The organism is Desulfoluna butyratoxydans, assembly GCF_900699765.1.
GTDB lineage: Bacteria > Desulfobacterota > Desulfobacteria > Desulfobacterales > Desulfolunaceae > Desulfoluna > Desulfoluna butyratoxydans.
Window position 1 is genome coordinate 115,344 of the sequence record NZ_CAADHO010000008.1, and the last position, 115,343, is coordinate 230,686.

80 protein-coding genes, 1 tRNA gene and 1 pseudogene (1 of these 82 only partly in view) are annotated in these 115,343 nt (G+C 58.7%); 40 read left to right on the plus strand and 42 right to left on the minus strand.

The window, feature by feature from the left end:
- Positions 1-423 precede the first annotated feature (423 nt).
- Positions 424-1,119, plus strand: coding sequence for a transglutaminase-like domain-containing protein (locus MSL71_RS19635; protein ID WP_180143716.1), 696 nt, complete (start codon positions 424-426; stop codon positions 1,117-1,119).
- Between the two features lie 61 nt (positions 1,120-1,180).
- Here MSL71_RS19635 and MSL71_RS19640 read toward each other — a convergent pair whose 3' ends face one another.
- Together MSL71_RS19640 and MSL71_RS19645 are read right to left on the minus strand one after the other, a co-directional pair.
- Positions 1,181-1,354, minus strand: a complete 174-nt coding sequence (locus tag MSL71_RS19640; RefSeq protein ID WP_180143541.1) for a hypothetical protein — start codon at positions 1,352-1,354, stop codon at positions 1,181-1,183.
- The gene (locus MSL71_RS19645) at positions 1,354-2,784 is read right to left on the minus strand and encodes an MORN repeat-containing protein (RefSeq protein WP_180143718.1); all 1,431 of its coding nucleotides are present in this window, start codon (positions 2,782-2,784) and stop codon (positions 1,354-1,356) included. The genes MSL71_RS19640 and MSL71_RS19645 overlap by 1 nt, the downstream gene beginning before the upstream one ends.
- A gap of 439 nt (positions 2,785-3,223) precedes the next feature.
- On the opposite strand from MSL71_RS19645, the gene MSL71_RS19650 reads away from it, so the two are divergent.
- Complete coding sequence (locus MSL71_RS19650) at positions 3,224-4,030, plus strand: MYG1 family protein (protein WP_180143720.1); 807 nt, start codon at positions 3,224-3,226, stop codon at positions 4,028-4,030.
- A 102-nt stretch (positions 4,031-4,132) separates the two neighbouring features.
- Here MSL71_RS19650 and MSL71_RS19655 read toward each other — a convergent pair whose 3' ends face one another.
- The 5 genes from MSL71_RS19655 to MSL71_RS19675 all read right to left on the minus strand — a co-directional run bounded on the left by MSL71_RS19655 (position 4,133) and on the right by MSL71_RS19675 (position 13,329).
- A complete protein-coding gene (locus MSL71_RS19655; protein ID WP_180143722.1) occupies positions 4,133-5,362 on the minus strand; it encodes a DUF4857 domain-containing protein in 1,230 nt (409 codons plus the stop codon).
- Entirely contained in the window at positions 5,362-6,027 is a 666-nt protein-coding gene (locus MSL71_RS19660; RefSeq protein ID WP_180143724.1) for a hypothetical protein, read from the minus strand. Before MSL71_RS19660 ends, MSL71_RS19655 begins: the two co-directional genes overlap by 1 nt.
- Positions 6,028-6,465: 438 nt before the next feature.
- Positions 6,466-7,374: an ABC transporter ATP-binding protein gene (locus MSL71_RS19665; protein ID WP_218951086.1), complete on the minus strand. Its 909-nt coding sequence runs from the start codon at positions 7,372-7,374 to the stop codon at positions 6,466-6,468.
- Entirely contained in the window at positions 7,374-10,001 is a 2,628-nt protein-coding gene (locus tag MSL71_RS19670) for a TonB-dependent receptor (protein ID WP_180143726.1), read from the minus strand. Before MSL71_RS19670 ends, MSL71_RS19665 begins: the two co-directional genes overlap by 1 nt.
- A 124-nt stretch (positions 10,002-10,125) precedes the next feature.
- The gene (locus MSL71_RS19675) at positions 10,126-13,329 is read right to left on the minus strand and encodes a tetratricopeptide repeat protein (RefSeq protein ID WP_180143728.1); all 3,204 of its coding nucleotides are present in this window, start codon (positions 13,327-13,329) and stop codon (positions 10,126-10,128) included.
- Between the two features lie 455 nt (positions 13,330-13,784).
- On the opposite strand from MSL71_RS19675, the gene MSL71_RS19680 reads away from it, so the two are divergent.
- The 7 genes from MSL71_RS19680 to MSL71_RS19710 all read left to right on the plus strand — a co-directional run bounded on the left by MSL71_RS19680 (position 13,785) and on the right by MSL71_RS19710 (position 25,190).
- Positions 13,785-16,670: a M16 family metallopeptidase gene (locus MSL71_RS19680; protein WP_180143730.1), complete on the plus strand. Its 2,886-nt coding sequence runs from the start codon at positions 13,785-13,787 to the stop codon at positions 16,668-16,670.
- On the plus strand, positions 16,667-18,505 hold the full coding sequence (locus MSL71_RS19685) for an extracellular solute-binding protein (protein WP_180143732.1): 1,839 nt from the start codon (positions 16,667-16,669) through the stop codon (positions 18,503-18,505). Before MSL71_RS19680 ends, MSL71_RS19685 begins: the two co-directional genes overlap by 4 nt.
- A 302-nt stretch (positions 18,506-18,807) precedes the next feature.
- Entirely contained in the window at positions 18,808-19,911 is a 1,104-nt protein-coding gene (locus MSL71_RS19690; protein WP_180143735.1) for a microcin C ABC transporter permease YejB, read from the plus strand.
- Positions 19,912-20,270: 359 nt separating this feature from the next.
- Entirely contained in the window at positions 20,271-21,305 is a 1,035-nt protein-coding gene (locus tag MSL71_RS19695) for an ABC transporter permease (protein ID WP_180143737.1), read from the plus strand.
- Positions 21,302-22,879: an ABC transporter ATP-binding protein gene (locus tag MSL71_RS19700; RefSeq protein WP_180143739.1), complete on the plus strand. Its 1,578-nt coding sequence runs from the start codon at positions 21,302-21,304 to the stop codon at positions 22,877-22,879. The genes MSL71_RS19695 and MSL71_RS19700 overlap by 4 nt, the downstream gene beginning before the upstream one ends.
- A 32-nt stretch (positions 22,880-22,911) precedes the next feature.
- Positions 22,912-23,988, plus strand: a complete 1,077-nt coding sequence (locus MSL71_RS19705; RefSeq protein WP_180143741.1) for a hypothetical protein — start codon at positions 22,912-22,914, stop codon at positions 23,986-23,988.
- Positions 23,989-24,218: 230 nt separating this feature from the next.
- Positions 24,219-25,190: a hypothetical protein gene (locus tag MSL71_RS19710; protein WP_180143743.1), complete on the plus strand. Its 972-nt coding sequence runs from the start codon at positions 24,219-24,221 to the stop codon at positions 25,188-25,190.
- Positions 25,191-25,363: 173 nt separating this feature from the next.
- On the opposite strand, the gene MSL71_RS19715 is transcribed toward MSL71_RS19710, so the two are convergent.
- The 7 genes from MSL71_RS19715 to MSL71_RS19745 form a co-directional block, all read right to left on the minus strand.
- On the minus strand, positions 25,364-25,675 hold the full coding sequence (locus MSL71_RS19715) for a hypothetical protein (protein ID WP_180143745.1): 312 nt from the start codon (positions 25,673-25,675) through the stop codon (positions 25,364-25,366).
- A 332-nt stretch (positions 25,676-26,007) separates the two neighbouring features.
- Positions 26,008-27,021: a helix-turn-helix transcriptional regulator gene (locus MSL71_RS19720; protein WP_180143747.1), complete on the minus strand. Its 1,014-nt coding sequence runs from the start codon at positions 27,019-27,021 to the stop codon at positions 26,008-26,010.
- A gap of 57 nt (positions 27,022-27,078) precedes the next feature.
- A complete protein-coding gene (locus MSL71_RS19725; protein ID WP_425484447.1) occupies positions 27,079-28,104 on the minus strand; it encodes a methyltransferase in 1,026 nt (341 codons plus the stop codon).
- A 224-nt stretch (positions 28,105-28,328) separates the two neighbouring features.
- Positions 28,329-29,159, minus strand: coding sequence for a 2-amino-3,7-dideoxy-D-threo-hept-6-ulosonate synthase (locus tag MSL71_RS19730; protein ID WP_180143751.1), 831 nt, complete (start codon positions 29,157-29,159; stop codon positions 28,329-28,331).
- Between the two features lie 47 nt (positions 29,160-29,206).
- The gene (locus MSL71_RS19735; RefSeq protein WP_180143753.1) at positions 29,207-29,998 is read right to left on the minus strand and encodes an ABC transporter ATP-binding protein; all 792 of its coding nucleotides are present in this window, start codon (positions 29,996-29,998) and stop codon (positions 29,207-29,209) included.
- Positions 29,995-31,074: a FecCD family ABC transporter permease gene (locus tag MSL71_RS19740; RefSeq protein ID WP_246317838.1), complete on the minus strand. Its 1,080-nt coding sequence runs from the start codon at positions 31,072-31,074 to the stop codon at positions 29,995-29,997. Before MSL71_RS19740 ends, MSL71_RS19735 begins: the two co-directional genes overlap by 4 nt.
- 139 nt (positions 31,075-31,213) lie before the next feature.
- On the minus strand, positions 31,214-33,238 hold the full coding sequence (locus MSL71_RS19745) for a TonB-dependent receptor (protein WP_180143755.1): 2,025 nt from the start codon (positions 33,236-33,238) through the stop codon (positions 31,214-31,216).
- A 399-nt stretch (positions 33,239-33,637) separates the two neighbouring features.
- On the opposite strand from MSL71_RS19745, the gene MSL71_RS19750 reads away from it, so the two are divergent.
- Positions 33,638-34,636 (plus strand): helix-turn-helix transcriptional regulator, encoded by a 999-nt coding sequence (locus tag MSL71_RS19750; RefSeq protein WP_180143757.1) that lies wholly within the window; start codon positions 33,638-33,640, stop codon positions 34,634-34,636.
- A 183-nt stretch (positions 34,637-34,819) separates the two neighbouring features.
- Here the strand turns inward: MSL71_RS19750 and MSL71_RS19755 are convergent, their stop codons facing one another.
- The 9 genes from MSL71_RS19755 to MSL71_RS19795 form a co-directional block, all read right to left on the minus strand.
- Complete coding sequence (locus MSL71_RS19755) at positions 34,820-35,608, minus strand: thioesterase II family protein (RefSeq protein WP_180143760.1); 789 nt, start codon at positions 35,606-35,608, stop codon at positions 34,820-34,822.
- Positions 35,598-36,257, minus strand: coding sequence for a class I SAM-dependent methyltransferase (locus MSL71_RS19760; protein WP_180143762.1), 660 nt, complete (start codon positions 36,255-36,257; stop codon positions 35,598-35,600). The genes MSL71_RS19755 and MSL71_RS19760 overlap by 11 nt, the downstream gene beginning before the upstream one ends.
- A 135-nt stretch (positions 36,258-36,392) precedes the next feature.
- Positions 36,393-37,475 (minus strand): thioesterase II family protein, encoded by a 1,083-nt coding sequence (locus tag MSL71_RS19765; protein ID WP_180143765.1) that lies wholly within the window; start codon positions 37,473-37,475, stop codon positions 36,393-36,395.
- A gap of 47 nt (positions 37,476-37,522) precedes the next feature.
- On the minus strand, positions 37,523-38,794 hold the full coding sequence (locus MSL71_RS19770) for a U32 family peptidase (RefSeq protein ID WP_180143767.1): 1,272 nt from the start codon (positions 38,792-38,794) through the stop codon (positions 37,523-37,525).
- A 41-nt stretch (positions 38,795-38,835) separates the two neighbouring features.
- On the minus strand, positions 38,836-39,624 hold the full coding sequence (locus MSL71_RS19775) for a thioesterase II family protein (RefSeq protein WP_180143770.1): 789 nt from the start codon (positions 39,622-39,624) through the stop codon (positions 38,836-38,838).
- The gene (locus tag MSL71_RS19780; RefSeq protein ID WP_180143772.1) at positions 39,625-40,956 is read right to left on the minus strand and encodes a condensation domain-containing protein; all 1,332 of its coding nucleotides are present in this window, start codon (positions 40,954-40,956) and stop codon (positions 39,625-39,627) included.
- A 46-nt stretch (positions 40,957-41,002) separates the two neighbouring features.
- On the minus strand, positions 41,003-48,475 hold the full coding sequence (locus tag MSL71_RS19785; RefSeq protein ID WP_180143774.1) for a hybrid non-ribosomal peptide synthetase/type I polyketide synthase: 7,473 nt from the start codon (positions 48,473-48,475) through the stop codon (positions 41,003-41,005).
- Between the two features lie 86 nt (positions 48,476-48,561).
- Positions 48,562-54,618: a non-ribosomal peptide synthetase gene (locus MSL71_RS19790; RefSeq protein WP_180143776.1), complete on the minus strand. Its 6,057-nt coding sequence runs from the start codon at positions 54,616-54,618 to the stop codon at positions 48,562-48,564.
- A 48-nt stretch (positions 54,619-54,666) separates the two neighbouring features.
- Positions 54,667-55,851, minus strand: a complete 1,185-nt coding sequence (locus MSL71_RS19795; RefSeq protein WP_180143778.1) for an acyl-CoA dehydrogenase family protein — start codon at positions 55,849-55,851, stop codon at positions 54,667-54,669.
- Between the two features lie 636 nt (positions 55,852-56,487).
- Here MSL71_RS19795 and MSL71_RS19800 point away from each other — a divergent pair.
- The 19 genes from MSL71_RS19800 to MSL71_RS19890 all read left to right on the plus strand — a co-directional run bounded on the left by MSL71_RS19800 (position 56,488) and on the right by MSL71_RS19890 (position 80,173).
- Positions 56,488-57,588 (plus strand): ABC transporter substrate-binding protein, encoded by a 1,101-nt coding sequence (locus MSL71_RS19800; protein WP_180143780.1) that lies wholly within the window; start codon positions 56,488-56,490, stop codon positions 57,586-57,588.
- Between the two features lie 181 nt (positions 57,589-57,769).
- Positions 57,770-59,503 carry an ABC transporter ATP-binding protein gene (locus MSL71_RS19805; protein WP_180143782.1) on the plus strand — a complete coding sequence of 578 codons (1,734 nt, stop codon included), beginning with the start codon at positions 57,770-57,772 and terminating at the stop codon, positions 59,501-59,503.
- Position 59,504: 1 nt separating this feature from the next.
- Positions 59,505-61,238 carry an ABC transporter ATP-binding protein gene (locus tag MSL71_RS19810; RefSeq protein ID WP_180143784.1) on the plus strand — a complete coding sequence of 578 codons (1,734 nt, stop codon included), beginning with the start codon at positions 59,505-59,507 and terminating at the stop codon, positions 61,236-61,238.
- 206 nt (positions 61,239-61,444) lie between these two features.
- Positions 61,445-62,608, plus strand: coding sequence for an MFS transporter (locus MSL71_RS19815; RefSeq protein WP_180143786.1), 1,164 nt, complete (start codon positions 61,445-61,447; stop codon positions 62,606-62,608).
- 193 nt (positions 62,609-62,801) lie between these two features.
- Entirely contained in the window at positions 62,802-63,605 is an 804-nt protein-coding gene (locus MSL71_RS19820; protein WP_180143788.1) for an outer membrane lipoprotein-sorting protein, read from the plus strand.
- Positions 63,602-64,801, plus strand: a complete 1,200-nt coding sequence (locus MSL71_RS19825) for a DUF1302 family protein (protein ID WP_180143790.1) — start codon at positions 63,602-63,604, stop codon at positions 64,799-64,801. The genes MSL71_RS19820 and MSL71_RS19825 overlap by 4 nt, the downstream gene beginning before the upstream one ends.
- Positions 64,802-64,822: 21 nt before the next feature.
- Positions 64,823-67,243, plus strand: coding sequence for an efflux RND transporter permease subunit (locus MSL71_RS19830; RefSeq protein WP_180143792.1), 2,421 nt, complete (start codon positions 64,823-64,825; stop codon positions 67,241-67,243).
- Positions 67,244-67,426: 183 nt separating this feature from the next.
- Positions 67,427-67,759, plus strand: a complete 333-nt coding sequence (locus tag MSL71_RS19835; RefSeq protein WP_180143794.1) for a hypothetical protein — start codon at positions 67,427-67,429, stop codon at positions 67,757-67,759.
- A gap of 8 nt (positions 67,760-67,767) precedes the next feature.
- Entirely contained in the window at positions 67,768-68,661 is an 894-nt protein-coding gene (locus MSL71_RS19840; protein ID WP_246317839.1) for a DUF4198 domain-containing protein, read from the plus strand.
- Positions 68,662-68,826: 165 nt separating this feature from the next.
- Entirely contained in the window at positions 68,827-69,051 is a 225-nt protein-coding gene (locus MSL71_RS19845; protein WP_180143798.1) for a FeoA family protein, read from the plus strand.
- Positions 69,048-71,525: a ferrous iron transport protein B gene (gene feoB, locus MSL71_RS19850; RefSeq protein WP_180143800.1), complete on the plus strand. Its 2,478-nt coding sequence runs from the start codon at positions 69,048-69,050 to the stop codon at positions 71,523-71,525. The genes MSL71_RS19845 and feoB overlap by 4 nt, the downstream gene beginning before the upstream one ends.
- A 150-nt stretch (positions 71,526-71,675) precedes the next feature.
- Entirely contained in the window at positions 71,676-72,485 is an 810-nt protein-coding gene (locus MSL71_RS19855) for a DUF3450 domain-containing protein (RefSeq protein WP_180143802.1), read from the plus strand.
- Entirely contained in the window at positions 72,482-73,906 is a 1,425-nt protein-coding gene (locus MSL71_RS19860; protein ID WP_180143804.1) for a MotA/TolQ/ExbB proton channel family protein, read from the plus strand. The genes MSL71_RS19855 and MSL71_RS19860 overlap by 4 nt, the downstream gene beginning before the upstream one ends.
- Before the next feature lie 3 nt (positions 73,907-73,909).
- Positions 73,910-74,506: a MotA/TolQ/ExbB proton channel family protein gene (locus tag MSL71_RS19865; protein ID WP_180143806.1), complete on the plus strand. Its 597-nt coding sequence runs from the start codon at positions 73,910-73,912 to the stop codon at positions 74,504-74,506.
- Positions 74,503-74,922, plus strand: coding sequence for an ExbD/TolR family protein (locus MSL71_RS19870; RefSeq protein ID WP_180143808.1), 420 nt, complete (start codon positions 74,503-74,505; stop codon positions 74,920-74,922). Before MSL71_RS19865 ends, MSL71_RS19870 begins: the two co-directional genes overlap by 4 nt.
- Positions 74,919-75,560: an energy transducer TonB gene (locus MSL71_RS19875; RefSeq protein WP_180143809.1), complete on the plus strand. Its 642-nt coding sequence runs from the start codon at positions 74,919-74,921 to the stop codon at positions 75,558-75,560. Before MSL71_RS19870 ends, MSL71_RS19875 begins: the two co-directional genes overlap by 4 nt.
- A gap of 3 nt (positions 75,561-75,563) precedes the next feature.
- Complete coding sequence (locus MSL71_RS19880; protein WP_180143811.1) at positions 75,564-76,811, plus strand: tetratricopeptide repeat protein; 1,248 nt, start codon at positions 75,564-75,566, stop codon at positions 76,809-76,811.
- Positions 76,812-77,021: 210 nt separating this feature from the next.
- A complete protein-coding gene (locus tag MSL71_RS19885; RefSeq protein WP_180143813.1) occupies positions 77,022-78,422 on the plus strand; it encodes a radical SAM protein in 1,401 nt (466 codons plus the stop codon).
- Positions 78,423-78,694: 272 nt separating this feature from the next.
- On the plus strand, positions 78,695-80,173 hold the full coding sequence (locus MSL71_RS19890) for a hypothetical protein (RefSeq protein ID WP_180143815.1): 1,479 nt from the start codon (positions 78,695-78,697) through the stop codon (positions 80,171-80,173).
- 245 nt (positions 80,174-80,418) lie between these two features.
- Here MSL71_RS19890 and MSL71_RS19895 read toward each other — a convergent pair whose 3' ends face one another.
- From MSL71_RS19895 to MSL71_RS19905, 3 genes are all read right to left on the minus strand, one after another.
- Positions 80,419-81,138 carry a class I SAM-dependent methyltransferase gene (locus MSL71_RS19895; protein ID WP_180143817.1) on the minus strand — a complete coding sequence of 240 codons (720 nt, stop codon included), beginning with the start codon at positions 81,136-81,138 and terminating at the stop codon, positions 80,419-80,421.
- Positions 81,139-81,140: 2 nt separating this feature from the next.
- Complete coding sequence (locus MSL71_RS19900; RefSeq protein ID WP_218951087.1) at positions 81,141-81,905, minus strand: substrate-binding periplasmic protein; 765 nt, start codon at positions 81,903-81,905, stop codon at positions 81,141-81,143.
- Positions 81,906-82,141: 236 nt separating this feature from the next.
- Positions 82,142-83,482, minus strand: coding sequence for an MATE family efflux transporter (locus tag MSL71_RS19905; RefSeq protein WP_180143821.1), 1,341 nt, complete (start codon positions 83,480-83,482; stop codon positions 82,142-82,144).
- A gap of 471 nt (positions 83,483-83,953) precedes the next feature.
- On the opposite strand from MSL71_RS19905, the gene MSL71_RS19910 reads away from it, so the two are divergent.
- Positions 83,954-85,330: a rhodanese-like domain-containing protein gene (locus tag MSL71_RS19910; protein ID WP_180143823.1), complete on the plus strand. Its 1,377-nt coding sequence runs from the start codon at positions 83,954-83,956 to the stop codon at positions 85,328-85,330.
- Here MSL71_RS19910 and MSL71_RS19915 read toward each other — a convergent pair.
- The 8 genes from MSL71_RS19915 to MSL71_RS19950 all read right to left on the minus strand — a co-directional run bounded on the left by MSL71_RS19915 (position 85,316) and on the right by MSL71_RS19950 (position 91,456).
- On the minus strand, positions 85,316-86,089 hold the full coding sequence (locus MSL71_RS19915; protein WP_180143825.1) for an SDR family NAD(P)-dependent oxidoreductase: 774 nt from the start codon (positions 86,087-86,089) through the stop codon (positions 85,316-85,318). The genes MSL71_RS19910 and MSL71_RS19915 overlap by 15 nt on opposite strands.
- 85 nt (positions 86,090-86,174) lie before the next feature.
- Positions 86,175-86,780: a Crp/Fnr family transcriptional regulator gene (locus tag MSL71_RS19920; RefSeq protein WP_180143827.1), complete on the minus strand. Its 606-nt coding sequence runs from the start codon at positions 86,778-86,780 to the stop codon at positions 86,175-86,177.
- A 161-nt stretch (positions 86,781-86,941) separates the two neighbouring features.
- On the minus strand, positions 86,942-88,183 hold the full coding sequence (locus tag MSL71_RS19925) for a S41 family peptidase (protein WP_180143833.1): 1,242 nt from the start codon (positions 88,181-88,183) through the stop codon (positions 86,942-86,944).
- A 36-nt stretch (positions 88,184-88,219) separates the two neighbouring features.
- On the minus strand, positions 88,220-88,900 hold the full coding sequence (locus tag MSL71_RS19930; RefSeq protein WP_180143835.1) for a DUF1287 domain-containing protein: 681 nt from the start codon (positions 88,898-88,900) through the stop codon (positions 88,220-88,222).
- Positions 88,901-88,902: 2 nt separating this feature from the next.
- Complete coding sequence (locus MSL71_RS19935) at positions 88,903-89,262, minus strand: cupin domain-containing protein (RefSeq protein ID WP_180143837.1); 360 nt, start codon at positions 89,260-89,262, stop codon at positions 88,903-88,905.
- A gap of 17 nt (positions 89,263-89,279) precedes the next feature.
- Complete coding sequence (gene fosX / locus MSL71_RS19940) at positions 89,280-89,696, minus strand: FosX/FosE/FosI family fosfomycin resistance hydrolase (protein ID WP_180143839.1); 417 nt, start codon at positions 89,694-89,696, stop codon at positions 89,280-89,282.
- A 43-nt stretch (positions 89,697-89,739) separates the two neighbouring features.
- Positions 89,740-90,312, minus strand: a complete 573-nt coding sequence (locus tag MSL71_RS19945; RefSeq protein ID WP_180143841.1) for a flavodoxin family protein — start codon at positions 90,310-90,312, stop codon at positions 89,740-89,742.
- Between the two features lie 283 nt (positions 90,313-90,595).
- Entirely contained in the window at positions 90,596-91,456 is an 861-nt protein-coding gene (locus MSL71_RS19950; protein ID WP_180143843.1) for a DUF4474 domain-containing protein, read from the minus strand.
- Between the two features lie 812 nt (positions 91,457-92,268).
- Here MSL71_RS19950 and MSL71_RS19955 point away from each other — a divergent pair.
- Entirely contained in the window at positions 92,269-92,787 is a 519-nt protein-coding gene (locus tag MSL71_RS19955; protein WP_180143845.1) for a hypothetical protein, read from the plus strand.
- A gap of 688 nt (positions 92,788-93,475) precedes the next feature.
- Here MSL71_RS19955 and MSL71_RS19960 read toward each other — a convergent pair.
- Positions 93,476-93,892: pseudogene (locus MSL71_RS19960) on the minus strand (deiodinase-like protein); the annotation flags it as partial.
- Between the two features lie 12 nt (positions 93,893-93,904).
- Positions 93,905-94,546 (minus strand): thioredoxin domain-containing protein, encoded by a 642-nt coding sequence (locus MSL71_RS19965; protein ID WP_180143847.1) that lies wholly within the window; start codon positions 94,544-94,546, stop codon positions 93,905-93,907.
- Positions 94,547-95,044: 498 nt separating this feature from the next.
- Between MSL71_RS19965 and MSL71_RS19970 the strand changes: the two genes are divergently transcribed.
- Entirely contained in the window at positions 95,045-96,268 is a 1,224-nt protein-coding gene (locus MSL71_RS19970; protein ID WP_180143849.1) for a glycerophosphodiester phosphodiesterase family protein, read from the plus strand.
- Between the two features lie 597 nt (positions 96,269-96,865).
- Here the strand turns inward: MSL71_RS19970 and MSL71_RS19975 are convergent.
- A complete protein-coding gene (locus tag MSL71_RS19975; RefSeq protein WP_180143851.1) occupies positions 96,866-97,777 on the minus strand; it encodes a transposase in 912 nt (303 codons plus the stop codon).
- A gap of 205 nt (positions 97,778-97,982) precedes the next feature.
- Between MSL71_RS19975 and MSL71_RS19980 the strand changes: the two genes are divergently transcribed.
- A tRNA-Met gene (locus MSL71_RS19980) sits at positions 97,983-98,059 on the plus strand.
- A 92-nt stretch (positions 98,060-98,151) separates the two neighbouring features.
- Here the strand turns inward: MSL71_RS19980 and MSL71_RS19985 are convergent.
- The 4 genes from MSL71_RS19985 to MSL71_RS20000 all read right to left on the minus strand — a co-directional run bounded on the left by MSL71_RS19985 (position 98,152) and on the right by MSL71_RS20000 (position 104,544).
- Positions 98,152-98,835 carry a hypothetical protein gene (locus MSL71_RS19985; RefSeq protein ID WP_180143853.1) on the minus strand — a complete coding sequence of 228 codons (684 nt, stop codon included), beginning with the start codon at positions 98,833-98,835 and terminating at the stop codon, positions 98,152-98,154.
- Entirely contained in the window at positions 98,832-100,499 is a 1,668-nt protein-coding gene (locus MSL71_RS19990; RefSeq protein ID WP_180143855.1) for an AAA family ATPase, read from the minus strand. Before MSL71_RS19990 ends, MSL71_RS19985 begins: the two co-directional genes overlap by 4 nt.
- 33 nt (positions 100,500-100,532) lie before the next feature.
- Positions 100,533-102,116 carry a class I adenylate-forming enzyme family protein gene (locus tag MSL71_RS19995; RefSeq protein WP_180143856.1) on the minus strand — a complete coding sequence of 528 codons (1,584 nt, stop codon included), beginning with the start codon at positions 102,114-102,116 and terminating at the stop codon, positions 100,533-100,535.
- Between the two features lie 934 nt (positions 102,117-103,050).
- A complete protein-coding gene (locus MSL71_RS20000; protein WP_180143858.1) occupies positions 103,051-104,544 on the minus strand; it encodes an SDR family oxidoreductase in 1,494 nt (497 codons plus the stop codon).
- 405 nt (positions 104,545-104,949) lie between these two features.
- Between MSL71_RS20000 and MSL71_RS20005 the strand changes: the two genes are divergently transcribed.
- The gene (locus MSL71_RS20005) at positions 104,950-106,962 is read left to right on the plus strand and encodes an oxidoreductase (RefSeq protein WP_180143860.1); all 2,013 of its coding nucleotides are present in this window, start codon (positions 104,950-104,952) and stop codon (positions 106,960-106,962) included.
- A gap of 426 nt (positions 106,963-107,388) precedes the next feature.
- Positions 107,389-108,207: a crotonase/enoyl-CoA hydratase family protein gene (locus MSL71_RS20010; protein WP_180143862.1), complete on the plus strand. Its 819-nt coding sequence runs from the start codon at positions 107,389-107,391 to the stop codon at positions 108,205-108,207.
- 202 nt (positions 108,208-108,409) lie between these two features.
- Here MSL71_RS20010 and MSL71_RS20015 read toward each other — a convergent pair whose 3' ends face one another.
- Complete coding sequence (locus tag MSL71_RS20015; protein ID WP_180143864.1) at positions 108,410-109,501, minus strand: endonuclease/exonuclease/phosphatase family protein; 1,092 nt, start codon at positions 109,499-109,501, stop codon at positions 108,410-108,412.
- A gap of 761 nt (positions 109,502-110,262) precedes the next feature.
- Here MSL71_RS20015 and MSL71_RS20020 point away from each other — a divergent pair.
- The 5 genes from MSL71_RS20020 to MSL71_RS20040 all read left to right on the plus strand — a co-directional run.
- Entirely contained in the window at positions 110,263-112,206 is a 1,944-nt protein-coding gene (locus tag MSL71_RS20020) for a phage tail sheath family protein (protein ID WP_180143866.1), read from the plus strand.
- Positions 112,207-112,242: 36 nt separating this feature from the next.
- Positions 112,243-112,743: a phage tail protein gene (locus tag MSL71_RS20025; protein ID WP_180143868.1), complete on the plus strand. Its 501-nt coding sequence runs from the start codon at positions 112,243-112,245 to the stop codon at positions 112,741-112,743.
- A gap of 6 nt (positions 112,744-112,749) precedes the next feature.
- Entirely contained in the window at positions 112,750-113,634 is an 885-nt protein-coding gene (locus MSL71_RS20030; protein ID WP_180143870.1) for a T4 family baseplate hub assembly chaperone, read from the plus strand.
- 925 nt (positions 113,635-114,559) lie between these two features.
- Positions 114,560-114,802, plus strand: a complete 243-nt coding sequence (locus MSL71_RS20035; RefSeq protein ID WP_180143872.1) for a hypothetical protein — start codon at positions 114,560-114,562, stop codon at positions 114,800-114,802.
- A gap of 12 nt (positions 114,803-114,814) precedes the next feature.
- Positions 114,815-115,343, plus strand: the 5' portion of a protein-coding gene (locus MSL71_RS20040; protein WP_180143874.1) for a Pvc16 family protein. 311 nt of this gene lie beyond the right edge of the window; 529 of the gene's 840 nt are visible here — the first part of the coding sequence; its start codon is at positions 114,815-114,817; the stop codon falls past the right edge of the window.

Genomic DNA, 115,343 nt, shown 5'->3' on the forward strand with positions numbered 1-115,343 from the left:
CATCCTGATCTGTTGTGGGCGCACACGCCCCACTCTTCCTTCTATCGCCCATCCCGCATAAAACTTTAACGCCTTGCCCGACCCCGGATAAAACACATGAAAACAGCGGGAGCCCCCCGGGGGACCCTACGCCCCGTCACCGTTCCCCCAAGGGCAACACACCAAATGGCACCCCGAGCAGCCCCCCATCCCGCCAAGGGAACCCACACGCCTCACCCCACAGAAAAATCACATGCGTTTTCAGGACAATACCTTCCGGCCGCGCATCCCTTCTTCAAAAAAAAGCAAAAAAGACGATTCCACCGACACCGCCCTGTATGAAATACTGAATGAACCGGCCGTCCAGGGAGCCCCGCCACGGCCTCGGCGCAACACAGTCAGGGATCGAATCCACACACATCACACAGAAAAATGGTGACAGACATGAGACTCTCCGACGAAGAACGCACCCGCTATCTGGCCCCCACCCATCACATCGACTGCGACTCAGAGGCCATCGCCGCCTACGTCGCCCCCCTTGTTGCAGGACTCTCCTCCGACAAGGAGAAGGCCATGGCCCTCTTCAATGCCGTGCGCGACGATGTCCTCTACGACCCGTACTATTACGACCTCAGCCCCGACGGGATGCGGGCCAGCTCCGTCCTGAAAAAGGGCAGGGGCTACTGCGTGGCCAAGGCCCTGGTCTATACCGCTGCCGTGCGGGCCGCAGGGGTCCCGGCGCGCCTGGGGTTCGCCGATGTCAAAAACCACCTGAGCACCCGGCGCCTGAGGGAGCTCATGGGAACAGACCTGTTTGTCTACCACGGCTACTCGGAGGTGTTCCTCAACGGGCGGTGGATCAAGGTAACCCCCACCTTCAACGCCTCCCTGTGCGAAAAATTCGGCGTTCACCCCCTGGAATTCGACGGGGAGACCGACTGCCTCTTCCACCCCTTTGACACCGAAGGCCGCAAACACATGGAGTATGTCCTGGACCGGGGCCCCTACGACGACATCCCCGTGGACGAGATCATCAACGCCTCCCTGGCCGCCTACCCCAACCTTTTTAAAACCCTGGAAAGCTTAGGGGGAAAAGAACTCGGAGACTTTGCCAGGGAAGCGGTATCGGAGAACAAATAAAAAACGCCCTGCAGGATCCGTCCTGCAGGGCGTCATAGATGTTCCTGCCTTTTACACGGGGTTATTCGGACCCTGCGGGAGGCGCCTCCTTTTTCACTGCGGAGGCAACCGAGCTGTAGATCTGTTTGAACGCCTCGTCAAACCCCGTGGGGGAGACGCGCCCCACCTCGATAAATTTTACGACGATCTCCTTGGCTGCGCGCAGGATCTGCTCATCCGTCGATGCCATCTTCATCAGCTTCCCTCCGGTGTGTTGGTGTCGCTCTTCCGAGGGGCGTCGCCAGACGCCCCGGAGCCCTGGTTTTCAGCCGTCACAGGCTGTCCGTTTGCGTAAGTCACAACCCGGGTGGTCCCGTCCGACGCCCGTGTTACCATCTTGCCGTCGGGCTTTCCTTTGACCCACGTTCCGCGAAGCTCGGTGCCGTCGGTGAGCTTGCGGGTTCCGCGCCCGTCAAAAAGGCCCTCCTTGAAAAGACCGGAAAAGCTGCTCCCGTCTTCATAGGTCATGGTACCGGTCCCATGGGGCTTCAGGCTCTTGACCTCCCCTGAGTACCGGGCACCGTCCGGGTAAAACACGTTGAAGGGACCCCGCATCAGGCCCTCATGGAACGAGCCTTCAAAGCGCACGCCCTCGGCCGTAGTAAGGATCCCCTCCCCTTCGAAGAGATTCTCGTGGAACCGTCCTTCGTAGCGGGTGCCGTCCGGCGAGGTGTACACACCCTTGCCTTCCATGATCCGGGCGTCTTTCATGTACCCGAAAAACCGGGCCCCGTCGGCAAAGATCCACTGGCCTTTGCCCGCGATCTTGTCTTCGATGAAGGGGCCGGTGAAGGTGGCGCCGTCCGGGTAGGTGACCGTGCCCTTTCCATGGAACCGGTTCTCCTCGAACATACCTTCGTACCGGGTGCCGTCGGGCTCCACAAGCTTTCCCTTGCCCTGCATCTTCTCATTGACGATGCTGCCGGTATACAAGGTGCCTCCGGGAAAAGCGATCTCCCCTTCCCCTTCCAAGTGGCCGTCCACGAACTCCCCTTTAAGGGTACTGCCGTCCGGCGCGGTGAGGGTGCCCTCCCCGTTCATGGTGTCGTTGGTAAAGGATCCGACGTAGACATGGCCGTCGGCATAGACGAGGGTCCCGGTGCCCTCCATGCGTCCCTTGCGGAACTCACCGGTATACACAGCCCCCTCCACAAAGAAGAGAACCCCCGGTCCCTGGGGGACCCCGTCTTTGAAAATGCCCGTCAGGCGTTTGCCGTCCTTGAAAAAAAGGGTTCCGTGACCGCTGGGCCGCCCGTCTTCAAAGGCACCGGTAAACCGTCGTCCGTCGCCGTAAACCACGGTGCCGTGCCCCTTCTGCAGCCCCTCGCCGAAGCCCCCCATGTACCGGGTGCCGTCGGGAAAGATCATCTCTCCCACGCCTTCGGGAATGCCGCCTTCCACCTGCCCGACGTAACGGGTGCCGTCCTTGTAGACACGCACCCCGCTTCCAGAGGCGACCCCCGACTTGAAGGCCCCCTCGTAACTCCCGCCGTCGGCGTAGTGGTACACGCCTTGTCCGTTTTCACAATCACCGCTTTCGCAGGAGCCGGACCCATCGGCGTATGCGGCGGAGAGACCGGCAATGACCCAGAAGGCCAGCGCGTTCACCGTCAATTTCTTTATCATCAATCGTCACCCTTTTCAGGTTCTGCCATAAATAACATCCCGCATGCCGCCATCAAGGCCATGCATGCCCTCGGACGGGCACAAGTAAATTTGTTTTAATATCCCATAGGCAAAGGGTTTGTCAAACCAGCCACCGCCCCGGCACCCCGGTATCCAAGCAATTCCAGCATCCTTTACGTCACGCGCCATTCATTCTTTTATTGCCATACGCTGATACATAAGATAACGTTAGCTCTTTTACGAGCATTCCAACCAGCAATGCGCCCGGCCCGCAAGGCCTGAAATCCATGACAATCTTTGGAGGCTTGGAAACGAACCGTTTGAGTCCGACGGAACGGACCGACACCGGTATGCGCCGTGCCAGACCCCTTCGCCCGAACGATTCCCGACCCGACCACACGCCGCCAAAATACCCATACACGAAACAAGGGAGACCGCTTTGACCGAGCTGATCATCACCCACCCGGGTTCCTCACATTTTGACGAATTCTTCGCCCTTTGCCTTATCCTGGCCGTCCACCCGGACACCGATTTTACCATTGAAAGACGAGAGCCCACGGCCGAAGAGGTGGCAGACCCCACCATCTGGGTGGTGGACATCGGTGAAGAGTACGACCCGGAAAAACGCAACTACGACCATCACCAGAACATCGAGCTCTCTGCAAGCTTTGTGCTGGTGGCCGAGGCCCTGGGCTGCGCCGCCTCCCTGTCGTCCCTTCCCTGGTGGCGTTTTAAAGACCGCATCGACCGATTCGGCCCGGCCAAGGTAGGCGCTGAAATTGGCACCACCGAGCTACGAACCACGTACAGCCCCATGGAGGGCTGGGTTCTGGACATGTTTGCCGCCGACCCCGACTCCCTCATCCCCATCATGCGCCGATTCGGCCGCAAAGCCCTGGACAGCGCCCGGAAGCTCACGGACCAGCTGGAGCTGTGGTCCAACGCCAAAAGAGTGACCATCAACGGCTACGGCATCCTCATCGGCGACACCGACGACTCCGAAGGCGCCCAGGAGTTCAACTTTCGCCAGGCAGACCCTGCCGCGGTCTGCATCACCCGGGACAGCCGGGGGGATGGCTGGAAGCTCATGCGCTTCGACAACGCCCCGGAGGTGAACTTCGCCAAACTCCAGGGGCGACCCGATATCCGCTTCACCCACAAAACCGGTTTCGTGGCCAAAACCAACGAACGCCTTCCCGAAGCCGAGGTTCTGGAGCTGGTGCGCCTGGCCCTGCCGGAACAGTAAAGCAACGACGGGTCTCCCCCTTGGGACCCTGATACGAAGACACAAAAAAGCCGCAGCGCAAGCTGCGGCTTTTTTTGTTTGTCAGTGGTACTGGCTTAACGCTTAATCTGCCTCCGGCAGACACCCCGTCAAGGCCACAGCCAACAGCCCGCAGCCCCCCGTGAGGAGCACAACCAGATAATCTTCGGGATGACGCCCCGCCCGACGCTGCCTCATGCGCCAGCCCAGGAGCCCGACAAGGCAAAACAGGGAGACCATCCACCCCTCGGGGTTAAAGGAAACATCCAGCAGCGCATAGGCGGTTTCCCCTTTTGAACGCACAACCCGTAAGGGGAAAAGCTGCTTGAGCATCTCCTGCCCTCCTTTGGCTTCCAGACCGTGGGTATGGGAGGCGATGGGGCGGTAAGCGCGATCCGTCACCCACACCCGGACGCTCTTTTTCCCTGTCATCACAAAGGTCCGCTTGAGAAGGTCGCAGTACACGGCAAGGCTCATGGTATCCGGGTCGTAACCCTCCATGGGCAGGGCAATGGGCCTGTAGTTGCCCCAGGAGAGAAGGCTTGCGGTGCCGTCCCCTTCGATCATCAGACCATAAAACTCCCGCCGGGGGTTTTCATCCATGCCGATGTAACGGATGCCGCTGGCCGGGGCCAGCCCCGTGTTCTTCACCCAGGGGTTTCCCCGCACCATCTTCAGGTGAAAGAGGGTCCCCTCGGCATCGGTGATGAAATAGCCCTCGTCAAAGGGCTTCCGGGCTGTGGGGTTGCCGAAGATGCCCTGGGCGGGAAAGGCGAACCCCTTGCGGGTCAACGCCTTTGTAAACCGCCCGGACCGGTCCGCATCCACGGCGTTGGTTGCGGCGTCCAAAAACTCAAAGGCGCCTGTCACCCGAAACATGGAGTCGGGCTCCTCCAGCTGGGTAAACCCCGAAGCAGACTCGTACAGGGGATACAGGGGCACCACCGGGCTGTTAAGGGCGCGCGGCCGAAGGCTCAGCACCTGGCGGTTCATGGCCACCTTTTTATAGGTCACCTCTTCACCGTCCAGGGATTCGGGCAGACAGCCCCAGGCGGCCAGATCTTTATAAAAAAACATGGGCAGTGCTGTTTCAAACTCTCGCCTGGTGTACTCCTTGCCGGAGAGATCCGTCATCCGGCGCTGCCCCGTCTCTTTATCCCTGGCATTGACCATGAATGTCTTTAGAGATGAGCTGTAGAGGATAAAGGGAGAAAACGACCTCTCCACAAGCAGCCGCCGCACCTGCTCCGGAACGTAGATGGCACACACCAGGGTTATCAGGAGAACAATGGCACATCGCGAAACCTTGAGCATCAGACAATCCCCCTTTTAAACCGGTGAGCCGGCAACAGAACCGTGGGCAGGTAAAGGGCACACGCCAGGGCGTACCCCCCCAGAGAGAGCTCAAAAACCCCGAAGCTTTTTTTCACCAGCAGCAACACCGTGCCAAAGGCGATGACACCGTAAACCGCCTTGCGCCACCATGCCGTCTCCACCAGGGCCAACACGGCCCCGAAATAGGCGGGCACCGCCGCAAGGCACCAGGGTGCCGCCGTTAACAGGGCACCCGACACGATCTCTGCGGGGAAATAGCATCCCATGATCAGGGCCAGGCACACCGCGCTGATCCCGCACAGCCCTGCAACACAGAGGCATCCCACCCCCAGCATGCACACCAGGGACAGGGTGTGGGGAAGGGGCAGGTGAAAAAGGATGCGCAGGCGCCTCTTGCCCGTCTCCGGCACGAACTGCACCAGGGCCGTCACCAGCCCCACAAAGGGTGCCAGCCACATGATGTCCCCGTAAAAAACGGATTGCTTGATCGCCGCCATGTACCAGAGGTGGTACGCCCCCTTGGCAAGCACGGCTGACCTGAGCATGATAAAAATCTTCCCATAAACCGCCAGGGTGATCCCCAGCAACACGAGGAGGAACCAGCGAAGCTTGATCCACTCCTTATATACAATCGCCTTGTACATGTGTTTTCATATCCTTGTTTTGTTGATGCCTTCTATACTTGAGGCGCATGGATAAGCCTGCCTCCGGCAGCCAGGGACTGATCCTCTGGGCCCCAGGTTGTGAATGCACTTTCCCCCTCGTTCCTCGGGCCAAATCACATCCGCCTTTGAATCAAACGTCGGCCTTCATCATGGTTTCGACCATCGGCATATTTGCATAACCGCCCTGGCTCCCTTGCCTCCTGTGCGGCACGGGTAATGACGGGCTAAAAAGCCGCACCGGAGCGCGGCGCTCCGTTTCGGTCGAGCTTTCTCGGTTTTTTCGAAGGTCGCGGCCCAAACGATGAACAAAACCCAAGCGTCATTCAAAACGATCCGTTAAGGACTATGTATTTGACGTTAAGATAACTTAACCGCCAACAGAGCCGCCGGTCCCATACGTTTAAACGTTACCTGCCATCAATATTTCCCGGTCAACCCGATAAAGGCGTCTTCCAGGGTCATGGAGACCGGCGCAAGCCCTGCGGCATCCATGCCTGAGGCAGCCAGGTGCTCCCGCACGACGTCTTGGGATTCAAAGCTGTAGAGATACTGCCGATCGCCGAGGCACTCCGTCCGGGCGATGATCCCGTCCTGTACCGGTTTTTTCCCCCCGTTGCGGGGAAGGCCGTAGCAGCGGAACCCATCGGTGAAGCCCTGAAGGCTGGAGCTCACAAGGGTACGGCCCTGGTCCAGAATCACGATATCATCCACAAACCGCTCCAGGTCCTGGACAATGTGGGAGGTAATGAGAATGGTGGTACCGTAACGTTCCGCATAGTCCAGGAGGTAGTCGAGAAACAGGCGACGGTAGCCGGCGTCCAGCCCCAGGGAATAATCGTCCAGGATCATCAGCTCGGGCATCTGGGCCAGGATGAGAGCCAGGGTCACCTGGGATCGCTGGCCGCAGGACATCCGGTGGATCTTGCGATTGTCCGGGAGCCCCAGGCGGTCCATGAGATCTCTGAACACCCCGTGGTTCCACATCGGATAAAAAGAGGCGTAAAATGTTTCGGCCTGCCCAATGGTCAAAAACTCGTACTGGAGAAAGGTTTCGTGCAGCAGGCCGATGCGGGCCCTGGTCTCCGGTCGCAGACTGTGGGAGGGCTCCCCGAAAATCCGGCACACCCCGCCTTTGGGAGAGAGAAACCCCATCATGATGTTGATGGTGGTGCTTTTTCCCGCTCCGTTTTTCCCGAGAAGCCCAAAAATACGGCCCTTTTTCACCTCAAAACTGAGGCCCCGGAGCACATCCTTGCCCCCGTAGCTGTGGCACAGGTTGTCCACCTGAATCACCGTGTCCGACATGGTCTCGTTGCTCCTTTCCATTAGAAACTCACCTCGCCTCCAAGCCAGAACTGGCGGCCCAATTCGTAGTTCTTGCCATCGGCCAGGACTTTTTTGTTAAAAAGGTTGTTTACCTCCAGGGTGCTGGTGAAAACGCTCTGCCCCCACAAGGGAAACTTCCAGCGGAGTTTACAGTCCACCACCACACTGGAGGGGCGATCCCGCTCGCCATAGACCGGAATCTCTTCGGAGACCTTCTCCCCGGTGAGAGGGTTGATCTGGCCCTGATCGTCGGGGACCTCTTTGGTCTTGCCCGTACTCTCCACCTTGGTGTAGGAACCCCGGTACCGGGCGATGGTAGTCAGGGTCATGCGCGCGGGCAGGGAGACAACGGCCGTGACATTGGCCATCCAGGGCTTGTTGAAGGTACTCTTGGGAAGTTCGGCCCGATAGATCACTTCGTCGCCGTACCAGACGCGATCGTCACCTATCTCCCCGTCATAGGACCCATTGGAGGAATCGGTATCCTGGTATGTTACGTTGAGGTTGAGGCGATGAGCACCGAAGGAGCGCCCCCAGGCCACGCGATGGCTCTTGTGGTCGTAAAAGCCGTCGTTGGTCATGGTGTAATAGCGCAACCCGTCGGGCTGGATGGCCCCGTAGGTCCGGGCAAACTGATCCCGTCCTTTTCGGCGCACATACTTGTACCCCAGGGTCCCGCCCACGAACCTCTGGTCGACACCGATCTGAAATTCATCGGCATAGGGGGTTTTAAGGGTGGAAAAGGTCTCCACGTTGTTTCCGGCATCCGACACCGGCCACCAGAAACCGCCCAGGGTCCCCGAAGGATCGCTTCCGGAAAAAACCATGTCCTGATAGGGCTTTCGCACCTCGGTGCGGTAAGGCCTCTTGGCCTCCCGCAGTTTGTAGGTAATAAAAGTGGCGCTGTGGTACCGGTTAAAACCCGAGGTGAACACCGTGCGCCCGTCCCCGAAGCTGTCCCAGGACGCAGACATCCTCGGGGCCACGTCCAGATTATCCATGAAGTCGTTGGCGGCGACTCGAAGCCCCGGCCGCAGGGTGACTCTGCCGCACACCATCTCATCCTGGCCATAGAGGCTCAAGGCGTTGACCACCGCCGAAGAGTCATCGGCATCGTAGACCTTGCGCATGCTGAAGTACTGCTCGTTGTCCTCGCAGTCGTAGCTGTTGCCAGGGGAGATAACCGTATCGGACGTTACCGGGTCCGTGTAGATCATGGTGGACTCCTTGCGGTCGAAGGTTCCCTTGGTCAGATCGTAGGAAATGCCCGTGCTCAGGGTATGGCGCCCACCCCACCCCTCAAAGGAGACCTCCGACAGGTCCGCGCGGGTGGTAAAACTCTCCTGAGTCTTGGTGATGTCCCCGTGACCGCCTTCCTTGGAGTAGGCCGATTCTGCATCCGCACCCCAGGGCTTGGAGGCTGTGGCGGCCCACTGACGAAGATCCTTCGGGGCCTCCCGCTCGTTGACGCTCTTTCGGAACCCACCGGTCACCTCCAGGGCCCCGAAACCCAGCCCCCGGTTCCACTGCCCCTGGATGCGATCCCCGCCCCCCTTGATGGTGTAGTCGCTGTTTTTGATATCCGAGAGGAAACGCTCCTCCTCATACGGGGAATGAAACAGGCTCAGTTCAAAGGAATTCAGATAATCCGGATCCCAGGAGAGCTTGGTCATAATATTTCTCAGGTGTCGTTTTTCATCCTTCCACCCCTTGAAATGCCGCTTGGAAATGGTGGATCGCACCTCGTTGACGGACCCCAAGGCCCCCAGGGTGTCGCCCAGGGGCATACTCAGACTCCCGCCATAGATATGCTTTTCAAACCGGGGGTCCTCAATTGCCTCATCGTCGGAAGACGGCGGGGTAAGGGAGGCCTCGTCGTCTTCCTCTCCCTCCCACTGGAAAAAGTGGGTCCACTGGCTCCGGGTGGTCCGGTAATAGACCTTACCTTTGGGCTTGATGCCCGCCTTGACGGTTTTTGCGTCCACCACCCCACCGGAAAAATCACCGAACCGGGCAGGCACGTTGCTGTCGTAAACCGCCACCTCCTCCACCAGGTCCGAATCCAGGAAAATCTCCTGGGGATGGCCGGGCACGTCGTTGACCACCTGGTGGCGCTCGGAGCCGGGGTCCAAAAGACTGTTGTTGGAGATCCCGTCCACGGAAAAATTGTTCTGGTAGGCCTTTCCGCCTGAAATGGAGATGTTCACCGGCAGGATCTCCCCGGCTGTCTTGGCAGAGCGCCAGGAGTCATCCGGCTGGATATCCGGAAGCACCAGCAGAAGCTCGTTTAAATCCCCGTTCCCACCGGAAAGATGCCGAAGCATCTGATAATCAAGAATGGACACCCCGGAGGCCTTGCTCTCCATGGTACCCGTCACGGTGAGGGTATCCCCTTTCACCGCCACCTCGTTGCTCTTTTTCACCTCTGTTTTTTCCGCGTCCCGGCCTGTGTCTCCTGGGGCCGCAACTTCCACCGGAGCCTTTGCCGTGGTTTCGCCAGCCCATGCCGTTGCCGCAGCACCGGCGACCATCAGGGCCATGGCAATCACCAGCCACGCTGCGTGCCCGCTGCCCGGACAACACCCTCCGTCGAGGCCGACACATCGCCTCACACACCTTCGTATCATTGCATTACTCTTCCATCTGAAAAGGGCCCTTCCTTTGGAAGGTCTCCTTGGGTACAACCGGTAAGCCGCCCCGCCGCACATGCAGCGGCACCGCATAATCCAACCAAATACTCGACAAGGGATCTCAATCGGCATACAGGGGCCGGGTGTCCGTTGTGTCCGGTATGCCGTCCCCATCGCTGTCCGGGTCCAGGGTCAGACCCGATGCGGCGATGTCCTCAGGGGAAGCCAATGGACTGAAAAAGTCAGGCAGACCGTCGCCGTCGGTATCGACCTGGGCGACCCAGTTTTCCGGCTTTTCCGGGCTCCAAAACGGCATTTCCGAAAAATCGTCGATCTCAGCCATGGTGGCAGCCGTTAATTTAATCCCCCTATTGATCTCCGCACGGTTCCCCATGGACATTGACAACGCAACGGATTTGTCAACGGCACCAGCGAGCGTGTACGCATTGGCAAGGGTTAATGACTTCGTTGAAATGGTGGAGCTGCCGACACAAAGCTTGACGCATTTATCGTCTTCATAGAAAGCCGCTTTCGTGGCAATCGCCTTATTTAATATACTTATGGCTTCATCGGTATAACCTAAGGAGATCAAAACCTTGGCGGCCCGGATCAAATACCCACCCCGAAGAGTGAGAAGTTCGTCGTGCTCTCCGTACTGCCCTGAGGCCCACTGCTCATCGGTGATAGACTCATCGAAGATACGGACACTCTTGGTCGCAAATGTACTGACCACCTCAAGCAGCCGCCCTTTATCTCCCAAGGCGACCTGGGACCTCGCCAACCAAAGATACATTTCGGCCACCTCTGAGGCGTCGGCTCCTTTCCCGACAACACCGTCCGCCGCAGACCGAGCTTCAACAAGGCATTGAGCGGCGCGGTCAAGACGGCCAACCGAGATCCAACAAGAAGAGGCTTCGCAAAGGCCTCTTACCTTCCACAGAGCCCCGGAAATATCCCGGGCAACGGCTTCTGTAGTTTCGCAGAAAGCAAGCTGTGTATCCTTCTTATTCATCAGGCTATAAAGATACGCCAGCTTTGGGTAACCTTGTAGAATTTTGACAGTAAAAGCCGCCTCTTTATCATCCGTCGTAAAGTCGTCCAAAATCGCTTGGGCCTTTTCCAAGGCTTTGACAGCATCGGCATACCGACCGGGCCCCAGGGCGATCAGGGTTGCAGCCATTCGCTTCGAGCCTTTGTTTTGGGCAAAGTAAGTCAAAGCATTAATCTTCTCCTTAGTTTCCTTAACCTTATCCTTGTTGACGATTCGATCCACCACGGCCAAAGCGTCATCTATGTCTTCTGACGTTACAGCCTTTGAAGTTGCTAAAAAGGCATAAACCCGATTTTTGTACGCCGCAGGAGCCTCACTGATCAACGAATCGACCAGAGGCATCTCACCAAAGGTGCAAAGGCCCGGTATCACATAAGTTGCAACGTAAAACCACGTAGAAGACTTCGTAAACGGATATGAATCACACAGCGCCCTGATCTCTTCATATGCATTCATCCCACCGAGTCTGTATGCTTCGTCCCCAAATGTTTCGTACATTGAGGCGTACAGCTGGACAACCCACGAAAGGCAAAACACCCTTTTTCTATAATAATCAACCGCATGCGGATCATCATCTTTGTTTGGATAATCTGGGTTGACCGCATCGTCCGCAGGGACCTTTTTTGATAAAGAGAGCATCATACCCGGGTATAAAGCGGCCTGGGCTTCGTTGCCATCTTCCACAAAGCTGTCTCCCGCTTTTTTCATGGAGACGACAAGACGGTTCAGCGATGAGGTATTTACTTCTGCCATCGCCTCACTGCACTCTTTGACATACCGCACCACAGAGTCGGCCTTATCCATCTCCCCGGCCTCCCTGTATTGGTTGATAAGGCTATTCAATGCGGCAGCGTCTTTATCATCAAAATAGGCCTTACCCACTGCCTCGATTTTTTTCTTGTACAGAGATTCAGCCTTCTCAAGGGCTTGAAGAATATTCTCTTGTGGAATACCTCCTGTGCGCTCATTGAAGGAAATCAAAGTCTTGCCCAACCGACGGAACCCTTCAGCTCGTACCATGGTTGAAAAAACCTTCGTGTCCAAGATGGTTTTGGCCTCTAAAAAAAGGCCGGCCTCGGCCAAGCCATGGGCGACACGCTCCAGAATGTAGTCATTGACCGTATCATCCCGCACCGTCTCAACGAGTTTTTCAGCCTTGTAGAGATGGGAGGCATCGGAATTGAAATAGTAATCCAGGCGCTTAGCGTTGTCGTCACCCAGCAGCTCGCTGGCAAACAACGGCTCCCTGATGTCGTACTTTGCCGCCACCGGGGTGATGATGGATACGATCTCCGTGTTATCCCTGACCCAGCCGATAAGGACCGGAAAGGTATCCCCCAGAAAGGTATCGTAGGTCTCGATGCCGGAGGTCCTGAGCACCCATCGGATGACACGCTCCGGGGCCATGCTCTCCAGATGGATGGGCCGACCACCTGCCGCAGCCAGGATATCCCCGATGAGACGGCTCGCGCGGGTCTTGAACAACGGATCTTCCTTGGACGAGGAGGGGCTGTTGGCGTCCAGAACCTCTGTCAGGCACGCCAAAAGGCGCCGCCTTACAAACACCTCACCGGGGGCCTCGCCCTTTTCCACGGCCTCCTTGATGGCAATGACCGCCTCATCAAGTTCAGGATGCTCTGAGGTATCGGGGAGCCCGTCCGCTGAAAAGGTAAGCCCCTCAAAGGCGCTTCCCTTACACCCCTTGGTTCTTCTTGCTGTTGCAACCAAGGAAAGCATCATGGTCTTGGCGTGAAAGTGGCCCCCTTCCACCGAAGGCCGGGCGGTGAGCTTGTCTTCCGAAACCTTCAGCCTGCCGGCCACGGCAGTGCGGGCGGCGCTCAGGGATGACCCGTTTGCCACATCAAGGCCCACCAGGGTGGTCACCGGGCTCACCACAACGGACCGTGTCTTGCCTTCATACATCTCCAGGGGAGCCATCATGACCACCCCCCTGAAATCAAGGCCGTCCGGCCCGGTGGTACCGTCCTTGCCGCCGCGGGCAAAAAGCATGAGCGACTTAAGGTCCACACCAGCGCCCACGGTCACGGTAAAGCGGCCCTGCTCATCGGTGACACAAGGCCCGTAAAGCCCGTCGCTGCCGTCCCTGTTCAGGGCATAGACCGTGGCTTTGGAAACGGGACCGTCTTCCACCACACCGGAAAGGGTAATCCCCGGTCCGGGGGCTGCTCCTCCTCCGCCCGACCCGCCGCAGGCAGACAGGCTCAAGGCTGTCACGGCCGCCAGGAGCAGCCTGATCCACATCACATACTTCATCGATACATCCTTCGCGTTGCAAACGGTTCACTATCTGGAAACGCCATGGTTCATCACAGACGTTCGTGCGCCCCGATCCACCCGGCAAAGCCATGGGCTCCCGAGAGACAAAGTTCGGCAAGACTAACTTTTCAGAGAAGCACAAGAACTACTACAACCAGCAGGATATCTGTCAAGTATTTTTTGGGAACAAATCATTTTTTAGCCATGCCAAATAAAATTTATCTATCTATATTTATTAGAAAACAACCTCAACAATCTAAATTCAATAAAACTAAAACCTATTGACAATCCGCGCAAACACCAGTAGTCAGAACCTTTCTTTTGGACTACCTAAAAAAGAACGGAAGTCAAAATAAAGCCTTATAAACAACACCGGGCAACATCGGTACGACAGGCAGGGATCTGTTTTTTTCCGAGCCCTTATGATTCACTTTTTACGGAGTAAACGGCCCATGAAGTGCACCCCCAAAACGGAACGCCCCTGCGCCCCCCAGCCCCCCGACGGGAGGCGCAAAGCCCCTTTTCTATTCTTGCTCATCGCCCTGTTGGTTTTGGGCGGCGGCTGCGGGCCCTTCAAACCCGCCCATCAAGAAACCGTGCCCCTGCCCATGAGCGAGAAGGTGATCACCGGCACGCTCGCCAACGGCCTCCGGTATTACATCCGGCAAAACCCCTACCCCAAGGATCGCGTGGAATTGCGGCTCAACGTCCGCTCCGGCTCCCTTAACGAAACCGAAGAAGAGCGAGGCCTCGCCCACTTCGTGGAGCACATGGCCTTCAACGGGATCCGCCACTTTAAGCACAACGAGCTCATCGCCTTCCTGGAAGAGGCGGGGCTCACCTTCGGATCCCACACTAACGCCTACACCTCCACAGACGTCACCAACTACCAGCTCAGCATCCCCCTGGACCGCCCCGAGCTTCTGGATAAAGCCTTCCTGGTCTTAGGAGACTGGGCAGACGGCCTGCTTTTTGACGAAGGCGAAATCGAAAAAGAAAAAGGCGTCATTGTCGAGGAGTGGCGCATGAGGGAAGGGGTAAGAAAGCGCGTGGGCGACAAAAGCCGGGCCGTGCTCCTGTCTGGGTCACGCTACCCCTTGCGTGATCCCATTGGCCTGATGCCTGTGGTAAAGGGTGCAAACCGCGCCTTGCTCAAAGGATACTACGACGCCAACTACACCCCGGACCGCATGGCCGTGGTGGTGGTGGGCAATATCGATGCAGCCGACATGCAGAAGCGCATTGAAAAGGCCATGGGCGGCATCGCGCCCCGCAAGGCCCGCGCCGCCGCACCAAAGGAGGTCCCCCTCACCCCGGGCCTGCGCGTGACCACCATCACCGACCCCGAGCTCACCGCAGGGACCGTGGCCGTGGACCACTTCTTTCAGCGCGAGCCCACCACCACATACGAAGGCTTTAAGCGGGATCTCACCGAGCAGCTGGCCTTTGCCGCCTTTAACCGGCGCGTGCGGAAAAAAATCACCGACCGTGAGCTGCCCCTGCTTCGCGCCTACGCCCGCGTAACAGATGTGCAGAGTGACCTGCACACAGCCCGGTTCATGGCCCGCCCGGTCAAAGGGAGCGTCTCCGAGGGGCTTTCCGGCCTCTATGCCGAGATGGAACGGGTCCGCCGCTTCGGCTTCCTGGCCGAAGAACTCACAGAGCAGAAAAGCGCCTTTCAAAAAGCCCTCACCGAGGCAGCCCGGCCCGATCGTCGCGTGGAATCGTCGGACCATGCCGCAGCCATCTGTGAATTTGACACCCACGGAGGCTCCCTCACCGACCCCGATCAGGACCTGGCCCTCTACCTGAAGGCTGCAGGTACCATCACCACAGTCGACCTCAACCGGTCGTTCAACAGGCTCCTGGCCTCTGAAAGTCGCTCGGTCACCTTCACCTTCCCGGAGAAACGAAAAACCGAAACGCTTTCCAAACCAGAGATCATGAACCTGGCCACCAAGGTCCAAGGGGAAGCCCTGTCGCCCTACACCCTGGCACCGGCCATCACCGCCCTTGTCACCGCGCCCCCCAAAGGCGGAGATGTCCTGAAAACCGAAAAAATGCCCGTCATCGACGGACAGGCCTTTACCCTCTCCAACGGGACCCGACTTGTGGTAAAGCCCACGGCCCACGCACCCGGGGAATTTCTGATCAGGGGCACGGCCACAGGGGGGCTCTCCAGCGTCCCGGATGCCGACTACAAGCGGGTGAGCATGGCCGCCGGCCTTGTGAACCAGAGCGGGTTTGCGGGCATCCCCCAGACCGAGCTCAACCGGTTCCTCGCAGGCCGGAACATCAACGTCTCTCCCTCCATCGAGGCCAACGCCACCTCCCTCACAGGGGGAGGGGCCACCAAAGAGGCCGAAACTCTTTTTCAGATGCTCCGCCTCTACTTCACCGCCCCAAACGTCTCAGCCAAGGCACTCTCCATCCATAAAGCGCGGATGACCCAGACCATCAATGCCAGGGCCCACGACAAAAAATTCTGGTTTACGGCAGACGCTGCAGAGGCCCGCCACAACAACAAATTCAGGGATCAGCCCCTTGCCATTGAGGACCTGAAAGGCCTCACCCCCGAAGCCCTCCTTGCCGATTACACTGGTTTCTTCGTCTCCCCTTCGGCCTTTACCTTCACCGTGGTGGGTGATGTGACCCCCGAGGAGATCGCCGCCCTGGCAGCGCGCTACCTGGGCGACCTGCCCGCCGCAGCAAACCGAAAAACCAAAGTGGACCGGGGCCTCCGCCTCAAAGCCGTAGGCGGCCCCGAGAGTATCCGCATCACCGGCAAGGGAGACCTTGCAGACCGGGCTTCGGTTTCTGCGTTTTACGAATCCGAAGCACCCTTTTCCCACAAACGAAGCGTGCAGCTTTCCGTCCTTCGGCGCATCCTCTCACGAAGGCTCAGGCTCTCGGTGCGGGAAGAAAGAGGAGGGGTCTATTCCATCTCGGCAAAACTGCGCCTTCAGGCCGAACCGGCACCTCTCTTCAAAGCATCCGTCTCTTTTACCTGCGATCCCTACCGCGTGGATGAACTTATCCCCCTCACCGAGAGTATGATCCGGGACATGGGAACAACAGGGGTCACGCAGCAGGAGGTGGAACTGGCCGTCAAACAGAGCCTCACCACCCTGTCCCAGGTCGAAAAAAAAGACCGATACTGGCTCAACACCATTGCCACCTCCCTGGACCACAACTGGGACTTAAGCGAGGTGCTCAGCCGAAAGCAGATGCTTCAAAACACAACCGTTGACGACCTCAACGCCCTGGCCAAAGAGACCTTAACCGGCATCAAAGGGTTCATCACCGTCTACGCCCCCGACACCGAGGAGGCTTTATGAAACGCCGCCTGATACACGTTAGCGCGGCAGCTCTCCTCTTCCTGGCCGGCACCCTGCCGGCCACGGCCGGGGAGAAGACAAGCCACGCCATTGCCCTCATCGGCACCCCGAAATACGGGGAACACTTCACCCACTTTGACTACACCAACCCCGACGCCCCCAAGGGGGGGACCTACCGTCGGGGCATGGTGGGCACCTTCGACAACATCAACGACGTGGCCGTTAAAGGGCGATGCGCCGCAGGCATCAGCTTCATGTACGACACCCTCATGGAGTCATCCAGGGACGAACCATCCACCTCCTACGGCCTGCTGGCCGAAGCACTCACCGTGGCTGACGACAACGCATGGGCCGTCTTCCACCTGAGACATGAGGCGACATTCCACGACGGGCACCCCGTGACGTCCGAGGATGTCTGCTTCAGCTTTAAGGCCGTCACCGAGCAGAGCCCCTTTTACAAAAACTACTTCAAAGGCATCGACCGCGTGGAGGCCTTAGGCCCCCACACCGTCAAGTTCCACTTCAACAAAGAGGACCGCAACCGGGAGCTTCCCTATGTCGCAGGCCAGCTCAAAGTACTGCCCGCCCACTACTGGCAGCACAGGGACCTGTCCAAGAGCACCCTGGAGCCCCCGTTGGGAAGCGGGCCCTATCGCATCTCCGCTGTTGAGCCGGGCAAGCGCATCAGCTACGAACGCGTTCCGGGCTACTGGGGCAAAGACCTGCCCGTCAACAAAGGGCGCTACAACTTCGACCGCATGGTGTTTGAGTACTTTAAGGACCGCACCGTGGCCTTCGAGGCCTTTAAGGCAGGGCACTACGACCTTCAAGGGGAGAGCGCCGGGAAAAACTGGTACCGCGGGTACACCGGCAAAAACGTGGAGACGGGATGGATTAAAAAAGAAGAAATCCCCCACAGCATGCCCACCGGCATGCGAGGGGTCATCATGAACACCCAGGCCCCCCCCTTGAACGACCGAAACGTCCGGCGGGCCCTCACCCGGGCCTTTGACTTTGACTGGGTCAACAACAAAATCTACTTTGATCAGCTCAAGCGCCACACGAGCTACTTTTCCAACTCGGAGTTTGCCTGCAGCGGCCTGCCTCGGGGACAAGAGCTGAACACCCTGGAATCCATCAGGGGCCTTGTGCCCCCGGAGATCTTCACCACCCCCTTTGCCCTCTACAAAGGAGACGGCTCGGGCATGGACCGCAACCGCCTGCGCCAGGCAGCCGCCATCCTGGCCGAATCAGGGTATGCGTTCAAGGACGGGGCCATGCGGGACCCACACGGCAAACCATTGAAACTGGAGATCCTCATGGGCTCCAAGGCCACCCAGAAAAGATTCCTTCCCTTCAGGCAAAACCTGAAGCGCCTTGGCATCGAGCTCACCCTGCACCTGGTGGATTCCACCCACTACACCCAAAAGGTTCGAAACAGAGAGTACATGATGATCTTTTCCCGGTTCCGCCAGTCCCTCTCCCCGGGCAACGAACAGCGAAGCATGTGGCACAGCGAAACTGCTGGCGTCAAAGGAAGCCGAAACCTCTGCGGCATCGCCGACCCGGCCGTGGATGCCCTGGTGGAAAAAGTCATCGCAGCCCCGGACCGCCAGGCCCTGGTGGCACGCACCCGGGCCCTGGACCGGCTCCTGCTCAACGGGTACTACATCATCCCCGACGGCTACAGCGACCGCTTTCGCATCGCCTACTGGGACCGGTTCGGCAGGCCAAGCAAACTGCCCACCCACGGCCTGAGCATCAATGCCTGGTGGATCGACCCGGCAAAAGACGCAGCCATGCCCGACTGCCTGATCTCTAAAACACGTAGATAAAAAAGCCCCCGGCAGCCAGGTTAAAGACGCCTCCGGCGGCCCTGCCGGGGGCAGGCTTTTCCTTGCACTTTAACCATAGAAGGCCGTGCGGTTAAATCAACACTGGGCAAGTGGTGACAACGTATCCTGTAACGTCGAAGCTTGCGATCCAGTCCGCATAAACCATCAGCGTTCATGTCGGGCGCAGCCCGAGCCGAAGGCCATTGCGCTTTGCCCTGAGGAACGAAGGGCAAAGCGCAATGGCAATAAGCTTTCGAGGTGGCACACCTTGCCGCCGGAGGCATGTTTTTTTCGGAGTCCTTATGAAAGAGTACATCGCCAAACGGGTGTTTCTGATCTTCCCCACCCTTTTGGGCATCATCACCATCAATTTTTTCCTGGTCCAGGCGGCTCCGGGGGGGCCGGTGGAGACCATGATCGCCCGGCTCAGCGGCACCGAGGTATCGGCCGTGGACCGGGCCACGGGCACCCAGGAGACGAGCGGCCCATCGGACACGGAGGAGGCCCTGGGGGAGTCGTCGTCGCCCTATAAAGGGGCCGACGGCATTCCGCCCGAGGTGATCCAGGAGATTGAGCGCCTCTACAACTTCGACAAACCCCTCTTCACCCGTTACCTCCTTATGTTGAGGGATTTTTCGTGCTTTGACTTCGGCGAGAGTTTCTTCAGGGACAAGCGCGTGGTGGACCTCATCAAGGAGAAGCTGCCCGTCTCCATCTCCTTGGGGGTCTGGAGCACGGTGCTCATCTACCTCATATCCATCCCTCTGGGAATCGCCAAGGCCGTGCGCCACGGCAGCCGGTTCGATCTCTGGAGTTCCCTTGCCGTCATCGTGGGGGATGCCGTGCCCATGTTCCTCTTTGCCATCGTGCTCATCATCTTTCTGGCCGGGGGCAACTACCTGACCCTGTTCCCACTGCGCGGCCTGGTTTCCGACAACATTGCCCAGCTCAGCACCTGGGGAAAGATCCTGGATTACCTCTGGCACATGGTGCTGCCCATCACCACCATGGTCATCGGCGGGTTTGCCTCCCTGACCATGCTCACCAAAAACGCCTTTTTGGACGAGATCAGCGCCCAGTACGTCACCACCGCACGGGCCAAGGGCATCACGGAGAAACGCATCCTCTACGGACACATCTTCCGAAACGCCATGCTCATCGTGATTTCAGGGTTTCCCGCAGCCTTTATCTCCATGTTCTTTACAGGATCCCTCATGACCGAGGTGATCTTCTCCCTGGACGGCATGGGACTCATGGGCTTTGAAGCGGCCATGGGGCGCGACTACCCCGTGATGTTCGCCACCCTCTACATTTTTACCCTCATGGGCCTGGCCTTGAGCATCGTCAGCGACCTCACCTACACCCTGGTGGATCCCAGGATCTCCTTCGGGTCGTCGGGGAGTTGATCTAAACCAGCCTCCGGCGGCCAGGTGGGGCACCTGGAAACCCTATGGCGAATGCATGGAGGCAGCCATTATGCCACCGTTCTCGGGGCATTCGCGTGATGTGTGACATGGGGCAACCGTCTTTGCAGGAGAGGCCAGGAAAGAATATTACCGGAACTTTTTTCAAAAAACGCCCACCGGAGGCAGAGCCTTATCGTTACAAACAAATAGACAAACCACGAACACCTCAGTGATTTCCCCTGAGGAGCGAAGGGTAAATCGCTGAGGTACCCAGCTTTCAAGGTGGCTCACCTTGCCGCCGGAGGCCGCTTTTTGCCCAACCACAGACCCAAACCATGTACATGGATACACGCTGCATCATGAAACTATCGCCCCTTACGCGCAAGCGCCTGTCTGTCTTCAGGGGAGACCGGCGCGCCTTTATCTCCTTGCTGATCTTCGGCGTTCTTTTTGCCATGAGCCTGGCAGCAGAGCTCATCGCCAACGACACGCCCCTTTACGTTCATTACAAAGGAAGGCACTGTTTCCCCCTGGTGGCCACCTACAGCGACCGGGATTTCGGAGGGTTTCTCCCGTCCGAGGCCTGTTATTCCGACCCGTACCTGATCCATGCCATCGAAGAGGACGGCTGGATCATCTGGCCGCCGGTGCGTTTCAGCTACGACACCATTCGCTACGACCTGCCCGTGCCGCCACCCACGGCGCCCTCCCTTGCCAACCCCCTGGGCACCGACGATCTGGGACGGGACGTCTTTGCACGCATCCTCTACGGATTTCGCCTCTCGGTCCTCTTCGGGTTTGCCTTCACCTTTGTCACTTCGGCCCTGGGCATCGCCGCAGGGGCCATCCAGGGGTATTACGGGGGACGGGTGGACCTGTGGGGCCAACGGCTCATGGAGATCTGGTCGGGCATTCCCATGCTTTACCTTCTCATCATCATGAACAGCTTCATGACCCCGGGCTTCTGGTGGCTCCTGGCCCTGATGGTCCTCTTCGGGTGGATGCGCCTCGTGGGCGTGGTCCGAGCCGAGTTCCTCAGGGGAAGGCAGCTTGACTATGTGCAGGCGGCCCGGGCCCTGGGCGTGAAAGACCGGGAGATCATCACCCGGCACATCCTGCCCAACGCCATGGTGGCGGCCATGACCTTTCTTCCCTTTATCCTCTCGGGCTCCATCGGCATCCTCACCTCCCTCGACTTCCTTGGGTTCGGCATGCCGCCGGGATCCCCTTCCCTTGGCGAGCTGCTCGCCGCAGGAAAATCCAACCTCCACGCTCCCTGGCTGGGTCTTTCGGCCTTTGCCATCGTGGCGTCCATGCTCACCCTGCTGGTCCTCATCGGAGAAGGCGTCCGAAACGCCATGGACCCCAAGCACATCCAAAAGGAGGCATCATGACACTTCTTTCCATCCAGAACCTGGCCGTGGATTTTAGAACCAGCCAGGGATTGAGCCCTGCGGTTCACGACATGAGCTTTGATGTGGGCCAGGGCGAGGTGGTGGCCCTGGTGGGAGAAAGCGGCTCCGGCAAATCGGTGTGTTCCCACGCAGTTGTCCAACTGCAGAAACACCTGGGGGCACAGGTCCGGGGTTCCATCGCCTTTGACGGCACCGAACTCACCGGTCTTTCGGAAAAGGCGCTGCGCGCCTACCGGGGCCGGGAGATCGCTTACATCTTCCAGGAGCCGGGCACCTCCCTGAACCCCTTGCACCCGGTGGGCCGACAGATGACGGAGCGGGCCCGCATCGTGGAAGGCACGGACACCAGAACTGCCATGGAAAAGGCGGTTCAGCTCCTGGGCGATGCCGGGATCAGGCACCCCGAGGAGCGCATCGGTCATCTGCCCCACACCTTCTCCGGCGGAGAAAAACAACGCATCATGATCGCCATGGCCCTCATGGGAAACCCGAAGCTCATCGTGGCCGACGAGCCCACCACAGCCCTGGATGCCACGCTCCAGGAACAGATCCTCACCCTCATCACCGGGGTTCGCGATCGTTACGGCACCGCCATCCTCCTTATTACCCACGACCTGGCCGTGGTGCGATCCCATGCCGATCGGGTGGTGGTGGCCAAAGAGGGGCGCATTGTGGAGAGCGCCCCCACAAGCGAGCTCTTTGATACCCCCAAAACCCCCTACACCCGGATGCTCCTGAACAAAAGCCACGGGGGCCCAGTCAAAGCGCCCCAGGCGGAAAAAAACCTCCTTGAACTCGAAGGCATCGGCGTCACCTATGCCCGGCAGTCCCGGTTCAAAAAAGAGCCCCCGTTGAAAGCAGTGGACGGGGTCTCCCTGGCCCTCACCGAAGGAACCACCTTAGGAATCGTCGGCGAAAGCGGATCCGGCAAAAGCACCCTGGCCCGGGCCGTCCTGCGCCTCATCCCCTCCACCGGCACCATGCGCTTTGACGGAGAGCCCCTATCCGAACTCACAGGGGAACCCCTAAGGCAGCTCCGCCGGAGCATCCAGGTGGTGTTCCAGGATCCCCACAGCAGCTTCAACCCCAAGATGACCGTGGGCGATATCGTGGGCGAAGGCCTGCGCGCCTTCAACCACCCGGGGCCCTACACCGACAAAGTGGTGGACCGATGCCTCACCGACGTGGGACTTACTCCCCAAGACAAGGAGAAATACCCCCATCAATTTTCAGGGGGGCAGAAGCAGCGCATCGCCATTGCCAGGGCCCTTGCCCTCTCCCCCAAGCTGGTGATTCTGGACGAGCCCACCTCGTCCCTGGACCGCAACATCCAGTTTCAGATCGTCTCCTTATTAAAAGAGCTCCAGGCCAAGCTGGGCCTCTCCTACCTCTTCATCAGTCACGACCTGGACGTGATCCGCGCCATCAGCCACGACATCGCGGTGATGAAGGCGGGGAAACTCGTGGAATGGGGAAAGGCCGATACTGTTTTCAAGCGGCCGTCACATACCTACACCCGGATGCTCCTCAAAGGCGAAAGCGAGGCGGCGTGAGACAGAAACGGACATACACAGTTGCGATAAGCATGGCGATTATCGGCTTGTTTCTCTGGCTTTATACCGGGAAAAAACATCTATCCGCCCCTGAGGCCCCTCCGGCCCTGTGCGTTGAAAAAAACACACAGAACCACAGTCCGGCCGTGGCAGAAAAAAAGCTGAAAAAACCGATCGACCACGCAGCAGCCGTTCCCCCCGCTGAGGAAAGGCACCTCGCCCGTCAACAGGAAAAGGCCTCTCCTGAAAGCAAAGCACCTGTGACGACAACAGAGCATGTAAAACGATTAAAGGTACTTGTCGCAAACAACGACCTGAAAGCCTTTTTAGGCTACCTTTCTAATCATGGACTGGACCTTAACACACAGATGGATACCAAAAATCGAACAAGGTTGTTTGAGCTTTGGTTTCCATTCACCGATGACATCGGAAAGGTAGACCTGCTCAAGCAACTCATCAATGAAGGTGCCATTCTGGATCCACCGGATCACAACACCCTCACCTCCCTTCTGTTTACCGGAAACCCCGACATTCTCACCTTTATGTCTCAAAACTACCCCCATGTGATCTCACAATATGGCAGCGACACAATGAAAGTTCAGGCCTTATTGGGTAACCCCACCACCATGCACATGCTTCTGGAAGAAGGGGTTGAGATTTCCCGCGACACCTTTTCGCCGGAAGAACTCATCGCCATTGAACAACACTGTGATACCCCGGAATGTTTTTCCATTTTAGAAGAAAAGGGGATTCGATTTGGAGAGCGTGCCGTGGCAAATGCCATCATCCATGGTCACCTTGAAGCCCTGGCCCACCATGCCCAGACCATCCCCATGGAAAGCCTCCTGATTGATGGTCAAGGCGCCTTGGATATCGCCCTTGAAACCCCCAAAACAAATGTTTCCATGATTCGTTTCCTTGAAACCCAAGGGGTTGACATTGAACCCCGCCACCTCAAAAAAGCAAAACAGAACATCAATAGTGACGGCGTTTACACTCTGGAGGTAAAAAGCGAAGAATACTGCGGGACCTCCACCTATTCGGGATTTCCATTTGCTCAAAAAGTCGCGGCCTATCTGGAAAAAAGGCTGGGCGCCCCACCTCCTTGAATGGTTGGATAGGGGCACTATTCTCCCGCCCCATTTGCCCGTGGAGCCCGGCTTCATTCATTCTGATGATGACATCGTACAATCCTCTTGTTTGAAAGGACCTATAATGTTAGCTTGGCACAAACAAGAGCCCGCATGACACGCCTCCGGTGTTTTATTCGGCAGCATGTTGTGTCTGTTAATGACTTCAGGACCATGGGGATTCATCCCAGATAAAAAGGAAAAGAAACATGACAACAAATGAAGAGACGATTGTAATGACGCCCCTTTGGTTGGCCATTGAAGAGAATCTGCTTGCCCTTGAGGGACAGAACATCACCGAAGAGAACAAGGAAAAAACAGTCCAGAAGCTGGTTGGGGAGCTGGACGGTAAAGGGTATGCGGTTTCAAAATCCGGAATTAAAATGATGGCACTGAGATGGGCTTTGGAGGACATGCTGAAGGTCGGAAGGCCCATGCTCAAGGACCTGACCAAAGCACTTTCCGAACTGACCCTTGAAGACCTTGCCAACCCCTGCCATGCATCCTACAGGGTCACGGATAACCTGGGCAAAACCTGGGAGAGGGTCCAGAAAACGGACAGACGAGACGCCTTGATCCAAATGTTTGAAGAGGCCAAGCTGGATCTGCTTGTCCAGAAAGCCAAGGGCCTGGACGGTGACCTGGGCATTCGGCTCTTGATTGAAGAGACCGTGGAAAGCCCGGTGATTTTAGAGCGCATGGGCATTCCCCAGGAAAAACTGGATCAGGTACACGCGGATATCGCCGCAGAAATTGCGGCAAGAAACAAGGTGCTGTCTCTGCTTGAAACCGTCGAAGGCAAGCCCGACCATGAAAAAGTAAAATTCCTTTTCAGCAATGATATCCCGGAAGATCTCATCATTGAGGTCGCCCAGATCGCTCAGGCAGACATCGACAAAGCCAAAAAAGCCATGGAAGAAGAGCTGAAAGAACAGCAGCGACTCGCAGAAGAAGCCGCGGCCAAGAAAAAAGCCGAGGCAGAAGGCCCGGCCCTCGAAGACATTCCCATGGACCAGATGGCTGAACACATCTATGCCATCCGTGAGATCCAGTACTTCAGCGACGTGGAAAAAGAGATCCGCACCATGTGCGAGCAGAGCGCCATTCCCAAGGCCATTGTGGACCTCTCTTTCTCAGATCCCGACAAGTTCGATGAGCTTGAAAAACAGTGCGAAGGGTAGCCTGTAAGTTACAACCCGGCTCTCCCGGGAAGAGGTAAGACCAAGCAATAACCGGCAAATCCAATCCCATGCCTTCAAACGCCTTGAGGGCATCGAGTCAAAACAGTCACACACCTAATTAAGGTGGCCCCGGTTTTCCGGGGCCACCTGTCCCCAAACAAGTCAGGACTCCATCACTCCCCGCGCTTAGAGGCCTTGATAGGGTTGAGTTTCTTCTCGGTGGGTCCGTTTTCGGCAAGGGCCGCGACGATGTGGCGGTTCTCGTTACGGATCTTTTCCGTGTCGTACCCCAGGGACTCCAGGGTATCGATGTACTGTTTTCGCTGACCGCCGTAGCGGTTCACATCGGCCATGTTGCGCCCCACCCTGTCCGGGGTTGTCAGGTAAAGCCCCTTTTCGTCAATGGCCATCACCTGCGTGACCCCGTTCACATTGATTTCATCGATCACCATCTCGCGGCTCGTTCCGAATCGGTTGGGTTCCATGGGCTCCCCTCCTTTAGATTAAAGGTTAGACCTGCCGGGCAGGCGAAAATTAAATCTCATCACTTCAAGGTGCAACCGCACCATATTCAGCTTAATCATTTTTTTAATCATGGGCAATAATTTTAGGCCAACCGAAAAACTATTACCCAGATAGCCTGTCTTAATGTTGGCTATGGGTCGAAAAAACAGAAAAAAGAAAAGAGCCCCATGACGGTGCTCCATCCACTTAATAGCCTGAGATGGGGGATCAGTCGGGTGTTTTATCAATACCTTGGTATTAAAGCACTGCACACGTCATCGAGTTCCCCCGGATGAACCCAGTGGCTATGCATTTAAAAAACAGCACGACACTGCCGGGCAACCTCACCAGGATTCACGCCGAAGGCTTTTCGGTAGGCGCAGATAAAATGGCTTACATTGACATACCCCACATCGTAGGCGGCTTCACTGACGTTTTTCTCCCCCGCTTCCAAAAAGGCGCGAGCCACCTCCATTTTGTGACGTCTCAAATAGCCGAAAACAGTGGTTCCGTAGACGCGACGGAAGCCTTCTTTGAGCTTTGTTTCGTTGATGCCCGTCTGACGGGCCAACGTGGCAATGGAAGGGGGATTTTTCAGATCCGCCACAAGGGAATCCCTGGCGGAATGGATCCTGTCGGTTTCATGTGGGGCAAAAGGCCGACCGATCTCTCTGTGGGCTGGCGCCAGGGCGTTCACCTGGAGGCAGAGAAGCTCAAGGGCTTTGCTCTCGAGGAAAAGCTCCCGACACTCACCGTCAAAGGGACAGGAGAGTATCTGATGGCAGGCGGCTTGCATGGCGGGAGGGAGGCTTCCGGTGACGGAAAACTTGTCCTTGTCCCTTCCCTCTCCTTCGGCGATGGGACGAAACCGAGGCGGCAGGCAGGACGCGTCTTCCCCCACCAGAGAGTAGAGAAGGGACGGGTCCACAGAGAGCCCCACAATACAGATATCCGTATCGCCCACGGCCTCGCAGCGTCCTGAGGTATTCGGGGCATAGCTGGCGTTTGCAGCACCGGCGCTGCTTCGGAACACCGAGGGCGCCGGGTTCATGCCCTGCATCCGGCACTGCCCCGCACCGCTGAGCCAGTACTCAAAGTCGATGGGAGCCCCTGCAATTTCAAAATCAAGGACCAGCGGCCTGCGGGCACTGAACCGGCTCACGGTAACATGGAGCCCGCGGCGAATAGGGATTACCTCGTAACTGGCATACTCTTCCGAAAGCCCGGCCATGGAACTGGCAATCTCCCCATAGGGTGAAGCCTCCGACGTCTTTCTGTAATCACTGAAAAGAAAAGCCGCGCCATCTTCCGATCTCTGCTGAAGCATCTCTCGTTCCATTGGTAATCCCGTCAACACCACGTGGGTTCTGTGGAAATGTGTCGATTAGGAAACGGCCACGCGAGCGGCGATATCCAGGGTGTTGTCATATGACCCGTCTTCGGGTTGTCTCACGGTTACGTCACAGAATCCAGCCTGCTTCAGCGCATCGGTTAACCGAGCTTCAGAGATGGCATGGGTGGGATATCCGCCCAGGCGGGTCATGAATTCCATGATCAGCTGGCTCTTGAGATCCTCTCCCTTGACGTCCAGGGTCATGTGCCTGGAGACGAACACCCCTCCGGGGTTCAAGGCAGCACGAACCTGCTTCAGAAAATCAACGATGCGATGATCGCGGCTCCACTCGTAGAGATAGTTGGAGACAAACACCAGGTCATACCCCGTCCCGAAGTCCTCACCGGACTCAAGATCCACGCCCCGCGCTTCAAGACGCCCTTCGTAGCCCGCTTTCGCGATATACGGCCCAGCGGCCTCCGCAACCTCGGGCAAGTCATACACAACAGCCGAAAGATCCGGGTTCCGGTCCAGAATGCCCATGGAAAAATAACCAAAACTTCCGGCAATGTCACACATGCTGCGCATGGATGAAAATTCGGGAAGCGAAGCGATGAATGACGCCGCGCTCTGAATTTTCCCACCCCGGCCCCCTTGGAGCATGGTCTCCATCATCTCCTCGTTTGCCCACGCCCGGTCATCATGGGTGGCTCCTCCCTCGGTCATAATCTTCTGAGCATTCCCCAGGAGATTGGACATATTGCACATCGCCGTCAGGACCTTCCCCTGAAACGCCGGGGAAGACGACACGAAAAATTCACGGGACACGGGGTCCAGGGCATACCTTCCATCCTCTTTGGAAAGATACCCCCCCTCGCGGAGGATCTCAAGAAGGGCCTGGGTCATACCGGTGTCGGCTCCCAAGACACCGGAAAGTTCATATGTACCCATGGAGTCGTCCTTCAGTGCGTCAAACAGTCCAAGGCCAAGGGCCGTTTGAATAACCTGTGGCATATGGGCGGTGAACAGCATATTGAAAGTATCTTTAAAATCAGCGTCAAGTCTTGGAAATTTCATTTGTCATTCCTTATCATTAAGTATGGGACCACCCCCCTTTTGCCGATGATGCTACAAAGAGGATAGAGTCATGTCAAGTAATTTTAGGTATACCAAACTTTTTTTATATACAACTACACATCAACGCCCCCCTGGCTAACGGCACGCCGCCTTGTATTTATTGCACGAAGAACTTTTACTGCCTGTAAAAATGCAAATGAACCGATGAGTACTTATTATCCGGGTCAATTGGCCATGGATGCCTCACGGGGCAGGCCCCCTGGCGTTTGACCATGGATAATGGCAAGAGCCTCTTCAGCCGAAAGGCCATCGTGGACAATGGCACGGGCTGCGGCCACAAAAAGCTCCGGAACGCTGTGCTGAAATGCAGATCGGCCCATGGATAGCCCACGGGCACCAGCCTGCATGGCCCCTTCGATACGCTTCAACGCTGTTCCGTCGGATGTCATGGTCCCTCCGGCAATGACCACAGGGACCGGACACCCTGCCACCACACGAGAAAACGACTCCGGATCACCGGTGTAGGGGCACTTGATAAGATCCGCGCCGAGTTCGGCCCCAACCCGGGCGGCGATGCAAACGGATGCCACGTTCACCTCCACTCCCTGCCCCCGCGGGTACATCATGGCCAGCAGGGGCATGCCCCAGCGAGTACATGCTTTGGCCGTTCGCCCCAGGGCGGAGAGCATTCCCGCTTCTTCACGGGCGCCGATGTTCACATGTACTGAAACGGCATCGGCCCCAAGGGCAAGGGCCTCTTCCACGTCCCCCACAAGCATCTTCCCCGAAGGATCCGGCCCCAGACAAGTGGAGGCCGACAAATGGAGGATCAACCCGAGCCCGGCATCCGTGCCAATGGGTGTGGATGTGGCAATGCCTTTGTGCACCACCGTGGCATCAGCTCCCCCTTTTTTTATGGCCGCGGCGGCCCCGGCCACATCTTCCAAGCCAGGAATGGGTCCCATGGTGGCACCGTGGTCCATGGGAACGATCACCGTTTTCCCCGAGATGTCATTAAAGATTCGTTTTAACCGTCGTATCTTGCCGTCGTTCATGGGATACCTCCCTCTTCGGTTTTGCAGGGGCATCGCAATCCGCAGTGTCAGGTCATTCGGGCGGCTTCAACCCGCTCAGTTGCCACAGGAATCACAGTGGCCCTGCCTTTCTGTTTGCCCACCAGGGCCTGTACGCCAAAAACACCCGAAAGGTTCTCACGGGTCAGGACACCTTCGGGCTCACCTTGAACAACCACCCGGCCATCCTTCATCATGACGATGGAGTCGGCATACCTGGCGGCCAGATTCAAGTCATGAACCACCATCAACACCGAGAGCCCTTTATTCTTTGCATACTCGGATACCGTATCCATCAACGCCAGTTGATGGGCGATATCAAGGGCCGAGGTGGGTTCGTCCAGAAGCAGGCACTCCGGTTGCTGAGCCAGAGCCCTTGCCACCATGACCCGCTGCTGCTGCCCCCCCGACAATAGCTGAAAGGGCCTCATGGCGACGGATTCGAGTTCCATCTCGACGAGGGTGTCGATGACGATGTCCATGTCCCTTGCGCTGCTCTTCCACGACACATGGGGCCTTCGTCCCATGAGGACCAGATCAAATACCGATGTTGAAAAAGCCAGGTCAAACCGCTGGGGCACGTACCCGATACGCCGCGCAATGGCAACCCGTTGCATGCTGCGGGCGTCCTCGCCCCCCAAGAGCACACGGCCCCCGGAGGGTATCAACAGGGTCTCGATGCATTTGACCAGGGTGCTCTTACCACTACCGTTGGGGCCGACCACGCACGTAATCTCTCCGGGTTGAGCCACCATGTCGATTCCATTAAGAACGGCTCGGCCGCCATAGGAAAACGACAGGTTTTCAATGTCTATTCTCATACCCGCCCTCCCTGGTCCTTAAGTATCAGGAAAATTAACAGAGGTACTCCAAGAAAGGCCGTCACCGCTCCCACAGGCAGGATCACCGGGGCCAGGACGGACCGAGCCAGGGTATCGGACGCGATGAGCAGAATGGCTCCCACCAGGGCTGAGGCAGGAACAAGAAACCGCGTATCGCTGCCGATGGCCAGCCGCACCAGATGTGGAGCCACCAAGCCTACAAACCCGATGGTCCCGGTAAAACTCACGACTCCGGCCACGAGCAGGGAACTGACCACCATGGAAAAGCCACGGGTAAAGACCACCGGGACGCCCAAACTCATGGCGGCTTCGTCCCCGGCGTTCATGATGTTGAGGTCCCGACTGCGCCAAAAGAGCAGCACCAACCCAACGCACACAAGGGGAAAAAGCACGCCCAGCTTTCCCCAGTCTGCTTTACCCAGGTTTCCCACACTCCAGAACACAGCAGCCTTTACCGCATCAGAATCACCGAAATACTGCACGATGGTGGTTAATGCCTGGAAGAAAAAGAGAAGGGCAAGGCCGGTGAGCACCATGGATTCCGGGGTGGCCGAGCCACCACCGGACAACACCATAATGAGCCCGGAAGCGATGAGAGCAAAAAGAAAGGCATTGCCGATAACCAGGTAAGGCCCCCCCAGCACCCCGATGCCGAAAATAAGGGCAAGGGAAGCGCCGAATCCTGCCGCGGATGCAATACCCAGCATATAAGGGTCTGCCAGGGGGTTCCTCAATACCACCTGCATGACGGCACCTGAGCCCCCCAGGGCCAAACCAGCCATCAACCCCATGGCAACTCGGGGAAGCCTTAGCTGCCAGACGATGAGATCAGCCTGGGAAGTAACACCCCCGGAGCCTGGCACCAGGCACCCGGCAAGGCTCCGGAACACATCCGCGGGGCTTATGGACACACACCCCGAAGCCACCGACACCACGGCGATGAGGCACAGCACAGGAAGAACGGCCGCAATAAAAACAGCTTTCCTCCCCCTGTGCGCCAGGTACTCATCTTTCATACGGGACCGCTCCCTTCGAGCGGCCAACGATTTCTCCACGCCATGCCTCCTTCATGGGGCTCATGCGCCCCATGCATATGGATCCCTTCTTTGACTCATTCAGTCAGTTGCGCCGCTCAGCGTTGCCTCCGGCTCACGCAAAGCGGCGTTGGGAGTTAAACAAAAAAACAAGGATTCATCAGAACCTGCAGGCCACTTTGACGCCCACCTCCCGGGGAGGGCTGTACACATTGTAGACCCCGCCGAAATACCCGATGGCGTTGTACTCCTCGTCAAAGAGGTTGTCGGCGTAGAGATAGATATCCAGGTGATCTGTCTCATACCCCACCTTGGCGTTGACAACGCCGTAGGCATCGCGTTTGTAGATGTTCTCCTTGTCCAGGTACATTTCCCCGGTGCCGACATAAGACAGGTTGGTGAAGATACCTACGGGATGGCGGTATAAGCCGTTTAGGCTGTAGGTGTAATCGGGGGCGTAGGGGTTCTTGTTGCCGTCGTAATCGCCCTTGGCGTCACTGTAGTCTTTAAAGACGGTGCGGTTGTATCCGAAGGTACCGGACAGGGTCAGGCCGGTGGTCACCCGGGCGGTGGCCTCCACCTCGGCACCTGTGGAATAGGACTCCGCTGCGTTGTCTGTGTAGTTGAATTCAGGGCTTACCGGGCTGTCGATACGAACCTGCATGTCGCTGATGTCCATGTAATAAGCGGAGACATTGACCCTGAGCCGGTTGCCCAGCCACTGGCTTTTCGTGCCGATTTCATAGGAAATAAGGGACTCTTCATCGTAGGTTTCAGGGTCCGAGGGGCTTGCGTGGTCGTTGAACCCGCCTTTGCGATACCCTTTGGATGCACCGGCATACACCATCATCTCAGGGGTCACTGCATACTTGAGGCTAAGCTTCGGGGAGACCTCAGACCAGGACTCGTCGATTTCACGGGACCGTATTGTGTCGTCGAACTCTCCTTCAGCCCAGTCGTAACGCACGCCGGTGACCACGGCGAGTTTGGCGGTGAGCGCCTTTTCGCCGTGGATAAACAGCCCGAGCCCCTTGCCCGTTGTGTTGTGATTTTCTGTCACCGTATCGGTGACGGCATCAATATCGGTAAAATCGTTGTCATCCATGTCGGCGTACACACCGGTAACCACGCTGGCTCCCTCGCCGTTCCAGGAAAACTTCAGCTCTTCGGAAACATTCCGCAGGATATTGTCCATCTCCTTATGCATGGGCGCAAACATCGAAACTGAGGAGGTAAAGTCCCAGTCGTTGAGGTAGTTGCTGCGGTAACGCCTCCGGGTGGTAACAGACTGAATCTTGCAGTTTTCGTTCATATCCCAGGCCACTTTCAGGGCCTGCATGTTGGACTCGCTCTTGTTCCACCCCTGGAGATCGGACTGAACCTCCCGCTTGTTGGGAACTGGAACCCCATAAAATGCAGGCCCTGCGGGCCCCAGGGCCAGTCCCTGGTCGCCATCGTCGTGCCTGAGGGCGCTGGCAATCAGCGAAATGTCCAAAGCAGAGGTCGGTGTCCACCGAAGAATGGCCTTACCGTAGTCATAGTCCCGGTTGTTGACCATCTCCCCGGTGTTGGTGTTTTTTATGTACCCGTCCTTTTCGTAGTGCAGGGCGGAGAGACTGAAAGCGAGAACGTCCTTTTTAATAGGGCTGCTCAGGCTCGCCGTGAGCCTCATCTTGTCGTCCTCACCTGCCTCAAGACACGCTTTTCCCGTAACCTCATTGCCTGGCTGGCGGGTAATAACGTTGACGGCACCAGCCTCGGTGCCTCCCCCGTAGAGTGTTCCCTGGGGCCCACGGAGCACCTCCACCCGTTCTATATCCAAGAGCGCGTCGTTGAATCCCGTGGCCGAAAGGATAGGAACACCGTCCACAAAAAGCCCGACGGGAGAACTTCCGCTGCCGTCCTGATGTATCCCTCGGATAGAAGGTATTGAAAGACCAACGATGCCGGATCCGGGGCTGATAAAGTTGGGCGTGAAATCCGCCACATCCGAGATGGAGCGAATGCGCCTGTCTTCAATCTCCATGCCGGTCAGGGCCGTGACGCTCACCGGGACCTTCTGGAGATCCTGCTCCTGTTTTTCCGCCGTGACGGTCAGGTTTTCCAGAGAGAGCGGTTCCTCCGCTCCGGCCGTGCCGATAAACACGAACAAACAAATCAACACAACAGATAATCGAATACGCATAGCAAGTCCTCTTCAGTCAGGAGCCGTTCGACACGGGAATTTCCTTATTCCAAGAAATGGTCGAAGACGGTTCATAAAAAACGGTTGATGTGATGCAGACGCATTGCAGCCTATGGACACCAGGCCCCCCTTTGATCCTTATGCCTGCCCGCAGCACTCCATGAAACACATGGATACGCCGCATCTTCTGCAAAACTGGGAAGTTCACCGACCATACACCAAGTGAAGGACATTGCCTTTTGCATAAACACTAATAAATTTAGCTTTGGCGAGATTTGTTTTCGAATATAACTTTTTCTCAATATAACGAGAAAACCTGTTGACCTTTTATTTAGCCAAGACTAACATCTTAAGGCGACACAAAATCAATACAACGCAAAAGGAAAAAAGAGGGGCGGTATGCACACCATTTCCATTGACGATTTTGACGACTTTCTGACAGAAAAGTTGATCCGGAATTGCGACTCCTACCGGGAAAACCAAAAGGCCTGGGATTCAAGCACCGGGAGCGGTACCGTAAACGAGATGCCCATCCGACCGGGTCTCAACCTTCTCATTGAAAAATTCGATTTCAATGAGCCTGTGGCCGCCTCCATGGAGGTCCAGGCGTCGCCCATCGAAATCTTCTTTTGCATCTCCGGCAAACTCGAAGGCCAGGCCCGGGAGATTGGAAAAAAACTGACCATCGATGCGGGCAACGCCAGTTTTTTCCTGGCGCCGAAACTTGAGTGCGCAACCGTCATTTCAGCAGACGAGCCACTGAAGCTCATCACCATCCGCTTTTCACCGGAGGTTCTCTGCGCCGAGGTCAAGGGCCTGACCCAGGTCATTCCCCGACAGATCACAGACAGCCAAAATCTCACAGACGAAACCAGCATCATCAGCAACATCCCCATGACATCGGACATGAAGATGGCCATCATACAGATCCTCGGCTGTCCTTACACCGATGCCTTCCGCAGGGTTTACCTGGAGAGTAAAGCCATTGAACTCATTGTCCTTTACTTTGCGGCACTGCAGCACGCCCAGGGGGATTTTCGTTTCAACGCCCCCACCTTTACCCCGAGCGAAATTGCCAAAATCCATGAAGCCAGAACCATTCTCGGAATGGACTTCGAGAACCCGCCCCACCTCAACGAACTCGCCAGGCAGGTAGGCATGAACAAGGACAAGCTTAACCAGGGATTTCACAAGGTCTTCGGCACCAGCGTGTTCGGGTGCTTCAGGCAACAAAAGATGGAAGAGGCAAAAAAGCTGCTGGAGAGCAAAGAGATGAACGTCACGGAGGTGGCATACACCGTGGGCTACTCGCAACCCGGGACATTTTCCCGGGCTTTTAAGCAGTATTTCGGCATCAGCCCCAAGGCCTACCACAGACGGGTCTCTGCAGAGCTGTAAGCCTGCCCCGAAGAGTTCGAGAGTCGAGTGCCCCCATGATCAAAGCTCAGATAACGAAAATGACGGGTGCACTCGGCTTGTCCGAGAAATGAGGAAACCAATCAGAAAACCGGGATTTTCATTCAACCACAACCACCGGCAGACCTTGGCTTCATCCGATTGGTTTCCCACCAACTATCCTGGTTACAAGACAGAGCCCCCTTCTCCCCTGACATAAGCAGCCTGGAGCAGTTCGTCCACGACGGAGCCAACCTTTTCCAACACCGCACCCTGGGACTCCCGAAGAAAAAAATGGCCCCCTTTGATGACATGAAAGGAAAAGGGGCCCGTGCTGTGCCGACGCCATGGACGGATAAGCTCTTCGTTGTAGCGGTAATCTTCCGAGCCACACAGGGCGGTGACGGGGCACCCAAGGGGCTCTGCCACATCGGTGCGATAGCTCTCCGTGAGGAAAAAATCCGCACGGAGCACCGGCAGGACAAGGCGCGTCAACTCCTTGTCCCGCAAGACTGCCTCCGGCGTGCCCCCTAAATCTGCGATGCGGCGAAGAAAGGCCTCGTCCGTCAACCCGCCGATAAGGGGCGGCGGGGTCCTCAGGTGGGGGGCATGACATGCAGACGCAAAAAAATGAAGGGGCTCCAAACCAAGGCGTGTCCTCACAAGGCTTGCCAGCTCAAAGGCAACCTGCGCCCCCATGCTGTGCCCGAAAAACACGAAGGGTTTGTCCAGCAACGGGGTCACCTCCTCAAAAAGCCAGTGCACCAGGCTCCCCATCTCTTGAAAAGGGGATGTGGTGAGCCTGTTCTCCCTGCCGGGCAGCTGCACAGGGACAACCTCCACCGACTCCGGAAACACCTGCCTCCATGGGCTGTAAATGGAAGCGCCCCCCCCTGCAAAGGGGAAGCAGAACAACCGGACCCCGCCAGCCGCCGGTCGGGACGGAAACCGCCCGGCAAGGTGCTTACGCGCCATGGTTCACTCCTTTAAAAAAAGCCACGGCCCCGTGCACCTCTGTGCTGTACTCAGAAAAGCATGCTCCCAAGGCGCTCTCCAGATCCGCCAGATTATCGCAATGGTTGCTGAACACCTTCGTCTCGTTGAATCGCCTCTGCAGTCTCAGACCCATGGCTCCCTTGGGAACCCCTTCCCCCAGGATGGTTGTACCGAACAGCACGCCCCCGGGGTTAAGGTGGGGTTTTAAATGGCTGAAGATCACCCCTTTCTCCTTGATGGTTCCCGGAAGGCAATGCAACAGGTAATTCGTGGCAATGGAGTCAAAGGCCGGAAGCCCCTGATCCGGGGGCTCCAGCACGTTGCCAACATGGGTGGTGACGCGGCAATGCACCAACCGCCGGGAGGTTTTCGCAAGGCTGTTCGGGTTCAGGTCGAAAAGGGTCACCCGGGGATTGGGAGCCGGGAACTCGCAGCGTTGAAGGTGATACCCGGTCCCCACCCCCACATCCATGTGGTTGGCCGAAATGTTGTCGCTGTAAAATCGGGTGATGTTGGATGAGGGGCATTTCCAGACAAACCGGGCGGCAAAGTGCAGGACAAACATGTCATACACCATGAGCATGGGTTTTGTATAAGAGGCCGCACCGGCCATGACATCTGCGTGCATTGTTTCATCCTTTCCGGGGAAGCCGGGGCTTCCCCCTTTTCTTACTGGTTTCGCATACGCCTGCCACAAGGCTGAATCGCCCGGGGCAAGCGCATACATGGCATCATGACAAATCACGGTTCCCTGATCCCAGGCTCACTCCCGTCGGTCGTCCAGGATGGCATTGAGAATGGCAAGGACATCTTCCCGCGAGCTGTCGATGAAAAAATGCTCACCCGGAAACATGCGACAGGCAAAGCCCCCTTCCGTCACCTCCTGCCAGGCGAGGATCTGATCATGGGTAGCCGCCATATCCTCTTCGCCCCCGAGGGCTGTGATGGGGCTCTGAACGATCATGCCGGGGGTGTAGGCCCAGGTATCCACCATCTCGAAATCCGAGCGAATCCAGGAAAAGAGCTCCGCATGGTCCTCTTTATGGTCCGCCATCTCCTGATCGATCAGACCGATCTGGAGAAGGAAGGCGATGAAAGGCTCCTCAGGCAGGTTGTGCAAGGGCGGCCGCTGCCCATAAACCGGTAACTGGGGGGCCGGGGTCCCGGACATGACCAGGTGAAACGGACGGGGGAGCCCCTGTTCTTCCAGCCTGTCTGCCACTTCAAAACCGATGAGGGCCCCCATGCAGTGACCGAAGAAAACAAAGGGCACGTCCGTCAGCGGGGTGATGTCCCGACACACCTCGTCCACAATGTCGTCAAGGAGGGTAAACGCGGCCTCTCCGTCCCGGTAAAAACGCCCGGGAAACATCACGCTCACCAGCTCCACATCCTCTCCCAAATGGCTGAGCCACGGATCGTAGATCTGTGCCCCCTGGCCTGCATAGGGAAAACAAAAAACCCGGAGCCGTGGATTTTTCCGCGGCAGGGGCCTGTAAAGGCACTGGCCTGCCGGAGCCGCCACAACGACCTGCTCGTCCGGCACGCTCTCCATAAAAAGGTTGGAAACCACCAGCCGCACGGTGTAACGGCCGGGCACATCCGGGGTAAACACCGGGGTGATGCTGTCGTCGCATGACAAAGTTGCCGTGCTGTATTCCGGGGGCGTAAGCTCCCACCGGTACGCAAGGGGACCAAGCCCCGTGCTCCCGCTTCCGTCCAGGGTCACCTCGGCTCCCGTGGCCACGATCCTGTCCTCCCCGGTGTCGGCCACGGGGATCTCATCGCATCCCACGAGCCCAGTCAGAGCCAGCAGGACCAGAAGCCCATACCTTAACGTTTTCATCGTATTCTCCTTTCATTGAATCAATCACAGGCCACCCGGTGGCCTTTTCAGGCGTAGAAAATCTCGCTTCGCCTCATGCTGCCGAGAATTGCCTCCCCTTCGGCAAGCCAGCGCCGCACCTCGGCGTCATCGCACGAAATCACTTTCTCGGCCCAGCGACGGCAATAGGAACAGCGGGTATCGTCTCCCTGGTCGCCCGGGGGAGCCTCACCGATCATGCCGAGGTCGTCGCATATCCTTTCCTGGCAATCGTAGTGCTTCACAAACTTTGTCAGGAAACCGTCCAGGGCGGTATTGTCGATGTAAAGCTCCGGCAGATCGAAAAACATGCCGATTTTCTTAAGGACCTCCATGTTGAAATCACCCATGGCCGACACCGGGGGCGCCTCACGGTGATTGCTGTTTTTTGAGGTATGGTAATTGAGAATATCCAGGAGGTTTCCGTCGTAGCGTCTCTCGGCGTAGGCCTTCACCACACGGGAAAGCCACGCGGTGGTCTTCGTCCGGTCGATGAGCTTCAATGACAGGTTGTGGTTGCCGGCCCGGTCGCACAGCTCTTCGTAGTAGTGAATGTCCTCGGGACGAATCCAGCTGGACCCCATGAGTTTCACCGGGTTGCCGATACGATTGTAATTGCAGGAAAGGATATTGTAGTCGATGTACATGCCCGGCCCCCCGTCCTCGGTGCGGCTCGCATGGGACATGCCCACGGCGTGGTTCACGGCAAAGGGGCAACTGGTCAGGCATACGCTGTTGGCAAAAATCCGCACGCCAGTTCCGGTCTGTTTCGTGTGCCGCAGGCACGCCTCAAGGAGCTTGAAATTACGCGTGGCCTCACGGACCAGGGTAATCTCGTCGGCCCCCAGCTCTTCCCAGTACCTGATGCGCTGGCTGGTCCCCACCTCGGCAAACACCCCCACGGTGATCTTGAGTCGAGGGAACTGGGTTTTGATCACCTCACACAGATAAGGCGAGTTGATGGTCACCGCGTCCACCCCCATCTCATCCAGTTCCCCCAGAAATGAAAGGATCTCCTTATGGGTCTCCGGCGCCACCTCCCGGTTCCCCATGCAGATGGGGTTAAGCAGGTAGTTGAACTCGATGCCGTTGGCGTGACAGAGCGCGATGTGGCTGGCCATGGCTTCCCGTGAAATCTCCGGGATCAGCATGGAGGCCCTGCCCCCGCCGATGAGGTCATCTTTGAGCTTTCCGAAAACGGAAGCAAAGACGCCGTCTCCGTTGTGGGCGGCGATGGACTCCACAAGCCCGTTTTCAAAGTTGGTTCCGATGTCAAAGGTAATCTGGTCTTTTGGTTTCATGATTCACTCTTCCTGATGGTCAAAAATGATGAATTGCCGCTTCACAGAGAAGCCAGCGCCGTGCAGATATGAGAAAAAAGAGCCTCGCCGGCCCGGTCATCATGGAGATAAAAATGGCCCCCTGGAAACAATCGTGCAGAAAAGTCCTGGCTTGTGTGCTCATCCCACGCCCTGAGGTGCGGCTCCGGCACAAAGCGGTCATCCCGCCCCCCGAACACATGGATGGGCACCGGAAGCCCCCCGGGCCCCGCGGCATCCGTCTCCCAGGTTTCCACCAACTGAAAATCGCCCTTGAGAACGGCCATGGTGCTCTTGACAACCGCGTCCTCTTCAAACAGAGAGTCAGGCCTCAACCCCAGGGCCTTCACCACCGAGACAAACTCATCGTCGGCAAGGGCATGCATATCCGGGTAGAGGGAAGGACATTGGGGGGCTCGCACACCGGAAAGGAAAAGGCTGGCGGGCATGGGCCCTCCCCGGCCATGGAGGGCCCGGGTAAGCTCAAAGCACAGCATGCCGCCCATGCAGTGTCCGAAAAAAACCACAGGTACATCCATAAAGGGTGCCAGTGCCCGATCCATCCTGGCGATGAGATCGGGAACCCAGGTCACCACCGGCTCATTCAATCTTTTTCCCCGTCCGGGGTAATTCACCGAGCAGAGCTCCACGTTGTCCGGCATAAAGCGGTCCCAGCCGCGAAAGGCCTCAACCCCGGTCCCGGCGTAGGGAAAAAAGACAAGCCGCACCGTCGGCTCGGCCACAGGCCTTGGAAAATCGAGCCAGCGACTGAACTGTTTTCGGGACTCAAGCCCCTTGCTACGTACCCGCACCTATCGCCCCCCGATCTGTTTCAAAGCCGCCACAGGCATGTCCCCCGAATCCACAAGGGCGGAGAGCATGGCCTCCATGGCCTCCAGGAGAGCTTTTGCCTCACGGGAGGTGTAAAGGCCGGTGTCATGCATCACCTTGAGATTCATCTCTTTGCCGGGCCAGACAAAAAGATTCAGCGGAGCAGAGGGCCTGTTCTCAAAATTATACCCGGTAAGGTGAAACCCCAGACCGTCGTAGTTGTCTTCATGGACAGGCATGTTTTCAAAAATGAACATGCAGTCATACAAGGGGGTGTCCACGGGAAGGCCGCACCACTGCCTGATCTGTCGATCCGAGCTGGAGGAGACCTCAAAAAGGGCCATCATCTCCCGGTGAAATCTGCGGGCCATGTCCACAAAGGAGGTCTCGGCATCGCAGCGGCACCTCACGGGCAGGGTGTTCAAATAGAGCCCCACCCGCTCCTGGGCATTTTCAAGTGCCAGGGGCCTGTCAGCCAGTGTGGCCCCCATGGTCAGGTCCAACGCCCCGCTATCCATGGCCAGGAAAAAGATCCCTTGAAAAAGGGCGTTGAGCGTAATCTCGTGCTCCCGTGCCCATTGCGTCAGACCATCGAAAAGGTGGGCAATGCCAAGATCCAATCGTTCCCACCGACCGGACGGCTCCCTGTCGGCTCCGCCCGTTGATGCGGACTCAAGGCGTGCGCCCTTCAGGTATTCCTTCCAGAACGCCTCTTCCCGGTCCAGATCCCGCTGTTTCAGCCAGGCCACGTAGTCACGATAAGGATAGGTGACGGGGTTATCGGGTTCGCGGCCATCCACATACAGGGCGCGGTAAGCCTCCAGAAACTCACGGATCACGATGGGAATGTTCCACCCGTCCATGAGGATCTCCGGGAAGCGCCACCAGAGCTTGAAGGCTTCGGCCTCTTCACGAACCAGGTCGAGCCGCATGAGGGGGGCTTTTTCCAAAACGAAATCCGTTTTCCGGTCTTCTTCCACAAGGCGCCTGAACGCAGCCTCCCGCTCCCGGGGCTCCATGTTCCGAAGGTCAACGGTTCCGTAAACAAACCGCGTGTCGTTGCGGACCACTTGGAGGGGCCTGTCCAGGTCCCTGGCGTGAAACGAGGTCCGAAAACAGACGTGATTGCGAATAATGTGTTCCCAGCTCCTTGCAAAGAGCGCCTCGTCCACGGTCCCCCGGTAGTCAAACACAAGGTCCATTCGGTGAACCCCCACGCCGGGGGCCTCAAGGCATTCGTTGAGGATCCGGCCCTGAACGTCGGTGAGGTCGTAGATATCTTCTATTGTCCGGGCTATCTCATGTGAAACCATGTCGTTTCTCCTTCATGTTGCAGGTCTACAAATCCGCTCCCGGGCATCAGGAGGCAGCAATCTCCGAAAGCACCCGGTCCAGGGTGGCCTGGTCCAGGGCCTCGGCCAACGGGAAATCCACCGGTGTAAGGAGCAGGGCATCGCTTTCAGCCACGGCACCGGCCAATTGCACCAGCGCCTGCTTTAAGGCATGGGCGATTTCATGCAAGAGGCCGGAGGCCACCGTGCCGGCACGGCCCCTCAGGGTGACAAACAGGGCACCGCCCTCCTGGTGGGCCAGGATATCCAGGGCATGGCCCCCATCGTCCTGAGGGGCCAGCCGCCTGACGGAGAGCCGGGTGTAATCAAAGCTCTCCTGCATGCTCCCGTACCAACAAACCCGCACCTCGGGTCGTTGCGACTCATCCCCGTCGCCCACAGCGCTCTCCCATGCACCGCGACACGCATGTTTCGCCGCGTCCAGCCTTTCAGGGGCTGGAGTTCCATGGGACAGGGGAAGGCGCATCTCACTGACACGGTAAAACGAACCGCAAGCCTCAAGTCGAGCCCCCCCTGAATCCATGGCGCCATAGGGCCGGTGGAGAAGCTCCGCGTAAAGGTGCTCCCGGATCACCCCACCAAGTGCCAGGGTTTCTGCAAGGGCGGCCACAAGAAGCTCCTCGGGCTGAAGCCTTGCCTTTGCCAGTATGTCGGAAGGCAAGGCCCCCATGGAATCTCCGTCCAGGACAAAGGAGGCCTCCGCTCCGGACCGGTCTCCCTCCGGCACCGCGCCCCAGTGTGGGCTCTCCACCGCTCCCGCCTCCGGGATCGCCCCTGCCCTTCCATGGGCCAGCGCCTTGACCCTGTCGGCATAGACGGGCCGCGGCCCCGGTTCAGAGCAGTGCCCGTGCTCATCAACAGCCCCGTATGCCAGAAAAAAATCCGCCAGGAACCGGTCCACGGCGGGCAGGTCCATGATCAGTTCACCGGCAACGAGCAGAAGAAAGGAGTCCCCTGTCCTGTCCTCGAAGAGACACAGCTTCATCAGCGGGCTCTCGGAAAGGACCTGCATCTCCACCAGCTCCCGTTCAACCTTTGCAACGGCCTGTTGGATCTCCCCTTCGGCCATGCCCGTGATGTCGGCATAGTCCAGTTCCGGCAACGGTGGGGCCTCGTCATACTTCTGGATCCAGCGGCCCTCTTCCCGGACGAAAATGATACGAAACACGTCATGCAGGCTCGCAACGTGCTGGAAGGCGGCTTCGGCCCGCACCGGGTCCAGGGAGTCAGTCCGCAGCAGCACCGAGACATTGCACTCGGACGCGGCCTGGCCGTATCGGGCAAGGCACCGTGCCTGGGCGGGAAGCAGGGGCAGGGGCCCCGTCAATGCAGCGGCACCGGACCGGGCGGCGTACCGCCTGCTCAAACACGCTGCCAGCTGCCGAATGGTGGGATGCTCGAAAAGCTCCTGGGGAGAGACCGTGATCCCGCCTTCGGTAAGCTGGGTCACGATGCGAATCCCCATGATGGAGTCCCCGCCAAGGGAGAAGAAGTTTTCATCAACATCAATGCCGGAGGCGTCGATACCGATGACCTCGGCAAAGGTTTTCACCAGTGTCCGGGTCAGGGCGTCGTCGGTGACCTCCTCACCCACAGCAGGCCCCCGCACGGTGGAGGGTTCCGGCAAGGCGTTGCGGTCCACTTTGCCGTTGGCCGTCAGGGGAAGGGCCGACAAAACCACCACCTCATGAGGGACCATGTAATCGGGCAAGGCGCGGGCCAGGGCCTCCTTCACCCCACCACTCGAGATGGAGGCCCCTGGCTGAGCCACGACATACGCCACCAGTTTTTTCGCATCCCTTTCCCCGGGTGCGTGGGCCACCACGGCATCCACGCCGGGCTGCCTGAGGGCAACGGCTTCAATCTCTTCAAGCTCAATGCGGTGGCCCGAAATCTTCACCTGAAAATCCTCTCGCCCGAGAAACTCAATGCTGCCGTCGGGCAGGTAGCGCCCCATGTCCCCGGTACGGTAGAGCCGCTGCTTTGTTGTCGGGTGAACCACAAAGGCCTTCTCTGTAAGGGCCTCGGCGTTGAGGTACCCCTGGGCCAGGCCGGCCCCGCCGATAAAGAGCTCGCCGGGCACATGCACCGGGCACTCTCCCATGCGGCTGTTCAGGACATGGAACCACTGGTTGGCAAGGGGCTTTCCGTAAGGAATGCTTGATGCCGTCTCATCCACCTCGCCCATGGGATGGAAAATAGACCAGATGGCAGCCTCCGTCGCCCCGCCCAGGCTGATAAGCTCCGCCTCGGGCATGGGAACCCGGATCTTGCCCGGAAGGCCCAGGGGGATCCAATCCCCGCTCAGAAGAGCGAGCCTGAGGGAAGGCAGGGAAGTGTGATGCGACATGTAAGTAACGAGCATGTCCATCAACGCAGGCACAGAGTTCCAGATCGTCACCCCATGGGTCTTGGCAAGGGAGAGCCAGTGCTCCGGGTCCCGGGACCTTCCCGGGCCGGGGATCACCAGGGCACCGCCTGCGGTGAGCAGGCCGAAGATGTCATAGACGGAGAGGTCGAAGTGAAGTTCGGAGAGGGCAAAAACGCGGTCTGAGGCGGTGACGTCAAACCGCCGGTTGATATCGGCGATGGTGTTAAACGCCGCGCCATGGGTCATCAGGACCCCCTTGGGCTTGCCCGTGGACCCCGAGGTGTAGATGGCATAGGCTGGCTGGTCCGTGTTCTCCACCACCACGTGCTCCGCCTCATCCATGGCCTGTAAGGTTCCTTCCGTAATCACCATAGTGCGGGCGGTCTCCGGCAGAGCAAGGAATTCCAGCAAATGGGGTTGGGTCAGGACCTGCGTCGCCCCGCTGTTGGACAGGATATACCCCAGGCGCTCTTCCGGGAGGTCACTGCTCACCGGAAGGTACGCGCAACCGGCCGCAAGAATTCCGAGCACCGAGGCGACCTGTTCCCACCCCTTGTCCATGACCACCGCAACCAGGCTTCCAGGAGCGGCGCCCAGGCGAAGGAGCTGCCCTGCAATCCGCCGGGCCATCCCGGCAAGGCGACCGTATGTAAGGGAGCCTTCAGGAAACAGAAGGGCCACGGCATCGGGATCGCGCCGAGCGTTCTCAAAAAAGGGCTCATGCAGCAGCCCGTGGGGCAACACATGGCGGGTATCGTTCACCACCCGCCGGTTAGCGAGCTGGTCTTCCGGGGTGAGGTCCCTGACGGGCTTGCTCCAAAGGGATTCATCCGCGGCCAGGCCCTTGAGGCGCTGTTCGTAAGCCGACCACATCGCTTCCACCATGCCGTCGGGGAAGAGCCCCTCCACATAATGCCAGCTCAACAGAACCCCTCCGCCGTCTTCGAACACGGCATGGTCAAGCCACACCTGGGGGGTCTGTGAAATAAAATGAACCTCAGGCCCGAACTGTGTCTCAATGGCGTCCTCCCCTTCCACCTCATGGACCAGGGTACTGGTAAACACCACGGGCATTGCCGATCCCGAAGCGCCACCCCTGAACCGCGCCAGCTTGCGGAGAACCGAAGTGCCGCTGACAAATCGGTTCTCCAGGTTCTCCCAGTTCCTCTCCTGAATCTCCCGCGCCAGGGCCTCAAAGGAGACACCCCGGTTCGCATTCACCTCCAGGGGAGCGTAGGAAGCAAACTCACCGACAATCTCCTCGGACTGCGGGTGAACGGGCATGCGATTGATAATGGTGGTGTTCACGCAAAAGTCAGGCGCCTTGCTCCAGGCCGCCAGCACCTCGGAAAACACGGTCAGCAGAAGAATGGACGGGGAAAGACGGCGCCCGCCTCCCCACTCGGTGAACCGTGCCCAGGCCTCCTTGTCCAGGCGCGTGCTCACCCGGAGGCACGTCGGGCTTGAGATGCTGTCGATGTTTTGGGCCGTGGGCAAAAGGGGCATGGGGGGAAGGTCCTTGACCCGCTGGTCCCAGAAGGCATCCGCCCGCTTGTAAAAGGAGGTCTGCCGTATCTTTTTTTCTGTCATCACGTAGTCCCGGAACCGAAGGTCCAGTTCCGGCAGCACAGTATTCGGGTCGTCGTAAAGCTGGGCCCACTCTTTTCGCAGGATTCGCATGCTCGCCACATCACAGATCAGCAAATCGATGCTGAAATGGATGCGGACCCGCCCCCCGGGGAGCTGCGTGGTTCGAATCTCAAACAGGGGCCAGGTATCAACAGGCCGGACCACATGGTCCATTACACTGCGCACCTCAAGGGCCTTTTGCTCGGCCTCTTCCGAGGTTTCATGCCGCAGGTCCAGGTTGGCGATGGTGTATGGGGGAGGAGACGGCAGGATCTGCTGGCCCCCCTCGGGCAGAAACACCGCGCGAAGCATGTCGTGGCGCTCGATCATCCGCTGCCAGGCCTTCTCCAGCCGCTTCAGGTCAATGCCCTCTTTTTCATTTTCCAGATAGACGTGGGCCGCCACATTGCCCATGCTGAAGGCCCCGGATCGCCCGAGCCACTGGGCCTGCTGCATCTCGGTAAGCGGAAAGGGTTCATGGGCCTTCTCCGGTTCGCGAACCAGCTCCGGGTAATCAAGCTCCCCTGCAGAGGCCCCTGCCCCGGAGGAGGCCAAAAGCTCTGCAAGCCCTGCAATGGTCGCGGCCTTGAAAAAATCGGTCAGAGCAATATCCGACTGGAATTCCCGATTGATCCCGGCCAGAAGCTGGGTGGCAAGGAGGGAGTGGCCCCCCAGTTCAAAGAAGTTGTCGTAACGCCCGGGGGCTTCGATGCCCAAGGCCCTGCCAAAAAGCCGGGCAAGCGCTTCCTCCTGCTCGTTTTCGTAGGAGCCGTCGCACATCTCGGGCGCTGTGCCGCCGTCTGTGCCAGCACCGGCAAGAGCCACGTCTTCCAAGGCCCCTTCGCCCCCGTCAAGGGGCTCGATCCAATATCTTTTTCTCTCAAAGGGGTAGGTGGGAAGGGGAACACGTGTAAAGGGGCGATTCGTGGTTACAGGCCCTAAATCCACCTCAACGCCCAGGGCCCACAGCTCACCCACGGCATGGACAAGGCACGTATCCGAGGGGGTCTGATCCTCCGGGTGGGGCAAAGACGAGACCACGTTCAGGGTGTGGTCATGGCTCTTGACCAGACGGCAGAGGGTGGTGCCCGGCCCCACTTCGAGGAACACGCGATCCTTCGTCTCCGTCAACTCGGAAACAGCCGGGGAGAACTGCACCGCAGAGGTGATGTGTTCGGCCCAATAGGCGGGATCTGTGGCCTGCGCCTCCGTCAGAAGCGTCCCGGAAACGTTGGACATCACCGGCATGGAAGGCGGACGGCACGTTTTTTGAGACACCACGGAGAAAAACCGTTCCCGTGCCGGGACCATCATGGAAGAATGGTAGGCATGGGAGGTGTGAAGAAGGCTGGAGGCCAGCCCCCTTTGCTCCAATGTCTCCCGGAACGCCGACACAGCAGCCGTCTTTCCGGAGACCACGCAGAGGCCGGGGCCGTTCACCGCCGCCATGGACAGATCCTCTGGCAAAAGGGGGGCCACGTCCGACGCGCCTGCCGAAACGGCAATCATGGACCCTTCGGGCATGCTGTCGATAAGGGAGGCCCGCGCGTGGATCAGAGCCAGGGCATCCTCAAGGGAAAAGACCCCGGCAAGGCAGGCTGCAACGTATTCGCCAACACTGTGTCCCACCATGGCCGCAGGCCGGATGCCCCATGACATCCAGAGCTGTGCCAGGGCGTACTCCACACAAAAAAGCAGGGGCTGGGTATGCAACGTCCGGTTCATACGGGCAGCATGGGCTTCCGGGTCTCCTGCCCCGGGAAACAGGATGGGCCTGGGATCATCGGCACCCTGGGCCACAAGAATGTCGGCACAGGTATCCAGCGTCTCCCGGAACACCGCCTCCCGGTCATAGACCTCCCTGGCCATGTGCACATACTGCGCCCCCTGCCCCGGAAACATAAAGACCACATCGGGGTCCTCAAGGGGTGTCTTTCCAACCTCGCCCGGTGAAGCTGCCGAGCGGGAAAGGGCCTGGATCAACGCCTCCCGGCTCCCTGCGGCAACAGCCAGCCGCTTGGTAAAGACCGCACGGCCCTCGGCCAGGGTCCCTGCCACATCCCCAAGGGAGAGGGCCGGTCTCTTCTTCACGAACTCGGCCAGCTGCTCGGCCTGCACCCTCAGGGCCTCGCGGCTCCTTGCCGAAAGCGGAAAAAGGCAAACCTTCTCATCCTCCTTCGCCCCATGGCCCATGGGGTACTCTTCCAGGATAAGATGGCAGTTGGTGCCTCCGATGCCAAAGGAGCTGACCCCGCCGCGCCGTGGGAAATTCCCCTGGGGAATCCAGGCCTTCAGCCCCGTATTCACGTAAAAGGGGCTGCTGTCAAAGTCGATATGGGGGTTGGCCCGTTCGTAATTGATGCTGGGCACCAGGACCTTGTGCTTGAGGGAGAGCACCATCTTGATCAGGCTTGCGATGCCGGCTGCATTTTCCAGGTGCCCGAGGTTCCCCTTCACCGCTCCCAGGGCACAACGAACCCCCTGGGCACCGGTGTTGTAGACCCGGTTGAGGGCTTCGAACTCAATGGGGTCCCCAAGGCTGGTGCCGGTTCCGTGGGCCTCGATCTGGGTGACACTTTCCGGCGGCACATCGGCAAAGGTCAGGGCAGAGGAGAGAACATCCGCCTGCCCCTTAGACGACGGCGCCGTGTACCCGACTTTGGTCCCCCCGTCGTTGTTGACGGCCGAGCCTTTGATCACCGCATGGATGGTGTCGCCATCCCTTTGCGCCTCCTCCAGTCGCTTGAGGACCACAGCCCCGGCACCGCTGCCGAAAACCGTTCCGCTGGCCCGGTGGCTGAAGGGACGGCAATGACCGTCTTCCGAGTGAATCATTCCTTTCTCATGGGTATAGCCCACCCCTTGGGGCACCCGAAGGGCCACCCCACCGGCAAGGGCCATGTCCGCTTCGGAGTTCAGCAGGCTCTGACACGCATAATGAACAGCCACAAGGGATGTGGAACACGCCGTCTGGATGGAGAGGCTCGGGCCCCGAAGGTTCAGTTTGTAGGAAATCCGGGTGGCAAGGTTGTCGCAAGCATTGGAGGTCTGAAGAAGAAACCCCTCGGCCCCGCCCTTGGGCTGCCGCCCCTTAAGGAGATTGCTGGTGAGGTAATGGTTGAACCCGGCCCCTGCAAACACGCCGACGGCCCCGTCATAACGTCCCGGATCATATCCCGCATCTTCAAGGGACTCCCAGGCGATCTCAAGAAAGAGCCTCTGCTGGGGGTCGAGCAGTGCCGCCTCCCTGGGGCTGAACCCGAAGAACTCCGCATCAAACAGGTCAATGCCCTCCAGCACCGAGCCCGCGTGAACATACCCGGGCTCCGCCTCCCCCGGAGGGAGGCCTTCCAGGGGCTTGACGGACTCGCGCCCCTCTTCAAGGTTGTGCCAGAACATTTCGGTATCCCTGGCATCGGGCAACCTGCACGCCATACCGATCACTGCTATATCAAATTCGTTGAATTCACTGTGCTGCATCTCAATCACCTTGAATGGTCCTCATGGTTTACAAAAAAGTCACTGGTGAGTTTGCCTCCGGCAGGACCTCCGGAGGCAGTGAACGGTCATGCGGGTCGGCGGGTCCTGCCCAGGCGTTTGCGCAAGGCCTGTCTCCGATCCGCCCCCACGGAGGAGAGCACCGGGACGGGGGTGTTGCCGCATCCCAGCCCGGCCAGGTACGCGGCAAGATCCCGTATGGTGGGGTGTTCAAACATGGCTGCCACGGGAAACGAAAGGCCGGTCTCCTCGGTAATCTCTCGCCACGCCCTGACCACGGACAGGGAATCGGCCCCGAACTCGAAGAAATTGGCGTCCGTGTCCAGCCCATCCTGCTTGAGCAGGGCTTCAAAGACCCGACTCACAAGGGACTCCAGCTCATTTTCCGGGCGGCGCGTCACCGCCTGCACCGCAAGGCGCCTTCCGGGAATATCCGACAGGCCCTTGTAATCCACCTTCCCGGTGGGGGTCAGGGGAATGGCATCCACCTCGGTCCACGCCGCAGGGACCATGTACCTGGGTAAAAGCGACCGGGCATGCGCCCTGAGTTCTTCAAGGGAGGTGCCGGGGGCTGGCGCGCCCTTGTCGGCCCCCATGGGAAGGCCGCGCCGGGGGTCCGAGAAATCCGCCATACCCCCCTCCATGCCGTGGAGAAGCAGGTGGGTGTCATCCAGGCCAAGGCTCCGGGCAACAGCCCCCTCATCCCGGAAGGCACCAATCTGGCAAAGCCCCATGCCGTTTGCCGCTGCCCCGTTTTCAAGGAGCTGGGTCATCAGCCCCGCCTCGAGGAGACAAAAATCCCGGGACCGGACGCCGTACATGGGAGCCATGGCATCAAGGTCCCCCACGAGAAACAGGGAAAAGGCAGAGGACGCATGGATGGGACGGTTGGCAATCACATGGGCCTCTTCTCCTACGGGCGTGTATGAAAGCGGCTGAAGGCCATGGGTTTTCGGGTTGTAGTAGTAAACCCCGCCCGGCACCCCTTCCACCCGGCCCTGCTTCACGTAAAGATAGGCCCGGACAGGATAGAGCCCTCCGGCCGAAGCGTAGGCGTACCGCTTCAGCCCCCCTTCCTCCTGCCGCCGAAGAGGCGCGAGAAATGAGCACATGGTCGCGAACGAAACGCTTTCTTCGACAAACCGACGGGTTGTGGACCGTCGTTCGTAGCCGCCAAAGCCAGGACCGGGCTCCAGGGCAAGGGAAGGGCCGGGCACCTCCCTGAGGCCGGTCTGCCTCAACGTGAAGAGGCGCCGCTCGTCTTTATCGGTAAGCAGGGGAACTCCCGGGGCGCCCTCAATCTCCATGCCGTAATCGTACCCGTCGGATCGGGCCCCCTTCGCATCACCGGTGACGACATAGGCGGAGAGGTAGGCGTTGCCGTCTTCCCCGGTCTCCTTTCTCACGGCCGCCCCGGCCACGGTGGGGTACCGGTTCAACACCGCTTCGATCTCTCCGGGCTCCACCCGAAACCCGCCCACCTTCACCTGAAAATCCTCCCGTCCCAGAAACCGGATTGTTCCGTCTGGATGGGCATACCCCAGGTCGCCCGTTCGGTAGAGACGCTCTCCGGTGGCAGGGTGAACAATAAAGGCACGGGCGGTCTTGTCCGCGTCGTTGAGGTACCCCATGGCAAGCCCTGCGCCACCGATATAAAGGTCACCCGGCACATAATCCGGGCAGTGACCGAACTGCCGGTTGAGGACGTACATCGTCTGATTTGCCAGGGGCCTGCCGTAGGGAATGGCCTGTTCAAAGACCTCCCCCTCCTCAATGGGATACCAGATGGACCAGATGGAGGCCTCGGTGGCGCCCCCCAGGCTGATGACCTTTACCCCCGGCACCTGGGCCATGGCCCGCGCCGGAAGGTCCGTGCCGATGCGATCCCCGCTGAGGAGGGACACACGCAATGCAGCCCCCTTCAGGGCCTCCCCGCCTTGGGCATACGCCACCAGCATCTCCAGAAGCGCCGGCACTGAATTCCAGACCGTGACCCCGTGGCGTTGCATCATCTCAAGCCAGTGGGCAGGGTTGCGCTCCTCCCCCGGGTCGGGGACCACCACCGCCCCGCCGACACCCAGCAGGCCGAAGAGGTCATAAACCGACAAGTCAAAGCTCAGGGAAGAAAGGGCAAGAACCCGGTCGCCTGGAGTCAGATCGATCTTTTCGCTGATGTCCGCAACGGTGTTAAAGGCGCTCCCATGGGAGGTCACCACCCCTTTGGGCGTGCCCGTGGAGCCGGAGGTGAAGATCAGGTAAGCCGGATCCCCGGGCCTGGAGGGGTCCGGGTCGAGGCTGGTTTCCTCTAAGGAAACCAGCCGCTCTTCGCCCATGGACACCACCGGTATGGCGGCGTCGGCCCCGGGTACGGCCCCTCCGGGCGAGGCGACCACAACGGCGCAGGCACCGCTGTGGGTGAAAAGGATTCGCTTTCGCTCCTCCGGCAGACCCGGGTCCACATGGACATAAGCGGCGCCGGTCAACAGGGAGCCCATCACCGCGGCCACCTGCTCCCATCCCTTGGCCAGATGCAGGGCCACAACCTCTCCGGGCCCGGCCCCTGCTGCCATCAACTCCCGGGAAAGCGACACGGCAGCCCCCAGCAGCTCGCCGTAGGTAACGCTCCGGCTTGAGGTGATCACCGCCTCCCGCTCCGGGTGGGCCATGGCCCGAGCCACAAACGCCCGGTGGAGGGTCTCCGGCTCCATGGGAACAGCCGTGTCGTTCACCGCCATCCGCTGGTCCAGCTGATGCCCGGGGATCATATCTCCACCGCGGGATTCCCACGCCCCATCGCTGCGTTCCAGGGCCTCCACCAGAGAGGTATAGGCCGCAAACATCTCCTTGACGGTCTCGCCTGGGAAAAGGCTCTCCACGGCGTCCCAGGAGACAACCAGCTCGCCTTCTTCCTCGTACACCTGATTGTCCAGGATCACCTGGGGCGTCTGGGTCACCTTGAAGACCCGATCCCCGAAAAAGGTCTCTTTGGAAATCCCCAGGCCCCCTTTAAGGGACAACGCACCGGTAAAGACCACGGGCATGGCCGCCGACGTGTCGCCCTCTTTTTCCAGGCCCCGGATCACCTCAATGCCGCTGAAGGATCGATGCTCCAGGTCTCGGGCAAGCTGGGCCTGTATCTCCCTGGCAAAGCTCCCAAAAGATGTCTCCCCGACGCCGGTCACACCGAGGATAAGCACCGTGGTAAAGTCCCCCACCACCCGGGCCATGTCCGGATGCAGGGTGCTCCGATTAAAAAGGGTTACGTTGAGTGAAAAATCCGGATCTTTGCTCCAGTTCGCAAGGACCCGGCAATAAGCAGCCATCAACAGATTCGATGGGGTAACCCCGGCATCCCGGGCTCGTTTTTTGAGCCGTTGCCACCGCCCCCGGGAAAGGCGAAACTCACGATTCACAAACCGAGAGTCACCTTGTGTCGACGTCTCCAGGGGAAGCTGGGGCGCTCCGGGAAGGGTTGCCATGCGAGCCTCCCAGTACGCCCTGGCACGGGCATACACCGGCAGGGACGTAGCGGCGGCTTCATGGGCCACGTGGTCCCGAAAGGAAATCTCCAGGGGCCGCAGGGCCGTTTTGTCGCCGTTATAGAGGCGAAACCACTGCCCCATCAGCATGTTAAAACTCCAGATATCCGCAACAAGAAGGTCCATGCTGACGTGGAGCCTTCCAAGGCCCTTCTCCAGCCGGGTGTAGTGGACATCGAACAGCGGCCAGGTTTCCGCGTCGATCTTTCGGTGGCTGAGCCCCTGTCGAATAAGCGCCAGATCCTGCCTGGTGCTTCCAGCGTCCTGCCCCGTCAGGTCATGTACCTGAACAATAAACTCGGGAGGGGATGGCACAATCCGCTGCCTTCCGTCCGGGGTCACAACCATCCGAAGCATATCGTGCTGGGCCACCAGGCTATTCCACGATCGGTTCAGGACCTCGGCGTCAAGGTCTCCACAGACCTCAGCCTCCACATAGAGATGCGAGCTCACCCCACCGTAATCAAACACCTCACTTCGCCCGATCCAGTAGGCACTTTGAAGGTCCGTCAGATCGAAGGGCGTCTCGGCCCCCTGCAACGCCCTGACCGGCAGGGGCTCCGACCAGGCATCGGTGTCACCGGTCTTCCGAATCACGGTTTCGGCAAAGGCTTCTGCAGTAAAAGCGGGATCAAAAAAAGCGCTGATGTCGAGGTGCACCCTGAAGTGGGACTCCGTCTCATCCTTCAGTTGTGCCAAATCCAGGGAGTCCAGCCCCAGGGAGACCAACCCCATATGCTGCCAATGGCTATCGGCTCGATGCGCCAGCTCTCCGGCAAAGGCTTGCCCCAGGCTTTCCAGAATCATGCCCTTTTGCTCGTGGAAGGAGAGGCCGGCAAAGGCCTGCCTGCTCACCCCGTACCGGAGAGACCGGTGGCCACCGGCGTCAAGGGTGTGCCGGGCGATCTCCTCCAGGCTTCCCTCCAGGTACATCTGCCGGCAACGCAGCCTCTGTATTTTCCCGCTGGCGGTTCGCGGCAGGGTTCCGGGGGCGATGAGGACCACCGCCTGAACGACGAGCTGATGATCCCGGGACACAGCCTCGCGAATACGATGCGAAATGTCCGGGGGCACCGTGGCCGCTTCCTGGACCACGATGAGCGCTTCGCCAGACTCCGAGCCCACGGAAAACGCGGCACACCCATTGGCCGGAAGCTCCCGGAGCGCCCGTTCCACGGAGCCTTCGATGTCCACGGGAAAATGGTTGGTGCCGCGAATGATAATAAGGTCCTTAATGCGACCGGTGAGAAACAGCGCGCCGTCCTGAAGGAAGCCGAGGTCCCCTGTTCTCAGATAGGCGCCTTGTCTCCCGGAAACCCCTTTGGCAAACGTCTCCCGGGTCTCCTCGTCCTTTTCCCAGTACCCCCGGGCAACACTCTCCGATGCAAAACGCACTTCCCCCACCTTGCCATCTGGCAGAGGGGCCCCAATTTCAGGGTCGGCGACCACAAGCCGCGTCCCGGGGGCGGAGCGGCCCAGACACACCGCGCCATGGTCATCAAACCCGGGGTGGTCCACGCAAAAACCGCCGGCCACATGGAGGGTGGCCTCCGAGAGGCCGTACATGGGGTAAAAGGTGTCCATGGAAAAACCATTCGGTGCCCAGGCATCGGCAAAGCGACGGAGGGTATCGGCCTTCACCGGCTCGGCAATGTTGTAAGCCACCTTGAGACTACTCAGGTCAATCTCGTTTCGGATTGCCTCCGAGGCACACTCCGCGGCAAGGTCATAGGCAAAATTCGGGGCGCCGGTCAGATGAGCCTTGTGCTTGGAAACGGCACGCATCCAGCGTTCCGGTTTCTCGGCAAAGGCCTCGGGAGACATCAGGCAGGTTTCCACCCCGGCATACACCGGCAGGAGGACATTGCAGATCAAGCCGGTGATGTGATGGTGCGGCAACCAGCTCACCTGCCGCATGCCCTCGTCTTCCAGTCCCCAGGCCTCAGTGAGAACCGACAGGTTATGCATGAGGTTGCCATGGGTCAGGATCACGCCCTTGGGAGAGGCCGTGGACCCTGAGGTGTACTGGAGCAGCGCAATGCTCTCCGGGGTCAACACCACATCGTCGCCGTCCTCCGCTTCCAACGGATCCAGGTTGTCGGTCACCATGAGTTTCGGTCCCGACGATCCGGCAAAGAGATTGGCGAATCCCTCCATCAGGGTTCCCCACGCCTTTTCCTCCGTCAGGACAAAGCCAGGCACCGCATCTGAAAGAATGGCCCGGACCCTGGAGATATGGCCGGGTGACACACCACAATTCACAGGGACCGGTATCACCCCGGCATAGAGGCACCCATAAAATGCCTTCACAAATTCAAGGCCTGCCGGAAAAAAAAGCAGGGCTCGCTTTCCCCGACAGGGCTCCCGACGAAGCCGGTTGCCAATCGCCCGGGCCCGGGCATCCAGCTCTGTATAGGTCAGGTGTTCCACCATGAAAGAGGCCTCCCCGCAGGACTCGTCAACCCGGTATGAAAACACCGGAGCCTCTTCCCCTCCGGCAGCCTTGCCCTTCAGCATGTCGACCACGGAGACAAACTCACCGGTGCCGTGGTTCCATTGGCGATGAGCCATCTGTTTTGCCTTCATCGTCCGTCCTTTTCCTGGTTCGTTGAATTGTGAATAACCATGTCCGAGTCACTGCTCCCTGAAACCGATAATCATCTTGGCAATGGAGCGGAGCTGCATATGGGCAGTGCCCTCGTAAATCGTGCCTATCTTGGCGTCGCGATAAAATTTTTCCGCCACAGTGTTCTTCAGGTAGCCAGCCCCGCTGAAGATGTCCAGGACGCGGGATGTCACCTTCCCCGCCACCTCTGCGGCAAAATACTTAGCCATGCTCGCCGCCTTGAAATACTCGCCTTGACTCCGGCCCTGGTCCCTCAATCGCGCGGCGTTGTATACCAGAAGCCGCGCAGCCTCCACCGAGGTAGCCAGTTCAGCCAGTAAAAAATGAACCCCTTGAAAATCGCAGATACGACGGCCGAACTGGCGACGCTCTCCGGCATATGCCACGGCCGCATCCAGGGCGCCGGAAGCCAGCCCCGCCATTTGGGCGGCGATGCCCACCCGCCCGTCGGTCAGGGTTTCCAGGGCAACCTGCTTGCCCTGCCCCGGGCGTCCAAGGACCTGGTCTTCGGGAATAAACGTATCCTCAAACACAAGGGGACAGGTGGAGCTGGCCCTGATGCCCATCTTCTCTTCCCGATCCAGGATACGCAGGCCCGGGGTTTCCGGGGCGTTAACCAAAAACGCGGTGAGCTGGTCTTCGGCATCCGGGTCTTCGAGCTTGGCATACACAATGAACGTCTCCGCCTCCGCCGCATTGGTGACAAGGTGCTTTTCGCCGTTGAGCACATAGCCCCCTTCTACCCGACGCGCCGTTGCAGAAAGGGCATAGGCATCGCTTCCCGCATGCTTTTCCGTGATAGAAAAAGCACCGGTCGTTCCCCGTGCCAGGCCCCTGAGCCATACATCTTTCTGGGCTTCGTCTCCCCACCTGGAGACGGCGTTGTTCACCAGGGTGTTCTGAACATCCACGAACACAGCCACGGAGGGATCCACCCTGGCAAATTCTTCGATGGCGATGACAGATTCAAAAAAGCTTCCGTCCCGCCCGCCGTAGCATCCGGGAATTTCAATATTCATGTAGTTGTGCCCGTGAAGGTCTGCAATCAATTCCCGGCTCAACGCCTCCTGGCGATCCATCTCAAAGACCCTGGGAGACACATGCTCCCGGACGAACGCCCGTACCTCGGTTTGAAATCGTGTTTCGCGATGGGTCAGGTGGGTCAGGGGCGATGCCTCCGCCGCGGATGCCATGATGTGCCTCATATGCTGATTCCCGTTATTGCTGGTTAAGATAAAAACAACGGGCCATGGTGGGATGCCCGCACACATTAATTTGCTCACAAAAAGAGAAAAACCGATAAAAACTTCACCAAATAACACGTTAAAAACACAGATCATACGCTCCAACATAAGGACTCGCCTGGAGTGTGTAATTCCAGGCAGCCCTACTCTTAGTGAGACACTTTTATCTTGTCAACATTTTTTAGGGAAGACTAAGATTTGAGGGACAAGTAAAAAAGCATGCGTATCCTCCCGTTCAAATCGTGACAAAAAACACGAATCGCAAATAGACGACACCAACACGGCAAACCGCAAACGGTCAAACATAACTACCTGACAATAAGAAAAATACACACATAGCGCTTCAATCCCAAAAAGGAGACGGGCCCACCCGAAAACGCTCCTTCCGGTTCCTCATCACACCCGCCAACCAAAGCCCAACGGGATGTATACCTGTTTCATACCTGCACATTTATTTCGTCGCCATGCAAAGTTCTGGCGCCCCGAAAAGTGCTACTCGTGGGTCCGAAAACCAAGGAGACACGTCTCCTTCAAAATGAGGTACCACCCACATGATGACTCACCACAACCCACATTGAGGTCACGATGAAACGCTTTCTTCTGTCACTGTCCCTGCTCATCGCTGCATCCCTGCCCTGGGATTGCCTGGCACTCCCCGCCGCCTCGGCCATCCCAAAGGAAACCCGCACCATCACCGACAGCCGGGGCAGGCACGTAGAGGTTCCCTCAACGACAAAACGCATCGCCTTAAACCACGTGAGCATCTCCGAGGCCCTGAAAATCCTGGGATGCTGGGACCGGGTGGTGGCCCGGGATCACCACACCACAGATTCCCTGGTGTTCGACAACCTGCAGGACGTTCCGGTGATCACGCTGCAATCGGGGGGGCCTTACAGCCTCAACCATGAGTTGGTCATTGAGACCGCACCGGACCTCTTCCTGTGCGCGGATATCTCCATGGGGGGCTTTGACGAAATGGAGGCAAAACTTTCCCCCGGTATCCCGGTGTTTGTGGTGGAACTCAACCGCATCTCCACCCTTGAAGAGAACATGGAACTCCTTGGAAAGGTGCTGGGAAAAGAGAAAGAAGCCCGGGCGTTCACCCGGTGGAACCGGAGCCTCGTCCGACGGATTACCGACAGGACAGGGACGCTGGACGATAGCCGAAAGCAGCGATACCTGTTCAAGACCGGGTGGGGGCAATACGACGACATCATGACCTTCACCAACGACTTTGAAGGCATCAAGGAGAGGAACCGCATTATCGGAGGGATCAATGTGGCCGCAGACATCCGGGCCACAGGCGGATGGGTCCAGTCCGTGAACCCGGAGTGGCTCGCAGCCCAGAACATCGATGTAATTATCTGCGGCGAACCCGTGAGAAACGGCTACGGAGCCCATGTTTCAGACACAGGCATCGTCGCGACCCAGAGGCAAAACTTCATGAAACTTCCCTATGTGGCCGTCACCCATGCGGCACAAACCGGCCGGGTCCATATGATCTCCGGAGAATTTTTCGGAACGGCCCGCATCACCGTAGCCAATGCCTATCTTGCCAAATGGCTCCATCCGAAACTCTTTGAAGACCTCAACCCCCAGGATGTCTTTCAGGACTACCTGCACCGATTTTTAAATACCGACATCAACCTCAAGGAGACCGGTGTGTTTACCTACCCGGAATCGTGAATGCTCCCGGGCTTCGCCCGTGGTGAGCAGTAACGGCCGAATTTTTCATGGGCCGAGTGCGCCCATGCCATGAAAGAACCAACAGCGCCCACGCACACTTTTTAAGAGCCCATGCAAAGCAGAAAAAAGGACACTCCGCTATCTTGGCACCATGAACAACCCACACCAACAAGAGGTATGTATGGATAACCAAAAAAGCCTTCTCGCGTCCGGCGAAAGGCGCACCCTGATTCTGGCGGGCCTCATGCTTTCGCTCAGCGTCGCAGCGGGGATCGTCCCCTTTGTCTTTGTCATGGAATTGGTCCGCGAGCTGGCGGGTCCCGCCCCGGAGCGGCAGGCTGTGGTGCTTCTCCTATTGGGAATAGTCGCTGTCCTCACGGTAAAGGCGGTGTGTTACGGTGCAGCCCATGTGCTGGCCCACACCACCGCCTTCAGGGTCCTTTCCACCATCCGGCTCAAGCTGGTCCGGCACCTGGAGCGCATGAACATCGGCTTTTTCCACAAGCACAAAATGGGGGAGCTCACGAAAGTCCTCAACTTTGATGTGGAACAGGTGGAGCTCTACCTTGCCCACGGGCTCCCTGAAATTGCCTCAGCCATCCTCATTCCCTTTTGCGCCACAGCCATCGTCACCTTCATCGACTATCGACTCGGGCTCTGTCTCGTGGGCATCGTTCCCTTGGTCATCGTCACCAACCGGATTCTGCAGCGCCACTGGAAGGAGATGTTCGCCGCCTATTTCCTCAGCCTGAAGACCATGTCCGAAGAGCTCATGGAGTACATCGCCACCATTCCGGCCATCAAGGCCTTCAGCAAAACCGAGAACCGCACGGAGAAGGTGGTGCGGACCATGAACGCCTACAACGACTACGTCCGAAAAATGAGCCTGTCCATGGTGGTGCCGGCGGGCATCTCCGGGGTGATCCTCGAAGCAGGCATCGCCGTCCTCGCCGTCACCGGCTGCCTGCTGCTTCGCAAAGGCGAGATCACCCTGTATGAACTGGTCCTGGCCGTTTTTCTCGCCTCGGCATTCTGTGCGTCCCTGGCCCGGCTCTCCCTGTCCAAGCACTTCGGCATCGTCTTCAGGAATTCGTCGATGAACATCGCAAAGATCCTGAACGAACAGCCGAGGGAGTGCCCCCCCCCTGCCGACGGGAAACCCGGTGATATCCGGCTGGAGCAGGTCTCTTTTTCCTACGAAGGCAACCGCGACGCCCTCACGGATGTCAGCCTGACCATTCCCGGAGGATCACTGGTGGCCCTCACCGGGGTGTCCGGGGCAGGAAAAAGCTCCGTGGCCCACCTCATCATGGGTTTTTTCAAGGCGGACTCGGGCCGCGTCCTCATCAACGGCACCGACATCAGCTCCTTCACGGAGACGCAAATCTCGGCCATGATCTCCATCGTGCAGCAGGACGTCTACCTCTTCAACACCACCATCCGGGAAAACATCCGCATCGGAAAAAGCAAGGCCACCGATGCCGAGGTGGAAGCCGCCGCGAAAAAGGCCCGCATCCACGACTTTATCTGCGCCCTTCCCGAGGGCTACGACACCCTCACCGGAGAGAAAGGCACCCGGATCTCCGGAGGGGAGAGACAGCGCATCGCCATTGCCAGGGCCCTGCTCAAGGACGCACCCATCATCATCCTCGACGAGGCCACCTCCTCGGTGGATGCCATGAACGAGACCCTGATCCAGAAAGCCGTCAATGAACTGAGGTGCGGCAAAACCGTAATCATGATCACCCATCACCTCAGCACCATTGTCAACGCCGACCGGATTTTCCTCCTGAACAACGGCACGCTCGCGGGCCAGGGCACCCACGCAGAGCTTTACCGGGACAACGCCCTCTACCGGCACCTGTGGAACGAAAAATCCAGCGCGGACACATGGACCATCAAGGAGGCTCATTGACATGACCAGACCACCGTTTTTATCGGATATTGCCAGGCACCACCTGAAGCTCATGGCCCTTGCCACCTTCCTCTGGGTGCTCTGGTCTCTTAGCGGCATCGCCATCCTGGCGGTGATCATGCACATGATCTACGGGGTCATAACGGACGCCTCCACCGGCTCCATTGCCCTCCATGCCGCAGGGCTCGCCGTGCTCATCACGGCCAAGGGGTTCCTTTTCTCCGGGGCGGACATTGCCAAGCACTTCGCAGGATACGGCATCGTGGCAAGGCTCCGGGAGGAGATCACACGGAAAATGAAACGACTCTCCCTGGGCTACTACACCCGGGAGCGCCTGGGCAACGTCACCACCATCATCCATCAGGACATCGAAAGCGTGGAGATGGTCGTGGCCCACATCGGCAGCCGACTCATCAGCGACCTCATCGTGGCCCTCATAACCGGAGGCATCCTCTTTGCCGTCAATCCGGCCCTGGGCCTGTACATGGTCTCCCTTCTTCCCGTGGGCCTCATCGTGCTGGTGGTCGGGACACGGGCCGGGGGTAAGGGCATGGAACGAACCCGCGAAGACATGGCCGACATGGTCAGCCGTTTTGTGGAGTATGGCCGGGGCATCCCCGTCATCAAGGCCTTCAGCGACAACGACGCCATCCGCACCGGCCTCGAAAAAAGCATTGAGCGCTTCGGCATGAGCAGCAAAGCCTCTGCAAAAACCGCCGCAGCGGTCATCTGCATGTATCAGTTCTTCGTGGAGATGAGCCTGGCGGTCCTCATCGCAGGAGGGGCCTTCATGGTGCTGGGGGCTCGTCTCTCCATCCTGGAATACGCCCTCTTCCTCATCCTGAGCCGGGAATTCTACAAGCCCTTTGCCAACGCGGAGATGTACTGGCTCTACTACATCAAGGGCAAAGACAGCTACCACCGCATCCTGGGCATCACCCAGGAGCCTGCCGTGGCCTCCTCCGGCAAACACGAAAAGCCCACCCGGTTCGATGTCGCCTTTGAGGATGTGCAATTTGCCTACGACCGAGACGGGTTTGCCCTTTCAAACTGTTCCTTTACGGCCGAGGTCAACTGCCTCACGGCCCTTGTGGGCCCTTCGGGTTCCGGTAAAACAACCCTCACCAACCTGCTGCTGCGCTTCTGGGAGATCAACGGCGGTCGCATCACCATCGGCGGAACCGACATCCGGGACATGGACTACGACACCCTCCTCTCCTGCATCAGTATCGTCATGCAGGACGTCATCCTCTTTGGCGACACCATCTATGAGAACATCAAAATCGGCAACCGCACAGCCACCCCGGAGGAGGTGCACAACGCAGCCCGCAAAGCCATGATCCATGACTTTATCATGGGCTTGCCCCAAGGCTACGACACCCTCGTGGGCGAAAACGGGGTGGGCCTCTCCGGCGGGCAAAAGCAAAGAATCTCCATCGCCAGGGCCATCCTCCGGGACGCACCCATTGTAATTCTGGATGAAGCATCCAGCAGCCTGGACCCCGTCAATGAGCGGCAGATCCAGAAGGCCATCAGCAACATGGCCGAAAACAAAACGGTGCTGGCCATCGCCCACCACCTGAAGACCATCGCCAATGCCGACAAAATCGTGGTCTTCAACAAGGGGACCCTGGTGGAGGAGGGAACCCACGCCGAGTTTCTCCGGGAAAAATCCCTCTATCACAGCTTGTGGAAATCCCAGCAACAGGGGCAGGCGTGGGCTGTGAACAATTAAAATGACGCCTCCGGCGACCCTGCCGGGGGCCAACCTTTTAAAAATATTGCCAAACAGGTTTTACGAACGGTTTCGGCTCACGCGAACGTTATCGCTACGCCTGCCGCTTTGACCTGACGGATGTTTTTTTCTAAAAGCGACCCGCCGGAGGCAAGCTGAATCGGTACGCCAGGCGAAAAACAGTTTGGAACCAAAGGAGACCATCCATGCTCAAAGCAGCCATCCTGTCCATCTCGTTACTGACCATCATGGCAAGCGCGGCCATATCCCCTGCCCTGGGGATCATTGCCGCGGCATTTCCCCATGCAGATGCCATGCTTATCCGGCTCATCGTAACCCTGCCCTCCATGACCATCATCCCGGCATCCATTCTATCCGCAAGGCTCACACGGGTCCTGAAAAAGCGGACCATCCTGTTCCTGGGCCTTGCCCTTTACATGGCCGGCGGCGTCGGCGGTGGCCTGGTGTCGCGCATGGACCTGATCCTGTGGATGCGAGGCCTCCTGGGAATCGGTGTGGGGCTCCTCATGCCGGTATCCACCGCCCTGGTCTCCGATTTCTTCAAAGGCGAAGAGGCCGCCAAGATGACCGGATGGGTCACGGCCTCCAACAACCTTGGGGGCATCATCGCCGTGATCCTCTCCGGGTGGCTCGCCTCCTTCTGCTGGCGATACTCCTTTTTCGTCTACTTCCTAGCCCTGGTGGCCGCCTTCTTTGTGGCATGTTTCCTCCCGGAGCCCGAACGGCAGGCGCATATCCAGAAGAAGGGGGACAAACTGCCCTCCGTCACCTACCTTGCCGCAGGCGCAGCCTTTGCCATGATGACCCTTTTTTACGTCCTTCCCACCAACATCGCCCTGTTTATAAAGGAGAGCGGCTTGGGGAATGCGAAGACCGCCGGCCTGGCACTGGCCCTTGTGACAGGCTTTGCCTTTGTCTCCGGGTCCCTCTTCGCCAAAACCAAAGGGGTCTTGAACCACCTCATGGCCCCCGTCCAGATGGGCCTCATGGGGACAGGGTTCTTCCTGCTCTCCGGCTCGCCCACCCTTCCCCTTGTCTTTTTTGCGGTCTCCCTCATCGGCGCAAGCTTCGGGAACCTCTATCCCATGATCCTCCTCATGGTGGTCCACGGCGTTCCAAAGGCGCAGAACACCAAAGCCATGGCCATGGTCAGCATCTTTCTCTTTTCCGGCCAGTTCTTCTCCCCTCTGTTCTTCAGAGCCCTTGAGGGCCTGACACCGTCCCCGGGTATTTCCACCATCTTCGGATGTGCCGCAGGCTTTGCAGGGGCCGCTGCCCTGGTGTTTCTCCTGAAGGCCCTTCGGGACATGCGCAGCCACGTGACCGCCGGCGGCCCTCAGCACCCGTAACCCGAGCATGAAACATCCGCCCGCACCGTAGCTGCCGGGGGCAAAAATACCCCCGCAAGGTGTTTGGATACCCCAAGGCGACATATCAGGGCACCGCGTGTTGACGGGCATTTTTTCTACCTGCTAAGACTCTTTCTTCATCAAACTTCGTCAACCCTAATTTTCTTTAGTTTGCAAAACCCAAGGTGACAACATGAACAGACGCTGCGTCAGACAACTTTCGATCCCCCTTTGCACTCTCCTTATGGGCATGTTTTTTTCAGTGTCCTGGGTCCATGCCCAGGATGTTTCGGGCAGGGACATCATGGTCATGGTGGATGAGCGCCCCGACGGGGACGACCGCATCTCCGAGCTCTCCATGACCCTCATCAACCGAAGGGGGCGCCAGCGTATCCGCCAGGTTGTCTCCTGGCGCAAAGATTACGGCAAAGACACCCGAAAGCTCATGCGTTTCAAAAAGCCCGCAGATGTGGCGGGCACCGCCTTTCTCAGCTGGGACTACGACGACCCGGACAAGGACGACGACAGGTGGCTCTACATGCCTGCCTTGAGAAACACGCGCCGCATCAGCGGAGAGGCCACCAATGACTACTTCATGGGAACCGATTTTACCTATGACGACATGGGGGATCGCAACGTGGACGAGGACACCCACCGCCTCCTCAGGGAGGAGGCCCTGGAAGGGGTTGACTGCTGGGTGGTGGAGTCTGTGCCCGTGGATCCCACCGACATGTACACAAAAAAAATCAACTGGATCGACAAGGAAAAAGACCTGCCCCTGAAGACAGATTACTACGACAAGGACGGGCACTTAAAAACGTACACCGTGGACACCGTGGAAAAGATCGGAGGGTTTTGGACCGTCACGGCCATGCGCATGGAAAACAACGTGGAGCACCACACAACCCTCATGACCTTTCGGGATGTGCGCTATGACACCGGATTGAAAGACAGCCAGTTCAAGGTCAACGCCCTGACCCGGGGGCTGCGTCGATGAGGGTCGTGCCCCTGGCCGCAGCCGCCTGTGCTCTCCTGCTGGCCGCCACATGGGCAGGGGCAGAGCAGCTGCCCTTTGCAGGGTACCTGGAGACCCGCCATGCCGTGCAGGTAAAATCCCCCCACGAATTCCTTGCCTCGGAGACGCGGCTGAGGCTGGAAACCGAGGGCAGCCGGGACGACGCCGCCTTTTTCGCATCCATCAACGCCTCGGAGAACCACATTGATGAGGAGTCTTCGGAGGTAACCCTCCACGAAGGATACGTGGACTACGCAGGGGATGGCTGGGATGTCCGTGCAGGACGACAGATCATCATCTGGGGCAACTCCGACGGCCTCCAGGTAACCGATGTTCTCTGCCCCTCGGACTTAACCGAATACGCCACCCGGGACCTGGATGAGGTCCGCATGCCCATCGACGCCGTAAATCTCCGGTATACGGGTTCGGGTGATCTCACCATAGAAACCGTCCTGATTCCCTTTTTCGAGCCGGCGAAGCTCCCCGAAGCGGACAGCCCATGGCGCGTGGGCACAGGTCCCGACCCCACCCCCACCGAGCCGGACAACACGCTCGAAAATGGCGAAGTGGGGGTTCGGGCGAGCTGGTTCCTTCCCGGGGTAGACCTCACCTTTTCCTGGGCCCGCCTCTGGAACGACCTCCCCGCTCAGGTCGCCGCAGACACTGACCCCGAGCCTTTAGGCTATCGCCGCACCTCCTTTGCGGGCACCACCGTCTCGGTGCCCCTGGGCTCCCTTGTAATCAGGGGGGAGGCGGCCTGGTTCTCCAGTGCCTCCTTTCCATCGGCAGAGCAAGGGGCGCCGGATATAGAAAAGCCCCTGATCAAGGCCATTGCAGGCTGCGACTGGTACCCGGGGGAGAACTGGACCTTCACCGTCCAGGCCCTGGGGGAACACATTGTGCGCCACAACGGGGACACCACCCAGGACGAAGACCGGGGCCTTGTCACCCTCAGGGTGGCCAAAAAGCTGTTCCGGGAAAAGCTGGAACTCTCGGACATGGGCTACGTCACCCTCAACGACGGAGACCTCTTTAACCGTTTTGAAGCGGACGTTGAGATCACCGACGGATTTCACGCCATGGCCGGCGCAGATATCTTTGCAGGCACCCGAAGCGGCATCTACGGTCGGTACAAAGACAACACCCAGGTCTGGGTCAAAGCCAAGTACAGTTTCTAACTCACCTCAGGAGATTATCCCATGCTCAACCTTATCAAGATCAACCACGCGTTCCACCGCATGGCGGAGACAATCCTCCGCCTGAGGTGGGTCAGCATCCTTCTTTTTTTCCTCATCACAGGGCTTTGCGTCACCGGCATGAAGCACATCCGGTTCGACACCTCCTGGGACAACTGGTTCCTGGAAAACGATCCCATGAAAATTGCCGACGACGAGTTCAAATCCATCTTCGGCAACAACGAATACGTGGCCGTCCTCGTGGAGGTGGATGATGTGTTCACCCCGGAGGTGCTCACCGCCATCCGGCAACTCGGGGCAGAGCTCAAGGCCAGAGTGCCCTTCTCCGACGATGTGCTCTCCATCACCGACTGCGAGTTTACCGAAGGCAACGACGTGGGCCTGTCCATCTCCGACCTGGTCCCCGATCCGGTTCCCCAGAGCCCTGAAGAGCTTGATGTCATCCGCGCCAAGGCCCTGTCCCGGGATCTTTTTGTCAACCGCATCGTCTCCGACGACTCGCGCCAGACCTGGATCCTCCTGCGCATGAAGACCTACCCCGAAAAGTGGCGAAACGCTGAAAATGTGGGCCCGGACATCGCTGCCGGGGAGGTGGCCAGCCGGATCATCACCCAGGAAAAATACAAAATCCTCAACCCCAGGGGGGCGGGCCTGCCCCACCTTGCCTTTGACAAAACCGCCTTTTTCAAAAAAGAGACCGCCCGGAACATGCGCCTGTCCATCATTGCCACGGTCATCGTCCTGGCCCTGGCCATCCGGACCGTCACCGGCGTGGTGCTCCCCATGCTCATGGCCTTTTCCGCCTTTGTCATCACCTTCGGTATCCAGGGATACCTCGGCACAAAAATCGACCCCTCCATGATCCTGGTTCCCGTCTACTTAGGGCTCGCCGTGGCCATCGGCTATGCCATTCACCTCTTCGGGTTCTTCAACCGCCACTTTGCCGAAACCGGCAACCGGAAAGAGTCGGTGCTCTTTGCCGTGTCAGAGTGCGGCTGGCCGGTCTTTTTCACCGCCCTGACCACCATGGGCGCCCTGCTCTCCTTCCACTTTGTCCCGGTCCGTACCATCCGATGGGTGGGGTCCACGGCCTCGGCCCTGGTGGCCGTCACCTTTGTTCTCACCCTCTTCCTCGTGCCGTCGGTACTGAGCTTCGGAAAAGACCGAAAGCCCAAGGCCAGGCGCGCCCACCACCACACCACCGGACTTCTGGAGGTCCTCAGTCACAGGGTGCTTGCGCGTCCCACCACAACGGCTGCCGTGTTCATGACGCTTTTTCTCCTGTGTGCCGCAGGCATCTCCCGGTTCGAGGTCTCCTTTGACATCATCAAAAGCTTCGGCCTGAAAATTCCCTACGTGGCCAAAATCCATCATGTGGCCAACTCCAAGGTGGGCTCCCTCTACTCCTACGACCTCACCGTCACCTTCCCCGAAGCCGGCGATGCCAAGCTGCCGGCCAATCTGGAGACCTTTGCGGAGCTGATCCGGGAGGCCGAGGGGTACGAACTCACCAAGCGGGTCACCTCCCTCATCCCCATCATCAAGGACATGAACCGGTCCCTCCACAGCGGGGACGACGCCTTCCACACCATCCCGGAAAACCGGCAGATGGTGGCCCAGCTACTCCTGCTCTATGAAAACGCAGGCGGGGCCGAAGCGGAAAAATGGGTGGACTACGACTACCAGCGCCTGCGCATGCAGATCGAAATGGGGGATTACAACTCCGCAAAGGCCAAGCGGGAACTCGAATCCCTCAAGGCCCATGCCCAGACCCTCTTTCCCCATGCCACCATCGGCCTGGCCGGTTCCATCGCCAAGTTCACCTTCATGCAGGCCATCGTCTCCAGCGGCCAGCTCATCTCCTTTGCCATCGCCCTGGGCGTGGTGACCCTTCTCATGATGCTGGTCTTCGGCAGCGTAAAAATCGGCCTCATTGCCATGATCCCCAACATCGCCCCGGCCCTTGCCATCGGCGGGCTCATGGGATGGGGAGACATTCCCCTGGACATGATGACCATCACCATCATGCCCATGCTTCTGGGCCTTGCCGTGGACGACACCATTCACTTCATCAACCACTGCCGCCTGGAGTTCCAGAGGACCGGCAACTACGACACAAGCATCCGCCGCACCTTCAACACCATCGGGGTGGCCATCTGCATGACCTCGGTGATCATCACCGCCAACTTTTCGGTCTATACCACCTCGGTGGCCAAGGTCTACGTGCACCTGGGGCTCCTGACGGGCATCGGCATCCTCACGGCCCTGGCCGCAGACCTCTTTGTCACCCCGGCCCTTTTGCTGTGGACAAAACCCTTCGGCAAAGAGCGACAGCCCCTTGACGCCAAGGCCGAGAAGGCTCCCGATGTTCGCGCTCCAGGTGGGGCGCCTGTGCTGACGGGCTGCGCCCGTGAAACCCGGTAATCAACGCTCGAGGTGCCTCCGGCGGTCCTGCCGTGGGCTAACCATCCAAAACGGTTAACAAACAAATTCACAAAAACAGATACGGGCCAGTCAACATCACATTCGCAACCTGCTTTCGAGGTGGCCCACCTCGCCGCCGGAGGCAGGTTTCGACCAAACCATGGCCATGAAAGGAACTCCGATATGACGTTTCGATCCATTCTTCTTGCATGGGTTCTGGCGCTCTGCCTTGCTGCCACCGCCTCGGCCCATACCCTGTTCATGTCCGTCTACGACAACGAAGACGGCACGGTCACCGTGGAGGGGGTCTTTTCCACCGGCTCCGCTGCCTCGGCCGTTGAAATCCGACTTGAAGACCCCAGCGGAAAGGTTCTCTTAAAAAAACAACTCGACGAATTGGGGGAGTACACCTTCGCCCAGCCGTCGGGAGCCTACGACATCGTTCTGGATGCCGGGCCCGGTCATATCGTCCGGGAAGCCGGCCCGGAAAAGCCCAAGGACAAACACGCTAAATGAGGTACCCCATGAAAAAACAACTGGCGATCATCGCCACCGCAGCAGCCACCCTTCTCATCAGCGCCAACGCCATGGCCCACTCCCTGTGGGTCAATCTGGACAGTTCGTTTACCCACCCGCCGGGCCATGCGTTGTCCTCCATCGGCTGGGGTCACACCATGCCCCTGGACGATTTTCTGACATCAGACTGGGGAAATGTGGAGATTGGCCGGTATGTTCTCATCAGCCCCGATGCCAAGGAAACGGAGCTTCCCCTTCCGGTCATCAAAAAAGAGAAGGCAACCCGCAGCAACGGTGGCATGGACCTGGAGGGCGGGGACCTGGGCCTCCGCAAGTTCACCCTCACCGACAAAACGGAAAAAGGGACCTGGCAGGTGGTCACCGATTCCAAGATCACCTATTTTTCTCAGTACGTGGACAAAAAGGGCAAGGTGAACATGGCCACCAAGCCCATGGACAGAATCCGTGGCGCCGCCTCCTTCAACTTCAGCGCCCGCTACAAGGCAGAAGCAAAATCATACATGACGGTCGGCCAGTGGAGCCAGCCCGGAAAGGCCGGGCACGAGCTGGAGATCACCCCCACCTGCGACCTTTCAAATGTCCGCGTCGGCGACCTTGTCACCTTTGAGGTCACCCTTAAGGGGAAGAAACTCAACTGCGACATGGACGGCATGAACATCCTGAATGCCAGCAGCAACGCCTTCGGAGGGCCCGACCACTTCTGCCTCGCCTCCAACATCATGGACGGTAAGGCCCAGTTCCGCATCCCCGCGGCCGGAGCCTGGCGCATCAGCACCATGGTGCGCAAGGAAGTCACCGCCGACAATGAGCTCAAGGACCTGCAAGGCAAATGCACCACGGTCTACTACAGCTCCACCCTGACCTTGAAGGCCAAGCCTTAAGGGGCGGTACAAAAATCAACCTTACAAAAGCGATGCCTCCGGCGGCAAGGTGAGCCACCTTGAAAGCTGGTTGCCGCTGCGCTTTACCCCTCGCTTCTCGGGTTAAAGTGCAGCGGCATTTAGTCGTAAGGTGTGTATTTATTTTTTTTTATTTGGAGCATTCGTATGAACCTGAACGACATCCCGCCCGGGGAAACCGGCCGGGTAACCACCATCACGGCATCGGGCATGCTGGACAGGCGCCTTGCGGGCATCGGTATCTGCCGGGGTGCGGTGATCAAAGTAATCCGAAGCGCCCCCTTAAAGGACCCCATCGAAATTGAAGTAGAAGGCTGTTACCTGAGCATCAGAAGACGGGAAGCCACCTGCGTAGGAATGGAAAAGACATGAAGCAATGCACGCCCTTGGCGGCCCTGGCCGGTCAGCCCAACTGCGGGAAATCCACTGTGTTCAATGCCCTGACAGGGGCCAACCAGCACATCGCCAACTACCCCGGCGTCACCGTTGAAAAACGCTCCGGCACCCTGTCCGCCAACGGCACCCGGACCGCGCTGGTGGACCTGCCAGGAACCTACGCCATCACCTCCTACTCCCTGGAAGAGCAGGTGGCCTGCGATTTTCTGGTGGACTGCCGCCCAGATCTGGTGATCAATGTCCTGGACACCACCAACCTCAAACGCAGCCTTCCCTTAACCCTCCAGCTCATGGAACTCGGCGTGCCCATGCTGGTCAACGCCAACATGATGGATGCGGCCGAGGCTCGGGGAATTCGCCTCGACACCGATGCCCTGGGACGTGCCCTGGGCCTTGAGGTGATCCCCACGGCCATTAAAAAGGGCTCCGGCAAAGACGCCCTTGAGAGCGCCATCACCCGACACATGGCCCATGAAAGCACCACGGCTGACACGCACCTTGTCCACTACGGGGCGTTGGAACCGGCCATCGCCGACCTCTCCAAAAAGGTGATGGAGATGGCGCCGGAGACCCGGGGACAGGGCCGCTGGGTGGCCCTGAAGCTCCTGTCCGGGGACCACCGGGCCGACACCACCCCGGGACGGATCCTCTTACAGTTTGCCTCTCTCTTCTCCCTTGCAGACGGGCACCGCATCGCCTTTCGCTCCGACACGGGCATGGCCCCGTCCCGATACATTGCCGAAAAAAGGAGGGAAAAGGCCTCGGAGATTGCCGAGGCGTGCCTGTCCACCCAAACAAAACCAAAGCGCCCCTTGTCCGACCGCGTGGACGCCGTGGTCTGTCACCGTATCTTCGCCCCGGTCCTTCTGGTGGCTGTGGTCTGGCTCCTCTACCAGCTGGCCATTGTCCAGGGATACCGCCTCACCGGCCTCACCTGGCCCCTGCTCCTCAAGGGGAAAACCATCCTGACGACCCTGCTGCCCGATGCAGGCTTCATCCATGAGCCCATGGCCCGCGCCCTGGGACTCTGGGTCGCCGACAGCATCCTGGCCCTTCTCAACTACATCCCCATCTTCCTGATCCTCTTTGCCCTCATCGCCGTTCTGGAAGACAGCGGGTACATGCCCAGGATGGCCTTTATCCTGGACAAGATCTTCCACCGATACGGACTCCACGGGCAATCCACCCTGCCCATGGTTCTGGGCGGGGTCTATGCAGGGGGCTGCGCCGTTCCGGCCATCATGTCCACCCGGGGCATCCCCGACGACAGGGCACGCATGGCAACCATCCTCATCATCCCCATGCTCAACTGCCTCGCTAAAATCCCCCTCTACATCCTCCTCATCAATGCATACTTCCCGCAACATAAAGGTGCAGCCCTCTTTTTTATCTCCACGGTGACCCTGTTCATGGTACTCCCGGTCTCCAGGCTCCTCACGGCAACGGCCCTGGCCCGAAGGCCTGTGGCGCCGTTTATCATGGAGATGCCCGCCTATCATCTCCCCAGGATTCGCAGCGTCATCCAAAGCGCCGTCTCCAAGGTGTGGCTCTTCGTCAAGAAAATCGTCACGGTGGTGGCTGCCGTGGCCGTCATCGTCTTTGTGCTCATCGAGTTCCCGGGCCTGAGCGACGAACGCACCGCCCACTTTGACAGAAAAGCCCATGAGATCAAGGCAGCCTTTCTTGAAAAGACAGCAGAGAACCCCCTTGCCGTGGGCATGACCGAGGAGAGGGTCGAGGCCCTGGTCCGCTATGCCGACAGCTACAAATCCGCCCGCTTCGGCGCCTCAACCCCGGCAGCCAGGGAAAAAGTTGACGCGCGGTTCACAGACCTCTCTCCTGAATTTTTCACCATGGTCAATCCCGGGAAAAACCCGGACGGCAGGCGCATCCGGAGAGACCTTAAAAAGCTGATTCGCAGCAGAAAGAAACTGAAACACACCATGCAGCAGGAGGTGATGGAAGCCAGCTTCATCGGCATGGCAGGAAAGGCCCTGGAGCCTGTCACCCGCCACGCCGGATTTTCCTGGCGAATCAACATCGCCCTGCTCAGCGCCCTCATGGCCAAGGAGAACAGCGTGGCGACCCTAGGCGCCCTCTACCAGCCGGAAAGCGGCGGCCAAAGCGTCTCCGAAGGCATGAAAAACCGGGAGAAAGGGTTTACCCCGTTGCACGCCCTGGCCCTGATGCTCTTCATGGCCCTCTATCCCCCATGCCTGCCCGCGGCCATGATGGTCAAGCTCCAGACAGGGTCCTTTGCATGGATGGGCTTTTCCATTGTTTTCCCGGCATGTCTTGCCCTTGCCATCGCCTCGGGACTCTTCACCCTGGGCTCAGTCCTTGGCCTCACGGGTATGGAAGCCATGGCCGGGTTTTACCTGATGGCCCTCCTTGTCACTGTTACCGTGGGGCTCTTTCCATCACGACCCAAAGGGGCTCCACAGGTTTAGGTACCCCAAACTTTTTAGCAGTGCCTTAAAAAATATATTGACACACAATTTATCAGCCGCTAAAAACTTAGGGTGTTCAGGCCCTGAGTCGCCCGTCATTGTTGCGTTATTTTTCTTTTCACTATTCATCAACCTAAAGATAATTTCCCCATGGTTCATCATCCCACACCCACGAAACGCCAGAGGCGCCGTACGTCAAAACGGGTCGGAACGCTTCTCCTGTTGTCCCTGGCGGTCGGTTTCACAGGACCAGGCCTCACATGGTCCGACTCCCTTCCACTGGATGAAACCGTCCGCCAGGACATTTCCCTTGCCCACACCACCCAGAAACGGGAGGGGGCCTGGGAAAAAGAGCGCCGCGCCCTGGAGACGAAAATCTCCCGACTGGAGAGCACACAACGAAGCCTTCAGGAAGAGGTGGACGCCCTTCTCTGGGCAAACGGCCGCAAGGAAAAAGAGGCCGCCCGCTTAGACGGGGAGATCGCCAAGGCATCCCACCTCACCGAAGGGCTTTCGCCCCTTATCGCCGACGAGGCGAAGCGCGCGACCCAGGTGGTCACCCAGAGCCTCCCCTTTTTGAAAAACGAGCGGGAAACGCGCCTTGCCGCCCTCACCGACTGGGTCAAGGCACCGGCCACCAAGCAGGCTGAAAAGCTGGAGCGGCTTTTGGAGCTGTTCACCATCGAGACCCAGTTCGGCCACACCAGCGAAGCCTGGCAGGAAGAGATTGAGGTGGAGGGCGAGCCCATCACCGTCCAGCTCCTCAAGGTCGGGCGATTGTCCCTTTACTACCTCACCCTCGACGAAAAGGGGTGCGGGGTCTTCAGTCCGGAAAAAGGTGCCTATGAGCCCCTTCCCGCCAACTGTGCTCCCCACCTCAAGAAAGCCATCGCCCTTGCCCAGAGAGAGCGAAGTGCCGAGCTTGTCAGTCTGCCCATCGGGAGGATCGTGACCCCATGAAACGCATACTCATTGTTGCTGTCCTCTGCCTTGCGACGGCCACCGCGGCGTGGTCCGCAGACCTCCGGCAGGCCATGAAAAACGCCGAAACCGCCCTTGCCCAACGACAGAGCGCAGACCGGGAATCCCGCACCCGCATCGCCGGAGACCGGGAGAGCCTTACCCGTGAGATCAACCGCCTGGCAGCCGACATCAAACGGCTCAAGGCCCAGGTTGTGACAGAGACAAAACGCGGGGACGAGCTCACGACCCGGGTCACCGCCCTCACCGAAAAACGGAACCGCCTGGACAAGGAGGTGGGACGCATCGTGGCCATTGTGCGCACGGCAGCGAAAAACCTCCGTGATCTCTGCATGGCCTCCCCCTTTTCCGTCTTTGCCCCCGAGCGACTGGCCCACCTGGAGACCCTGGCCGACGGCACCCAGTTCCCCGGCATCACGGACCTGGAAGCCCTCTTCGGGTATTTCGCCGACGAGATCGCCCGGTGCAGCGAAGTGGCCATGCGCACCGCCACCGTCACCGGCCGGGACGGCATCTCCCGGGAACTGCCCCTGTTATCGGCAGGCCCCTTCATGACCCTGGCCGTCAAGGAGGAGGGCGCAGAACCCCTTCTCTATGCCCCAGCCACCCTCTCCTTCACCGAGCTTCCCGCACCGCCGGGACGCATTGTCGGGTGGCGGCTCAACCGGTACGTCAAGGGCAAAACAGACACCCTGCCCCTGGACCTGAGCTCCGGAGCGGCCCTGGACCACCTGCGACGCACCCCGAGCTTTACCGAACGCGTCCAGAACGGCGGTCCCCTGGTATGGCCCATCGTCCTCATCGGCCTGGCCGGGCTCTTCATCGGCATCGAGCGCACCCTGTTCTTGAAAAAGGTCCACGACAACACGGACAACACCATGGGCAAAGTCAACGAACTGGCAGGCTACGGGCAGTGGGAAGAGTGCGATCTCATCGTCAAGGAGCAGAAAACCACGCCGGTGTACAACGTCCTGAGAAAAGGGCTCCAGGCCAGGGGTGAACGACGCCAGGTACTGGAGACCATCCTCCAGGAGGCGATCTTAAAAGAGCTTCCCCGCCTGGAGCGATTCCTCCCCTTCCTCGGCATGCTCGGGGCGGTGGCTCCCCTGCTTGGCCTTTTAGGCACGGTCACCGGCATGATCGATACCTTTGAAGTGATCCACATCGCCGGTACCGGCGACCCACGCATGATGTCCGGGGGCATCTCCACGGCCCTGATCACCACCATGCTCGGACTTGCCGTGGCCATTCCCATCATGCTTTTGCACACCGTGCTGAACCGCCGGGTGGAGCACATCATCGGCGACATGGAAGAAAAAGCCGTGGCCCTGACCAACATCGTCCACCGGGAAACCATCGGCTGCTGCGCCCAGGGCTGCGCCAAACAGGTGAGGGCCTGATCCATGGGAGATCTCCTCACGGCCATTTTCGGCTACATCGACAGCGGCGGCGCGGTGATGATTCCCATCATGATCTGCTCCCTGGTTCTCTGGGCCCTCATCTTCGAGCGGCTCCTCGTCTACCGGCAGGTTGAAAAACAGGACCTCGACCTGGGCGCGGCCCTTGCCCTGGTCCGAAAGGGAGACCCCGGTCCGAACCTCCCCGGGCTTCGCAGGGAGCTGGTTCGGTTCATGGCTGAATACGGCACAGACTCCCCCAAGGTAAACCGGGGCCTTCTCCACCAGTACCGGCTCCAGAAACGGCCCCACCTCACCCGGCGCATCGGCCTCATCGCCACCCTGGCCGCTGTGGCGCCCCTTTTGGGGCTTCTGGGCACGGTCAGCGGCATGATCACCACCTTTGACGTCATCGCCCTCTTCGGCACGGGCAACGCCCGTGCCATGGCCGGGGGGATCTCCGAATCCCTCATCACCACCCAGAGCGGCCTGTCCGTGGCCATCCCCGGGATGTTCATGGGCGTGCTGCTCATGCGGCGGGCCCATCGCCTGTCCGCCAAACTCGACGAAACCATCAGCATCATCCAAAGGAGCATGACGTGATACGGGTCCGGGACTCCCTGAGACGCAACAGCAGCACACCGGAGGTGAATATTTCACCCCTCATCGACCTGGTGTTCCTGCTTCTCATCTTTTTTATGGTCACCACCAGCTTTGTCAAAGAGACCGGCATCGACATCAACCGGCCCCAGGCAGAGACCAGCGTGGTGTCCAAGAAGAACGCCATCCTCGTGGGGATCGCCGAAGACGGCTCGGTCCACTACGACGGAAAACCCATTGATGTACGAAGCGTTCGCCTCCACATCGCGCGTGCCGTAGCCGACAAGCCCGACGCCGATGTGGTGGTGATCGCCGACAAGGCCTGCCCCACTGGGACCCTCATCCGGGTCATGGACCAGTGCCGTCTGGCAGGGGCCTCCCGGGTCAGCGTCGCCACCCAGAACAAGGGGGGCGCATGATCGCCACCGGGCCCCGAAACCCCATGATCCTTGCGGCCCTTCTGGCCCTGGGGGTGAACATCTTCCTTTTTGCCCTGCTGCCGGGCATGCGGACCGCTCCCACACGGAGTGACGAAACCTTTCGCCTGCGGCCCGTGACCATGGTGAAATTAAAGGAACTGACCCCGCCGCCCCCGGCAAAGGCCCCGGAAAAACCGGTGAAACAGGAAAAACCCATGAAACCGAGGCTGGACCTGCCCATCGACCCCACCCCGGTGCACACGGCCGCCGCCCCCACCCTCAAGGTGGGAGAGGCCCTTCCGGAACTGGACACCACAGCCTTCAAGCCGGGCCCCGTGGACATGGTTTTCGGCGAAGCACAACTCGACAAGCTTCCCATGCCCTCCCACAACGTGGCGCCCATCTACCCCTTTCGGGCCAAACGCCTGGGAATCTCGGGAAGTGTCACCGTGAAATTCCTCGTGGAAAAGGACGGTCGTATCCACGATGTGGAGATCACGGGATCGAACCCACCCGGCGTCTTCGACAGGGCGGTCATGGATGCCATCGGTCGCTGGACCTTTACCCCCGGGGAGATCACCGGAGAGCCTGTGCGGGTCCGCGTCACCAAAACCATCAATTTCAACCTGGAGAATTGACCCATGGGACCCATCACCACACATTCTCCACTGTCTGCCGTGCGTTTTCTGGGGTTCTTCCTCTGCGCCGGGCTCATGGCCCTGGCAACGGATAGCCTGGCAGGGACCTGCGACTCTCAGCCCTCGCCCTCGGTGGCCATGGCCCTGACCAAAGCGGCCAAGGCCATTGAGAACGAACGCCCGGAAGAGGCCCTGGCCACCCTCACCAAGGCTGCAAAACGCGCGGGCAAACGAAGCCACCATCTCCTGGAGTTTCACCTGGGCGTTCAGCTGGTCCAGGCCGAAGAGCCTGACAAAGCCCTGGAGCGTTTCAGAAACGCCACCGCCCTCTGCGACAGCTTTGCTCCGGCCTGGCAAAACCTGGGCCGGGTCGCCTACGAAACCGAGCACTTCGGAGAAGCTGCCCATGCCCTGGGCACCGCCTTTGTCCTCACCGGAGAGACCCGCCCTGCCCTTCGCTATTTCGAGGCCCTCTCCCGGTACAGGGAAAAGTCCTGGGAGACCTGCGTCACCCTCTGCCTGGACCTGTTTGCCCGGTTCCCGGACTGCCGGAACGTGGGGTGGGTTGAGCTTGCAGCAGCCGCAGCGCCCCAGGCCGGAAAACGTCCCGCCGTCATCAAAGCCCTTACGGACCGCCTGCCCATCATGGGTGGGGATCCCAAACTCCGCAGGTGCCTTGCAGGCCTTCTCCTCCAGGAGAAACGCTATCCCGAGGCCATGGTCCAGCTCCGAAACCTGGATCACCTGGGAGACATCACTGACGCAGAGCTTCTCACCTTAGGGGACCTCTTCCGCGCTGAAGACCTCCCCCTGGATGCCGCCGCCTGCTATCGGCGCCTTACGGAAAAAGGCAAAGGCACCGCCGAGCTCACCCGAAAAGAGGCCGAGGCCCTGATGGCAGGATTCAAACCCGAGGCGGCCCTGGCCGTGCTGGAACAGGGCGTTGTCACATGGGACACAGAGCGTCTCTGGCTCCTCACCGGCCAGCTGCGGTTCGAGGGCGACGACCTCACCGGAGCCGAAGAGGCCTTCCGAAAGGTCCTTGCCATCACCCCGAACCAGGGCCACGCACTCATGATGCTGGGGTATGTGCTCTTTCAGCAGGAAAAACCCGAAGAAGCCCTGCCATGGCTCAACAAGGCCGTTAAACGCGCCCCCAAATGCCAGGCCAAACGACTGAGGGACCACGTGGTAAAGCTCCTTGCAGAGCGCAGCAAAACCAAAAGCCAGCCCCCGGCAGTGAGGGGCTGAAGCGCAAAAGAGCGCTCCGGCCCCTCTGAAGTCGGAAAGCATTCACCCGCCTTGCAACTCCCCTTTTTTGTTTTTTGGTAACCATTCCGTTATGCCTCGGGCAGGTCCGCCTGAGGCATAACGGAATACTCATATATTTTTTTGGCCATCAAATTCGGAATGCCAAAATTTTTACCACAACCCAAAAACAAAACAGACAGGAGGCCCCCCATGCCAACCTTTCAGGCTCCCGTAACGCCCTTGACCCGCGATATGGCTCCGGAAGACACCCCCGTGGATGCCTTTACCCGTTTTTTCCGAAAAGCCAAGTCCCTGGGATGTTTCCCTCGCCCAACAAACGCGTCGCCCTCCTGCGCCTTTGGCAATGAAGGGCCCGAACCCTATGCAACGGGAGGACTGGCGCCCGTCACCGGGCCCGGAGCCCGCAGCCTCTGGCACTCCTTGTCAGAAGCCCCTCTCCATCCGAGGCAGGCAGCGACCCTCCGCGTCCCCTTCGGCACGGGCACAACCGGGGATGAGATCCCAAGCCAGATCCCTGTGGACGCACACCTCAGCACAGCCTACGCCGATGCCGTCATGTGTGACATCATGCGTGACGGCGCACGGCTCAGCACCCAGGGCAACCCTATCCACGCGTTCCTCGTAAACGGTGGTATCCCGACTGCCCTGGCCCCTTCAGACCTTGCCCGTATCATTGAGGCCGCTCGCCGCAACCTCCCCCTGGCCAACGACTGCGAAATAACGGTTGAAGGGCACATCGCCGACATGACCCCGGAGATGGCCCGTGCCATCACACGCGCCGGGGTCAACCGAGTCTCCCTGGACCTCCTCAGCTTCCATACCCCGCTCCGGCAAGCCATGGGGCGGCGGGCCGATGGAAAAGAGGCTGCAAACACCTTGTCCGAGCTCATCAGCAGCGGCCAGGCCACCGTAAACGTTGGGTTGACATACGGTCTCTCCGGCCAGAGCGCCGACATGTTTCAGCAGGATCTGGAAACCCTTGTATCCTTAAACCCCGACGGCATCGATCTCATACCCCACGTGCCCCTCCAGGGCCGGGATACCGACCTTATCCGGGAGCAGTATGCCCTCTTCGAGAAGGGCTCAGAGACCCTGGCCGCCACCACCTGTCGCCACCTCTACGCAGGGCACTGGGCATGCACCCCCAGGGAACGAAATCTCTCTTCTTTTCTGGCGTCACAACAGGCCCCCAGCATCCCCTTTGGATGCGGAGCGGAAGGCTTTGTGGACGGTCATCGCGTTCTCATGACCGACCGGCTGGATGACTACCTCAACACCGCGGGACGGGAGAAACCCGTGGCCATGATCCTTGCTCCGGTGGCCAATCACCGTCTCGCCAGCCTCATCAGATCGCAGATGCAGACCCTGGCCCTCGACCTGTCCGGGCTGGGCCGACACGCAGGCGAATCCTCCTCCATGGCCCTGCTTCCCCTGATCCACTGCTGGGCCGACGCCGGACTGGTCCGCATTGAGGGTCACATCCTGCGCCCCACAACCGCCGGTGAATACTGGCATGCCACGCTCACCCGGGGACTCATCGACTACCTTGCCCTCTACGAAGAGATGGGCTGCCCCGAGCCGTGCGTGTAAAGGGCCGCCCACATTGTTCCCAACGACACGTCACAAGTAGCAATCCAGAAACAAATGCCTCCGGCGACCTGCCGGAGGCATCTGAATAGTTATCATCTGACAAACAGGAATGACTAACAACGAAGAGGAATCGACTTGAAATGAATCAAGGTGTGGTGTAAAAACCCAATAAACGTAACACCCGTTCACAACACATCACCTGTGTTTAGATATGAGAGCGTATCCTTACCTGAGAAATTCGATAGTGTTCATTTCAACTGTATGGAGGATTCATGAAAACGAAGGTGTTTTTGGTGTCGATGTGCCTTTTTCTACTCGCCTGCGTCGCTCCGGCGACGGCCCAGCTCCCAGATCTGCCCGACGCGATCAGCCTGAGATCATCCACCCGGGCATTCAACGAAGTGTACTATTTTGCCATCCACGACGGCCTGATCTACGTCAAAGAGCGGGTCGACGGGGCCTCGTGGCAGCTCCTCGGGAACACCGGTTCCCCGGAAAACCTGTTGGGCAACCCCGTCACCACCGATGCCATGGAGGAGATCTCCGTGGACGGTCCCATCCTCATCGCCGTCTCCGAGACACGACAGATTTACTACTGCAAAAACGGGTATGCAGCCCCGGGCTCCATCTCATGGACAGACCACTGGGGCACGCCCCTGGGGGCCGGTGCGGGGGTCTCCCTGCCGGAAAACATCCGGGGCTGGGCCCTGTCCCAGGACGACCTGTTACGCAACAAGTTCTACTACGACCAGAACGGCAACGCCTACCCCTGCATGGTGACCACCATCTATGCCCTGTTTGAAAACGGCCGGGAAATCCACTTCACCGACCCCTGGACCCCGCCGGACTGGGGCTACCGCATTGCAGGGCCTTTCAGGGACCGATTCATCGCCGAGAACTTAAGCGCTGCGGCCTCCACCCTCTTTGTCATCAACCGCTACGGGGACATGTACACCCACCAGAACGACTTTGATATCGGCGGCGGCAACCCCTTTTTCAACTACACCTACGAAGACGACGTCCACTACGCCACCAACGATGCCATTCTCAACTTTAGCCTGGTAAGAAAACGAAGGGTCCCGGATCAGGTGTGGTACAACCAGCCCAAAATCCACGGGCGCATCACCAAAAACATCACCATCCTCTTTCCCGAAGACGGGGCCCCCGGGGAAAGCGATCGAATTTTACGGGTGGAAGGGGTTAATGAGGAAGGAACCCCCGGGTATTTTGAAAAAAACCTGGAGGGGATTTTCTGGCACTTTGTGGAAACCCCGGGGCGGCTCATCCCCGAAGAGGATTTCATTGAAAACCCACCTGAAAACATGTCTCACCTCACCCTGGGAGACGCGCCGGAGTACGCGTTTTCAGGAACCATGACCAACCTCATCCACGGAGATGTGGAAGCGGAACTCACCGGGTTCAGCCTGGTGGCCTCCCCTGCCGAGCTCAGGCTCAAAACAAAGGGCGGCACCTGGATAACCCTCCCGCTCCATCACCACTTCACCTTGCGAAACAACGTTCGGGAACACCCCGGGGAAGACGGCGACTTCGTGGACTTAAAAGGCGCCATCGAAATCCCTGCGGAGCTCAGGAGTTCCGAGGACAAGGAGGTCACCGACCTGCTGAGGCGTTATTTTTACGTGGGAAAAGGAGAGGAAAAGCGGTTCGTCAACATCTCCATGGAGGCAAAAACCGATGCGGTGAAACTCCACACCACCTCCCTGTCCATGAAGATGGCGTTTTCAAAATAGCCTCAGGAGAGGACTGCCCGGTGAGCACCGGGTGAAAAGCAGGCCTCCGGCGGCGAGGTGAGCCACCTCGAAAGCTGATTGCCCTTGCGCTTTGTCCCTCGTTCCTCGGGTCAATGCGCAAGGGCCTTCGGCTCGGGCTTTGACCGAAACCAAAGTTGGTGGTTCGTGCGGGCAGACTCTCGGGCATCGAAGTGACAGGAGATGTTATCGCCTTTTGCCCATTATCGATTTAGAGGCGCCCGGGATTACTTTCCTGCTTTGATCACCACGATGGAGGGGCGTATCCAGAAGTAGTCCGTTGTCTTTTCGCCTTCCGGGTACTCCCTGTCCATGGGGGCCGGCTCCTCCACCTGCCGGATGGCAAACCCTGCGGCAATGAGGGCGTTGATAACCGTTGAGAGCGTGCGGTGGGTTTTCCTCACCCCGTCCACGAACCAGGTCTGGACCCGTTCGCCTTCGCGAAAGTAATCCGTCAGGCGCCAGAACTTCCCGCCCCCATCCTCGCTGTACCCCGTGGGGTTTGCCGTGCATACCGGGTGCTCCATGGAGAACACCAGGTGGCCTCCCTCGACCAGCTCTCCATGGCACTTTGCAAAAAACGGGGCCAGGTCCTCCACGTAATGAAGGGCCATGGAGCTGACGATCAGGTCAAAGGGGTCGTCAAATACCTGGTCTTCGTAATAGCCGTGCACAAAGGTGATCCCCTTGCCCGCGTGACGGGCCGTGGCATGGGCAAACATATTGGCCGACGGGTCCAGTGCCACCACCGCCTGCGCGTTGTGCTCCTTCAACCATGCGGCCTGGTGACCAAAACCCGCCCCGATGTCAAGGACCCTCAGGCCCGACACATCCCCCAGCATGGGCCGCATGCAGGGCTCTTCCATCTTTCCGTTCAGGCCCGTGTCCTCAAGCCGCAACCGCTTGTACTGCTCAAAAAACGCATCGTTGTCGTAAATCATTGTCATCCTTACGGCCCCTTGGGGCAAGCGCCCTCCATGATGCCTTCCACAATCTCCCGAATCTCTCCTGTGGCCTGCATGGCCGAAAGAATCCCGTTCAACTGCTCCAGAAAATCCGCTTTAAAATAATACCGCCCGTGATCCATGCGGGTCACGCCAAGATGTCCCCACTCCCAGTGGATGGAGATGGGCTTCCCAAGGGAGGCGTGTGCCCCGCCCTCGTCGTAAAGCCCCTCGCCCATGAGCTGACCCAGTTCCCATGCAATGGAGAGGCGATCGTTGAGGTAACAGTCCGTTCGCCCGAGCCCCAGCTTCAAGAGGTTGATCCGGTTGCTTTTGGCCTCGGACAAAAAAACATCCCCCCGGGCCACAGCCTCGTTAAAGGCCTTGCCTCCCGTTGCATACCCGGCGTTTTTTCCGATGGTCAGCCCGTAAAACCCCTCGGGCCAGTGTTGGCGGGTTCGGCTGGCAAGGACATGTTCACGGCAGAGAAGCACCTCCTCCTGCCGCAGCACCGGGATGCTGTACGGCCAGATGTACGGGCGAAGCTCCGGTTTGTAATAGACGGGCACAATGGCAAAACCTTGTCCGTTTTTCAGGTAGTGCAGCCCCCGTTTCCAGGGAATGGGAAGCAGGGTCACCCGATACCCGTCCATCCGGGAAAAGGCCCGCCTGAAAATTGCGGGATAGATCCCCATGGCCCGGCCATTAACTTCATAGCTGTAGGGAGGGTAATTGTCTATACAGAACACCACAACATTCGTCGCAGCCATGGCATCATGCCAGGCTGCAAACCAGAGGATACAGGCCGCCGCAATACACACACACCACCGACACATCGCATCGTCCCCGTTCTGTTTCCGGGATGTTGCCTGTGTCCAGGCCACGGGTAACGGTTCAGCTCAAACAGCCTTTGATAAAGACCAGCTGAAGGGTTACACCACCGGCATGGACAGGTCCTTGGATTATATCAAAACAGGAACGATTGCGGTACGACCCTTCTCACTGTTCACTGCTGTATCGCGCAAGGCACCAGGGCCTGCGGTTCAGCTGTTGGAGAGCGCCTGTACCCCATGAGGATCCGCACAAAGAGAGCGGCGTTTACAACGGCCACGGCGGTCAGGCCAACGGCCATGCCCATCCAGAGCCCTGCGGCCTCCATGCCCTTTGCGTAGGCGAAAAAGCACCCCACGGGAAACCCCACGCCCCAGATACCGAGAAAAATATAGACCATGGGCCGAAAGGTCACCTCAAGGCCCCGCAGGCATCCCTGGACCGTCACCTGAATGGCGTCGGGCACTTGATAAAACGCCCCCACAAGAAGCAGGCCCACGCCGTAACGGATCACTCGGGGATCTGCCGTGACCAAGGAAAGAATCGCTTCAGGAACGGCATAAAACAACGAGCCCATCACCGTGGCGGACATGAACCCCAGGCACAGGGTGGCCAGGGCATAGGAGGTCACGGCGTGAAAATCCCTGCGCCCGAACGCCCCGGCAACCTTCACCGAAGCGGCTCCGGCCAGGGCATAGGGCACCATGTAGGTAAGGGACGAGATATTGATGAGGATGTTATTAGCCGCTGAAGCCGTGACCGACATCTTCCCGGCCAGCACCGTGACCAGGGAAAAGATCAGGCCGATAAGCAGCCCGTTGAGGCCGATGGGAAGGCCTTTTTTCAGGAGATGCCCCATGATCGGAAAAGAGACCTTCCGGGTGATGGTGAGCTGCCGGGCGGCATGGGCATAAAGAATCACGGCCATGAGGGTCCGCGACAGGGTGGTTGCCACGGCCGCCCCGGCAATGCCCCAGTCCAGGGTAAAGATAAAAAAGACGTTGGCCCCGACATTCACGAGGTTGAAAAACAGGATCAGGCTGTTGGCAAAGAGGGTCTTTTCCCGGGCCTGGAGATTCTCCTTGAGCACCTGAAAAATCATCACAGGGATCATGGAGCCCGCACAGATCATAAGGTAAATCACCACCAGCTCCTCAATGGCGGGAGCAAGCCCCAGGGCCGACACGCAGAAGCCCGAGGCGACAACCATCAAAGCCAGCACCGTACCGGCCAAAAATCCCAGGGCCAGGGTGGTCCCGGGCACTGTGCTGACGTCCCGCTTCTCGGCGATCATCCGTGCCTTGAGGGGGCTCACGGCAAAGGTAATCCCCGTTCCGATGAGCAGAAAGGGAGAAAAAATAGCGGTGGCGATGCCGAGGGCGGAGAGGACCTCGGTGGAGTAACGCCCGGCAACCACGATGTCCCCGATGCCGAACAGCATCTGGCCCAGTTGCCCTGCGATAATGGGAAGTGAAAAAAGGAAGATCTCCTTTAAGGATCGACCAAAGGCAGGCATGTGTGCTCCTTCAAAAAAACATAAGGGAAACAAATCAATCATCGGGAGCACATAAAGGTGGGTTGAAGGGTCCCGATAATTGGATGATTATCAGGATTCCTTCGGGAAAACGCAGCCACTTTCTAAAAGAGGAGGAAGAAATCCAAAAGTAACCTCTTTTAACAACACATCGTTTCCATTTTTTTGAAGTGGCTCTTTTTACACGCACCACTGTTTTTTTGTCAACGAAAATCACCCTGGTTCCCAGGGCCAACGCATGTAAACATTCAGTGGCCTCCGGCGGCCCTGCCGGGACATTTGGCCGTCAGGCATGATACCAGATAGAGAAACGGCCTATAGAAACAAGCCGCCGCATTCACAGGATCAATTTGACTTCGTTCCCCGTCAGAACTACACATCACAGGTTTTAAGAACATTGCCACACAAAGGCCCCACCTGGGGGCAATCCACACAGCAGGAGACAGATTTGAGATGAAAAACAGATGCACAAGTTTAGCAGCCCTGCTGCTCTTCCTTTTTGGGCTGACCGCCGAGATCCGGGCGGATCAGGCCGTACCCGTCATGGACACCCCCCAGGTTGTTGCGGCCATGGATGCCGACGACTGGGTCATCGTGGACACCCGATTGAACAGCGCCTACAACGGCTGGAAGCTGGACGGCGTAAGCCGGGGCGGCCACATCCCGGGTGCCACGGACTTCTCTGCCAACTGGCTGAAGGTGGGCGGGGACCAGCGTGACGCGACCCTGAAAGAGATCCTTGCCACCAAGGGCATTACCCCGGACAAAAACGTGATCCTCTACGACGCCAACGGACAGGACGCCTCATCTGTGGCAGCCTACCTCATCTCAAAGGGCTACACCCGCCTGCACCGCTACGACATCACCGCCTGGGCAAAGGACAAAAAACGGCCCCTGGAACGGTACCCCAACCACCAGCTGCTGGTGCCGGCCGTTGTGCTCAAGGAGGTCATCGACGGAAACCGTCCGGAGAGTTTTGAAAACAGCGAAACCATCATCGTGGCCGAGGCCAGCTGGGGAGAAGAGAAAAACTCCTATGCCAAAGGCCATATCCCGGGGGCCTTTCACATCAACACGGACCGCGTTGAGCCCCCCACGGAAACCGAGCCCGTCATGTGGATGCTGGCCGATGATCAGACCTTGAAAGAGATGGCCCTCTCCTTCGGATTTACCCGGGATGCCACCGTCATCGTCACCTCGGAAGAACCCCTGGCCGCCTTTCGGGTGGCCACGGTGCTGCGATACGTGGGCGTTAAAGATGTGCGCGTCCTCAACGGCGGGACCCTCTCCTGGACCCTGGCCGGGTTCGACCTGGAAACCACGCGCCACGAACCGGTTCCGGTTATAGATTTCAAGGGTCCTGTCCCCGGCAACCCGGACGTCATCGACACCATGGAAGAGACCCGGGCCGGACTCCGTACCCCCAAGACCTTCACCCTGGTGGACAACCGGACCTGGGCCGAGCACATCGGCGAATCCTCCGGCTATGCCTATCACAAGAAAAAGGGTCGAATTCCCGGTTCGGTCTTTGGCTACGCAGGCAAAAAGAACGCCTACAGCATGGAGTACTACCGAAACCCGGACAAAACCATGCGAAACGCCGACGAAATCCTGGCCCTGTGGAAGGGCCAGGGCATCGACACCACCACCCACCTCTCCTTCATGTGCGGCAGCGGCTGGCGTGTGGCCGAGATCTACTACGACGCCGATGTCATGGGGCTCAAGGACATCGGCATCTTCAGCGACGGATGGATCGGCTGGAGCAACACCCCGGGCAACCCCGTTGAAACCGGCCTACCGGAAAACACCGCGTCGTCAGTTCGTCGTTAAGCCCCCGTCCACCGGGAAGATCCCCCCGGTAATCCACCGGGCCTGATCCGACGCCAGAAACGCAGCCAGATGGGCGACATCTTCCGGGTCGCCCAGGGCCTGCATGGGATAGATCGACCGGACCATGGCCTTGAACCGATCCTTTGCCCCCTGATCAAGGCGCTCCATGTTTTTCTCGACCTGAGGCGTGGTGACGGTGCCCGGGGCAATGGCATTGACCCGGACGCCCTTGGGCCCCAGTTCAAAGGCAAGGGCCCTGGTAAAGGACTCCAGGGCCCCCTTGGTGAGGGAATACGCCGTGGACGGCCTGTCCGGAAGCATCCGCCGCGCAAAATACGAAGAGACATTGATGATGTTGCCCCGGGACGCCAGCAGGTCCTCCAGAAAGACTTGGCAGATGGCATACGGGGCACAGACGTTCAGCGCAAGGTGATACGCCAGCAGGGATTCATCGGTCTCCTCAAAGGGAACGAACCGCGCGATCCCTGCATTGTTGACGATGATGTCAATCTTCATGCCATGATCAGACACCTCCCCGGCAACGCCCGTCACCTCATCCCTGTTGCTGATATCCGCCGCAACCGCGAGCACATCCACAGGGTACTGCCCAAGGCTCTTTTTCCTCCGCTTCAGCTTCTCCGGGTCCCTTTCAATGAGCACAAGATTCGCCCCCCGGGCCGCAAAGGCCGTGGCAACGGCAAAACCGATGCCGTCGCTTCCTCCGGTGATGAGGGCTGTTTTACCGCCTAACGATTCCATTATCGCCTCCTCTTTTTTGCTATCGTGAATCATGCGAACTGCACAGGCAGGATAACGAAAAGAGAAAAACGATCATTAACATAGGTTAAGACGTGATCTTTTTTTTAATCCGGGAGAGGGACACATTGGTCATGCCCAGGTAGGAAGCCAGGTGATAATCCGGAATGCGTTCGGTCAGGTCGGGATGGTCGGTGCGAAAATCAAGGAACCGCTCGGTTGCTGATTTCATGAGAAAATCATGCTCCCGGAGAAACTTTTCCCCTGCCAGGGATTCGGCATAAGGCAGGGCAAAATGTTCCCAGCACCGGTGCATGGAGAGCCACCGGTAAAAGGCGTCAAAACCGCAGACAGAGACCTGGAGATCTTCCAGGGCCGAGATACTGAACAGGCTTCCCTTTTTCCGGGCATAGGGCGCCACCGGCCAGAGAAGCTGTCCTTCCCGAAAAAAGCCCTTGTTAAACTCACGCCCCTGGCTGTCCGTATAGTACAGCCGAATCATCCCCTTGCGGATATAATACACCCGATCCCATAAATCTCCGGCCAGCACCAGAATGGTGCTGCGTGGGTAACGCCTTTGGATAAACAGACGCGAAAGCTCTTCCACCCCATGGGCCGGGAGGTGCCGGGCATCGCCCAGGGCTTCTGTCAATGTATCGATAAGTGATGGCATGGGAAAATGGGGCAATGTCATGACCTCAGCCTGCAACGGTTAAGCCATCAATGGTTTGATGCACATAAAAAAAGCCTCCGGCGGCCCTGCCGGGGGCCAAACTTTTGAAACGTTTGACAAACAGCTTTTAAACAACAGATTCAGGCCAATCAACATGACAGAAGGCAACGTGACACCATATATTATAAAACCTTCAATTGGTTCAAAAGGTATTCTGCGGCCTTGTGGAGTTGGGCGTCCTGCCCGCCACAGTAGGGAACCTCAAAGGGGACCTCAATATCCGGCGCCACCCCGGCCCCTTCGAGATCCACCCCGTCGATGCGGCACCCCTGGACGGCAAGATAAAGAAGGGCCTTGTTGGAAAGCGGGAACAAGCGTCCTGCCAGGCTCTGACCTGCCGTGCGCTCTCCGATGACCGTGGGCGCTCCGTGTTTTTTGGCGCCAAAGGCCAAGAGCTCCTTGCCGCTGCGGGTGTATCCGTTCACAAGGTAGACTGCGGGCTTGCGCCACTGGGTGTCCACCCTGTTTCTGTTCCCCTCCCTGTCGATGACCTCCAGCACCGGAATGTTCCGGTTAAAGATGTTGAGATACGAGGGCCACGCCCCCCCAAGGCCATAACGCAGATCGATGATCAGGGCATCGGCATCTTTCAGCGGGCCCCAGGCCAGGGCGTTTCGCAGGGCCTTGTGATACTCTTCACCGGCATAGGAATAGATATGGATGTAACCGATGCGGCGGCCCTCCTTTTCCATCACGCGAACGCTGGCCTTCTGCGCCGCCAGCATCTCCTCTTTGGGGTTCATGAGCACCGGCTGCATCGTCACCGAAAATGGCGCCGTGGCTTTTTTTCGCCTCACCTCGAACACGGCATCGGTGCCCACCAGGGGCCTTAACGCGGCAACAGGGGTAAACGGCTTGCCGTTCACGGAGAGGATCTCATCGCCCTTTAAGATCCCGGCTTTTTCAGCGACGCCCCCGGCAAGGAGGCACGTCACATGGACCCGCCCCCTGACCCGTTGGGTAAAGACCCCAACCGTGGGGTAGAGCACCCCCTTTTCAGGAAACAGGGCCCCGATCTCCGGTATCCTGAAAAAGAGGGCGGCCAGGTAGTAATACTCGGGATCATCCGTCGTTAAGTAAGAGGTATGGGAAGCGTTGAGTTCGCCCAGCATGGCGTTGACAAGACGGGGAATTGCCTCGGGGGAAGCCCCCAGGATCTGCGGCCGGTATTGCTCTTTGATCGCCGGAAACCCCTTCTTGATGCGGTGAGGATCAAAAAAATGCGTCTCCACGATGCCGGTGATCTCCCCGAACAGCTGGTCCTGCGCAGGGGCGTTCCCGGCCAGTGCGGCCCCGCCCCAGATAAAGACAGCAAGGCTCGTGAGTATCAGCTGCAATCGTCCATGGATCCAAGGGTGTGTCATGATGGATTTTCGCCCCCTGTGTCAGGGTAAATGCCGTCACTTAAGCCGATAATGCCCGATAACCTGCCACTTTCGAACCGAAATCCCCAGAACCGAAAGGCCTTCAAGGACATCTTCCTCCAGGGTGACACCAGCAGAAACACAGGGGACGTATCGCATGTTGTGGATAACGAACGGAAACCCGTCCCGGCGTTTTTTATTGCCCGCCATGCCGATGTGAAGATGCTTCTTTGAGCCCGTGTGCCAGATCACGATATCCCCGGGCTGCCAGTCGCCGGGATTTTTCAGCTCCGTTGAAAGGGATGCCCACTGCCGCTTAAAAAAAGTCCGAAGGATCCACACCCGCCTGTGGTCGCTGTATCGGTCGGGGGTCTTCACGCCGTAGGCCCCCTTGTGGGCCACCACATCCTCATGGACTGCCCTTTGCAGGTCAACGCCCCCGCACCGAAGTGCCCGCACCACCAGATCCGCACAGACGCCTTCCCGAGGGTTGACGTCGCCCCCCGGGTACACCGGGGCCCCCGTGTCTTCTCCCCCCTTGTAGGTGGGGGGAAAATAGCGGCTCAGCATCTCCGTGTTGTACGCCGTCTTCTTTGCGATCTCTCCATAGGCGCCCGCCACCATGTCGTCCACGGGGCCGGCAACGCCGTCTGTTATAAAGACAAAAAATAAAAACAGGACCGCAAGATATGTCTTGATACGAATACCACCCCTCATGCCTACAACCTTTCCAGAGTCTCAACGGTCCGGTCATTTTTCACATTGCCGGTATTAAGGACCGTTTTGGGCTCAAATAGCATGACATGGCACTCCTCCTCGGCAACCGGCAGATGGTCGACGCCGCGGGGGACCACAAAAAACTGCCCTTCGGCCAGTTCAATGGCTCGATCTTTCAGGTGAATGGTCAACCGGCCCTTGACCACCATGAAAAACTCGTCCTCATGCTCGTGCCGATGCCAGACAAACTCTCCTTTTAATTTGGCGAGTTTGACGTACTGCCCGTTGAGCTCCCCCACAATTTTCGGGGCCCAGAACTCATCGAACATCGAAAATTTTTCTTTCAAGTCAACAGGATCCATCACATACCCTTCAAAATTTATACGTCGGATCGCATTTGATCGTATAATGCCAAACGTTGAGTCAACGTTTCCGTATGTATTTCAAAAAGATGGTTGTCGTGGTCGTAAAAATATAGTGACCGTCCTTCCCCCGCCACCCGCTCCCGGCCTTGTAAAATGTCCACACCGAGAGTGCGGACGCGCTTCACGTAGAGATCAAAATCTTCTTCAGCAACCTTGAAAGCAACATGATTGTACGATCGTTCAGCTACGGGTTTTCCCTCCATGATGGCAACCCAAAGCCCATTGATCAGAAAAAACCTCTCTTTTGAAAGAGAGAACTCCTGTCCGTTGCTGTCGTAGATCTCTTCGGCGTCAAATATTGCCTCCAGAAAATGCGACATCCGTTCGAGATCTGAGACAATAAACGTTATGTGACTCACAGATTCAATCATATGGGCTATACACTCAATACGTTATTGATATCGTCCCCAAGGATCAACCCACCAACACCCCGGCAAGTTCTTCAGCCTTCGCCAGGATCTCTTGGCGGTTCATCACATCGTCGGGACGGGCCAGGCCGCACCCCCGAATCGAGTACCCCTCTTTAAACCCATGGGTTTGAAAAAAGAAATGGTATTTGGGAAACACATCGGCAAACATGTTTTCATCCGGTTGGCCCTGGGTCGTGATCATGACGAATTTTTTACCTGGGGCCAGCCTGCTCGGCCGTGCCTTGGTGTGGAACTCTGGGACATAAAAGGAGTAGGTCCGATCCATAAAACCCTTCATCTGGGATGTCACATCCCCGTAGTAAACCGGTGATGCCATGACCAGCACATCGGCTGTTACGACATCCTCCAGAACCGGCCTCAAATCATCATCCAGGACACAGGCATCGGATGTGGTCTTGCACCCCATGCAGGCCTGGCATCCCTTGTACGTGAGCTTGTTGAGGGCATGCGTTATGGTGTGGGCACCCCGGTTCGTTGCTGTCTCCATGAATCGTTTTGCTATGGACGCACTGTTTCCACGGTACCTCGGACTTCCCGTCAGGCAGACAATTTTCATGTGGTATTCTCCTTTCAGGCGCTTATGCAAAAAAACGGTTCTTGTGGGCATCAGAGTAAAAAATGCATCAGCCTGCTCACCAAGATACACGTCATGCACTTTTTTCATAGGAGAAAATGATTCCTCATCAAAAAAGCCTTTATCCTTGATAAAAGCCGAATATCAGGAGGCATTGACACCCAGGACACACCTGCTGCCAACCAAAAAAGCCGCAGCACGGTGTCCCGTGCCACGGCTTGACGCGCCTCGTTCCTATGGTAACGCCTGGGCGGTTTTCTGATTGTTAATCCGCAACAATCTTTTTGAGCTGGTTGTACAGATGCATGCCGGACCAGAAATCCCTGCTCAGGGCCTCGGCAATGCTCTCCGGGCTGAAATTCTCAAATCCCAGGGACGCCTGGATGTCCAGCACCACGTCAACCCGGACCCTGTTTGCGGCCAGAACGATATCCAGCTTATCCTGATCCCAGGGCTGAGGGTTTCTGGGGGTTGAGAAAACAAAGCCCACGGTTCTTCCCTCACACCACACACGGTCCCCGGCATCACTGTATCCCAGCCTGTAGAGTGCCTCTGCAAAGGCTTCGGCCATGCCTTGGGAGTGAAACGTGATCTCGATGTCTTCAAGGGTCAGCTGGTCGGGACGGGCGAACACGCCGGGCTTGAACCCTGTGAGCCACCAGTGCCGTCCGCTCACCGAGTATTCCGGCACACCCTGGTTCTTCATGGTAAAGGCAATATCGAGTTCCTCTTCGGTGTCCGCGCACCGGTAATGGTCTTCCCCGGCGATATTCAGCTTTGTTCCCACGTAAAACCCGATTTCCGCTCCGATGGCCGAGAAATACTGCCCTTTCCAGAGCTCTACCATATACCTCTGGCCGTCGTACTCAAACCGCACCGGTTCCACATCGATAACCATGCCCAGGGGCGCCGCACATTTGTCGTAAATGTTGTTGTAACCGAACTTACGCTGGAGTGCATGGTGCCGTGTCATGTAGATATTCTCATCGTAATTGTACTCAAACCCGGCGGCATACACGGTACCGGCCAGTAATTTATAGGTACACTCTGAATTCCCGGCGCTTGAGATAACAGGTACCAGAAGAACAGACACCGCAAACAGGCAAATCGACGCAAACCGTTTCATCACAACCATCCTCTCTGAAATTTACAATAGAATTAAAAGCAAACCGCACATAGAGAAAAGCGCCCGACAAACATAGGCAGCACACAAGCCGCGCGCTTTAGCATAACTTTACAGAGGGTTGTACCGCCTACCCCAAACAACAAAAACGATACCCGCCCGCAAAATTACTAATCAACCACAAAGCACTTTACCCCAATATAACTACATGAATAATTCAATTCTATCCAACAAATACCTGCTTATGTCAAGGCAGTCGTCGATGAAAACCAACAAGACATAGAGCCTGTCCCCTTTGCTTCTTTTCCATTATCAACCATGACTTGCCCCTACGAGGAATTTGGCGTAAGACAGCGTCAGCTTGAAAAGCAAACGGAAAGGGACGTCATTGCCTTTCAAGCCCCACTGATGCCAAAGGCGCAACAAAGCGGGCCTGGACACAAAGCAAGGAGCCCAGGCAGCGGGATGCCCTGGTTATGATTGTATTTACAAGTAAGGATAACGAGCAGATGTGTGACGAACCAGAATTGAACGATGATGAACATCAGGAGGAAGAGGCCGCCTCTTCAGACCTATCCCTCATATACCCGGCCTCTATCCTCTCAGGGGCGGTCAACACAGTCGTGGCCCACCTGATAATTTTCTGCATCAGGTATTGGTGGGTGGTCCTGGGGCTGTTCGGAGCCGTTGCGGCGGCAGGATGGCACCATGGGACCCGGGTAGGATTTGATTCTGCGCTGGTATTCATAGCTCTGACGGCTTGTTTAACAGTTCCTCTGGGGCTTGCCCTTGCCTATTTTGCAGGCTGCTTTTTTATGACGGCTTTTTTCGCCAGGGAAGCCGAATCCCGGGTCTGGGGCCAGGCATTGTGGTTTGCCGTGGTCACCAACAGCCTTATTTGCACCAGCCTTCAGGATACCCTCTTTTTCCGTGAATTGCCCCTTGCCACCTGGGCTTTGACCTTCATGACAATCGCCTTCATGGTCGGCGCAGGGGCCCTGGCAATAAAAATGAATAAATCCCCCCGTACAGCCCGGATCATGACCGCAGTGGGAGTCCTCACCTTCGGCCTTGCCTTTTACGAGAACTTCGGTCCCCTTTCGGAAACCGTCATCCCCATGGAAAACATCCAAAGCGACAGGTGCTCGATCAGCTACAGCAGCCGTGGTCCCCGGGAGGAGTATCTCTCCTGCGACGTCCACTTTACCCTCCAGGGAAGAGAATACCTCTTCAGGCAATACTCTCGGGCCCTCGACTATTCGCCATACGAAACAACCGGGCTCACTGCCCTCAAAATACGTTCGGGGCTCTTCCGCCACTACGACCTCTTGTAGCAGCATCCCTGTCGAAAAGCGAAGGGCAGGTCCAAGATGGGTTGGAGCTGCCCGGGTCAGGTGGCGGACTCATCCGGCCGTGGCTGTATTGGGGCCATGCCAAGAATAAATGTAACTATTCAGTTGCCTTCTATGGTTAAAGTGCATGAAAAAGCCTGCCTCCGGCGGCGAGGTGAGCCACCTCGAAAGCATATAGCCCTTGCGCTTTGGCTCGGGCTTCGCCCGAAACATATGCTGGTGGTTTGTACGAGCGATACGACAAGCCTTGAAGGGCTAAGATTCATTATCGGAACTCGTTAATTATCAGCTTTAACCGGACTACCTCCAAGGCAGTGGGGCAATCTCAAAGTCTGTTTGTCAAGCTTTTCAAAAGCTTGGCCCCCGGCAGGGCCGCCGGAGGCATCTTTGACCGCACTGCCTCAGGCGGGTCGCTTTTTTGAAAAAACTCCGCAAAAAACGTTTCTAATGCACCCATATTCAAGGCATCAGAGCAGCCGAAGTCGTGGTTTTATAAAAGCTCTGATAACGCAGAAGATGGGTGCACTCGGCTCGCCCGAAGGGTGAGAAAATCAAACAGCAAACGCTGATTTGCATTTTGCGTTTTCAAAATAGCTGACATTTTTATTATAAATAACTAAAATCAAGGTACTTTTCTTTTGGGCGATTGTTCTCTCATGAAATATCCGGGTTAGTTGCCGCCCACATACATTGAAAGCTCTTTTTCAAGTTCCTCAGGAGAAAACCCATAGGGTCCCAGGCCGCTGTCGTATGTCACCCGGCCTTCCTTATCAAGGAAGTATATACGGGTCGGCCAGCCCACATAGGCCTGGTTGACACGGTTGTCCATGTTGTCCACATAAACCGGCATATCATCCAGTAGCTTTGCTTTGCAGGCGGAGGCAACGGCACGGCGCTCCTCAATCGTTCTGGGCTCCCTCGTGTCGTAGGAAGGATAAGGGTTGGAAAGGACGGAAACAAGCCGCATAAACTTGGTCTCTGCCAGCCACCACTTATCTGTTGGGTGTGCTTCGCGCACATAAATCATCAGAAAATCGACATCCTCGCGGTATTTTTTATACACAGGCAGGAAACGCACGGTTCCCTCAGAAAAAGGCGGTCAGCTGCAGCTCCCAAAAAGCAGGACCACCGGTCTCTTCCCCCTGAAGTCCGACAGACGAATCGATTTTGATCCCGTATAATCCCACACCTCAAAATCCGTTGCCATCTCACCGACCTTGGGCACATTGGCATTGTGCGTGTGCTGCCAGACCGCCACCTCCTTATGCCGCCAGTAAATAGCCTTGTAGTTGACACTGAACCCGACAGATACCAGGTCCCGTCCCTCCCACACGGTAAAGCCGAAAACCAGGACAGCACTCAGCGCCAGACCGGTGCGCGCAAAGCGCCCGGTTTTCCTGGCCTTGGCATCGTCGAGGCCGTTTGTCATGGTAAGGATGCAGAAAAGAGCAACAGGGCAGGCCACAACGGCTATCCAATAGGAGAGACCGAACAGGGGAAGGACAAAGGCACCCCCCGCAGCGACCATTAACCTGCACGCCCAGCGTTTATTTCTGGTCTCCCGATTGATGACCAGCCCGAACCGACCGGCCCACTTCCCGAACCTCTCTTTTCCAGACAGCAGCGCTACCCCGCTGACAAGCAGGTACAAACACAACAATAGCTGCGCTATGGCAAGAAACGCCTGAGTGCCATAGGAGATACCCGCCAACCCCAGATATTTAACGACCATTGGATCCATAATAGTTTCTCTTGGTTTAGGTTTTTGGAATTCCAGCCTGGGAACGGTCTTCGAACATTCGAAGACCCATTGTTATTACATTTTTGTAACACATCACATACTGAACATCACGGCTTTTCCTTTATTCCCAGCTTTCGTTAACCCGGCCCGCCCGAAGGGTGAGAAAATCGAACAAAAAACCGTGGATTCCTATTCGTATTTTTGGACTGCCTGATCTTCGCAAGAACAGGTCGTAACAATTCCCATTATTCAACCGGACCGTTTTCTCATGAAATATCCGGATTAAAGGTTCTTTGCTTTCCATTCCCTGTCCGAAACCACGAAGCCGTTGACTAACATCGTTTACTATTGACCGCTATTTTTCCGTATGCCAATAGATCGTTAACTTAATTTCTAAAGGAGTAGAAGGTTATGGAAAGAAGAAAGTCATGTAGTATTTTTGTGTTGTGTTGCCTGGTATTATTTATCTCTGCAATAACGTGTTGTGCGGAAGAAAAGATGACTTCCCCCACCATGACGACGTGGATGCCTGAAATTGGACAAAGCCATCACATCGGCTATCTTTCTACCCATGGAGGGCTCAACTGGATACCAACCTGGACGGTGGAGAAAGATCAGGCACCGGGTACCATGCTTGAAACCTACCCCATCGACCTCGCCAAAGGACGGTACGCGGTCCTGTTCCAGGTATGGCACAAAGAGTATGACGGGGTTCGCCTGGGTGAACTGCGGGCGTGGTCAGGCGCGGAGCTCATTGCATCCTCGCCCCTCATCAGCCGGGAATTCCCTTCATACCGTGATGGCGGATTTCAACGAGCCATCCTTGAGGTGGACCTGGCAGGGCCCGCTTCAGATGTCCGCTTTGAGCTCTATTACGATGGCGTGAACACCAGCATCTGGACAGGAACGGTAAACCTCAGCGCCATTGAAACCCGGCGCCCCTTTTATAACATCGCCCACCGTTGCAGCACCGTCGACAAGGTCAACCGCATGGTGGATAAAAACGCCAATGCCATAGAGTTTGACCTGACACCGGTGGAGGAAGACGGCATCATCGGTTTCAAGGTATACCACTCCGGCGATATCTTCTTTACACCTGCGTCCCGCTTTGACGACTTCCTCCAGAACCTCAAAGCCCATATCGACAAACGGAACATCGCCCTTATCGAGCTCGACTGCAAGCAGGACAAAGATATTGATCCGGCAGACTACGCCCGAGCCCTGGCCCAGCGCCTTATGGATGCTGGTATCCCCGCACGCCTTGCCGTTTTCTCCGTGCCCCGTGCCCAGGCCGCGATTTTTAACGACGTGCTTAAAAAAGAGGATGCGGACGGCCACATTCTCTACAACGCGGGCATCGACTCGTACCTTCAGGACTACTCGGGGCTTACCGCCGATACATGGGCTGAAAAGGTAGAGGCCATCGGCTCCACATTTATCGGAGTGGGGGCAAGCAGCGTTCACCCCTCGTCCATGCCCAGCTGGATGTCCTGGGTCCAGGCCATGACCAACATGCGAGACGCCAACGGAAACTTCAAGAAAAGCTACTACTGGACCCTGAACCGAAAAGCCTCCATGCGGTCATGCCTCGACTACGGAGTCGACGGGGTGATCACCAACTTCCCGGACCGCATGGATGAGGTCCTCAACGAGGAGCCCTACTCCCTTCTGTTCAGGCGTGCCACCCAGGACGACTCCCAATTCGAAGTTCACGGGTTCTAAACTAAGTGGGGACAGGCTTTTTTTATCGATGACCAACGAAGGCCGTTTAATCCCTCCCCTTTTCCCCCTTGGAGTCCGCCGGGACCTTACGTAAAGCGTTTGTGTCCCGGCTTTGTTTAGAGAGAGACGACGGCATTCTTGAGTCACAGGTGATTGGTATTTTATTTATTGGTGACAGGTTTTTTTTTAAAATTCACATCAAAAACACCAACCCAGACAGCCTGAAAAAAGCTCTCTTTTCCCATCATACCGACCACGCAGGCCCCCAAACTCAATCAGGAGACGGATAGGCTCTTTGTTGTCACTGTGGTTGTATGGAAACGGCACTTAAAAATAAGGTGTATGGCCCGTGCCAAGCCGAAGAATCAGAAAAGACAAGACAATTCCCGCACCTCTTCCTCTCAAATTTATATGGCATCACCCTTCACACGGAAGAAGAGTTGCTTTGACGTCAATTCAACCCCATCGCATTCAATATCATCTCGGATGACGGGATCACCCCATAAGTCCTCAGCATGTTTTTTTTTATCATTGCTTCGAGACGTAACGAACTTGAGGCGAAATATCGTTATGCATTATTCTTTTTGGGTATAGCCCTTAAGCCTCTGCCAGACGCTTCAAAGAATACATCCCGGCAATCCCCTTGACAGGTTTCGGGATTTTATCACGCGTTGTCTGAAAACGATCTCTAAATGTTTCATAGCCCGCTTCAACAAACGCCCGGGAGCCAATAATTCCTGAATCCGTAAAGTAACGGGTCCTGTACCTGAATCGTCGTACGCGGGTCATCTCAAAACCGTCGGCGGTCTCCTCGTCCAGAACCGCCTGTGAAATATTCGCCTTGCCCCTCTTCTCGATGGCCCCTGCGTGATAAAGATACTCACGGTACGTTCGGCCCACCGCCCCCAATTCGGGTGTGCCAATATCCGCAGAGAGAAAATCGTCTCTGTTTCCGGTCTGGACATGATACCCGATGGAGCACCAGCGATAATCTTCAGGCCGCTTGACAATGCCGGCCCGCACGGCGTTTAGATCTATGTAGGCAAGACAATGGATCAACGTATCCCCCTGCTCAACAAGAACGCTTTTGAAACGTTCCCCCCACAAGGTCCCTTTTCGATTTCTCCGCTTGTTGAAGAAACAGGAGAAACGCTGCTTGATGTCCTTCACATAGGCAGACAGGCTGCAAAACCGTTCCCGGTATTCCTCCAACCGCCCCTCGGGAAAGAACATATTTTCCCCATAGAGAAGGTGAAAGCGCCTTCGAACCTCATCATCGGAAACCATGTCCTCCGGGGCTACCTCGATGAGCAAATGGAAGTGATTTCCCATAATCGCAAACCCAAAAACCTCGACACAATAAATCGCTGAAAACCTGCGAATGATGCGTACCAGCTCGTCTTTTTCGACCTTACCGAACGGCAGACCGTCCAACGCGGTTCGGCTGATCACATGGTACGCTGCTTTTTGACCTGAATCCGTGACGACCATACGGGGAACTCGCGGCATACCGGCCTCCTCCCTTGGTCCTGCAGAATTATTTTGTGGATACTGGATTTAGAAGACAGAGAATTCATCAACATTTAAGGACGATAGACACTCACACAGCACTATCACACAGAACTGTATGTTGAGTCCAGCATAAAGAACCTGTCCCCAAACTGGTTTTGCGCTTGACATCATGCGGCTCGGGCTGTAGTGTGCGCTTCGTTGTTGCGGGATGGAGCAGTCTGGTAGCTCGTCGGGCTCATAACCCGAAGGTCAGTGGTTCAAATCCGCTTCCCGCTACCACTTAAAAAATACAAAGGCCCGGAAGAGTCATCTTCCGGGCCTTTTTTGTTGGTGTTGGCAATGGGGATTCACAGAGACGCGAGGCCCCGTCGTCAGCGCCCCACAAAGGCAAGAAACATCTCCACGCCGGCAATGTCCAGCACCACGCCCTCTTTGGAGATAGAAAGAACCCTTGCCCCGTCCACGGAAGCGCCCTCGCGGATAATCTGGCTGTTGATGACAGCGATGCGCCGGGAAGGAGTCTGCGACCACCGCACCCCCTGAAGGCGATAGGTCCCGGAATCGGCCGCAGGCAAGCGGCGCAGCTCGTCTTTGGACAGCTCCGGCACATCAGGCAAAGCAGCGACAGGTTGCCCCTGCCCCTGGGACGCTTGAATTGATTCGGAAACAGGTTCCGGCTCCACAGCGGGTCCGACTGGTGAATCCGGCTCTGATAAAGGCGCCGTCGCACCAGGCGATGAAGCCACCTGGGAAATCGGGCGCGATTGCGTTTCGGCACTGGAAGAGTCTTGGGTGACCGGAGAACTCGGGGCCACCACGCGAAAAACCGAGGTCACACCAAGGGGCGCCTCATCGGCCACGACAGTCGGCCCCCGACCATAGGCCAGATAAAACCCTGCCCCCGCAAGCCCCACACCCGCTACAAACACAGCCACAAAGGGAAGCAGGCGGGCAAAGCCCGTCTTTTGCCGTGGCGCCACCCCTGCGAACCCAACGTTTCCGGCGTGTTTTTCCTCTTCTTCCATTCGCTTCAAGGCTTCCAGAACCGAACTCATGGGATCTCTCCTTTTTGTCGGTCATGGGCGGCTACGCGCTCCGGGGTACCGGGCAATCCGTTTTTCAACGCAGCGGCAAGGGCCACGCGGGTAAGGTCCCCCACCATGCCGTCGGAGAGAATACCATAAGCCTCCTGCAGGGCATGCACCGCCCGAAGGGTCTCGACGTCAAAACGCCCGTCCACGCTCACCCCGTGAAACCCGGCCCGGGAGAGAGCCGATTCAAGGGCGATGACCTCCTGGAGGCCCGAGCGCTCCGTCACCACCTCGGAGAAACCCAGGGGGTTGGTGCAGGCGATAAGGGCCCGACCGGACCAGAGCCTGTCGGCATCGCCCTTAGACAGCTCCACGATCCCTTTGGAAGATTGAAACCGCAACAGCCCATGTTCCTCCGCCCCTTCAAAGACCATAGCCAAGGGCCCCTGGCCGCCGGAGCCGAACAGCATCAGGACCGGCAGGCCGAAGGCCATGGCCCTGTCCAGATCCCCGTCCATGGGCATCACCTCCATGCCCAGGGGCGCGGCCACGGCAGAGAGAAGAAGGTAGGGATCCCCGATGGCCGGAAGCTCGGAGGCCGAGAGTGTGTGCCCCCACGCCCCCATGATCCGGCGAACGCCCCAGGGTACGGACTCAGCAACCCCCGCCTCGTCAAACAAGTCAAACAGGCCGTAGGTGGCCGGAGGGGCTGTACTGGCCGCCCCATCCGTTGCGGCAACCGGAATCCTCTGTGTCGCCTCCGGGTGCCACAGGGAGGTGCCGAAGACCAGAAACCCGGCCATGAACACAATGGCAACTCCCAGCACCGCCACGCCCCACGCCGGCAAGGGCCGCCCCAAAAGGGTACGATCCATGTAGGGCCGGTCCGCAAGCTCCGCCACGGCCTTCTTCACTGCCCCGACGTCCACACGGTCCTTGCCCGCCACATACCCGCAGAGCAGGGCCCGGTCACAACAGATGTTGATGACGCGCGGCGTGCCCCCGGAATAGCGGTACACCTGTGCCCTGGCCCGGGGGGTGAAGAGATCGCCCCGGGCCCCCAGGGAGGCCCGTTTCAAACGATGGATAATGTAGTCATGGGTCTCTTCGGAGGAGAGGGGTTGCAGGCGGCAGGCCAGGGAAATCCGCTGGGCCAGTTGACGGAGTTCATAGCGTTCCAGCATCTCCCCGAGCTCGGGCTGGCCGCAGAGGACGGTCTGAAGCAGCTTGGCGCGGGTGGTCTCAAGGTTGGAGAGAAGGCGAAGCTCCTCCAGGACTTCGATGGAAAGGTTCTGGGCCTCGTCGATGACAAGAAGGGCCTTTTTTCCCATCTCCCGGTTTTCAATGAGGAACCGCTGAAGGGCCGCCGTCAGGTCCGACCGGCTGGAAGACGCGGCGTCGATGCCGAAATCGCGGTTAATGGACTGGAGCAGCTCCACAGCGTTCAAGGTGGGGTTGAAGATGCAGGCAACGGACACCGTCTCGTCCAACCCCTCAAGGAAGGTGCGCAGCAGGGTGGTCTTGCCCGTGCCCACCTCCCCTGTCACCTCCACAAACCCCTCACCGGTCTCAAGGGCATAGGTCAGGTGGCCCAGGGCCTCCTGATGGCACCGGGAAGGAAACAGGTACGATGGCGTCGGCACCAGCTGAAAGGGCCGTTCCTTGAGATGAAAGTGTCGTCGGTACATGTCTTGCCCTGGGTGTGCTTGAAAACAAGCATGTTACTCGTACAGTTTTCGGAAGTCCCGGTTGGTACGGATATACTTACGCCTGAGCTTCGGTTTTTCGATTTTTCCCGTGGGGTTTCGGGGCACCTCGCCGAAAAAGATCTTTCGCGGCCGTTTGTAGCGGGGAAGGTTCTCGCAGAAGGCCTCCAGGGCGTCCCGCGTCATGGAGCGCCCCTCCTTGATCATCACCACAGCGGCCACCACCTCGCCCAGGCGCTGGTCCGGGTAGCCGATGATGCCCACGTCCTGCACATCCGGGTGGGTGATGATGTGGTTCTCGATCTCCACGGGGAAGATGTTCTCCCCGCCGGAGATGATGAGATCTTTTTTCCGATCCACGAGCCAGATAAAGCCGTCTTTGTCCTTCCGGGCCATGTCCCCGGTGCGGAGCCAGCCGTCCACGATGCACTTGGCCGTCTCTTCCGGGTTTTTATAGTACTCGGTCATGACCCCGGGCCCCTTGATGATCAGCTCCCCGGTCTCCCCTCCGGGAAGCTCGTTCAGGGCACCGTCCACCACCTTGGCCGCCCACTGGTGTCCGGGCAGCCCGATGGCCCCCACCTTGTGCTCGTTTTCAAGCCCCAGGTGAACACACCCGGGCCCGGAGCACTCGGTGAGACCGTAGTTGGTATCGTAGTCGTGGTGGGGGAAGAGTTTCTTCCACTCGTCAATAAGGGATGGCGGCACGGGCTGGGCACCGATGTGCATAAGGCGCCAGGCGTCCAGGTTGTACTCGGTAAGCACCACGTCGCCGTTTTCGATGGCGATGAGAATGTCGTGGGCCCAGGGCACCAGGAGCCAGACAATGGAGACCTGCTCTTCGGATGCCACCCGCAGGATATACTCGGGCTTGACCCCTTTGAGGATAACGGTACGCGCCCCCACCTTGAAGTTTCCGAACCAGTGCATCTTGGCGCCGGTGTGATACAGGGGAGGGATGCAGAGAAAGTTGTCGAGGTGGGTCTGCCCGTGGTGGGCGTTTTCCACCTCGCAGGCAAAGGCCAGGTTGCCGTGGGTGAGGCGCACGGCCTTGGGGGTTCCGGTGGTGCCGGAGGTAAAGTAGAGGGCAGCGGTATCGGCCTTGGACAGGGGAACAGGAACAAAGGCTGTCTCGTCCGTATCCATAAGGCTCCCGAGGTGCATGGCCCAGTCCGGGCAGCAGCGCTTGGGCCCGTCGAAGATCCAGTGTTTCACGCTGGAAGAGAGCTCTCCCCTCACCTCTTCCAGGCGGCCGATGAACTCTTCGCCAAAGACAAACACCTCGGCTTCGGCCACGTTGGTGCACAGGGCGATCTTCTCGGCGTCAAAACGGAAGTTCAGGGGAACCACCCAGGCCCCGGTTCGAAGGATGCCGAAGTAGATGGGAAGCCACTCCAGGGAGTTGCTCATGAGCTGAACCACGCGCCCCCCTTTGCTCACCCCGAGCCCCTGGAGGACCGCAGCCAGCTCCGTGGCGTAGGTGTCGAACCCGGCCCAGGTGATTTCCCGCCGGAGATTCTTGGCGGGCTCGCGTTCGATAAGTGAGATTTCGCAACCGTAGAGGGAGGCGTTTTCGGCCAGTATATCCGTAATCAACATAAGGCAACCCTGTAAAAAATGCCGGCGAAAAAAAGTCGGCGCCGCACGCGACATTCCCCGTCCCGCCTTGTCGCTGCCGCCAGCCCGTATGTCCCGGGTGCCCGCAGGCACCACGTGGTCGACTTTTTTCGAAGGCCGTCAAAATAAAAACCAAAAGCAACGGGACCGTAATCAAACCGACCCTGCGCAGAGGGCCTGCCGATCAAGACTTATCACATACCACAGCCCCTGCAGAACCTCTACCCCTGATAGCGCGAAGGCAAGGAGATCCGCATACGGATCCCGCCACCAAAAACAAGGCCCTGACCACCGTTCCACCACCGGGCAGCGCGTCACGTTTTGCCCTGATCTCATCCTGTCGATTCGGCCCAGACAAGCTGCCGGTGGCCAAACATTCGCCCGATTTATGCGTTGGATGCAGCTATTCAGTTGCCTTCGACTTGAGTAATGACGGTTCCAAAAGCCTGCCTCCGGCGGCCAGGTGGGGGCACCTGGAAACCCTGAGGCGAATGCATGGAGGCAGCCATTCTGCATGCGTCACCAGAGCATTCGCCTGATGTGTGAGCAACCGCCTTTGCACGAGAGGCCCCCTTCATTCTTCTTGAATCACGATGAAATGAATATAGGGTTCCCTATGACTTTAACCGGAATAACTTCGGCGGGTCGCTTTATTGAAATTTCGGATTAATGCCTGTTTATCAAATTTTCAGAATTTGGTCCCCCGGCAGGGCCACCGGAGGCAATGCGGTTAAATCGACAATGAGCAAGCAGCGACAACGTATCCTGTGACGTCGAAGCGTGTGAGCCAGCCCGCACAAACCCTCAGCGTTTATGTCGGGCGCAGCCCGAGCCGAAGGCCTGCTGTTTCCACCCACGTTAACCATGGAAGGCTTACTTGATCTGTAGGTTTACCGTTGGATTTGACAAACGAACCTCACCCCTTGAGCCCCCGAAAGCGGCGACGTTCCCTTACAAAGGGAGAGTCCACCTCGGCTTCGGCCCAGCGCACCATGTTGCGGATCATCCCCTGGAACACCAGCTCATGGAAGGGTTTGACAGCAATCCAGTAAAGACGCCCCAGAAAGCCCGAAGGGTAGAAAATCGCGGTCTGGTGGATCCACACCCGGTCGCCTTCGGTCTTTACCTCAAACTCCAGCCACGCCTTCCCGGGCAGCTTCATCTCCGAAATCAGCCGCAGGAGCTGGCCCTCTTCAAACCGCTCCACTCGCCAGAAATCAAGGTGGTCTCCGCTTCGGAGCTCCCGTCGGTGGGGCCGCCCGCGCCTCACCCCCACCCCGCCCATCCAATAGTCCACGGCCCCGCGGACCCGCCAGAGAAAGTTGAAGGCGTACCAGCCGTTTCGCCCCCCGATGCGGGCTATGGAAGAGAAGGCCCGGCCCGGGGTTGTGCTCACCCGGCGACTCCGCTGGTCAATGTACCGGGCCCCCATCCAGGAGGTCTCCGGTCCCGGCGGCTTGCCCCCGGCCGAAGAGACCGCGTCGGTCCACCGACTCTCGGCAAAGGCCCGCTCCTCGTTCATCAGGGCCCTTCGGATCGCCTCCCGGGCGCTCATGGGCTCCACGCTGAACAGCTCCCGGGCAGACGGGTCATGCACCACGGTCTGGTTTTTCACCCCCTCGATGAGTTTTTTTCCCACCCGGGCGTATACAGGGGTCACCAGCCCCAGCCAGAGGCTGCTCACCCCGGGGGTGAGGATGGGTACAGGAATCATGAGCCGGGAAAGTCCGCGCTCCCTGGCGTAGGCCTCCATGAGATCCTGATAGGAGAGGGGCTCGGAGCCCCCCACTTCGACGACGCGGCTCTCGGACAGGGGCAGGGTTACGGCTTCGGTCAGGTACCGGATCAGGTCTTCGATGCCGATGGGCTGGGCCATCACCTTGACCCAGCGGGGCAGGAGCATCACAGGGAGTCGCTCGGTGAGCGCCCGCACCAGCTCAAAGGAGAGACTCCCCGAACCAATCACGATGGAAGCCCGGAATTCCAGGGTGGGCACCGACGAGCGCCTGAAAATCCGCCCCACCTCCTGGCGGCTTCGAAGGTGGGCCGACAGGTTCGGCCCTTCCCCCAGTCCCCCAAGGTAAATAATCTTACGAACGCCGGCACGCAGGGCAGCCCCCACAAAATTGGTGGCCGCCTTTCGGTCCATCTCTTCAAAGGCCCCTGTGGCGCCCATGGAATGAATCAGGTACAGGGCCGTGTGAACACCCTCCATGGCCTGATCCAGGGAGGGCACATCAAAGACATCCCCCTTGGACACCTCGGTGCCCTCCGCCGTCCGGTACTTTAGAAAGGCCGCGCGCCTTGCCAGACACCGCACACGAAACCCCTCCCCTTCAAGAACGCGAAGCAGACGCCCCCCCACATACCCCGTGGCTCCGGTCAGCAAAATCAACGGACGTTCATCCATAATCCACTCCCTGTGTTCAATGGTCTCTCATCGCCCACGCCAGCCCTTACCCCTTACCCCTTACCCCTTACCCCTTACCCTTTAGCCCTTTAGCCCTTAGCCCTTAGCCCTTAGCCCCCATTATACACCACCTCACCCCTTCAGAAAGTCGTTTTGTCCCAAAGGGTTGACTCCCTGTGGACAAAACCGAAAAACCCGTGATAGGCTGAGACCGTTTTCATCGGGCCTATCAACACCCCCAGGCCCGTGCATCGCAGGAACACACGCATCAGTCATCGTTTTTTCCGAAACGCATTTTACCGAAAAACGCGCCCGGCCCGCGAATCTATTGCCAGGCACCCATGCCATCGTCAACGGAACGTCGTTCGGTTTCTCTTACGCCATGTTTCATGTCAAGGAGGCTCGATGTTTGACACCCTGTTCTCGCCCATCGCAATCCACTCGCTCACCGTTAAAAATCGCATCGCCTACCCGTCCCTCGGCCTTCTCTACAGCTGGGACCGCAAGTTAAACGACCGGTACGTAAACTACTTTACCGAAATCGCCCGGGGCGGCGCCGGCATCGTCACCGTGGGTCCCGTGGGCGTGGATTTCATCGGATCCGGCCTGGCGGTCCTCGGCCTGGACACGGACGAGACCATCCCGGACTTTCTCCGGGTCACCGACGCCATCCGGGCCCAAGGGGCCTCCCCCTGGACCCAGCTGTTCCATGCCGGTGCCTACACCCACCCCATTCTCATCAACGGCGAGGCCCCCATGGGCCCTTCCGCCGTCTACTCCCCCTACTCCAAGGCCACCCCACGGGAAATGAGCCCCGATGACATCCACACGGTACAAAAGGCCTTTGAAGACGCGGCGGCACGGGCCGTAAAGGCGGGCTTTGACGGTGTGGAGATCATTGCATCGGCAGGCTACCTCCTCACCCAGTTCCTCTCCCCCAAAACCAACAAACGCACCGACGACTACGGGGGGAGCTTTGAAAACCGTCTCCGGTTTCCCACGGAGGTGATCGCCGCCTGCAGGAAGGCCGTGGGAGGCGAATTTCCCCTGTCCGTGCGCATGGCAGGCAACGACTTCGTCCCGGAGAGCAACACCGATGAGGTGACCCCCGCCATTGCCCGGGCCTATGAAAAAAGCGGAGTCAACCTCATCAACGTCACCGGTGGCTGGCACGAGTCCAGGGTGCCCCAGCTCCCCATGGAACTGCCCCGCACCGGCTACGCTTACCTGGCAGCCACGGTCCGCAAGGCGGTCTCTGTTCCCGTCATGGCCTCCAACCGCATCACCACCCCCATGGACGCCGAGCGGCTCTTAAGCGACGGCTACTGCGACATGGTGAACTTAGGAAGGGTCCTCATCGCCGACCCCTTCTGGCCCGCCAAAGCCCGCCAAGGTCGCGTCGACGAGATCCGCCCCTGCGTGGCCTGCTCCCAGGGCTGCACCGACGAGATCTTCAGCGGCATGCCCGTCACCTGCATCGGCAACCCCCGGGCCGGATACGAAGCCGAGCGCATTGTCCGGCCCACCACCGCCCCAAAAAAGGTGATGGTGGCAGGGGCAGGCCCTGCAGGACTGGAGGCCGCGGTCACCGCCGCACAGATGGGCCACCGCGTGCATCTCTTTGAGGCTGGGGACACCATCGGCGGCCAGATCAGCCTGGCCGCCACACCACCCCACAAAGAAGAGCTCCTGGAATACATCCGCTACTACCGTGCCATGCTGGCCCGGCACAAGGTCGCCGTCACCCTCTCCTGCCCGGTCACCCCGGAGCTGATCCGACAGGAGTGCCCCGACCATGTCTTCGTGGCCGAAGGGGCGGAACCCACCCGACCCCCCATCCCCGGGGCCCAGGACGATAAAATCCTCTCATCCTGGGATGTCCTGAAAAAAGACCGCCCCCTGGGAAAATCCGTTGCCATCGTGGGCGGCGGGGCCGTGGGCCTTGAAACCGCCCTGCACATTGCCGTCAAGGGCACCCTCTCCCCGGAGATGTTCCACTTCCTCGCGACCCACGACGCGGTCCCGCCGGAGAGGCTCAAAAAAGGACTTTTCACCGGCAACCACCGGGTCACGGTCTTTGAGATGGCGCCCAGGGCCGGAGGGGACATGGGCCGCTCCACCCGATGGATCATGATGGACAACCTCAAACGATACGGGGTCCGCCTCGTCACCGGGGCCACCGTGACCAGACTGTCAAGGGAGCAGATCTGCTGGGAAGACGGCAAAACCGAGCAGTCCGAAGCCTTCGACACCGTCATCCTGGCCACGGGCTCCCGGTCCGTGACCGCCCTTTCGTCCGCCCTGCCCGGCCTCGGTGTCCCATTCACCGTCATCGGAGACGGCCTGACCCCCGGAAAATTCAACCACGCCATCCACGGCGGGTTCCTTGCCGCCCTTCAACTGGATGCCGGGGGCTGAGCCCAAGCCCGGACAGATTACAAAAGGTCAGCATTCCGAACGCATAAGTCGTTATTACAGTTGATCACCGATAAAAAGTGAGACATTTGCAACATATCATTCACCGTTTTCGGCTCGTAAAATATCCGGCTTAGGTGGGTCGTTTTTTACAAACGCCCCACCGCCCCCACCTGCCTGGCCCGACAAAAAAAACTACGTCTACAATATATCTCTCCTTCCCGTACCAAAACCCGATCCAGCCCCCACGCGCCCATTTATTATCCAATTTTAAAGCCTTCATACATTAAAGTGCGGCCACCACAAGTCAGATTGACTTGGCAGGTCATTATGTAGTATGCAACATAAACAACTCAACCACCCCGTATCGCGGTTCAGCAAAGGGTAAAAAGTTCCACAGGGACTCGAATCATATAAGGAGAGAGTACAATGCAAAGCGACTACTATCTGGTGGAAAAAGAGGGCCCCATCGCCACGGTGTGGCTCAACCGGCCGGACAAGAAAAACGCCATGAACCCGCCTGCCTGGGTTGACAGCGTGGGGGTGTTCAAAGAGCTGGACGAAGACCCGGAGGTCCGGGTCATTATCGTGGCGGGCAAGGGAAAAGACTTCTGTGCGGGCATCGACCTCTTTGAGATCATCGGCATGCTCCCCGAGCTCCTCGACCCCGAGCAGAAAGGGGGCGTGAAATGGCCCCTGCTCAGCAAACTCAAGCTCATGCAGGACGGCCTCACCGTCATCGAGCGGATCCGCAAGCCCGTCATCGCCGCGGTGCAGGGCAAATGCATCGGCGGCGGCCTGGACCTCATCTGCGCCTGCGACATCCGCCTGGCTTCTGCCGACGCCACCTTCTCCCTGAGGGAAGCTGCCGTGGGCATGGTGGCGGACATGGGCGTCCTCCAGCGCCTGCCCCTCATCGTGGGCCAGGGTGTTGCCCGGGAGATGGCCTTCACCGCCAAGTTCATCGACGCCTCAAGGGCCCGTGACGTGAGCCTTGTCAATGAGGTCTTTGAAGACGTCGACGCCCTGTACGCCGGTGCCCGCGCCCTGGCCGAGGAGATCCTGGGAGCCGCCCCCATCGCGGTGCAGGCATCCAAGGACGTCCTCAACAACGCCATCGCCTCCCAGATCGACGAGGGCCTGAACTACGTGGCCGCCATCAGCGGCAACATCGTCCCCTCCAACGATCTCATGGAAGCGGTGACCGCCATGGGCGAAAAACGTGCCCCTAAATTCACCGGCACCTGATCCGTTCCAACACACCGACACCCCAAGCCCCCTGTTGCGAGTCATATGGCCCGCACCAGGGGGTTTTTTATGAAAAACAGGTCTTAAACAAGCCGTTCCAGGCGCCGCCGAAGCACGGGTGCACTGTGACCGTTTTTTGCGGAGCATTTAAAAAAAAGCCGGAAGCATAGCGATTACATCTGAGAATGTTTACGAAGCGATGTTAGTCCTGCTCCGGGACCGCCAGGGTCGCCACCACGGGGAGATGATCGGAGATATGGAGGGTATCTTCGGACCGGACCCGGGCCGATGTCACGGCGAGTTGCCTGGAGCACACCAGGTAATCCAGGGTGCGGTCGGGCCCGGAGATGCCCGGGTCGTTGGGAAAATGGGTGTAGTGGGGAGACGGCCCCCGGGGGTCGGTGTCGTCAAGGCCGGGAATCACCGTGTACCGGCTGAACAGGGGCGTCATTTCCCCTTCCGGGTTGAACAGGGCCCGCTGCTCCTCGTCAAGGGCCTCGTACTGGCCGGGGGGTAGCAGGTTGAAGTCGCCCCCTGAAATGACGGGGGCACCCTGCCGCTCGAACACACGGATCACATGCTCCAGGGCACCGAGCTGACGGGCAAGGAGGTCCGGCGTTACCGGAAAAGCCTCCAGGTGAAGATTGATCAGGGCCAGGCGCCCCCCGCCCGCAACCGGAAGTTCGGCGGTCAGCAGGCACCGCTGGAGATTGAGGCGTTCGGTGAAAAAATTGCCCCCAGCCCCGGGCAAGGCGATGCGGACGGGGGCCTCCATGCGGTAGCGAGAATAAATCACCAGCTTCATGCCCACAGCCCCCATGATCTTCGGGTGGGGTACAAAGCGGGCTTTCCAGTAAAAGGCCTCGGCCTTGAAAGGGTAACGGGTCTTTAGCAGGCTCTCCAGCCTCGCGGCCTGATCCTGTCCGTCGGTACGGGAAGCCCCGTGGTCCACCTCCTGGAGCAGGAGGATATCCGGTGATTCATCATCCACGACACGGGCCGCTTCGGCAAAGGTGGCGTCCATATCCTGTGGAGACGGACGTTTGTCCGGCCCGGAAAACCCGGGAAGGTCATAGTAAAACACATAGTTCTTCCCGGCAAAATACTGCACGTTCCAGCTCATGACCGTAAGGCTCTGGCCGGGCGAAAGGGCAGGCCCCTCTCCGGCGGTGAGGCTGGCCGAGGCCACCGCCTCAAAACGCTCCCCGCCCCGATACACCCAGACCGCGGCCACGAGAAGCATCACGAGACTCCCGGCACACAGAATGCCAAGGCATTTCACCAGTCCGTACATCGCATCTCCCCCATGCCCCATGGGCGTTGGCCACCCGGCCTTGCGGCGTCGCCCGCAGGCCTGTGTTCTGGTTTTTCGTGCTTCCGCATATCATACCCCCCAAACGGAAAAAAAGACAGCGTCTCGTATTGACGCGTTGCGAAACAATGACGCTCCCCATCGCCCCTGCGAATCGTAAAAAAGCACACCCCGTCTCCCCCCGGCATAAAATGCCCTTCCAGGCGACTCAGCCCTTTCCTACCCGAACGGTCTTCGCGGAAAGCCTGGGCAAAAAATGTTGATTACTCGACAACTTAATTTTGACTCACTGATGCCAAATGCAGCTTGACATCCTCTTTAACCGCGACTATAGACAATAGACACTTCTCGCATATGAGAAGTCGAACACGTCTTACATACCTACTTCTTTTTTGTCTTAAATTCGTTCATTGATGGGATCACTCAAGGGCTCGTCCGCATTCCGGCCTGCCCGTGCACATGGCAGTGGTCATGCACCCCATGGTCCATAAACCGCGACACCCGCCGGGGAGAATCGCAAGGGGCGATGAAAATCCACTGACCGCATACGTTCCCAAGCCCCGATCCATCGCACCAAGACGCTTTTCACGGGTCTTTTTTTCATATAGCCGACCTCGTTGCCTGACAGGGCTCCCTTGCATGTAGCCCAGGAGGCGGAGCTATGCCCGGCCACAGCCGTCGCATGGTCCAGCAGCCCCCCACTCCGTCCGAGCTCCCTACGCTTTCACTTCAGGAGGAATCCCATGGCAGTATTGACGTATCCAGGTGTTTACATGGAAGAGGTGTCCAGCGGTGTCAAGCCCATCGAAACAGCGGGCACCTCAACGGCGGCTTTTTTCGGCGTCGCCGAGCAGGGCCCCATCGGGTCCGTAAAAAAGATCTTTAACTTCACCGAATTCCAGGCCACCTACGGCGGCTTCATGAAAGGGTATTTCCTTGCCCACGCCGTCTACCAGTTCTTCAACAACGGAGGAAGCCAGTGCTATGTGGGCAGGGTGGCGGCAGGTGCCGACACCTCCGGGGTCACGGTCCAGGACCGAGGCACCACGGCCCAGGAGAGCCTCACCTTTTCCGCCGTCTCCCCGGGGGCCTGGGGAAACCGGCTCATGGTTGTCGTGGACAGCGACGCCTCCGACGATCCCCTCAATGCCTTCACCCTCGCCATCTACCGGGACAACGACACCCCGGACGGCCCGGCCGTACGGCTCGAAACCCACGAAGACCTCTCCATGAACCCGGCCTCTCCCCAATACGTGCAAACCGCGGTGAATGCCCGGTCCGGCGTACTCCGGGTGGCCGTCAACGAGGCCAACAGCAACCAGATCCCGGGCTACAGCCAGGGCGGTGCCATTGCCGAAGGCACCCTGCTGGGGGAAAACCAGCGCCAGATCGGCATCAACATCCACAACGACGGGTACCGCACCGTGGACCTCACCGAGGCCCTGGAAGAAGCCGATCTCACCGACCTGTCGGCCGTCGCCGCGGGCTTGCAGGCCGCCCTGCGGGCCCTGGTCCCCTTAAGGGACTCCACCCCGGCAGATGCCTACCAGGTGACGGTCTCCGTGGAACAGACCGACCGGATTCGCATCACCTCCGGCCACACCTCGGCGGACTCCCGGGTAGAGGTGGTCGACGGACCCGATCCCCTGACCAATGCCTCGGCTGCCCTCCGCCTCGGCACGCGCAACGGAGGCATCGAGGTGGAGGGGTCCTCGGCCATGCGCCCCCAGAACAGCGCCCCGGATGCCCCCTACCTTCTGGGGGACGACACCGTATCCGGTGCGGTCACCGCTATCCGCCCCGGCACCGACGGCACCCTCCCGCTAGGCGACATCGACTACATCAATGCCCTGAACTGGCTGGACACCGTCTTGGACGTCAGCCTCATCGCCATCCCGGGCATCGGCACACCCGCCGTGGCCGACGCAGGCATGGCTTACTGCCGGAACCGCCCGTTAAGCGACTGCTTTTACATCGCGGACATGAATATTGAGACCACCACCCTTGAAGGCGCCATGGCTTACAGAAACGCCATCAACACCCCAAACTCCTTTGGCGCCGTTTATTTCCCCTGGCTCAAGGCCCTGGACCCCACCGGGCTCAGCCCCGAACCCATCACCGTCCCCCCGTCCGGCTACGTGGCGGGCATCTACTCCCGCACAGACGCCAAACGCGGCGTCTGGAAAGCCCCGGCCGGAACCGAGGCCATGCTCAGCGGTGCCGTGGGCCTTGCCGCCGACCTCACGGATTCCCAGCAGGGCAACCTCAACAAGCACAAGAAGAGTGTCTGCGTCATCCGAAAGTTCCCGGGCTCCGGCATCGTTCTCTGGGGTGCCCGCACCCTGAGCTCCGACGCGGAGTATCGATACATCCCGGTTCGGCGCATGGCCATGATGCTCAGGGTAAGCATCTACAACGGCATCCAGTGGACCGTCTTCGAGCCCAACGACGAGGAGCTCTGGTCCCAGATCCGCCTGAACATCAACTCCTTCATGATGACCCTCTTCCGCCAGGGTGCCTTCCAGGGCGCCACGCCGTCCAAGGCCTTCTTTGTCAAATGCGACGGCGAAACCACCACCCAGGCCGACATCGACCGGGGCGTCGTCAACGTGCTGGTGGGCTTTGCCCCCCTCAAGCCCGCGGAGTTCGTGGTGGTCAAGCTCAGCCAGGCCGCAGGGCAACGATAGCTCAACCTCCGACACCTATCCAACGGGAGATCCCCCATGGCACAGTTCACTGTAAACACCCACCGGTTTGACCCGTACCGCAACTTTAAATTCAAGGTGAAATGGGACGGAAAATACATCGCTGGCCTCAGCAAGTGCAGCCCCTTGAAAAAGACCACCGCGGTGACGGACTGGCGAGAGGGCGGCGACCCCAGCTCCGGCCGGAAACTCCCCGGAAAAACCTCCTACGAGAGCATCACCCTGGAGGCGGGCATCACCCACGACACCACCTTTGAGGAGTGGGCCAACCTCGTCAACAACTTCCAGGGGGACGCCTCCATGTCCCTGAAAAATTTCCGCAAGGACGTGGTCATCGACGTCTTCAACATGCAGGGCACCAAGGTGCTCTCCTACAAGGTGTATCGCTGCTGGGTCTCCGAGTACCAGGCCCTTCCCGAGCTTGACGCCGGGGGCGACGCCGTGATGATCCGCACCATCAAGCTGGAAAACGAAGGGTGGGAGCGGGACACCTCCGTTGCCGAGCCTTCGGAAGCGTAACGCCCCATGGAAACCGTTGCCTGTGAACTGCCCGGTGGCTATGTGGACGAAGACGGAAGCATCCACCGGGAGGTGATCCTGGGCCCCCTGACGGGCGCCCAGGAAAAAGCCCTGGCACAACAGGACGATGCCTCGCCGGACGCCCGTGTCACAGGGATTCTCGCCGCCTGCATCCGGCGCATGGGCACCCTGGAAAAGATCACAGACGCACACACCCGCCGCCTTCTGGTGGGAGACAGGCAGTTTCTCCTCCTGAAGCTTCGTGAGATCACCTTCGGCCCCCGGGTGCACGTCACCACCCGCTGCTCCCGCCCCGACTGCGGGGAACGCCTGGACATTGAGTTCACCACGGGCACCGTCCCCGTAATCCGGGCCCCCCAGGAGCACCGCTACATGCCCTTGGAGCTCCCGGCCGAAGCCGAAGATCCCCGCACCGTTACTTTCAGGTTGCCCAACGGCGAGGACCAGGAGCACCTCGCCCACCTGGCAGCGGAAGACGAGGTTCTGGCAGCCACCCTGCTCCTGGCCCGCTGTATTCGTACCATGGGCCCCCACGGCAACGCCCCGGACCGGGAGGAGATCGACGCCCTATCCCAGCAGGCCAAAACCTGTATTGAAGAGGCCATGGACCGCCTTGCCCCCAAGGTGGTCACCACCATGGAGGCCTTCTGCCCCGAATGCCGACGGAACTTCTCCGTGGCCTTCGACCTCCAGGCCTTTGTGCTCAAAGAGATGGGCACCCGCCTCGACCTCCTCTTTCAGGAGGTGCACTACCTGGCCTACCACTACCACTGGAGCGAAAAAGAGATCCTCGGCATGACCCGCACAGACCGGCGAAGGTACATCGATATCCTGTCCGAGGCCGTGGAACGAGCCCATCATGCAGGCTGATTCGTCCACCCGGAAAAGGGGCGTTTCTCAGGCTCCGACACCCCAGAAATCTAAGCCTCCGGCCCACCGGGTCCATGCACTCCTCGGCCTGCCCGACCCCACGCTTCCCACAACCCGGGGCCGCCTTGCCGCCCCCCCGGGTACCTTCAGATACGAAGACGCCCCCCCGGGCCGTCAAGGGTCAGAGCCCGAGCCACCGGCCCCTCTGGAACACGTCGCCAGGCATTTCCGGGAGCCCCCCATTGAGGCCCACGAAACCTTCGGGGCACCAAGCCTTTCCTCCCACGGTGAAGAGAGCACCCCACCCCGCCATGGGGAGCGGATTGAGACGGGAATCCCCTCCACCGCCCCGGAGCCATCCGCACCGGTGTCGGGCATGGAGACACCCAGGACACAAACCACTCGCCACCGGACGGCGACGCCCGAACAAAAAGTGGTCACACCGCAACCGGACGACGGAGCCTTCCATAACAAGTCCCTCCCGCACATGGACGCCACAGGTGGCACCGCCCCGCCAGCCCCAGGGCCAGTCCAGCGTGACAAAGGGTCCGTCCCCGCCCAGCACACCGGACCCGAGCCCGCCGGTGCCTCCGTCACAATGAATCCCGGCCCGTCCCGTGGCCCCGGAGATGTCGCCCCCACAACAGAGGTGGCCTCGGTGCCGTACAAGAGACGGGCCCCATCCGCCATGCCCTGTGCGGACACAGTCCCTGAGCCGCCGGGTCCAAAAAGAGACGCAGAAAAAAACCGGTCTCAAGAACCAGCTTCGCTGCTTGCCTCTGCCCCCCCGGCAAAACAGCACACAGATACGGCGGGCACACCGGAAGCCCCTATCCGGCCACCGGTCCATGGGGCGTGCGGGGAACTTTCCCCTCCCCCTCACGCCCTGGTGCCCGCCACCCCCTCAGGAGAAGACGAAGCGCCCATGGATCGCCTGCGTCGGCTCTTCCCCGGCCTCACCGCCCCAGGGACCCCGGCACCGGCGCCCCGACAAGAGGCCTCCGTCACTCCGGCCCCAGAGGCCCCGCAAGAGCCCCCCATGGAACCGCCACCCGTCACCCGCGTCATCATGGTGCAGGGGCCTGCGGCACCAAAGGGCCCCAACCGGGCAGCCACCTGGCATCGAAGCCACGGAACGCGCCGGGCCTTGTTGAACATGATCCGATAATTCTGGAGGACCGTGAGCAAATCCACAGCCATAGGCATGGTCAGCGAGTCCCTGCGCAACCTGTTGCTCGGGGAGATGACCCTCACCCCGGAGGTCGGGGTCACCCTCCTTGCCCCGGACGAGCCCGGCAGCGACAGGCGCGTAAACCTTTTTCTCTACCGCGTGGAAGAGAGCCCGTCCCTTAAGAACCTGGACTGGCAACCCCGGGCCGACGACCCGGCCCGGCTTGTACCGCCCCCGTTGTCTCTGCACCTGTTCTACCTCATGACACCCAAGGCCCTCACCGACCCCCAGACCGGCAACGTCCATGCCCACAAAATCCTGGGGGAAGCCATGCGGGTCTTCCACGCCAACCCCGTGGTGCCCGCCCCTTACCTCAGCCAGGGCCTTGAAGGCGCCCGGGAACAGATCACCATCCGGCAGGAGCCTGTGGACCTGGAGTCCATGGGCTCCATCTGGAGCACCTTTGCCCAACCCTATCGGCTCTCGGTGGCGTATGAGGTCTCGGTGGTACAAATCGACATGCCAGCTACCCGGGAGC

Excerpts from the sequence above, each read along its gene's own strand:
- MSL71_RS19635 (WP_180143716.1), top strand. The coding sequence starts at position 424 with ATGAGACTCTCCGACGAAGAACGCACCCGCTATCTGGCCCCCACCCAT.
- MSL71_RS19640 (WP_180143541.1), bottom strand. The coding sequence starts at position 1,354 with ATGAAGATGGCATCGACGGATGAGCAGATCCTGCGCGCAGCCAAGGAG.
- MSL71_RS19645 (WP_180143718.1), bottom strand. The coding sequence starts at position 2,784 with ATGATAAAGAAATTGACGGTGAACGCGCTGGCCTTCTGGGTCATTGCC.
- MSL71_RS19655 (WP_180143722.1), bottom strand. The coding sequence starts at position 5,362 with ATGCTCAAGGTTTCGCGATGTGCCATTGTTCTCCTGATAACCCTGGTG.
- MSL71_RS19660 (WP_180143724.1), bottom strand. The coding sequence starts at position 6,027 with ATGTACAAGGCGATTGTATATAAGGAGTGGATCAAGCTTCGCTGGTTC.
- MSL71_RS19665 (WP_218951086.1), bottom strand. The coding sequence starts at position 7,374 with ATGGAAAGGAGCAACGAGACCATGTCGGACACGGTGATTCAGGTGGAC.
- MSL71_RS19670 (WP_180143726.1), bottom strand. The coding sequence starts at position 10,001 with ATGATACGAAGGTGTGTGAGGCGATGTGTCGGCCTCGACGGAGGGTGT.
- MSL71_RS19675 (WP_180143728.1), bottom strand. The coding sequence starts at position 13,329 with ATGAAGTATGTGATGTGGATCAGGCTGCTCCTGGCGGCCGTGACAGCC.
- MSL71_RS19680 (WP_180143730.1), top strand. The coding sequence starts at position 13,785 with ATGAAGTGCACCCCCAAAACGGAACGCCCCTGCGCCCCCCAGCCCCCC.
- MSL71_RS19685 (WP_180143732.1), top strand. The coding sequence starts at position 16,667 with ATGAAACGCCGCCTGATACACGTTAGCGCGGCAGCTCTCCTCTTCCTG.
- MSL71_RS19690 (WP_180143735.1), top strand. The coding sequence starts at position 18,808 with ATGAAAGAGTACATCGCCAAACGGGTGTTTCTGATCTTCCCCACCCTT.
- MSL71_RS19695 (WP_180143737.1), top strand. The coding sequence starts at position 20,271 with ATGAAACTATCGCCCCTTACGCGCAAGCGCCTGTCTGTCTTCAGGGGA.
- MSL71_RS19700 (WP_180143739.1), top strand. The coding sequence starts at position 21,302 with ATGACACTTCTTTCCATCCAGAACCTGGCCGTGGATTTTAGAACCAGC.
- MSL71_RS19705 (WP_180143741.1), top strand. The coding sequence starts at position 22,912 with ATGGCGATTATCGGCTTGTTTCTCTGGCTTTATACCGGGAAAAAACAT.
- MSL71_RS19710 (WP_180143743.1), top strand. The coding sequence starts at position 24,219 with ATGACAACAAATGAAGAGACGATTGTAATGACGCCCCTTTGGTTGGCC.
- MSL71_RS19715 (WP_180143745.1), bottom strand. The coding sequence starts at position 25,675 with ATGGAACCCAACCGATTCGGAACGAGCCGCGAGATGGTGATCGATGAA.
- MSL71_RS19720 (WP_180143747.1), bottom strand. The coding sequence starts at position 27,021 with ATGCTTCAGCAGAGATCGGAAGATGGCGCGGCTTTTCTTTTCAGTGAT.
- MSL71_RS19725 (WP_425484447.1), bottom strand. The coding sequence starts at position 28,104 with ATGAAATTTCCAAGACTTGACGCTGATTTTAAAGATACTTTCAATATG.
- MSL71_RS19730 (WP_180143751.1), bottom strand. The coding sequence starts at position 29,159 with ATGAACGACGGCAAGATACGACGGTTAAAACGAATCTTTAATGACATC.
- MSL71_RS19735 (WP_180143753.1), bottom strand. The coding sequence starts at position 29,998 with ATGAGAATAGACATTGAAAACCTGTCGTTTTCCTATGGCGGCCGAGCC.
- MSL71_RS19745 (WP_180143755.1), bottom strand. The coding sequence starts at position 33,238 with ATGCGTATTCGATTATCTGTTGTGTTGATTTGTTTGTTCGTGTTTATC.
- MSL71_RS19750 (WP_180143757.1), top strand. The coding sequence starts at position 33,638 with ATGCACACCATTTCCATTGACGATTTTGACGACTTTCTGACAGAAAAG.
- MSL71_RS19755 (WP_180143760.1), bottom strand. The coding sequence starts at position 35,608 with ATGGCGCGTAAGCACCTTGCCGGGCGGTTTCCGTCCCGACCGGCGGCT.
- MSL71_RS19760 (WP_180143762.1), bottom strand. The coding sequence starts at position 36,257 with ATGCACGCAGATGTCATGGCCGGTGCGGCCTCTTATACAAAACCCATG.
- MSL71_RS19765 (WP_180143765.1), bottom strand. The coding sequence starts at position 37,475 with ATGAAAACGTTAAGGTATGGGCTTCTGGTCCTGCTGGCTCTGACTGGG.
- MSL71_RS19770 (WP_180143767.1), bottom strand. The coding sequence starts at position 38,794 with ATGAAACCAAAAGACCAGATTACCTTTGACATCGGAACCAACTTTGAA.
- MSL71_RS19780 (WP_180143772.1), bottom strand. The coding sequence starts at position 40,956 with ATGGTTTCACATGAGATAGCCCGGACAATAGAAGATATCTACGACCTC.
- MSL71_RS19785 (WP_180143774.1), bottom strand. The coding sequence starts at position 48,475 with ATGCAGCACAGTGAATTCAACGAATTTGATATAGCAGTGATCGGTATG.
- MSL71_RS19790 (WP_180143776.1), bottom strand. The coding sequence starts at position 54,618 with ATGAAGGCAAAACAGATGGCTCATCGCCAATGGAACCACGGCACCGGT.
- MSL71_RS19795 (WP_180143778.1), bottom strand. The coding sequence starts at position 55,851 with ATGGCATCCGCGGCGGAGGCATCGCCCCTGACCCACCTGACCCATCGC.
- MSL71_RS19800 (WP_180143780.1), top strand. The coding sequence starts at position 56,488 with ATGAAACGCTTTCTTCTGTCACTGTCCCTGCTCATCGCTGCATCCCTG.
- MSL71_RS19805 (WP_180143782.1), top strand. The coding sequence starts at position 57,770 with ATGGATAACCAAAAAAGCCTTCTCGCGTCCGGCGAAAGGCGCACCCTG.
- MSL71_RS19810 (WP_180143784.1), top strand. The coding sequence starts at position 59,505 with ATGACCAGACCACCGTTTTTATCGGATATTGCCAGGCACCACCTGAAG.
- MSL71_RS19815 (WP_180143786.1), top strand. The coding sequence starts at position 61,445 with ATGCTCAAAGCAGCCATCCTGTCCATCTCGTTACTGACCATCATGGCA.
- MSL71_RS19820 (WP_180143788.1), top strand. The coding sequence starts at position 62,802 with ATGAACAGACGCTGCGTCAGACAACTTTCGATCCCCCTTTGCACTCTC.
- MSL71_RS19825 (WP_180143790.1), top strand. The coding sequence starts at position 63,602 with ATGAGGGTCGTGCCCCTGGCCGCAGCCGCCTGTGCTCTCCTGCTGGCC.
- MSL71_RS19830 (WP_180143792.1), top strand. The coding sequence starts at position 64,823 with ATGCTCAACCTTATCAAGATCAACCACGCGTTCCACCGCATGGCGGAG.
- MSL71_RS19835 (WP_180143794.1), top strand. The coding sequence starts at position 67,427 with ATGACGTTTCGATCCATTCTTCTTGCATGGGTTCTGGCGCTCTGCCTT.
- MSL71_RS19840 (WP_246317839.1), top strand. The coding sequence starts at position 67,768 with ATGAAAAAACAACTGGCGATCATCGCCACCGCAGCAGCCACCCTTCTC.
- MSL71_RS19845 (WP_180143798.1), top strand. The coding sequence starts at position 68,827 with ATGAACCTGAACGACATCCCGCCCGGGGAAACCGGCCGGGTAACCACC.
- feoB (WP_180143800.1), top strand. The coding sequence starts at position 69,048 with ATGAAGCAATGCACGCCCTTGGCGGCCCTGGCCGGTCAGCCCAACTGC.
- MSL71_RS19855 (WP_180143802.1), top strand. The coding sequence starts at position 71,676 with ATGGTTCATCATCCCACACCCACGAAACGCCAGAGGCGCCGTACGTCA.
- MSL71_RS19860 (WP_180143804.1), top strand. The coding sequence starts at position 72,482 with ATGAAACGCATACTCATTGTTGCTGTCCTCTGCCTTGCGACGGCCACC.
- MSL71_RS19865 (WP_180143806.1), top strand. The coding sequence starts at position 73,910 with ATGGGAGATCTCCTCACGGCCATTTTCGGCTACATCGACAGCGGCGGC.
- MSL71_RS19875 (WP_180143809.1), top strand. The coding sequence starts at position 74,919 with ATGATCGCCACCGGGCCCCGAAACCCCATGATCCTTGCGGCCCTTCTG.
- MSL71_RS19880 (WP_180143811.1), top strand. The coding sequence starts at position 75,564 with ATGGGACCCATCACCACACATTCTCCACTGTCTGCCGTGCGTTTTCTG.
- MSL71_RS19885 (WP_180143813.1), top strand. The coding sequence starts at position 77,022 with ATGCCAACCTTTCAGGCTCCCGTAACGCCCTTGACCCGCGATATGGCT.
- MSL71_RS19890 (WP_180143815.1), top strand. The coding sequence starts at position 78,695 with ATGAAAACGAAGGTGTTTTTGGTGTCGATGTGCCTTTTTCTACTCGCC.
- MSL71_RS19895 (WP_180143817.1), bottom strand. The coding sequence starts at position 81,138 with ATGACAATGATTTACGACAACGATGCGTTTTTTGAGCAGTACAAGCGG.
- MSL71_RS19900 (WP_218951087.1), bottom strand. The coding sequence starts at position 81,905 with ATGGCTGCGACGAATGTTGTGGTGTTCTGTATAGACAATTACCCTCCC.
- MSL71_RS19905 (WP_180143821.1), bottom strand. The coding sequence starts at position 83,482 with ATGCCTGCCTTTGGTCGATCCTTAAAGGAGATCTTCCTTTTTTCACTT.
- MSL71_RS19910 (WP_180143823.1), top strand. The coding sequence starts at position 83,954 with ATGAAAAACAGATGCACAAGTTTAGCAGCCCTGCTGCTCTTCCTTTTT.
- MSL71_RS19915 (WP_180143825.1), bottom strand. The coding sequence starts at position 86,089 with ATGGAATCGTTAGGCGGTAAAACAGCCCTCATCACCGGAGGAAGCGAC.
- MSL71_RS19920 (WP_180143827.1), bottom strand. The coding sequence starts at position 86,780 with ATGACATTGCCCCATTTTCCCATGCCATCACTTATCGATACATTGACA.
- MSL71_RS19925 (WP_180143833.1), bottom strand. The coding sequence starts at position 88,183 with ATGACACACCCTTGGATCCATGGACGATTGCAGCTGATACTCACGAGC.
- MSL71_RS19930 (WP_180143835.1), bottom strand. The coding sequence starts at position 88,900 with ATGAGGGGTGGTATTCGTATCAAGACATATCTTGCGGTCCTGTTTTTA.
- MSL71_RS19935 (WP_180143837.1), bottom strand. The coding sequence starts at position 89,262 with ATGGATCCTGTTGACTTGAAAGAAAAATTTTCGATGTTCGATGAGTTC.
- fosX (WP_180143839.1), bottom strand. The coding sequence starts at position 89,696 with ATGATTGAATCTGTGAGTCACATAACGTTTATTGTCTCAGATCTCGAA.
- MSL71_RS19945 (WP_180143841.1), bottom strand. The coding sequence starts at position 90,312 with ATGAAAATTGTCTGCCTGACGGGAAGTCCGAGGTACCGTGGAAACAGT.
- MSL71_RS19950 (WP_180143843.1), bottom strand. The coding sequence starts at position 91,456 with ATGAAACGGTTTGCGTCGATTTGCCTGTTTGCGGTGTCTGTTCTTCTG.
- MSL71_RS19955 (WP_180143845.1), top strand. The coding sequence starts at position 92,269 with ATGACGGCTTTTTTCGCCAGGGAAGCCGAATCCCGGGTCTGGGGCCAG.
- MSL71_RS19965 (WP_180143847.1), bottom strand. The coding sequence starts at position 94,546 with ATGGATCCAATGGTCGTTAAATATCTGGGGTTGGCGGGTATCTCCTAT.
- MSL71_RS19970 (WP_180143849.1), top strand. The coding sequence starts at position 95,045 with ATGACTTCCCCCACCATGACGACGTGGATGCCTGAAATTGGACAAAGC.
- MSL71_RS19975 (WP_180143851.1), bottom strand. The coding sequence starts at position 97,777 with ATGCCGCGAGTTCCCCGTATGGTCGTCACGGATTCAGGTCAAAAAGCA.
- MSL71_RS19985 (WP_180143853.1), bottom strand. The coding sequence starts at position 98,835 with ATGAGTTCGGTTCTGGAAGCCTTGAAGCGAATGGAAGAAGAGGAAAAA.
- MSL71_RS19990 (WP_180143855.1), bottom strand. The coding sequence starts at position 100,499 with ATGTACCGACGACACTTTCATCTCAAGGAACGGCCCTTTCAGCTGGTG.
- MSL71_RS19995 (WP_180143856.1), bottom strand. The coding sequence starts at position 102,116 with ATGTTGATTACGGATATACTGGCCGAAAACGCCTCCCTCTACGGTTGC.
- MSL71_RS20000 (WP_180143858.1), bottom strand. The coding sequence starts at position 104,544 with ATGGATGAACGTCCGTTGATTTTGCTGACCGGAGCCACGGGGTATGTG.
- MSL71_RS20005 (WP_180143860.1), top strand. The coding sequence starts at position 104,950 with ATGTTTGACACCCTGTTCTCGCCCATCGCAATCCACTCGCTCACCGTT.
- MSL71_RS20010 (WP_180143862.1), top strand. The coding sequence starts at position 107,389 with ATGCAAAGCGACTACTATCTGGTGGAAAAAGAGGGCCCCATCGCCACG.
- MSL71_RS20015 (WP_180143864.1), bottom strand. The coding sequence starts at position 109,501 with ATGTACGGACTGGTGAAATGCCTTGGCATTCTGTGTGCCGGGAGTCTC.
- MSL71_RS20020 (WP_180143866.1), top strand. The coding sequence starts at position 110,263 with ATGGCAGTATTGACGTATCCAGGTGTTTACATGGAAGAGGTGTCCAGC.
- MSL71_RS20025 (WP_180143868.1), top strand. The coding sequence starts at position 112,243 with ATGGCACAGTTCACTGTAAACACCCACCGGTTTGACCCGTACCGCAAC.
- MSL71_RS20030 (WP_180143870.1), top strand. The coding sequence starts at position 112,750 with ATGGAAACCGTTGCCTGTGAACTGCCCGGTGGCTATGTGGACGAAGAC.
- MSL71_RS20035 (WP_180143872.1), top strand. The coding sequence starts at position 114,560 with ATGGATCGCCTGCGTCGGCTCTTCCCCGGCCTCACCGCCCCAGGGACC.